Source organism: Achromobacter sp. K91 (assembly GCF_003576205.1).
Taxonomy (GTDB): domain Bacteria; phylum Pseudomonadota; class Gammaproteobacteria; order Burkholderiales; family Burkholderiaceae_B; genus Achromobacter; species Achromobacter aegrifaciens.
The window spans coordinates 110437-225779 of the sequence record NZ_QWFB01000027.1 but is presented as its reverse complement, the minus strand read 5'-3'; the positions used below and the strand labels follow the sequence as shown (position 1 = coordinate 225779).

Below are 115343 nucleotides of genomic sequence, written 5' to 3'. Positions count from 1 at the left end.
CGATCTGTTCGGTCCTGTATTGGCGCTTCCGCAAGTCGGGGTGGCTGTAGCGGGCGACTCCACGCCTCGCCTTTATGGCAAACTGCCTGCGTTTTCCTTCCTGGAGCCTGGCTGGTGCGTGGCAAATCCCCTTTACGCGGCGGCAGCAAGCTGACCGCCCTGATCGTCGCCGTGATCCTTGCGGCGGCAGGCGCCATCGTCAACTGGCTGCAGCCTTCGGGAAGAGAGGGGCAGGACCGAGCTGAACGGCAGGCGCCTTCAGCCCAGGGCCGGCCCGGCGCGACGCTGGCTGGCGGCATTCCGCAGGGCAGCTATACGCTTACCGGCATGATCGTCAACGTGGCCGACGGCGACACCGTGACGCTGCGCGCGTCCGACGGTCAGCACCGCATCCGCATGGACAGTATCGATGCGCCCGAAGAGGGCCACGGGTCCGACCAGCCCGGGCAACCCTATGCCGAGGCCGCGCGCAAGAACCTGGCCGGCCTGGTCGCGGGCAAGACGCTAAGCGCGCAATGCTACGAGAAGGACCAGTACGGCCGGGAAGTCTGCGCCCTGATCCTGGATGACGGCCGTTCGGCCAACCGACTGCAGGTGGAGGCCGGCTACGCCTGGGCCTATACGGCGCGCCAGGGCGACTACCTGCGCGACAAGGCCATGCCGGACCTGCAGCGCCAGGCCAAGGCGGCCGGGCGCGGCCTGTGGGCGCAGCCCGGCGCCATGCAACCCTGGAAGTGGCGCTACGACTGCTGGCGGCAGCGCCAGTGCGGCTGAACCCGCGCTGGCCGGCCCGGAACGCCGCGCCCGAGCGCCGCCAGCCCTGGGGGATGCCTGGGTATGGTCCCCGGCCCGTGTTTGCTATCCTCTGTCGCAACGATTCGAAGGGAAGGTTTCCATGCGTGCATTGAAGCGGCTCTGGGCGGCGGCCATGCTGCTGTCGCTGGCGTTGGCGGGCTGCTCGCAAGAAAGCCCCATCAACAGCCCCTATCCGTCCGGCGCCGAAAGCCAGAACACGCTGTTTTCCGCCTTCGTCAAGCGATCTCCGAAGTACCTGGATCCGGCCAGCTCTTATTCCGGCGACGAGACCCCTTATACGTACAACATCTATGAGACGCTGTACGGCTACCACTACCTGAAGCGGCCCTACGAGCTGGTGCCGCGCGCGGCGGCGTCGATCGACCCGCCCGTCTACCTGGATGCGCAGGGCAATACGCTGCCCGCCGACGCGCCCGGCGAGCAGATCGCGCAAAGCATCTACGACATCAAGATCCGGCCGGGGGCGCGCTACGCGCCGCACCCGGCATTCGCCCGCAAGACCGATGGCAGCTACGACTACTTTCCGCTGGCGCCGGGCGAACTGGACGACAAGTTCTACATTCCCGATTTCCCGCGCACCGGCACGCGCGAACTGACGGCCGACGATTACGTCTACGCGTTCCGGCGCCTGGTCAGCCCGCGCGTGGTGTCGCCGATTTCCAGCCTCATGACCGAGCACGTGACGGGCCTGAAGGAGTATGCGGACCGGTTGCGCCAGCGCGACCAGGCGCTGCGGCAAGACATGCCGGGCGGTGCCGGTGCGCCCTGGCTGGACCTGCGCGAGGCCGACGGCTTTACGGGCGTGCAGGCGCTGGATCCGCACACGCTGCGCATCCGCGTGAACGGCAAGTACCCGCAGTTCAAGTACTGGCTGGCCATGACCTTCACCGCGCCCATCCCCTGGGAGGCGGACCGCTTCTACAGCCAGCCCGGCATGGCGGCGCACGACCTGTCGTTCAATACCTGGCCAGTCGGCACCGGCCCCTACATGCTGGTGGAGTCGCTGCAGAACCGCCGCCACGTGCTGGGCCGCAACCCCAACTTCCACGGCGAACCCTATCCCTGCGAAGGCGAGCCCGGCGACGCGGCCGCGGGGCTGCTGGCCGACTGCGGCAAGCCCACGCCCTTCATCGACCGCGCGGAATTCAGCGTTGAAAAGGAAGCCATCCCGCTGACCGGCAAGTTCCTGCAGGGCTATTACGACGTGCCGCAGATCGAGCGCGGCGAGTACGGCGTGGCCATGCTGGTCGCGGCGGGCGACAGCCAGGACAAGGCGCGCCTGTACAACGAACACGGCATCAAGCTGCCCACGACCGTCGAGACCGCCAACTGGTACATGGGCTTCAACTGGCTGGACCCGGTGGTGGGCAAGGGCGACACGCCGGAGCAGGAAGAACGGAACCGCAAGCTGCGCCAGGCCATCAGCATCGCCTTCGACTGGGAAGAGTACGTCGCGGTGTTCGAAAACAGCCAGGCTTCAGTGGCCTACGGCCCGGTGCCGCCGGGCGTGCTCGGCTACCGCGAACCGCCCGAGGGCGTGAACCCGGTGGTCTACAACCTGGTCGACGGCAAGCCCGTGCGCAAGTCCGTGGACGTGGCCCGCCGCCTGCTGGCCGAAGCCGGCTACCCAGACGGCCGCAACGCCAAGACCGGCGCGCCGCTGGTGCTCTATTACGACTCGATGCAGGGCGGCGGCTCCAATCCGCAGTTCGACTGGATGCGGCGCCAGATGGCCAAGATCGGCGTGCAGCTGGACGTGCGCGCCACCGACTACAACCGCTTCCAGGACAAGATGATGCGCGGGTCCGCGCAGATCTTCCTGTGGGGCTGGAACGCCGACTATCCCGACGCCGAGAACTTCCTGTTCCTGCTGTACGGTCCCAACGCCAAGGCCAAGGGCGGCGGCGAGAACGCGGCCAACTACGCCAGCCCCGAATACGACCGCCTCTTCGAGCAGATGAAGTTCCTGGACGATGGCCCTGAAAAGGAACAGCTCATCGCCAAGATGACCGCCATCGTGCAGCGCGACGCGCCCTGGATGTTCGGCTATTTTCCGATGTCGGGCGGCGCCTACCAGCAATGGGTCGGCAATGCCAAGCCGACCCAGATGGTACGCAATACGCTGCAGTACATGAAGATAGACCCGGTCCTGCGGCAGCAGAAGATCGACGAGTGGAACTATCCGAGGTGGTGGCCCATAGGCCTGTTCGCGCTGTTGCTGGCGCTGGCGATATGGCCGTCGTATGTGGCGCTGAAGCGGCGTGAACGGCAGACGGCATTCGCGCCGGCCCTGGGCAAGGAGCATCAATCATGATCGGCTACGTGATCCGCCGGTTGCTGTACGGCGTGCTGATCCTGATCGGCGTGAATCTTTTCACCTTCATCCTGTTCTTCGCCGTGAATACGCCCGACGACATGGCGCGGCTGGCCATCGGCGGGCAGCGCGCCAACCAGGAAGCCGTGGAGAAATGGAAGGTCGAGCGCGGCTACGACAAACCGCTGTTCTTCAACGCCAAGGCGCAAGGCGCGGCGCAGCTGACCGACACGGTGTTCTACCAGCGTTCGGTGCCCTTGCTGGTCATGGACTTCGGCGCGTCGGACGGCGGACGCGACATCGGCCGCGAGATCAAGACGCGCATGGGCCCCAGCCTGGCGCTGGCGGTGCCTACGTTTTTCCTGGGGCTCTTCGTCAGCATTGTCTTTTCCCTGACGCTGGTGTATTTCCGCGCCACGCGGCTCGATTTCTGGGGCGTGGTGGTCTGCGTGCTGCTGCTGTCCATCTCCAGCCTGTTCTACATCATCGCCGGCCAATGGGTCTTTGCGAAGCTGCTGCGGCTGGTGCCGTTCTCGGGCTTTTCGGGCGGGCTGGACGTGGTCAAGTTCCTGGCGCTGCCGGTACTGGTCGCGATCGTGTCGCGGCTGGGTCCGGAGGCGCGCTTCTACCGCACCCTGTTCCTGGAGGAGATCGGCAAGGACTATGTGCGCACCGCACGCTCCAAGGGCCTGGCTGAACGCATCGTGCTGTTCCGGCACGTGCTGCGCAACGCCATGCTGCCCATCCTGACCAGCACGGTGGCCGCGCTGCCGCTGCTCTTCATGGGCAGCCTGATCGCGGAGTCCTTCTTCGGCATTCCCGGCCTGGGCAGCTACACCATCGACGCCATCAACGCGCAGGACTTCTCCATCGTGCGCGCCATGGTGTTCCTGGGCGCCGCCCTCTATATCGTGGGGCTGATCCTGGCCGACATTTCCTACACGCTGGCCGACCCCCGCGTCCGATTCGAGTAGCCGCCATGCCCAAGTTCGTCTTCCTCTGGACCGATATCGCGCTGTGGCTCATGGTGCTGGGCGCGCTGGCCTATGTCTGGCATGTGCGGCGCAGCCCGAACCTGCGCGCGACCTGGGCGCGCGTGGCGCGCGACACGCCCGCCATGTGCTCGGCGGTGATTCTGGCCGCGTTCGTGGTGGTGGGTCTGCTGGACTCGGTGCATTACCGGCCGCTGCTGCCGCCGGCCCCCGGCGCGGCCGCCGACGCACCGCCGGCCTATGCGCCCGCGGTGCGCTCGGCGCTGGACGGGCTGCTCACCGGCTCGGTGCTGACGACGCCGGAAAAGACCTATTCCGAGCCCTTGGCGATACGGCAGTTCACCAAGGAAACCATGCTCGTCAACGACAAGCCGGTGCGCGACTTTCCCCGGCTGCGAGGGGCGGGCGTGCATCTGGAAGACGCCGATCGCGACCACCTGGGCGATGTCGCCAAGCGGCTAGGGCTGGGCCTGGCCGCAGGGCTTGCGGTGTCCGCCGTCGTGATCGGGCTGATGTATGCGGGCTTGGCCAGGCGGCGCGCCGCAAGGGCCGCCGAGGAGGCGGCTTCGGACGTGCCCTGGCGCGCCATGGCCGTCACCTTCACGCTGCTGTGCCTGACGGCGGGCGCCCTGGCCGGCCTGTCCAGCGGCTATCACGCGCTGGGCACCGACCGCATCGGCAACGACGTGTTGTGGCAGGCGCTCAAGAGCATCCGCACCGCGCTGGTCATCGGCAGCCTCACCACCATAGCCATGCTGCCGCCGGCCATCGTCTTCGGCATCGCCGCCGGTTATTTCAAGGGCAAGGTCGACGACGGCATCCAGTATCTCTACACCACCATCACCTCGATTCCAGGCGTGCTGCTCGTGGCCGCCTGCGCGTTGATGATGCAGGTGTACATCGACAATCACGCCGACCTGTTCGACACCTCGGCCGCGCGCGCCGACCTGCGGCTGTTCCTGCTCTGCATGATCCTGGGTTTCACGGGCTGGGCCGGGCTGTGCCGCCTGCTGCGCGCCGAAACCCTCAAGCTGCGCGAGCTGGAATACGTGCAGGCGGCGCGGGCCTTCGGTGTCTCGCACTGGCGCATCATGACCCGCCATCTGCTGCCCAATGTGGCGCATCTGGTCCTGATTACCGTGGTGCTGGAATTTTCCGGCCTGGTCCTGTACGAGGCGGTGCTGTCCTATCTGGGCATAGGCGTGGATCCCAGCATGAACTCCTTCGGCTCCATGATCGATGGCGCCCGTCTGGAAATGTCCCGAGACCCGATGATCTGGTGGAACCTCTTGACCGCATTCCTGTTCATGCTGGCGCTGGTGCTGGCCGCCAACCTGTTCGCCGACGCGGTGCGCGATGCCTTCGATCCGCGTACGCGCCGCTACAAGCCTGGCCGCATGGCGCGGTTCGGCCTGTTCGGCCGCGCACCGCGTACGGCCCTGGCGACCGATACGCGCCAGTCCCGTCCGGGAGATGCGCCATGAGCCAGGCTCCCTTGCTTGAAGTGCACGGCCTGGACGTCGATATCGCCGGCGAAAGCGGCATGACGCATGCGGTCAAGCGCCTGCAGCTGGCGATCTCCAGGCGCCAGACCTTTGCGCTGGTCGGCGAATCGGGGTGCGGCAAGAGCATGACGGCGCTGGCGCTCCTGCGCCTGCTGCCCGACGCCGGCCGCATCGTGGGCGGACAGATCGACCTGGACGGAGAAGACCTCAACCGCCTGCCGGAAAGCGCCATGCGCGGCGTGCGCGGCGGGCGCATCGGCATCATCTTCCAGGAGCCGTCCACCAGCCTGAACCCGGTCATGCGGGTGGGCGACCAGATCATCGAAACGCTGATCGCCCATACTCCCTTGCGTGGCGCGGCGGCGCGCGCCCGAGCCGTGGACTGGCTGCGGCGGGTAGGCATCCCGGAGCCCGAGCGGCGCATCGACGACTATCCCTTCCAGTTCTCGGGCGGCCAGAAGCAGCGCGTCATGATCGCCATCGCGCTGGCGGCCGAGCCCGTGCTGCTCATCGCCGACGAGCCCACCACCGCGCTGGACGTGACGGTGCAGGCGCAGGTGCTGGACCTGCTGGCCGACATCCAGCGGGAAATGGGCATGGCGGTGCTGCTGATCACCCACGACCTCGCGGTGGTGAAGAACGTCGCCCATCATGTGGCGCTGATGCGCGGCGGCGAGATCGTTGAAAGCGCCGACGCCGAGGAATTCTTCCGCGCACCCAAACATCCCTATGCGCGGCAGTTGTTCGAAGCGATCCCCACGTTTGAAAAGCGCGGCACGCCGCTCACGGCAAGCGGCCGCGAGGCCATGGCGCGCGACGAGGCCCGGCTGGCCGCCAGCGCCCAGGCGGGCGAAGCGGCAGTGGTGCTGGACGTGCAGGACCTGAAGGTCCATTACCCCGTGCGCAAGGGGCCGCTGCGGCGCATCGCAAGCTGGGTCAAGGCCGTGGATGGCGTGACCTTCACCCTGAAGGCGGGCGAGACGCTGGCCTTGCTGGGCGAGTCCGGCTGCGGCAAGACCACCACGGGCAAGGCGCTGCTGCGCCTGATCGACGGCGCACGCGTTTCAGGCCGGGCCATGCTGCAAGGGCAGGACGTGCTGTCCGCGGACCGGCGCACGCTGCAGCGCCTGAGGCAGGACATCCAGATCGTGTTCCAGGATCCCTATGCCTCGCTCGACCCGCGCATGCGGGTGGGCGACATCCTGGATGAGGGGCTGGCGTCCCTGCGCAGCGGCATGGACAAGGAATCGCGCCGCACGCACGCCGCAAGGCTGATCGAGCGTGTGGGCCTGCCGTCCAATACCCTGGCGCGCTATCCGCATGAATTCTCGGGCGGCCAGCGTCAACGGATCGCCATTGCGCGGGCGCTGGCGGTCGAGCCCAAAGTGTTGATCTGCGATGAGCCCACATCGGCGCTGGACGTTTCCGTGCAGGCCCAGATCCTGGACCTGCTGCGCGAGCTGCAGGCAGAGTTGGGCATCGCCTACCTGTTCATCACGCACAACTTCGGCGTGGTCGAATATCTGGCGGACCGCATCGCCGTCATGGACGGCGGGCGCATCATCGAATTGGGACAGGCCGATGCGGTTCTGCACGAACCGCGCCAGGACATGACGCGCAGGTTGCTGGCCGCGGTGCCGCGCCTGCACTTCGGGCCGCGCGAAGCGGCCTGATCCGGCGTTCGAAGCAGCGGGGGCAGAGGCCCCCGCCGTCTTGCTACCCGGCCTGATGCGCGCTGCCTGTCTCCAGCCAGGCCAGGGTGTCGCGCTTCAGGTTGCGGCCGCAACGCGTCAGGAACGCATGCACTGCCTCCAGTTCCGCGGTGTCATACCCGCGCGCCGTCGTGGCGATGGCCTCGGCGATCCACTGCCGTTCCTGCGCCAGCGCCTGGCACGATTCCTCGACCGGCCGGATCACGATCATCCGGCGGTCCAGCGGGTGGCGGCCGCGCTGGACATAACCGGCCGCCTCCAGCCGGTTGATCAAGGCGGTCGCGCCGCCGGAGCTGATGCCCATCAACTGGGCCAGATGGCCGGTTGGAAGGGCATCGAACTCCATGACCAGCTCCAGCGCCTTCAGATCCGCCAGGGGAATGCCCAGCTTCTCCGCCAGGGCCGACTGGCATGCCGCGTTGTAGGCGGCGAACTGCCGGCCCAGCAGCAGGACGATTTCGTCCAGCATGCCGGACCGCCGGTTGCTTACTGCTGATTCAGCCATGCCGGTCACATGCTCGTGGTGAAAGTAGGTCTGTTGTTGCAGCATGATGTGGGTTCCTGGCGGTTGCGATGGATTACTTCTTGCCGGCCAGGCCGCCGAGCAGTCCGCCCAGCAGTCCGCCGCCAGCAGCGCCTCCCGCCGCACCGCCAGCCGTACCGCCGACGGCGCCGGTCACGCCGCCGAGCAGGCCTGTCACCGGAGCCAGCAGACCACCATTGGCGCCGCCAGTCGCGCCGCCCACGGCTCCGGTTACGCCACCCAGCAGACCCGTCACGGGCGCCAGCAGGCCACCCGTGCCGTTGGCGCCGCCGGTCAAGCCGCCCGTTACTCCGCCCAGGCCCAGACCGCCGGTGAGCGAGGCGACCGCGCCCGTGGCGTTGGCCAGCGTCGAACCCAGCGGATTGGCGTTGCCCGGCGTGGCATGCAGCAAACCGCCCGCGCTGGCGACAGCGCCGCCAAGTCCTTGCAGCACGCCGTTCAAGCCCGGCGTGCCGCCCGGCAACGCGCCGCCCAGATTCGTGACCGTGCCACCCAGACTGGTCAGCAGGCCGGCCACTGGCGCGCCCAGTTTGGTTGCATCGCCCACTTGCTGCGTCAGGCCCGTGACCTTGCCGGCCAGCGGACTGGCGGTGGGATCGAGCGCGCCGCCCACCCCGGCCAGCACGGGCTGCAGGCCCAGCGGCAGCACGTTGTCGACCGTCTTGCCGACATTGCCCAGCGCGGGCTCGAGCAGCGGGGTGGTGGGGCCGCCAAGCACCCCGCCGGTCACTCCGCCCACCACCTGGGTGATGGGCTGCAACAGGCCCCCCTGGCCCGACAGCGCTCCGGTCAAGGCGCCTACCGCGCCGGTGGCGTTGCCCAGCACGGTCGTCAGGGGATTCGGATTGTTGGGATTCGCGTTCAGCAGGCCGCCTGTGCTGGCCACGGTCTTGCCCAGGCCGTCCACGAGGCCGCCCACGCCGGCACCCAGGCCTCCGGGCAGTCCTGAGCCTTTGACGTTGCCGCCCAGGTCGCTGACCAGGCCGCCTACCTGTCGGACGATGCCGTCGGCCGGCTGCCCCAGACCGGTAGTCGCGCCGATCTGCTGGGTCAGGCCGACGACGGTGTCGGCGACCGGCTTGATCGTGGGATCCAGCGCCTTGCCCACGCCGCTCAAGGTCGTGTCCAGATTGAGGGGCAGGGTGTTGTCGAGCGCCGCGCCGGTATTGCCCAACGTGGTTTCCAGCAGGCCGCTCACGCGCGGCGGGTTGGTGCCGCCGCCAGGATCGGTGCCGCCTCCGGGGTCAGTGCCGCCGGGGTTGGTCCCGCCGCCGGGGTTGGTCCCGCCACCGGGATTGGTACCACCGCCCGGGTCGGTGCCGCCGCCAGGGTTGGTGCCGCCGCCGGGGTTCAGACCGCCGCCGGGATCCAGGCCGCCACCGCCAGGATTGGTCGGAATGTCCGTCCCGGGCAGGCCCGCGGTTTTCTTTCCGCCGCCGCCACCGCCGCAGGCGGCCAGGGCGCTTACCAGCGCGGTGGCAAGGACGGTGGCGGTCAGGACGCGTTGCAGGCGGCGCGTGTCGGAATGGGTATGCATGGCGAGCTCCTTTGGTTGGAAGAGTCAGGCGTCGAAACAACCCGATACGCTTCCTCATGCACAAACCATGCCAAGATTTTTCAGGCCCGCTTCAAGACGCCTGCTTCGGTAAATTCTGAGGAAATAAATCGCTTCATTATCAATGGGATATGGCGGTGATTAAGGGTTTTCCTTAAATCTGGAAAATCCTCATTTTTGCGATCGCCAGGAGCCTGCGAATGTTACGGAAAGCCGCCCATCCGACGTAACGTTACGGCGGGCGTTACGTAACGCCGGTGGCGTCGCCCAAGAAAAAACGCCCGTCATGGCGGGCGTTCATCGGCTTGGCGGGCGCGCTGTTCAGGACGGCTAGAACGCGTCGTAAAACAGCGAATAGTTGGCGTTGAAGCGCACGTCGCGGTTGTCGTTCACGGTGGCCGATCCCACCGGCTTGGCCACGTTGAAATCGAACAGATAGTATTTGTCGTCGGTAAAGCGCAAGCCGAGAGCCACGGAAGACAGGTGCCGCTGGTTCAAAGTCTGCAGGTCCTTGTTGTTGTACCAAGTGCGTGCGTAGTCGACCAGGGCGTAGGGCTGCACGCTGGAAAGGTATTCCCAGCCCACGCCGAAGCGGCGATTGATTTCCGCCGATACGCCGACGCCCTTGTCGCCGCTTTGGTCGCCCTGCGGATAGCCCATGGCGTAGCGCCAGCTACCGTACGAGATCTGTTCGGACGACGGCAGGATATTGCTGGAGTACTGCGCCGCCCCCGAGAAAACCAGGCCGATCTGGGCGGGCAGCACGAAGGTCTGCCTGGCGTTGAGGTTGTAGCGGGTGAAGTCCAGGTCCAGCAGCGGGGTGGCGGAATAACCGTAGTTGGTCGCGATGTCCTTCTTTGCCCCCGCCGCGTCGAACCCCTTGGCCACGCTCAACGTGACGTCGGTGGCCTTGGTCTCGGACACCTGGATGTAGCGCATTTCGGCGGTCGCCGCACGCACCTGCGCATCCTGCTGCAGCCACCGGTCGGTGCTGTGTGCCTCGTACCGGTCCTTCGAATTGGCCGCGTATACGCCCAGCGTTCCCGTCAGCGATCGGGTGTTGTTCAACAGGAATGGATAGCTCACGCCAACCCCGATGCGGTCGTTCTTCACGCGGCGTTCGAAGCCCAGCATTTCGATCGCGTCGTCCTGGGGCCGGGCGTCGTAGTGGTAGCCGTCGATCTTGATCGCCAGGCCGTCCGCACCAATCGGCACGCGGATTTCACCCGACACGTACTTCACGTCATCGGTATTGAAGGGCACCGAGGCTGTCAGCTTCACTTGCTCGCCCAGGGGCGTCAGGCTGTTGGTCGCCAGGTTCACGATGGGCTGCATGCCGGTGCCCAGGTCTGCGATGCCGCCGGTCAGGCTGACGGGCTGGCGGCTGGCCGCCAGCACCAGTTCGGTCGCGCCGTCCGCGCGGCGTGGCAAATCCAGGCTGGGCGTGAACTTGACGCCGGGCACGGTGCGCATCAGGTTCAACTGACGTTCCAGCGTGGCCTGCTTGAGCGGCCTTTCTTCCTGCATCGGCGCGGCCAGCGCTTCAAGCCGGTCCTGCGCATTGCCGATGTCGCCTTCGATCCGCACGTTGGCGATGTAGCCCTCGACCACTGTCACTACCACCAGGCCGTTGGCAAAGGTCTGGTTCTGCAGCAGCGCGAAGGAAAGCGGAAAGCCCTTGTCGCGGTAGAGCTGCGTGATCTTGTCGACTTCCTGGACCAGCTCGCCCAGGCTGATTTCCTTGCCAGCCAGAGGGCTGAGCAATCCGGACACTTCCTCGAATGGAATGGCGCGCACGCCGCTGACGTCGAAATTGCGCGGCACGATGCGTTGAGCCAGCCGGGCCTGCAAGGCCAGTTGTTCCGGCGTTGCGGTCTGGACGTAGGGCGGGGGTTGCGTTGCCGAGGGCGGACGCTCCAGCCGCGGCATGGCGTCCACCGGGTTGCCGCGTAGCGGGCCTTCCGCCCTGGCCTGAGAGCTGGCCGCCAATATGCACAAGAGGGCGAGGCAAATCGGACTCGCCGGAAACATGCGTCTCTTGCCTTTTTCGTCTCTCATTTCCGCTGGCGCTTCTGAACGGATAGCTGATCCCGATCGAGTATCGGATGGAAAAGGGCTGCAACAGTGTTAGGAAAAAGTTGCATTTGCCGGTGCGCATATGGTGCCAGCAATCCCGGCAGAATGACAATTAATTTCAAATTCCGCCTCCCTCGGCTCATCGCGTCGACATTATTTCGGAATATTCTTCCGCTGCGGAAACTATTTTCGGGTCAAGATAACCGCCGTTCAGCCGGATTTAATAATGTTTTCGAAAACTTAGGAGCGTTCGTTACACATCTTATGTCGCAATATAGCGAAATTCAGTGAAAACCCTGATGTGTATGATTTGGCAATATATAAACTAAAGATACGTATCAAAAATACGCAAAATGTGTGGCCCGCCCGGAGGTCAAGATGGCTGGGGATTACCGCAAGAATTGCTGCAACTGCCTGACGGCCGCGTATTGCCGTCATGGCTCGCCACAAGCGGGGCATTCATGAGCCCGGGCGATATCGTTCCGCTTTCATTCAATGGCGGTCTGGTGGCGCTTTCGTTCCTGATCGCCGCCTTGGGTTCGTATGTGGCCCTGCTGGCCGCAGCCGGTATTCGGGCAGAAACCCAGGACGGCGAAATCCGCATCGGCTATATCGTCATCGGCGCGGTGGCGATGGGCGGCGTGGGTATCTGGAGCATGCATTTCATCGGCATGCTGGCGCAGAACCTGCCGTTTGAAGTGGGTTACCAGGTCGGCCTGACGATACTCAGTTTCGTGGTTGCCGCAGGATTTTCCGGCTGGGCGTTCTGGTATGTCGGCCGCGAACGTTTCAGCTTTCTCCGATGCCTGGTCGGTGGCTGTGCCGCAGGGTTTGGCGTGGCCTCCATGCATTATGTCGGCATGAGCGCGGCGCGCATGCCGGCGGTATTGCTCTGGAACCTGCCGCTGGTGGTTTTGTCGGTGCTGATCGCCGTCATCGCGGCTACCGCGGCCTTGTGGCTTGCCTTCAATACCCAGAATGAACGCCAGCGCATCGGCGCAGCCGTTTTGATGGCCATCGCGGTTTGCGGCATGCACTACACCGGCGCGGCCGCCGGCGCCGTCATCTGCACGACCCAGAATGACGCCGTCGGCCTGCATATCGGCGGCGCCAAGCTGCCATACATCGCTTTCGCGCTCTCGATCGTCACCTTGTTCCTCATGCGTTGGCATTTGCAGCGCGCTTCCGAACGCTTTCGCGCGCGCACGGCGCAGCGCATCGACTCGATCATTGAATCGGCACCTGGCGCGGCTCCGGACAGATTGCCCGGAGCCACGCCAGGGCCGGGTTAGCTGGACCCTGGACGCGCGCCGCGGGAATCACGGCGGCGCGCAGGCAGTTCCAGGCTTTAGGGGGCCCTGCTTCTTGAAGAATGTTGAAGAACGGCCCCAGTCATCAATCGAGACCCATGGAGCTCGACATGAAAGCGACACTTGCGCAGTTCTGGAATGACGAAGACGGCATCACCGCCCTGGAGTACGGGCTGATCGCGGGAATGGTGGCGGTCGCCCTCATTGTCGCAGTGGGGGCGTTTACCGGGTCCTTGAAGGGCATGTTCGAGGAACTTGGCACCAAGCTGGACAACGCCAAGACCGGTACCACCACCCCGCCTCCGACCTGAGCCGCAACCCGTTCGCGCCGTGGCGGCGGTGAGTCGCTTGCCGCCGCGGCGCGTGCCCGCAACATCGCATCACTTGTTTGAAGGAGTCCGCGCCGATCCGGCGCGCCCGTTGTCGCATTCGTTTTTTCAGAAGGTCTTAGCCTTGTATCCAGGGGTAGTGCTGTGGTGGCTGTTGTTCACATGCTGGATTCTGGCGCTGATCCACGCCGATCTGCGCTATCGCCGCGTCCCCAACCGGCTGATCATCGCGGGACTTGCGGGCCAATTGCTATGGCTGCTGGCGGCCTTGCTGGCGCCTGGCTGGGCCTATCCGCCGCGATGGTCGGGATGGTGGATGGCGCTGGCCGGCTTTTTGGTCGCGGCGCCATTCCTGCCCTTGTGGCGCAGGCGTCTCATGGGAGCAGGGGATATCAAGGCCATCGCCGTGCTCGGACTGCTGCTGGGCTTCGCGCCGCTGATGGTGACGCTGGCGCTGGCCAGCGTGCTGGCCGGCCTGCATGGCTTGCTGTATCTGGCGGTGTCCCGGGTCTGGGCGCTGAGCAACCGGGCGCGGCAGATCCCCTATGCCGCGTATCTGGGCCTCGCCGCCGGCATCGCGGTTCTTATTCCGTGGAGTTCGCCTTGGTATTCGTGGTGTTCTTCCTGGTGTTTTACGGGATCCTGACATATTCCCTGGTGGTCGCCGCGCAGCATTCCGTGACCTTGGCCGCGCAGGATGGCGCGCGCAAGGTCTTGCAGTGGCAGGCGGGTTCCGCGTCGCTGACGGCGCGAGCCGACGCCGGCCGCGATTCCGCGCTGTACCAGGCGGAGTGGATCAGCACGATGTCCGCCGCGCCGGTCCAGGTGGCGGTCTGCGGCAGCGCGGGCGCGCTCAGCAGCGCGGCCGGCGGCGCCTGCAGCGGCATGCCGTTGGCGCAGGACCAGATCGAAGTCACCGTGTCCTACGCCTATGGGGCCCATCCGCTCATCCCCTCGGTGCCGCTGCTGCAGGCGGCGTTGATGCCGGCCTCCAGCGTGCTGAGTGCGCGCGCCACGGTGCATCTGGGCAATGCCCTGGGCGGGGGAGGCTGAGATGCGAGCCTGCGTGCAACTCCCTGCCGGCCAGACTTCACGCAAAGGCCAGCGCGGCATCGCGGCGTTGGAGTTTTCGCTGACGCTCACCTTGCTGCTGCTCTTCATCTGCGGCGTGGTCGGATTCGGCGCGCTGTTCTGGATGCAGCAGCAGTTGGCCGCCGCCGCGGCCGACGGCGCGCGCGCCGCGGTCTACGCCCGCTTCAGTGGTCAGGCCGATGTGCCTGCGGCGGCCTGCCTGGCGGCGATGGGCACCTTTTCCGCCGGCTCGGCGGTGCTGTGCAGCACCACGCGCGCGCCGTGTGCATGGACTGGGGCGGGCGGCAGGCCAGCCGATTGCGCCACCGTCGCCATGACCTACAACACGCAGTCCTGGCCGCTATTGGAGACCGTGCGAGGGCTGATCACGGCATTGCCGGGCACGAACCGGAACTGGATACCCAACAGATTGCATTCGCAGGCCGTCGTGCAGATATCGCAGGGGACACCATGAGCAGTCTGAGCAAGATCATCGCGGGCATGTTGCTGGTGGCGGGCCTGGTGCTGGCCTTCGTGGCCTGGCGGCTGGCCTCGGCGCCCGCGAGTCCCCCGACCAGCGTGGCGCCTGCGCCTGTCGCGGCGACGCCGGCGGAACCGCTCAAACTCCATCCGGTGGTGGTGGCGCGAGAGCCGATTCCGGCCGGTTCGCGCATCGACAGCGCAAGAATGCTGACGGTGGCGCAGTGGCAGGTTGCACTGTCCGGCGGGTTTGCCGACGTCGCGCCGCTGGAGGGCGCGGTGACGAAGGTCGACATCGCCGCAGGCGATCCGATAGTGCCCAGCCTGTTGACGCAGGGCCTGGCGCGCCAGCTCAAACCGGGCGAACGCGCGGTCGCCATCGCGGTGGACGAAGTGATCGGCGGCGGCAATCGCATCGTTCCCGGCGACATGGTGGACGTGTTCTTCATGATCGAGAAAAGCGCCGAAGTGGCCGTCGGCCAGGCCCGCCTGCTGCAGTCGCAGGTGCGCGTGCTGGCGTATGGCAAGGCGACGGTGGAAGGGCCGGACGAAAAGTCGGCGCTGCAACAGGGCGGTCCCGGCCAGCCGGCGCGCACCGCGGTGCTGGCCGTGCCGGTCGATCGCGTCAACGAGCTGATGCTGGCCAGCCGCGCCGGGCGCCTGCAGTTGGCTTTGCGCCCGGTGGGCGATGACAGCATGCCCGACGCGCAGTTGTTCGCCCAGCGCGGCACGGTGCTGCCGGTGCGGGCCGATCTGACCCCTGCGCAGCGCGAATCGCTGCTGACGGGACCGAACCGCGCCTATGCCGGCGAGAGCCTGGTGCAACTGGACGGCACGACGGCCGCGGCGCTGGCGCCCGCCGCCCGCGCCGCCGGCCGGCCCCAGGGTTCCGGCGGCGGCAGGACTGTGGAAATCATCCGAGGAGAGAAATCCGAGCGCGTGCGCTATTGAACGGGGCTGCGGGCGGACCAGGCGCTGGCCGCAGCCGGACTTATTCCATCATCGGGTCCAGCACTATGAAGAAACATCAGCGCACCACCATGATTTGCCTGCTGTCGGGCGCGGCAGCGATGATGCATGGCGCCCTAGGCCTGGCACAGACCGCAGCGCCCGCGGCAGGCGCGAATGCGCCGGCCCGCGACATCTCGATGGCGGTGAAGGGACAGCAGACCCTCATGCTGGATGGCGGCGCGCCCACGCGCATCGCCATCGGCGACCCGGATGTGGCGGACGTGAAGGTATTGCCCGCTTCCGGCAAGCGCGCGGGCTCAGTACTGCTCTATGGCAAGAAGCCCGGCACCACGCAATTGCAGGTCTGGTCCGGCAACAATGCGGCGCCGCAGATATGGAACGTCCGCGTCGGCGGCAGCGTGCAGGGCGCGTTGGCGAGCCGCGGCCTGGGCGGCGGCGCCAACGTGGACATCGCCGACGGCCATGCCGTGGTGTCGGGCCACGCCGAATCGCAGCTGGGGCAGATCGCGTCAGCCACCATGGCAGCATCCGCCGTGGGCGGGGAAAAGAATGTGGTGGACATGTCCACCGCAGGCGCCGGCGGCGTGGTGCAGGTGGAAGTGAAGGTCGTGGAAGTGTCGCGCTCGGTGATGAAGGCGGCCGGCATCAGCTTCACGGCCAGCAACGGCCCCTGGAGCGGCGGCAGCTCCACGATGCCCGCCAGTCTGGGCGGCGCGCTGGCTTCGGGTTTCTCGCTGTTCTACGACTCCAACAACTTTGCGGCGCGGCTGCGCCTGCTGCAGACCAATGGCATGGCGCGCGTCCTGGCCGAGCCGACCCTGGTGGCCCTGACCGGGCAGAGCGCCAGTTTCCTGGCCGGCGGCGAGCTGCCGATTCCGCAGGCCGGCGGCCTGGGCACGGTCAATGTGACCTTCAAGCCCTTCGGCATCGGCCTGACCGTCACGCCGACCGTGCTCTCGCGCGACCGCATCTCGCTGAAGGTCGCGCCCGAGGCCAGCGAACTCGACTACACCAACGGCATCGCCATCAATACCAGCGCGGACACCAGCACCATCATTCCCGCGTTGCGTACGCGCCGCGCTGATACCACGGTGGAACTGGGCGATGGCGAAAGCTTCGTGATCAGCGGCCTGGTATCGCGCCAGACCAAGGCCATGGTCAACAAGGTGCCCATGCTGGGCGACCTGCCCATCATCGGCGCGTTCTTTCGCAGCGTTGATTACTCCCAGGAGGACACCGAGCTGGTCATCGTCGTGACGCCGCGCCTGGTGCGCCCCATCGCGCGCGGCGTGGCCCTGCCGCTGCCGGGAGCCAAGCAGGAACAGACGGACACGGCATTCAACGCTTGGGGCTATTACCTGACCGGCCCGGTGGGCGGCCAGCAGATGCCGGGCTTTTCACGGTGAGCAATATGAAGACACATGCCAGCGAATGGGTGGGCCTGCAAAACGGCACGCGGTTCCTGTTCTGCTCCCAGGGCAACGCGGTTGCGGCGCAGTTGGGACAGGCTTTGGGCGACCTGGGGATGCTGACCCAGGAATCGCCGCGCATAGAGGAACTGGCGCGGCGCCTGACGGAGATCGCGCCGCAGGTGGTGTTCCTGGACTTCACCCTGAGCGACGACGAGCCTGGCAAACTGTTCAAGTCCGCCGAACTGGCGCGCTTGCTGGCCCGCATTGCGCCGACGTTGCCGCGCGTGGCGGTGGGCTTCCTGAGCCAGCCGGAAGGGGCGATCGCCGCCTTGCGGGCAGGCGTCAGCGATTTTGTCGATCCCTCGGTTGCGCCGCAGGAAATCAAGGAAGTGGTGCAGCGCCTGCTCGACCGGCAGTCCGATGGCCGCATGGACGGCACGCGCCGCAGCGTCGTGCTGCTGGGCGCGCGTCCGGGCGTGGGCGCCAGCACCCTGGCCGTGCATCTGGCGGGCATGGTGCAGGACCGCCTGAAGCTTGCGCACGGCCAGCGCGCCGCTGCCTTGGGAGCCAAGGCGGCCAAGCCTTCCGGCGAACCGCTGCCCTTGTCCAGCCGCGTGGCGCTGATGGACCTGGGCTGGCCCGTGGGCGATTGCCAGCTCTATCTGAATATCGGCGGCGACTTCGATTTCGCCGAGGCGGCCCGCAACCTGCGCCGCCTCGACTCGACGCTGCTGGGATCGGCCATGGCGCATACGGCAAACGGCTTGAGCGTACTGTCGCTGCCGCGAGACCTGGGCCAGATGCGTGACGTGTCGCAGTCGGATTCGCTGCTGGTGTTCGAGCGCATGCGCCAGCACTTCTCGGTCGTGGTGGCCGATGCGGGCGGTTTCAGCAATCCCGAATTCGTGTCGGGGTTGGCGCGCGCCTCGCAGCTGAACTGGATCGTGACCGACCAGAGCGTCGGCGCGCTGGTGTCGCTGGCCGGCGTACTGCAGGAGCTGGAGCAGCAGCACGTGGACCGGCGCAGCCTGGGCCTGATCGTCAACCGCTATGACGAACGCTACGGCATGACGGCGCAGCAGATCGCCGAACGCTTCCAGCTGGAACTGGTGGGCACGCTGCCGGACCGCACGCTGCCCCTGATGGTGTGCACGAACCGGGGCCATCTGCTGCACGAAGAGGCCGAACGCGATGTCTACGTGCGCGCGGTGCAGGCGCTGGCGGAACGCCTGTGCGCCGAAGAGAACTCGCCTGGCGGGCGGGCAGGCTGGCTGGCCACCTGGCTGCCCGGCGTGCACCGCCGCATGGTGGTCGGTTGACGGACAGACAGACGGACGGCTACGGGATCCGACATGATCATGACAGCGACGATAGAGTTCGGCGGCGATGGCGACAAAGGCTTTTCGGCGTCGGACCGCTACCAGGAAGTGAAGACGGCGGCGTACGAGCACCTGCTGTCCCGCATCGAGGAGCTGGGTGCGGAGTTCGGCCGCTGGGCCAGGTCGGCGATCCAGGAATTCGTGGACATCGAGGTCGCGAGCTTCGTACGCCTGCGCCGAGTGCCGATCAACGAAGGGGAAATGCGCGCCATTGCCGAAGCGCTGACCAAGGAACTGGCCGGCCTGGGCCCCCTGGAGGATCTGCTGGCGGACCCGGCCGTGGAGGACATCCTGATCAACGGCTATGACAATGTCTTCGTCTCGCGCCGCGGCGTGCTGGCCCGCGAGACGCTGCGCTTCACCGACAATCAGCATGTGCTGCGCATCGTGCGCCGCATCCTGGCGCCGATCGGCCGACGGCTCGACGAGTCCAGCCCCATGGTGGACGCGCGCCTGCCCGACGGCGGCCGCCTGAACGTGGTGATCGAACCATTGGCGGTCGACGGCCCCATGGTGTCGATCCGCAAGTTCCGCCAGGACCCGCTCAAGCCGGCGGACCTGCTGACCTTGGGCAGCTTCGATGAAGAGATCTACCGACTGCTGAACGAGGCAGTGAAGAACCGTTGCAACATCCTGGTGTCCGGCGGCACCAGTTCGGGCAAGACTTCGCTGCTGAACGCGCTGGCGTTCTTCATTCCGGAAACGGAACGCGTGGTGACGGTGGAGGACACCGCCGAACTGTCGCTCAACCATCCCCACGTGGTGCGGCTGGAGTCGCGTCAGGGCGGCTTTGACGGCAGCGGCGCCGTCAGCATCCGCGAGCTGATCCGCAACAGCCTGCGCATGCGGCCGGACCGCGTGGTGGTGGGCGAAGTGCGCGGCGCCGAGGTCATGGACATGCTGCAGGCCATGAACACCGGACACGAGGGATCCATGGCGACCATCCATGCGAACTCCCCGCGCGAATGCCTGTACCGGATCGAGATGCTGGCCGGTTTCGCCGGATTTCAGGGCAGCGAGGACAGCCTGCGCAGGCAGATCGCCAGCGCGCTGGACTTCATCGTGCAGATCGGCCGCCTGTCCAACGGCAAGCGCCGCGTGCTGTCGGTGACCGAGATCACGGGCATGGGCGACAACGTGATCTCCACCCAGGAACTCTATCGCCACGAATCCTACGCAACGCAGGATGGCGAGGAGAAAGATCGCTGGAACTGGCTGGGCATTCATCCTCACACGCCCAAGCTGGCCAAGCTGCGCAACGAGGCGCGCGCCAGCGACAACCCGCCGGACGACCGCGATGGCGGGGGTGGCGGATTCTGGAGCAGGAGGCGCTGATGCAGGAAGCCCTGGCGCTTGCGAGCCTGGCCGTGGTGCTGACCATAGGAGCGGTGCTGCTGTGGCGCCATGCCGACCGCCGCGCCCGCCGGGCGGCCAGTTCCGCCTTTCTGGAGAGCCAGCTGCAGCGGGGCCGCGACGAGGCCGCCGCCGACGCGCCTTTCGCTGAGAACACACGTGAGTTCCGCAGCGGGTTTTCCGGTTGGGACCGCTTGCTGCGCCTGGCCGGCCTGCGGCAAAGCGCCGGCTTGTATGTGCGCATCGCGCTTCCCGTCGTGGTCGGCGCGGCGCTGGCATGGACATTCCTGGGGGCGCTTTCCGGCGCGGTGACCCTCCTGCTGCTGGCGGTGTTCGCCTACTTCCTGCTGTGGCTGAAGGCCGACAAGCGCCAGCGGCGCATGATCTCGCAGCTGCCCGCGTTCCTGGACAACATCGTGCGCCTGCTCACCATCGGCAACAGCATGGGCGCCGCGTTCCAGACGGCCGCCGCCGCTGCCGACGAACCTTTGCGCGAAGTGGTGGAGACGGCGGCCGGCCTTAGCCGCTCCAAGGAGCTCGACGCGGCCCTGGCGCACGTGTCGCGCCTGTATGGGCTGAAGGAGCTGTACATGGTGGCGGCGGTGGTGTCGTTGGCCCTGCGCTTCGGCGGCCGCAGCGACCAGGTGCTGGAACGCATGGCGGCCTTCATGCGCGACGTGGCGCAGGCGCGAAATGAACTGACCGCCAGTTCGGCCGAGGTCCGCTTGTCGGCCTGGATTCTGGCCTTGCTGCCGGTGGGCATCGCGGGCTTCATCATCGTCGCCAACAACAACTTGTTCATGGGCCTGTGGCAGGACCCGCAAGGCTTCAGGATGCTGCTGACCGCGGTCTGCCTGCAGATCGGCGGCTGCTATTGGCTCTATCGCATGGCCAAGGCCATTTGACCGGAGGGGCGCCATGCAAATCCTGCAATCCTGGAACGCTTCCACCGTGCTGGCGATGGCGCTGATGCTGGTGGCGGCTGGCCTGGTGGTGCTGGGCCTGGGCATGGCGCGGCGCCTGCGCAGCCAGGGCCGCAGTCGCCAGGTGGTGGATCAGGCGCTGGCCGCGCGCGACGGCGCGAGGGCGTCGGCGGCCGTGCGCAGCGAAGGCGGGCAGGGCAGGCTGGCGGCGGCCGCGCGGGCGGCCGACACGTTCGGCAAGCGCCTGAGCGAAGGCCGGCTGGCCGATGCGCTGCTGGCCGCCGAGGACCGCAAGCTGGTGGACATGGCCGGCTATGCCAACCCCGGCACCGCGCGTTCGCGCTTCGTCCTGATCCGGCTTGGCCTGGCGATCCTGCTGCCCGTGGCGGCGGTCATGCTGGACTGGCACAAGCATCTTCCGGATATGCCGCTGGGCGCTTTTGTCGTGGCCTTCGTGGCTTTCGCTGTCGGCTACATGCTGCCCAAATGGATCGTGCAGCGGCGCCTGGCGCGCCGTCGCAGGCAAGCGGCCGATGAGTTGCCCTTGCTGATTGACCTGTTGCGCCTGTTGCAGGGTGTGGGCCTGTCGATCGACCAGAGCCTGCAGGTGCTGGTCAAGGAGTTCGGCCAGGTGCTGCCGGTGCTGTCATTCGAATTGCGGCTGGCGTCCGAGCTCTATGTGCGTGGCCGCACGCGCGAACAATCGCTGGCCAGGATGGCCACGGGCTTCGACAACGACGACCTGTCCGCCATCTGCCGCCTGATCGCGCAGGTGGACCAGCACGGCGGCGCGGTGCAGGAGCCCTTGAACCGCTTCGGCGAACGCCTGCGCGACAAGCGGCGCCTGGAACTGAAGGAGAAGGTGGGCAAGACCACGGTCAAGATGACCGGGGTCATGATCGTGACGCTATTGCCCGCGCTGTTGATCGTGACGGGCGGGGCTGGGTTCATCGCGGTGTTGCGCGGTTTGTCGCGCATGGGGGGGATGTAATGAACGGCGCAACGGAAAGCAGCTCGCGCGCATGGCGCTGCGTGCTTGTCGTCACGGTGTTGGCGGCGGGCGCGGGGTTGAGCGGATGCAAGACCAACAACGCGGAATCCGCCTGGCAACTGATCCAGCAACAGCAGCAGGAGCAGGCGCTGTTGCGGCAGAAGGAGGACGAGGCCCAGAGCAAGAGCCGGCCCAAGGAACCCGAGATGATGCTGTCCATGATCGTCGAGGCGCAGCGCCAGGAACGCTATTTCGCGTCGCTCGCGTACATCGACGGCTATCAGCAGAAGTACGGCAACGACGCGCGCGTGGCCGTGCTGCGCGCCGAGGCGCTGCGCCAGACCGGGCAGGCGGCGCTGAGCGAACAGGCCTATCGCGCGCTTACCGCCACCGACCAGGCGGCCGAGGGCTGGCACGGCCTGGGTCTGATCGCCGGTTCGCGCGGGCAGTTCGACCAGGCGGCCGATTATTTTTCGCGGGCGGCCAAACTGGCTCCCATGGACGCGCGCATCCTGGGCGACCTGGGCTATGCGCGCCTGCGCGCGGGCGATCCGGCGGGCGCGCGCGTGCCGCTGGGGCAGGCGGCCGAACTGACGCCGGAAAGCGGCAAGGTGCTGGCGAACCTGGCGGTGTTGCTGCTGGTCGAGGGCGATCCGCTCAAGGCGCAGCGCCTGATGGAGCGGGCGCAACTGAATGAAGAGGCGCGCGGACAGGTGCTGCGCCTGGCCGCCGAGATCCGGGGCCAGCTGGCCCCGGCGGCGGGCGCTTCCTATGCGCCTGCCACCCGGGTGTCCAGCGGCGAACAGGCCGTCATGCCGTTGATGAGCCCCTTGATGGACGGCTTGGGTAACGGACCCATCGTGCGCTAACCCCGTTTTGAGGAAGACTGCCATGTCCCATTCGACCCAGCACGCCTTGTTCATCGTGGCCTGCGCGCTTGCGGCGCAGGCGCCCGCGGCCGTCCTGGCGCAATCCAATGCGCCGTTGACGGGCAGCATGTCGGGCGCCGCGGGCAGCGCGCCGTCCGCTCAGGCGCCTGCCGCCGTGTCGGCGCCGGAACCTGTGTCCGCCATGCCGGAGCGGGCCGTAGTGCAGCAGGTGCAGACTCCGCTGCCGCAGGCGCCCGCCGCCGCGCCTGCGGCGCAAGAAGGCTTTGGCGACGTGACGCGCGGGCTGCTGGCGGCGCAGGCCGACGGGCGGCGCGCTGGCAATGCCTTGCCCGTGCTGGGGCCGGTGTCTACCGCCGCCTGGAACCGCTATCTGGAGAGCTTCAAGCATCCCATTCCCGTGTGGTTCGACCGGAATGTGGAAATTCCCAACGTCCAATAGGTTCCGGGCGTTGGTATTCCCCGCCGCATGCGGGTATGGAGTCGCAAGAGCATGTCAGCCGGCCGTCCACATCCTTCCTCGCCGTCGCGGCAACGCGGCAGCATGACCGTCGCCGTCGTCTTCGCGGTGCTGGTGGGGGTGGTGTTGCTCGGCGTGCTGCAGCTTGGCTACGGCTTCTACATGAAGCGCGAAATGCAGAAGGCGGCGGACCTGGCGGCGCTGTCGGCCGTCCAGGTGCTGAGCCTGGGCTCCAGCGCGGATTGCGCCCGGGCCGCCGCCGCTGGCCGCGCTTCCGCCCTGGCCAATGTGCCGAACATCCTGGATGCGTTCACGGCCGCCGATTTCACGGTGGAATGCAAGGTGTGGGATCCGACGCGGTCCGATCCCTCCGGCATGCACGTCTTCGACGCGGCGGGCGGGCAGGCCTATAACGCAGTGCGGGTAGCGGCGCGCAAGCAACTGGCCAATCTTATCCCTGGCGTGGGCGGCGTCACGGCGTCGGTGGCGGCGGTGGCGACCAACACCCAACCCGTGGCGACCTTCACAGTGGGGTCGCGGCTATTGCGCCTGGAACGCGGCGGCCTGCTGTCGCAGCTGCTGGCCACGGTGGGGGCGTCGCCCACGCAACTGGACGTGCTGGACGCCGCCGGCCTGGCCAATGTCGGCATTACGCCGGCCGGCCTGCTGGAGGCGCTGGGCCTGCCGCTGTCGGTGGCTGCGGGCGTGGGCACGCCCGAGCAATTGACGGCGCTGAGCAACCTGACCCTGGGTCAGCTCTTGCGCGCCACGCTGAGCGTCATCGACAAGCAGAGAACCGCCAACGCCGATGTCGGATTGTTGAGCGAAGCCATCAACACGGTGTTGGACTTGATGCCGCTAAACCTTCCTGTGAAGCTGTTCGGCGATGGCGGCGTGCTGAATCTGAACGTGGTGGGCGGCGACCCCACCGCTGCCTTGCAGGCCCAGGTCAACGCGCTGAACATCCTGGAAACCGGACTGGCCATCGCCAACGGCAGCAACCTGATCAATCTGGGGCTGAGCGTGCCGCTGCTGGGCCTGGACGCCCGGGTGCGCATCGTCGAGCCGCCTGCCGTGGGCGTGGGCGGTGTCGGCGCGCAAGCCATCAGCGCCGGCATACGCGTGTATCTGCGCGTCAACACCAGCAACATCCCGCTGGTCGGGCCCTTGCTGGCCAACACCCTGAATACCAAGGTGGATCTGCCCATCATCATCGACGTGGCGCAATCCACAGGTACGCTGCGCAAGCTGTGCGAAGCGCCGCTGGCCGAGAACCAGGCGATGATCGATGTGACGTCGGCTGCGGCCAGCGTCTGTCTGGGCCGCTTCCCCGGCATGGCGTCAGCCACCGACCCGAGCGCCGCGAATTTCCAGTCGCTCACGAACCGCTGCGAGCCCAGCGCATTCGGCGCCATAGGACGGCATCAGGTCTTGAACGTACTGGGCATATTGCCGCTTACCGCCCGGGTCACGCTGCCGGTGTTCAGTTCCTCGGCGCCCGTGTCGGTGACGCTCACTGCGCCGCCATCGCCCAACGCCACCGCCACCGTCAATGCCACCAACGTGGACCTGTCCAAGCTGGCCTCCAACCTGACGGACGCGCTGATCGGGGGCATCCTGGGGGATCTGTTCAAGACCGGCACCCCGCTGACCGAAACGCAACGCACAGAGCTGGCGACGCAGTTGGTGGGCGGAGACAAGAACAACGCCGGCAAGACCATCTCCAAGGTCGTCAACGACATGCAGTGGTCCAAGACGGCGATGGACCAGCTCGGGGCGCGTCTGACCACGGGTGGCTTGACGGGGGTGTTGGGCGGCACGCTGCAACTGGTTGGCGGCATCCTGAACTCGCTCTTGTTGGCCCCCCTCAGCGACGTGACCTGCGCGCTGGCGCTGGTGCCGGACGCGATCCGGCAGTGCCGCGTCAACGCCGTCGGCGCGCTGGCCTTGAACGGCAGCGGGCAGGTGGGCGGCGTGCTGTCGGTCGTCATGGTGCTGCTGGATCCCTTGCTGAGTTCGTTGTCCGTGGCGTTGCAGCAACTGCTTAATGTGCTGGGCCTGAGCGTGGGCCAGACCGACGTAGCGCTGATTTCCGTGGATTGCGGCAAACCCCGCCTGGTGTATTGATGATGAAGCCTCTGACCCCTGTCCTTTCCATCCCCGCATGGTCCAAGCGATGAGCCAGAATTTCGCGCGCGAAGAATTCGACGTGTACGTCTGGGAAGGCACCTCCGACATTGCCAGCCGCGCCGAGCGTTGCCTGGCGGGCATGGACGTGTCGCTGCTGCGGGCGGACGCCGGCACCGCGTTTCCGCCGCCCCGCGACCTGGCGCGGCCTGCGGTGGCCCTGGTGTCGGTGTCGGTGATGGGCGACAAGCGCTTCAGCGGCTACGACTGGCTGGCGGCCCAAGGCCTGCCGGTCATCTGGGTCGCCGCGGAAGCGCGCGGACGCGACCCGCGCTACTACCCGCCGGAATACTCCTACACGCTGCCGCTGACCTTCACCACCGCGGACCTGCGCAAGCTGTTGTATGAGCTGCTGGGCACGCTGAATCAACTCAATCGCGCCGCGCCCCGGCGCGAGCAGCCGCTGATCGCCGTCTCCGCGACCATGCGGGACCTGCTGGCGGAAGTGGACATGTATGCAGACTGCCGCAGCAACGTGCTGATCCATGGTGAAACCGGCGTGGGCAAGGAACGCATTGCGCGCCTGCTGCATGAGCAGGCCGCCTGGTTCGACGGGCCCTTCGTGGCGGTCAACTGCGGCGCCATTCCGGAAGGCCTGTTCGAGGCGCATTTCTTCGGCCATGCCAAGGGCGCGTTCACCGGCGCGATCGGCGCGCACAAGGGGTATTTCGAGCAGGCCAGCGGCGGCACGCTGTTCCTGGACGAAATCGGCGACCTGCCACTGTACCAGCAGGTCAAGCTTTTGCGCGTCCTGGAGCAGAACACGGTGACGCGGCTGGGCTCGACCGTGGAAGTGCCGGTGGACTTCCGCCTGGTCGCCGCGACCAACAAGGATTTGCGCGTGCTGGTGGGGCAGGACGAGTTCCGCGCGGACCTGTATTACCGGCTGGCGGTGATCGAACTGCGCATACCCAACCTGGAGCAGCGCGGCCCGCAGGAGAAGGCGGCGATCTTCCGCGCCTTGCTGCAACGCCTGGGCGTGGAGGACGAACCGCCGCAGTGGTTGCTGGAGCGCGTCTCGCGCACGCGCTACGAGGGCAATGTGCGTGAACTGTCCAACGTGGCCGAGCGCGTCGCGATCGTGCGGCGGCAGCTCCAGGCCTGGGACCCGCCGCGCATCGAACGCATCTTCGACCAATTGGCCGAGCCGCTGCACTCTGCTCCAGCCTCGGCCGCCGCGAGGGTCGAGCCCGCCGCCTTCACCGATGCCGAGCGCGCAGAACGCGAGCGCGTGCTGGCGGCGCTGGACGCCAACGGCTGGCGCCGTCAGGATACCGCCCACACCTTGGGCATCAGCCGCAAGGTGTTGTGGGAAAAAATGCGCAAGCTGCAACTCGGGACGGGCCAGGGCGAACCCGCCGATGGTCTCGCCGAGACGACGATGTGAACACGCAATAGGTAATGCCCCGTAGTGGGCGACAGTTGCGGAGCCGGCGCATGTAAGCGGGTCTGTCCCGGCCGAAATAAATTGCTATAGTTCCGCAACGATTTTTTTGGGGAAGGCATGAACGTCCAATTTATCCGTGGCGCCGCCCGCATGGCGCTGTTGGGCACGGCCCTGTCCGGCCTGGCCGCTTGCGCCAGCGCACAATCCGAAGCGCCCCGGGCCACGGTTAAACAGGTCGAGGACACGCAGGCGGCCTCCACGCCCGTGACTCCCCCCGCGCCGCCGCCCGCCGCGCGTCCGGCATCCACGCTGTCGGAGCTGCAAGGCCTGATCCAAAGCCGCCAGGTGTCGGAGCTGCGTACTGCCTATAACGGCACCTACGGCGCCAGCCTGCTGTTCAAGCCGGACGACCTGACCTATTACGTTGCCTTGTTCCAGCAGAAGGATTTCTGGCGCGTGGTGAAGAGCAAGTCGGACAAGCAGGCCGAAGCCACCTACCGCGCCTTCGTCGCCCAATCCGCCGAGCTGGCCGAAGTGGACATCAAGCGCATCAAGATGCAGGCTGAATACGCGCACGCCGAGAAGCTGCTGGCCAGCCGCAGCGCCGAACTGAGCACCCTGCAGGCCGATCGCGCGGTGCGCCTGCAGCAGGAAGAGCAGGTCGCGGCCCGCCAGGAGCAGTCGCGCCAGGAAGCCACGGCGCTGGCTGACCAGCAGAAGGACGTGCGCCAGCAATTGCGCGATCTGCAACGCCAGATCGACGCCTTGCAGGCGCAGCAGGCGCAAGTGGGGAACCCGGCGGCCCAGAACCGCGGCAAGTAACCCGCAGGGCAGGCTGAGTAGCGGGCCTGCGGGCCCGCTTTGTCTTGGCCGGCCGTGAATAGGCATTGCGCACGCAGGGGCTAAGCGCCTGCCCTGGGGCGCTTTCTTGTATTCTGGGAGTTGCACCCCATATAGACGCCATGGCACTTAAAGTTTTCGACCTCCAGTGCGAACACAGCCACATTTTCGAGGGCTGGTTCGGTTCGCACGAAGACTATGACGCGCAGCAGGCGCGTGGCCTGGTCACGTGCCCGGTTTGCGGTTCGGCCAGCATCACCAAGCGGCTGTCCGCGCCGCGCCTGAACGTCGCCCACCTGCACGCGCCAGCCGCCCAGCCGCCGGCGTTGCCGGCCAACGCGTCCGACGCGGAAAAAATGGCCGCATTGCAGGCAGTCGTCATGCGCCAGGTGCGCGCCTTGCTGCGCAACACCGAAAACGTCGGGCCGCGCTTCGCCGAAGAGGCGCGCCGCATCCACGAAGGCGATGCCGACGACCGTCCCATCCGCGGCACGGCAACGCCGGAAGAGCGCGAATCGCTGGCTGAGGATGGCATCGACGTCATGGCGGTGCCGGATTTCCTGGACGACGAGCGCCTGCAGTGACCCGCTGCGCCGCCCCTAGCCGATTCGGACAGGAAAACGGGCGTACGGAATGTCAGGTGGTATGCCTGCGTTCACCGATCTTGGCCGAGAAGCGCAGCAGATAACCATCAGGGTCCTGAACCAGGAACTCGCGCACGCCGATTTCAACGTCATTGCCCCGATACCACTGCTCTACCGGATTCCGGAACAGGGGCCATTTGGCGTTAGCAAGCGCGGCAAGAAAGGGCTCCACAGAGGGCACATCGATTTCGAAATTGATTCCCCTGCCCAGCGGAATGCTCAACGGACCTGTGATCCAACCGTTGTCGCCGCGCCGTTCGACGAGCATGACTTGCGCTCCGTCGAGGTCCAAATATACGAAGCCGTCTTCCTCGCGGCTGTACATGATCGAGAATCCACAGAGACCAACCCAGAATTGCAGACTTGCCGCGATATCTGCGACAAGCAACTCGGGCACCAGCTTTGCACGGCGAATTTCCACAGTCGCAGTTCTCCAGCTTAGGCAGAGTGTTGCCGCGGTCAGCGCAAGCATTCCGCTTCGTCAGGAAGTCGTCGATGAATGAGCGCGTTTCAGTTATTAGGCGTGAGCCGGTGGCCGAATAAGGCTTTCTGCGGGAATGCCGAGCTCGGTGTGCAAACGCCAGATCATTGGCAATGTCAAACCGCGCTTGCGGTTCAGCACTTCGTATACACGGTTGCGCTTGCCGATCATAGGCTCCAGATCCTTAGGGGTCAGGCCGCCTTGCTCCATCCGGAATTTAATGGCCTCGACAGGGTCTGGCAGATCGACCGGATAGTGCTTCATTTCATACGCTTGCACCAAGGTGGCCAGCACGTCAAGGCGGTCACCGTCAGGTGTGCCCAGTTCAGGATCAGACTCCATCAACCGGGAGATTTCCTTGAGCGCCGACTTGTAATCGGCCTCGGTATGTACGGGGCGGATTTCCATGTTCATTCCATTTCCACGGTTTCGGCGTCAATCTTGTCGTACTCCGCGTGAGTGCCGATGAACTTCACGTAGACGATGCTCAAGTTGAATGCGATTGCCACAATCAGACGGAAATCATTGCCTTTGATGTTGAACACCACACGCCGATTCTTCAGGATGCTGGCGTGGCGATACTGAGCCTTGATATCCGCAGGCTGCTTCCATTGCGCCTTGCTGGCCTCGTCCACCCACGCCTTGAGGAGTTGTTCTGCCGCTGGGTACCTTTCCCAGAACTGGCGGAGGGTGCTTAAGGCTATGAGTCGCATAGCGCAATGTTAGTCCCAATTTGGGACTGGGGGCAAGTCCCATGTGGTCCGGCTATATGCCTTCAAGCAAGGGCCGCAAGATTGGTCAGGCAGACGGCAATAAAAAAGCCAGACCCGAAGGTCTGGCTTTTTCTTGCCTGCTTGCCGGATCAGTTGTTGACGCGGCTGCGGTATTCGTTCGTGCGGGTGTCGATTTCGATCTTGTCGCCGATGGCGCAGAACAGCGGCACGTTCAGTTCGTAGCCGGTGTTGATCTTGGCGGGCTTGGTCACCTTGCCCGAGGTATCGCCACGCACGGCGGGTTCGGTGTAGGTGATTTCGCGCACGAGCGTCGTGGGCAGTTCAACCGAAATGGCGCGGCCGTCGTAGAAGACCACTTCCACGGGCATCGCTTCTTCTAGGTAGTTCAGGGCGTCGCCCATGCTCTCGGCTTCGATTTCGTACTGGTTGTACTCTTCGTCCATGAAGACGTACATCGGGTCGCCGAAGTAGGAGTAGGTGCACTCCTTGCGGTCGAGTTGGACGACTTCGAACTTTTCGTCGGCCTTGTAGACCGATTCGCTGGCCGAGGCGGTCAACAGGTTCTTGAACTTCAGCTTCACAACAGCGGCGTTACGGCCCGACTTGTTGTATTCGGCTTTCTGGACCACGAGGGGATCCTTGCCGACCATGACCACGTTGCCGACTCGCAATTCCTGAGCGGTTTTCATCGATAAAACTCCGGGGGTGATGGGTGCACTCGCCGTGCTTGCAAAAAGCCGCCGCAGCTATAGCTTCTAGCGGCTTCGTGCACACCCCGGGAGGCGTCATAGTTGAGGCCCGACAAATACAGGGCGCTCGGAAAACTCTCTATTCTAACGTTTCTTGGCCAAGTCTGCGCAAAAATCAGCCAGATTTTCGGCAAGATCCGGTAGCGCGGCCTGGCTTGCGTCCCAGGCCCGCGCGGCGGCGGCCCAGTCCCCCCAGGCGGCTGGCGCCAGGGCGGCAGACAGCGCCGCAGCAGTTGCGCCCGTTTCCGGCTCGTTCCAGGCCCGGATCAGCGTCTGGGCGGTTTCCGGGGCCGGATAGCGCGCCAGCCACGCTTCCAGTTTCTCCAGATGCACGTTTTCGTCCTGGGGATAGATCTGCCAGACGAGCGGGCGCGCGGCCCAGGCGGCGCGGACGAAGGAATCCTCGCCCCGCACGAAATTCAGGTCGCAGCACCACAGCAGACGGTCGAAATCCGGCTGCGCCACGAAGGGCAGCCGGGCCACCGCCGGCGCGCCCGGCGCCGCACAGGCGGCTTCCAGCCCGGGGGCCACGCCTTCGGGGGCAAGCAGCAGGGTGGGCCGCGGATCCGCCGCCAGAGCCTCGGCCAGCGCCGTTACCGGCGCCGTCGGATAGCAAAACAGGGACACGGTGCGCGCGCCGTCGCGGCGGCGCAACAGCAGGTCCTGTGGCACGCCCAGCGACCGCAGGAAGGCTTCCTGGTCTTGCGGCGATGTCTGCAGGGCGTCGCGCTCCGCCGACAGGCCCGGCTCGCGCAGCAGTCCGCCGGTGGCGCTGGTGAAGCCGGGAAAGAAAAAGTGCTTGACCAGCCCGTCCGGCCGCTGCGAGGGCAGGCCGTGGCAGCTTTCCACCCAGGACTCGGCGCTCAGGTATTCCAGGTTGACCCAGGCCGGATGCTCACGCCGCATGCTCTCCAGGAATGCCTCGGGGGGATCGCAGGCGAATGCCTCGATCACCACATCGCGCGCGGCGAGCGCCGGATCCGGGGATTCGGTCCAGTGCACGATGTCGATGCCCGCCAGTTGCTGGCGCGGGCTATCCGTGGCGATCCCGGGCTGGATGCGGGCGAAGCTGGCCAGGTCGTCGACCCACAGGCGCACATCCCAGCCGCGGCCGTGCGCCAACCGGCGCGCCAGCCGCCAGCAGACGCCGATGTCGCCATAGTTGTCGACGACCCGGCAGAAGATGTCCGCTTGCATTGCCGCCTAGTGGAACTTGGCCGGCGAGGCTTCCGCGTCCTCGGGCAGTTCGGCGTGCACCAGTTCGCCCAGCGGATTCGGGAAGTAGGGCGCGCCGCAGTCTTCACAGTACTCGGGAGGCAGCACGCCGGGGATGCGGCGCACTTCAGTGACGCCGTATTCCTTGAGCAGCGCGGCGATCTCGTCCACCACGTCGGGCTGGCCTTCGTCAGCCGGCAGGTCTTCCTCGCGCCCATACAGCGGCCAGACGCAGCCGTAGTACACGTCGTTGCTGCTGCGCGCGGTGAAGCCGATGCGGTACTCGTCGATGCGGCTTTCGCCGCAGCCGGCCACCACCGCGCGCAACTGGGAGGCTTCCAGGCTGACCGCGCCCTCGAGCCAGCTGACCGCTGCACGCAGCGACAGCGGGCGCACGCGCCGGTCGGCTTCACGGTTGCTGACATAGTAGGCGTCGGGCAGCAGGGCTTCGAAACCGCAGCCCGGCAGCAGATTGGCGAGGGTCGGCTGGGCCTGCGCCGCCCATTGTTCCTGGCAGGCATCGCGGCTGGCGTCGGCTTCGCCCAGCTGTTCCTGCCAGCGGAAGATCGGCTCGCCTTCGGGCACCGCGACGGCCGCCACGATGTAGCGCGTATCGGCCAGCATGTTGGCCGTTTCGGTCTCGGTGTTCAAGGCGGGCTTGGCGGTTTCTGCGCCCAGCGCCTGGGTGCCCAGGCGCTGCAGCCATTGCCAGGTTTCGGAGAAGGTGCGCGGCATCTGGTCCACACTGACCAGCACCGGCATCAGCGAGCTGCGGGCCTTGCTGGACAGGACATGCCCATGCAATTGCGCCATCAGGGCCTGTTGCGCGCCGGCGGCGATCGGGCCGGTCGGAATGGCGTAGCGGGTCCAGGCGACGATGGGGGCCACGACCAGCAAAATGTCGTAGTGGACGCCATTTTTCTCGATCTTCATCGATTCGGACAGGGTTTCGGCCTGTTCGATCAGGATCTCGTATGCGCCCACGTCGCTCTGGGCGAGGTGGTCCAGGGCCGCTTCCAGGGGGGCATCCTGCCCCGCCTTCAGCAGCTTCGGAATCGCTACGCCAAGCTGGTTCTCCCAGAACACGTCTTCGAGGCGGCTGCCCGAGCGGTTGAGCGCCTGGGCAAGCGCGACCAGTTTGGCGGCGTCACGGGTGAGGCGGGGAGCGGATTGGCTGCGGGATCGGGCCATAACTTCGGGGAGCGTCCAGTAAGTGTGCAACTGTGTAGTTTAACGCCCGGCGCGGACGGCGGCGCGCACCTCCGGCGGCGGGGCGCAACAACGGCGCGACGGTGTGATTGATGCTAAATAAGCAACAGATAATGCCGAGCCAAGGGGTTTATTGCTGAGAAGAATCGGCGGAAAATCTAGTCATCTACTCAATATCAGGAGGCACCGCCATGCGTTGGCCTACGCTTTTCGTATCCCATGGATCCCCCATGCTCGCCGTGGAACCCGGACTGACCGGCCCGGCGCTCGCCGCCTGGAGCGCCGAGCAGGGCCGCAAGCCCAAGGGCATCCTGGTGGTCTCGCCGCACTGGATGGGCGAGGGCCTGGCGCTGTCCACCCGCGACCGCCAGGTGGCCTGGCACGATTTCGGCGGCTTTCCGCCGGAACTCTATGAATTGCAGTACACAGCCCCCGGTTCGCCGGAGTTGGCGGCGCGGGTGCAGGCCCTGCTGGCCGACTCGGGTATCGCTGCAGACCTGGACCCCCGACGGCCGCTGGACCATGGCGCCTGGGTGCCACTGCGCTACCTCTATCCGGAAGCGGACGTGCCGGTGGTGCAACTGTCCCTGGACATGGGGCGCGACGCGGCTGGCCAACTGGAACTGGGCCGCGCGCTGGCCCGGCTGCGGGACGAAGACATCCTGGTCATCGGCTCCGGTTCGCTGACGCATAACCTGCGCCACGTGCGCATGCCGCAAGACGCGCCCGCGCTGCCTTACGTGCCGGCTTTCCAGCAGTGGTACGCGGACAAGCTGGGCGGCCATGACCTGCCGGCGCTCTTGGATTGGGAGGCCCAGGCGCCGGGCGCGGCGCAGGCCCATCCGCACGACGACCACCTGATGCCCTTGTACGTGGCGCTGGGTGCGGGCGGAGCCGGTTTCCGGCGCCTGACCGACGAAATCTCGTACGGCGCGCTGGCGATGGATGCCTACGAGTTCGCGGACTGATCCCAAGCGCGGCCGCGGCGCCGCGCAGGCCGCAATGAAAATGGCCCGGGAACCTCGCGGTTCCCGGGCCATTGCCTTGCCTGTCAGGAGATCAGGCAGCCAGCAGCTGGCGCAGCACGAAGGGCAGGATGCCGCCGTGCTGGTAGTAGTCCACCTCGATCGGGGTGTCGATGCGCAGCAGCACCGTGACGTCCTGCTTCGATCCGTCCTTGCGGGTGATCGTCAGCGTCACGTCCTGCATCGGCTTGATGCCGTTTTCCAGACCGGAAATGTCGTAGGTTTCCTCGCCGGTGATGCCCAGCGACTGCACGCTGTCCGCGCCCTTGAACTGCAGGGGCAGCACGCCCATGCCGACCAGGTTGCTGCGGTGGATGCGTTCGAAGCTGCGGGTGATCACGGCCTTCACGCCCAGCAGCTGGGTGCCCTTGGCCGCCCAGTCGCGCGACGAGCCGGTGCCGTACTCTTCGCCGCCGAACACCACGGTGGGGGTGCCCGCGCCGACGTACTTCATGGCTGCGTCATAGATGGACATCTGTTCGCCGGTGGGCTGGAACAGGGTGTCGCCGCCCTCGAAGCGGCTGCCGTCCGGCAGCGCCGGAATCATGAGGTTCTTGATGCGCACGTTGGCGAAGGTGCCGCGCATCATGATTTCGTGGTTGCCGCGGCGTGAACCGTAGCTGTTGAAGTCGGCCTTCATGACGCCGTTTTCCTTCAGCCACTTGCCCGCGGGCGAGGTCTCCTTGATGGAGCCGGCCGGCGAGATGTGGTCGGTGGTGACCGAGTCGCCGAACACGCCCAGCGCACGGGCGTTCTTGACCGTCGGCATCGCGCCCGGCGTCATGCCGAAGCCGTCAAAGAAGGGCGGCTCGGCGATGTAGGTGGAATCAGGCCAGTTGTACGTGTCACCGGTCACGCCCTTGATGTTCTCCCAGAGTTGGCCGGGATTGCTCTTGACCTGGCCGTAGTTGGCCTCGAAGGCCTTGGGATCCAGGGCGTACTTCAGCAGCGATTCGATTTCCTCGGTGGTCGGCCAGATGTCGCCCAGCCACACGTCGCCGTTCTTGCCGCGGCCCACGGGCTCGGTCATCAGGTCGCGCGTGACGGTGCCGGCCAGGGCGTAGGCCACGACCAGCGGGGGCGAGGCCAGGAAGTTGGCCTTGATGTTCGGGTGGATGCGGGCCTCGAAGTTGCGGTTGCCCGAGAGCACGGCCGAGCAGATCAGATCGTTGCCGGTGATGGCTTCGTTCAGGTCCGGGGTCAGGTCGCCGGCGTTGCCGATGCAGGTCGTGCAGCCGTAGGCGGCCACGTCGAAGCCCAGCTTTTCCAGGTAGGGCAGGAGGCCCGTCTTGGTCAGGTATTCGGTGACCACGCGCGATCCGGGGGCCAGCGAGGTCTTGATGTGCTTGGGCACCGTCATGCCGGCTTCCACGGCCTTCTTGGCCAGCAGGCCGGCCGCCAGCAGCACGCTGGGGTTGGAGGTGTTGGTGCAGGACGTGATGGCGGCGATCAGGACGTCGCCGTTCTTGACCTGGGTGCCAGCGCTGGTGGTGAAGGTCTGGCCCAGCTTTTCGGCGGGCTGATTGAAGCCGTTTTCAGCGACCGGCTTGGAGTACAGGTCGATGAAGGTGTTCTTCACGTTGCCGATTTCGATGCGGTCCTGCGGACGCTTCGGGCCCGCCAGCGACGGCGCGACGGTGGACAGGTCCAGCGTCAGCAGCTTGGTGAAATTGATGTCCTTTGCCTTGGGCACGCCGAACATCTTCTGGGCCTTGAAATAGGCCTCGAAGGCGGCGATTTCGTCTTCGGTGCGGCCGGTGCCGCGGAAGTAGTCGATGGTGCGCTCGTCGACCGGGAAGAAGCCCATGGTGGCGCCGTACTCCGGCGCCATGTTGCCGATGGTGGCGCGTTCGGCCACCGACAGGCTGGCGGTGCCTTCGCCGCAGAATTCGACGAACTTGCCCACCACCTTCTCGCGGCGCAGCATTTCGGTGATGGTCAGCACCAGGTCGGTGGCGGTGACGCCGCCGCGCAGCTTGCCCTTGAGTTCCACGCCGACCACGTCGGGGGTCAGGAAGTACACGGGCTGGCCCAGCATGCCGGCCTCGGCTTCGATGCCGCCCACGCCCCAGCCCACCACGCCGATGCCGTTGATCATGGTGGTGTGGCTGTCGGTGCCCACCAGGGAATCCGGGTAGTAGACGTTGTTCTTCTTGTCCAGGTGCACGCCGCGCGCCAGATATTCCAGGTTGACCTGGTGGACGATGCCGAAGCCCGGAGGCACGACGCCGAAGGTGTCGAACGCCTGCATGCCCCACTTCATGAACTGGTAGCGCTCTTGGTTGCGCTTGAATTCCAGCTTCATGTTCAGGTCCAGCGCATTCTTGGTGCCGAAGTAGTCGATCATGACTGAGTGGTCCACCACCAGGTCCACCGGCACCAGCGGCTCGATGCTCTTGGGGCTCTTGCCCATCTTGTCGGCCACGGAACGCATGGCGGCGATGTCGGCGAGCAGCGGCACGCCGGTGAAGTCCTGCAGCACCACGCGGGCCACCACGAAAGGAATTTCGTCTTCGCGCTTGGCATTGGCCTGCCAGTTCGCCAACTGCCTGACGTGCTCTTCGGTGACCTTCTTGCCGTCGCAGTTGCGCAGCACGGATTCCAGCACGATGCGGATCGAAACCGGGAGCCGCTGCACGTCGATGCCGAGGGACTTGCCCAGCGCCGGCAGCGAATAGTACTGACAGGATTTATTGCCGATCTTGAAATTCTTGAGGGTGTCTAGGGTGTTGTGCGGCATGATGGACTCCGTGGTTTTGCCCGGTTGAAGCCGGCATTTTCTGGCGTTTTTGCGCATTTGTCATTCTATGTGAGACTGGCGCCTGCGCGGCCGTATGTCTTATATCTTATATAAGACTTGAGCGAACCGCCAAAGTTCCCCTACTGCGATCAGGGGCGGGCGGCCGTTGGCCCAAACCGATACTCTGGCCGAGGCGTGCGCGGGTCGCAAGCCTCTTTTATCAAGAAAGTCCTACGCGGATGTTGCGGCCCTGCGAGGGAAGGCGGGTCTACGCAAGGAATTCGCGCAGCAGCACGGTCAGCTCGCTGCGCAGGAAATCGACGACCGCGCGCTGGGCGGTCGACGGATAAGGGTTGGGTGTGGTCAGGATGAACAACTTGTCGCCTGGCCCCAGGGCTTGGTATGCAGGCAGCACCGGCGCAAGCCGGCCCGCGGCAAGATCCTCATGCACCACGTAGGCCGGCAGCAGCGCGACGCCCGCGCCGGCGCGCGCGGCTTGCGCCAGGAACGGGAAGTACTCTGATTGCAGCCGCGGCGCGAGCTTGGCCTCATGCAGCTGGTCCTTGCGGCGCAGCCGCAGCGTGACCTGGGGCCTGGGGTCGGGCGGGCCCAGGAAGTGCAGGCGGCCGAGATCGCGCGGATGAGCCGGCGGGCCGAACTGCTGCAGATAGGAGGGCGCCGCGCACAGCACCCATTTGACGTCGCCCAGCGCGCGCGCCACGTAATCCTGCGGCGGGGTCGTCATGACCCGCAATGCCACGTCGATTTCCGACGAAATCAGGTCGCTCACCCGGTTTGAGAACAGCACGCGCAAGGTCAGCGACGGATGGCGCAGGGCGAAGCTCACCAGCAGCGGACGCAATTGGTCCAGTTCCCCCAATCCGGTGGGGATGCTCAGCCGGACGTGGCCCGCGGGCTCGGATCCGAGCTTCTGCAACGCATGGCGGGCGGATTCGACTTCGTGCGCCATGCGCGCGCCGTGCTCGTACAGCACAGAGCCTTGTTGCGTCAGTTCCAGCCGCCGGGTGCTGCGGCGGATGAGCTGGGCGCCGAAGGCGCGTTCCAGCTTCTGCAGATTGCGGCTTACGTGCGAACGGGTCACGCCGTGGCGCACCGCCGCCTCGCTCAAGGTGCCGGCGTCGACGATGGTGACGAACAGCTGTATCAGGTTGAGGTCCAGCGCGGGCAGGGCGGGCATGCGCAGTCCTATTGTTGACTATGAGGAAACATAGTTTACGCAAGCTGCGGGATTGTCGCGGCGTGGCGGCGGTTGATATTCTGGCCACCATCGCAAAGGAGACCAGACCATGCCCCAAAACCCATCCGGCGGGATGTCCCCGCAAACCATGTTCCGCGCCGATCTATTTCGCGGCGAGCGCATCCTCGTCACCGGGGGCGGCACCGGCCTGGGCTACGCCATGGCCGAGCGCCTGGCGTCGTTGGGCGCTGCGCTGCACCTGTGGGGACGCCGCGCCGCCGTGCTGGAAGAAGCCGCCGCCGGGCTGCGCGCACGTTACGGCGCCGAGGTCCACGTTCAGGCGGTGGATATCCGGGATGCCGAGGCCGTGGACGCCGCCGTCGACGCCATCTGGACCGGGCACGGTCCGCTGACCGGCCTCATCAACAACGCCGCGGGCAATTTCATCAGCCCCACTGAAAAACTGTCGCCGCGCGGCTTCAACGCCATTGCCGACACCGTGTTCCGCGGCACCTTCTACACGACCCAGGCCGTGGGCAAGCGCTGGATCGCGCAAGGCACGGGCGGGGCGGTGCTGTCCATCGTGGTGACCTGGGTCTGGACCGGTTCGCCCTTCGTGGTGCCCTCGGCCATGTCCAAGGCCGGCATAGACGCCATGACCAAGTCGCTGGCCATCGAATGGGGCCGCCACGGCATCCGGCTGAACGCCATCGCGCCGGGCGTGATTCCGACCGAAGGGGCCAGCGCGCGGCTGCGGCCCAAGGACTCGGCCGCGGACGCGCAGACGCAGCAGAATCCGATGAGGCGCCTGGGCACCGGACATGACATCGGCGAGCTGGCGGCCTTCCTGCTGAGTCCGGGCTATGACTGGATCAACGGCCAGACCATTGCGCTGGACGGCGGCGACTATCTGGCCAACGGCGCTTACTTCAAGCAGTACGCGGAATGGAGCGACGCGGACTGGGCCGCCGCGCGCCAGGCCATCGAAGCGCGCACCGCGCAGGACAAGGCGCAGCGCAGCACGGGGGGCGCATGACAGGCAGCACCATCCACGCGGGCGGCGACCGCCTGTCGGGCGCGGCGCTGGCCGCACGCGGCGAACAGGTTGCCGCCGGGCTGGCGGCAATGGGCGTGCGGGAAGGCGACGTGATCGCCGTGCTATTGCGCAACGGCCTGCCTTATCTGGAGATCATCCAGGCCTGCAAGCGGCTGGGCTGCTACTACTGCCCGATCAATTGGCATTTCACCGCGGCGGAAGTGGCATTCCTCATCGAAGACAGCGGCGCCCGCCTGCTGGTCGCGCACGACGACCTGTGGCTTCCGCTGCGCGATGCGCTGCCCGCCGGCCTGCCGGTGCTGCTGGCCGGTCCCGGCGCGGCGCAATCAGGGCATGCCGACTACGACGCCTGGCGCGACCGCCAACAGCCCTACGACGGCCCGCGCGTGGCGCCGCGCGGTCATATGGCCTATACCTCGGGCACCACCGGTCGGCCCAAGGGCGTGGTGCGCGCGCCGTTCCCGCTGGAACACCTGGGGCGCCACCTGCAACAGGTCGAAGCGGTGGTGGAGGCGGCCTACGGCCTGCGCCCGGGATCGCGCGCGCTGCTGCCCGCGCCGATCTACCACAGTGCGCCCAGCGTATTCGCGCAGGTCGCCCTGCGGGTCTGCGAGACCTTCGTGCTGACGGACAGGTTCGATCCCGTGGAAGTCCTGCGCCTGATCGAGGCGCATCGCATCGATACGGTATATCTGGTGCCCATCATGTACGTGCGCCTCTTGAAGCTGGACGCCGCCACCCGCGCGGCGCACGACCTGTCGTCGCTGCGCTTCGTGGCCTCGACCGGCGCGCCCTGCGCGCCGGAAATCAAGCGCGCCATGATCGAATGGCTGGGACCGGTCATCCATGAAACCTATGCGTCGAGCGAGGCGGGCATGGTCACCGTCATCGATTCGCACGAAGCGCTCGCCCGTCCCGGTAGCGCCGGCCGGCCTATCGGCGGCGCGCAGGTCAGGATCTATGGCGAAGACGGATCGCCCTGCGCGGCGGGCCAGGTCGGGCGGATCTACGTGCGCCAGCCGGCCTACGCGGACTTCACCTATCGCAACAACCCGCAGGCCCGCGCCGACGTGGAGAAGGACGGACTCATCGGTCTGGGCGACCTGGGCTATCTGGACGCGGACGGCTATCTCTATGTGTGCGACCGCGAATCGGACCTGGTGATCTCGGGCGGCGTGAACATCTATCCCGCCGAGGTCGAGCACCAGCTGATGCAGTATCCGGGCGTGGCGGATTGCGCGGTGTTCGGGGTGCCCGACGACGAATACGGCGAGCGGCTGATGGCGCTGGTGCAGCCCTCGGCGGGCGCCGCGCCCGACCCCGAGGCGCTGAGGCTATGGCTGGGTGAACGGATCGCGCGCTACAAGGTGCCGCGTGAACTGCAACTGCGCGCGGAACTACCGCGCGACGACAACGGGAAGATCGCCAAGCGCCGGCTGCGCGCCGAATTCTGGGCGGGCAGGCAGCGCCAGGTATAGCAGGGCGGCGCATCGCCGCAACAACAAAACCCACAAGGGAGACAGGCATGGCAATCAGGCTGAACCTCAGGCTGCGTCGCATCGCGACCGCGGCGATCGTCGCGCTCGCGGCTCCGGCCGCCGCGCTGGCGGCATTTCCGGACAAACCGGTCAAACTGGTCGTGCCCTATACGCCGGGCGGCTCCGCGGACCAATTGTCGCGGGTGCTGGCCGAAGGCATGTCGCGCGACCTTGGGCAACCCGTGGTGGTGGAGAACAAACCCGGCGCCAATACCATGGTCGCGGCGACCCAGGTGGCCAGGTCGGCGCCGGACGGATACACGGTTTTCCTCGCCAGCAACGCCAGCATGGTGCTCAATCCCATGCTTTATCAACGCATCGCCTATGACGCCGCGCGCGACTTCCGCGTGTTCGGCATCGCTGCCGAGCTGCCGCTGGTGGTCGTGGCGAACAACGAGGTCCCAGCGGGCACGCTGGCCGAGTTCGTCACTTATGCCAAGGCCCGGCCCGGCAAACTGAACTACGCCTCCGTGGGCATAGGCAATCCGCTGCAGTTGGCGACCGAACTGCTGAAATCGCGCACGGGCATGGACGTGGCGCATATCCCGTATAACGGCAGCGCGCCGGCCCTGACCTCGCTGATGGGCAATGACACGCAGCTCATGGTGGACGTGATCAGCACCTCGCTGCCGCTGGTGCGGGAACGCAAGATCAAGGCGCTGGCCGTCACGACCAGCGAGCGGCTGGCCGTGCTGCCGGAGGTGCCGACCGTGGCGGAAAGCGGCTTTCCGGGATTCCGCGCCGCCACCTGGTTCGGTCTGGCCGTGCCGCGCGCCGTGCCGCAGGCCGAAGCGCAGCGCTTGCAGGCGGCGCTGGACAAGGTGCTGAAGGATCCGGCATTCCGCGGCCGTTTTGAACCCCTGGGCCTGGTGATCCAGGCGCCCCGCAGCCAGGCAGAGATCGATGCCTACGTGCAGGAAGACCGCCAGCGCTGGGGCGCGGTGATCGAAGCCAATCACATCAAGCTGGACTGAGGCGGCAACGGCCGGCTGGCCACGCCGCCTGGCCGTCGGCGCCGTCAGGCCTTCTTGCCGCCGCGGCGCGCCTTGCGCGTGACATTGCGCCGCGACATCTCGGAGTCCAGGATCAACCGGCCTTCGAGCTTGCCGTGCATGCGCTTGACCGAACGCATCGCGTCCTGCATGTGTTCGCTCATCAAGTCGCGCACCTTCTCCACGTCGCGCTCGCGCGCCGCAGCCAGGATCTTGCGGTGAAAGCCCGTATTGGCGCTGCCGAAACGCTGCTGCTCGGATAGCGGCATCTCGTTGTCGAACACGGTCAGCTGCCGGATCATTTCGTTGGTCATCTCGCAGCTGAAGCGCAGGAACGGGTTGGGGCAGGCCGCCGCGAAGATGTCGTGGAAATTGATTTCTTCCTGGCGCTGCGCCAGCGGGTCATCGACGTGCTCGGCCGACGGATCGCAGCAGGCGATGTTCTCCTCCAGCGCAGCGAAATGCGCGTCCGTCAGGAACGGCACCGCGCTGGCCGCGAGCTCGGGCTCCAGCAGCTTGCGCACCTGGTAGATGTCCTCGATCCGCACTTCCTTGAAGAACAGGTAGTTCTGCATCAGCTGGAAGGTGCGGTCCAGCGGCACCTCGACCACGGTGCCGCCGCCGCCCGGTCCGGTGCTGACCTTGACCAGCCCCTGCACCTCCAGCGACTTGAGCGCTTCGCGCATGGTGCTTTTGCTGACCGAGAACATGCTTTGCAGCTCGCTTTCGCGCGGCAGCTTGTCGCCCGGCAACAGGTTCTTGGCCGTGATCAGCCGCTTGATCTCTTCGGCGACCAGGTCGCTGCGCTTGGGCGGACTCGACGCGCCCGCGGCTTGTAGGTCGTGACTGTTGAACGCCATTGCGTTCCTCCGTTGCTGCGTGGTGTGCGCGGGGCATGCCCCGGGCGGGTTCTGCGCGGACCCCGGGTTATACCTGATGCGCCCGCTATTGACAGAGCCGGCTCGCCAAACTGATCATGATAATAATCCTATTTATCATGATAAATAGGATGGTAGTCGCAGTATAGGCATGAGCGCCGGGACTTGCGAATACGCCCACGCGGCGGCAGCCCTGGCACGGGAGCTTGGAGCAGACAGAGTCGGAATGGGGACGCGCATGGTGCGCGCTCGACATCGTCAATATGCCGCGGCACCGCCAGCGGCAGCCAGGGAGAACCATCTTGAATCGCCGCAACCTGCTGAAATTGGCCGCGCTTGGCGCCGTGCCCGGATCACTCTGGACCGCCCGGTCCGCGCTGGCGCAAGCCGACGCCATCCAGTTCGGGTGTCCGGTGCCCATGTCGGGCGCCTTTGCCGCCAACGGCAAATACGCCGACCTGGGCATGAAACTGGCGCTGGAGCAGTATGGCCGCGCGCTGGACCGGCCGCTGGCCTATACCGTGCTGGATACCGAGGGCAAGCCGGCCACGGCGGTGCGCAAGGTCCAGGAAGTCTCGCAACAGAAGGGCGTCAAATTCTTCGCCGGCGGCATCCTGTCGTCCGAAGCGCTGGCCATGGGCAAGGAAGTCGAGCGCGCCGGCGGCGTCTTCATCACCACCGCGGGCGCGGACGAAATCACCGGCAAGGACTGCAACCGGGCCACCTTCCGCTGGTCCGTGCCCACCTTTGGCGCCATCGAGCAGACCGTGCGTCCCTTGCTCGAAAAGCTGCCCAACGCCAAGCGCTGGTACACCATCACGCCGCAATACGTGTTCGGCGATGGCCTGCTCAGCGCGGCCAAGGCGATCTTCAAGGAAAAGGGCATCGAGCATGTGGGCAACAGCTATCACTCGCTGACCGAGAAGGAATTCAGCGGCTACCTCACCAACGCCATGGCCGCCAAGCCGGACGTGCTGCTGATCCTGAACTTCGGCTCGCAGTCCTCCGACACGCTGCGCCAGGCCGTCAGCTTCGGCATGAAGCAGAACTGCACCATCCTGGTGGCCTGGGCTTCGGGCCTGGAACAGTTCGAAGGCCTGGGCGCGGACCTGTGCGAAGGCGTGTACTTCGGCGCGCAGTACTGGCACGGCATCGACTCGCCGCTCAACAAGGAACTGGTACAGCTGTCCCGCGACAAGACGCGCGCCAATCCCAATTACAGCCTGGCGGGCTCCTACATCTGCACCCGCATCATGCTGGACGCCATCGCCCGGGCCGGCAGCGCCGACCCGGCCAAGGTGATCGCCGTCATGGAGGGTATGGCCTACGAGGGCCTGACGGGCAAGGAGGAAATCCGCAAGGAAGACCACCAGGTCCTGAAGAACTACTACCTGCTCAAGGGCCGCGCCAAGAAGGACATGAAGGACAAGGACGATTACGCCGAGATCGTGCATAGCGGTCGTTCCTTCCTGCCGCCCGCGGAAACCGGCTGCAAGCTGTAGCCCGCCCCTGAGGCGGGCGGCCGTGGGCGCGTCGCGTCCGCGGCCGCCGCGTGCCCCGCGGCCTTCCGTTACCTCCATCGGGCATACCCATGAACGTCTATCTCCTCCAGATCATCAATGGGATCGGGGTAGGCATGCTGTACTTCCTTCTGGCAGTCGGCCTGTCCATCGTCTTCGGTCTGTTGCGCTTCGTGAACTTCGCCCACGGGGCGTTCTATCTGCTGGGCGCCTACTTCTGTTTCCAGGCCATCCAATGGGGCCTGAATTTCTGGCTCGCGCTGGCCATCGTGCCGCTGCTGGTGGGCGCCGGCGCCTGGGTCGTGGAGAAAGTGCTGCTGCGCCACGTCTACGCGCAGGCGCATGAATTCCACATCCTGATCACCGTCGGCCTGGCGCTGGTCCTGCAGGAACTGGTCATCGTGATCTGGGGGCCGATAGGCGACAACGTCGCCGCACCCTCGGCCCTGCAGGGCGTGGTCATGTGGGGCAGCTTCATCTATCCCAAGTACCGTCTGTTCGTGATCGGCTTCACCGCTGTCTTCTCGTTGCTGCTCTGGTATGTGCTGGAAGGCACGCGGCTGGGCAGCGCGGTGCGCGCGGGCAGCGAATCGACCGAAATGGTGTCCATGCTGGGCATCAATGTGTTCCGCATGTTCAGCCTGGTCTTCGCGCTGGGCGCGGCGACCGCCGCCCTGGCCGGGGTGTTGGCCGCGCCCATACGCGGCGTCGAACCCTTCATGGGCATCGAGGCCCTGGGCATCGCCTTCGTCATCGTGGTGGTGGGCGGCATGGGCAGCTTCTTCGGCGCGCTGGTCGGCGGCCTCCTGATCGGCGTGGTGCAGAGCGTGATGAGCACGCTCTGGCCGGAAGGCGCGCGGCTGATGATCTATGTGGCGATGGCGGCGGTGCTGCTGCTGCGTCCCCACGGCCTGATGGGGAGAGGATGATGACGCGCTTGAAATCTCATGCCCAATTGCTGCTGGCGCTGGCCGTGGTGCTGCTGTTGCCGCTGTGCATGCAGTCGGGCTCGCTGGCCACGGAAGTGCTGATCTACGCGCTGGCGGTGCTGGGCTGCAATCTGCTGCTGGGTTTCACCGGGCTGTTGTCGTTCGGCCAGGGCATCTTCTTCGGCCTGGGCAGCTATGCCGTCGGCATCCTGTTGACGCGTACCGGCCTGCCGATGCCGCTGGCGTTGCTGGCGGCGATGGCGGTGGGCGCGCTGGGCGCGACGCTGGTGGGCTGGTTCGCCATCCGCCAGCGCGGCACCTACTTCGTGATGCTGACGCTGGCCTTCGCGCAAATGTTCTACTTCCTGGCGTACAGCCTGCCTGACCTGACCGGCGGCGACAATGGCCTGCTGGACGTGCCGCGTCCGGCGCTGTCGGTGGCGGGCCTGCAGCTCATGCCGCTGGCCACGCCCTGGCAGTTCTACGCCTTCGTGGCGGTGTGCTTCCTGGCGATATTCTGGCTGCTGCTGCGCGTGACCAACTCGGTGTTCGGCCGCACGCTGCTGGCGATCCGCGACAACGAGGCGCGCGCCATGGCGGTGGGCTACAACGTGCGCCTCTTCAAGTTGGCGGCTTTCGCCATCTCGGGCGCCGTCACCGCGCTGGCGGGCGCCTTCCTGGCGATGATGACCGGCATCGCGCCGCTGTCCAGCATTGAATACCACAGCAGCGAGATGATCCTGGTCATGACGGTCATCGGCGGCACCGGCAACCTGTTCGCTTCAGTGCTGGGGGCAGCTTTCTACGTGCTGTTCGCGGACTGGCTTTCCACTTTGTGGCCGCGCTGGCTGATGCTGCTGGGCTTCCTGCTGATCGCGGTCAGCCTGTTCATGCAGAAGGGGCTGTGGGGGCTGGGAGAACGCATCTGGCTGGCGCTGCGGCGCAAGCCTGCCGGCGGCGAGCCGGCCGCCAAGGAGGGACGCGCATGAATCCGCAACATTCCGCGCCGCTGCTGCAGGCCAGGGGCATCGTCAAGCGCTTCGGCAAGTTCGTGGCCCTGCATGGGGTCGATCTGCAAGTGCAGCCGCGCACGGTGCACTCCGTCATCGGCCCGAACGGCGCGGGCAAGACCACACTGTTCCATACGCTGACGGGCACCTTGCGCACCAGCGAGGGCAGCATCGTGTTCGACGGCCATGACGTGACGCAGGAGGCCGATTATCAACGGGTGCAGCGCGGCATCGCGCGCTCTTTCCAGGTCACCAGCCTGTTCGCCAACCTGCCAGTGCAGGAGAACCTGCGGCTGGCGGCGCAGGGCGCGCATCGCGCCGGCGCCTTCGACTGCTGGCGTCCGCCCACCGGCCCGCGGGCGCAGCGCGAGATCGTCGACGCGGCGCTGGAACGGCTGGGCCTGTCGCGGCTGGCCAAGGTGGCGGCGGGCGCGCTGTCGCACGGCCAGCAGCGGCGCCTGGAAGTGGGCATGGCGCTGGCCGCCCGGCCGCGCGCGATTTTCCTGGACGAGCCCACCTCGGGCATGGGGGTGGACGACCTGGATGAGATGAAGCGCTTGATCCGCAGCCTGCGCGACGATCACACGGTGGTGCTGATCGAGCACAACATGAACATCGTGATGGATATCTCCGACACGATCACCGTGATGCAGCAGGGCCGCGTGCTGGTCGAAGGCACGCCTGCCGCGATCCGCAGCGACGAGCGGGTGCGCGCCGCGTACCTGGGCAACATGATCACGGGAGGCCGGGCATGATGCTGCATGTCGACGCCGTACACAGCTATTACGGCAAGAGCCATATTCTGCAAGGCGTGTCGCTCGAGCTGCCGCAGGGCGAGGTGATCACGCTGCTCGGGCGCAACGGCGCGGGCAAGTCGACCACGCTCAAGACCATCGCCGGCGTGATCGCGCCCAAGGGCGGCGCGGTGCGCTACGGCGGACGCGACATCGCCGGGCTGCCGGCGCACAAGATCGCGTCCATGGGGATCTGCCTGGTGCCCGAGCACCGCGGCATCTTCAAGCTGCTGACGGTCGAGGAAAACCTCAAGCTGGGCATGCGCCGCGATTCGCCCTGGCAGCTGGAAGACGTCTACCGCATCTTTCCCCGCCTGAAGGAGCGGCGCAGGAACGGCGGCGGCCAGTTGTCCGGCGGCGAACAGCAGATGCTGGCCATCGGGCGCGCGCTCATGAACCATCCGCGCGTGCTGATGCTGGACGAGCCGGTCGAAGGCCTGGCGCCGGTGATCGTCGAGGAGATCGTGGCGCAGATCAAGTCCATCAAGCAGGCCGGCGTCACCATCCTGCTGGTGGAGCAGAACCTGGAAGTCTGCACGCAGCTGGCCGACCGTCATTTCATCATCGAGCAGGGATCCATCGTCTACCAAGGCAGCAACGCGGCCTTCATGGCGGACGAAAACGTGAAGGACCGATACCTGGGCGTGGGCGTCTAGGGACCGCCTGCGCCGCGCAACCGAAGCAAGGGAAACACCATGGAAATGAACACATTGGAGGCCGTCAGCGGCATCCGCATCGATGGCAGCCGCCTCTGGAATTCGCTGATGGAATTGGCCCGCATCGGCGCCACCGACAAGGGCGGCGTGTGCCGGCTGGCGCTGAGCGACCTGGACCGGCAGGGTCGCGACCTGGTCTGCGCCTGGGCCCGCGAGCTGGGCTGCAGTGTGCGCGTGGACGCCATCGGCAACATCTTCATGCGTCGCCCCGGCCTGCGCGATGACTTGCCCGCCGTGATGACCGGCAGCCATATCGACACCCAGCCCACCGGCGGAAAATTCGACGGCAACTATGGGGTGCTTGCAGGCATCGAGGTCCTGCGCACGCTGCACGAACGCGGCATTGCCACCGAGGCGCCGCTGGAAGTGGTGGTGTGGACCAACGAGGAAGGCTCGCGCTTCGTACCCGTGATGATGGGTTCCGGCGTGTACGCCGGCGCTTTCACGCTGGAGCACGCGCTGGCTGCGCGCGACCGCGACGGCGTCAGCGTGGATGAAGCGCTGCGCGCCATCGGCTACGCCGGTCCGGAACCCGCGCGGCCCGGGGATGTCGGCGCCTACTTCGAGGCACACATCGAGCAAGGCCCCATCCTGGAGGACCGCGGCATCACCATCGGTTCGGTGCAGGGCGCCCTGGGGCAGCGCTGGTACGACGTCGCCATCACCGGCCAGGAGGCGCATGCGGGGCCCACGCCCATGGAACTGCGCCGCGACGCCTTGCTGGCCGCGTCCAGGCTGGTGCTTGAGGTCAACCGGATCGCGCTGGAGCATGCGCCGCATGGCCGCGGCACGGTTGGCTGCATCGACAGCTTCCCGAACTCGCGCAACGTGATTCCCGGCCGCGTGGCGCTTACCGTAGACCTGCGCGCCGCCGACGACGCCACGTTGGACAGCATGGCCGCGGCGTTTGCGCGCGTCTGCGAGGAACTGGCCGAGCCGGGCCGCTTCCAGGTCGACAGCAAGGAGGTCGTGTACTTCCCGCCGCAGCCCTTCGAGCCGCGCCTGGTGCAGGCGATCCGCGACGGCGCGGCCACGCTGGGCCTGGATTCGCTGGACGTGATCAGCGGCGCGGGCCATGACGCCGTCTACATGGCGCGGGTGGCGCCCACCGCCATGATCTTCGTGCCGTGCAAGGACGGCATCAGCCACAACGAGATCGAGGACGCGCAGCCCGAGCACCTGGAGGCGGGCTGCAATGTGCTGTTGCACGCCATGCTGCGCTGCTGCGGGCGCATCCAGTTTTCCGATGGGGGCGCGCAATGAAGGCGCTGATCGCGAGGTTGAACCACGAGACCAACACCTTCTCGCCGGTTCCCACGCCGCTGTCCGCCTTCGGCAACGGCGGCCCCGCCTACGATGCGGCGGCCTATGAAGAGAACAAGGGCAAGCGCACCGCGATGTCGGCGTTCATCGACCTGGCCGAAGCGCGCGGCGCCGAACTGGTCACGCCCGTGTCGGCCACCGCCTATCCCAGCGGCCGCGTCGATGGCCAGGCCTATGCCGAGCTATGCGACCGCATCGTGGCCGCAGCGCCGGGCTGCGACGTCATCCTGCTGGACCTGCATGGCGCCATGGCGGTGGAGACCACCGATGACGGCGAGGGCGACCTGCTTGAACGGCTGCGCGCCGCCGCGCCTGGCGTGCCGGTTGCCGTGGCGCTGGATCTGCACGGCAACGTCACGCAGAAGATGATGGACAACGCCGACGTCATCGTCAGCTTCAAGACCTATCCCCACATCGACATGTACGAAACCGGCGAACACGCCGGCAGGCTGCTGTTTGCGGGCATCGACGGCCGATGCAAGCCGGTCATGGCGTGGCGCCGGTTGCCGCTGGTGTCGCATTCCCTGCGCAGCAACACGGCCGAAGGCGCCATGCGCGCCGCCGTCGTAGCGGCGCGCCAGGCAGAGGCCGCGGGGGCGCTGGGCGTGTCGGTGCTGGCGGGCTTCGGCCTGGCCGACATCCCGCATCCCTGCGTCAGCGTGGTCGTGGTGGCCGACGGCGACCGCGCCGAGGCGGAGCGCGTGGCGGGCGAGATCGCCTCCCTGATCTGGGAGCAGCGCGACGGATTCTTCTATGACAGCGAGCCGCTGGCCGAGTCGCTGGCGCGCGCCAAGATCCTGGCCGAAGGCGCAAGCAAGCCGGTGCTGCTGCTGGACCATGGCGACAATTGCATGAGCGGCGGCACTTGCGACACCCTGGACGTGCTGATGGCCGCGCTGGATGCGGGCCTGGAAGGCATACAGGCGGGGCTGTACTGCGATCCCGAGGCGGTGGCCGAATTGACCCGCGCCGGCGTCGGCGCCACGGTCGAGCTGCCGGTAGGCAACAAGCGCGCCATCGGCGAAATCGGCCGGGAGGCGCAGCCCGTCACGCTGCGCGGCACCGTGCGCGCGCTGAGCAATGGCGAGTACCTGATCACCGGGCCGACCTATACCGGGCAACTGGCCTGCATGGGCCGCAGCGCGGTGCTGGACATAGGCGCCGCGCAGCTGGTGCTGACCGAGCAGACCCACGAACCCTGGGATCTGGGCGTGTTCCAGAGTCTTGGACTGGATCCGTCCCGCGCCCGTTACGTGCTGGTGAAGTCGCGCATGTACTGCCGCCCGGTGTTCGTGCCGATCTCCCAGGCGCTGGTCGAATGTGACAGCCCCGGCGTGACCAGCTCCGACTGGTCGCTGTTCGAATTCCGCAGACGCGCGCGGCCGCTGTACCCGCTGGAACCCATGGCGGCGGCGGACTACGATCCTCGCGCGGGCCGCCGATAGACCCGTCGGAAAGACCAGGGCGCCACAAGCGGCAGCTGTGGCGCCCGGGCAACGAACATTCTCAAACAAAAAGTAACATAAATGAGAATGATTCCGTTTGCCGTAGAATGGGGCGCTCAGCAATTCCAGTCCCCTTTGGTGCAGCCGGCCCGGCAAGGCCCTGGCCTTCCGGCACATTCCAGACGCATCCGTAATTCTTAGTGCGCGCGTGACCCCATCGGGATTTTGATCTCTGCCTGCGAACTTCCCGACATGAAAATCCGAACTCTTGCCTGCATGGCCGCCGCGCTGCCGTGCTATCTCCCCGTTGTCCACGCCCAATCCGCGTCCGATCAGGCCGGCTCCGTCGTTTCCATGGACGCCATCAAGGTCGAAGCCAGCGCCGATGCCTCGGCCGGCGGCCTGGCCGAACCCTTTGCCGGCGGGCAGGTCGCCCGGGGCGGCCGCGTCGGTTTGCTGGGTACGCAGGACCTGATGGACACGCCATTCAGCATCACCAGCTACACCAATGAACTGATCCAGGACCGGCAGGCCCGCAGCGTGGGCGACGTGCTGCAGAACGACCCGGGCGTGCGCGTGGCGCGCGGCTTCGGCAACTTCCAGGAGTCGTACTTCATCCGCGGCTTCATCCTGGGTTCGGACGACGTGGCCTACAACGGCCTCTACAGCCTGCTGCCGCGCCAATACATCGCCACCGAACTGTTCGAACGCGTGGAGGTCCTGCGCGGCGCGTCCACCTTCCTGACGGGCGCAGCGCCCGGCGGCGGCGGCATCGGCGGGGTGATCAACCTGGTGCCCAAGCGCGCGCCGAACGAACCTCTGACCCGTGTTACCACCGGCGTGTCCAGCGGCGGGCAGTTCCAGTTGTCCACCGACATTGCTCGCCGCTTTGGCCCGGGCGACAGCACCGGCATCCGGCTCAACGCCGCACAGCGCAGCGGCGATACAGGTATCGACGATGAACATTCCCGTACCAGCCTGGTATCGCTGGGCCTGGATTGGCGTTCGGCCGACACCCGTTTGTCTGCCGACATCGGCTGGCAGGAGAACAAGCTCAAGCGCGCGCGTCCCAACGTGACGCTGGGCGCCGGCGTCACCAAGGTGCCCGACGCGCCCGACGCCAGCTCCAACTATGCGCAGCCCTGGTCGTATTCGAACGAGCGGGACGTCTTCGGCACCGTGCGCGGCGAACATGATTTCAGCGACAAGCTGACCGCCTACGCGGCCTTTGGCATGCGCCGCAGCGATGAAGCGAATTCGCTGGGCAACGTCACGCTGACCAACGGCAGCACGGGGGCGGGCACCTTCTACCGCTTCGACAATACCCGCGAAGACAGCGTGAACACGGGCGAACTGGGCCTGCGCGGCAAACTGCGCACGGGGCCGGTAGGCCACGAGTTCGTCGTGTCGGCATCCTTCTTCGACCTGAAGAAGAAAAATGCCTATGTGATGGACTGGCAGAACACGTATCCCACCAATATCTACAACCCGATTTCGTATGACAAGCCGCCATTCAGCGCCACCGCGCTGCGTGGCAACGACCTGGACGATCCGGCGCTGCAAGGCCGCACCCGCCTGAGCAGCTACGCCATCGGCGACACGCTGTCGTTCCTGGACGACAAGGTGCTGCTCACGGCGGGCATCCGCCATCAGCGCTTGTCGCAACGCGACTACGCGTACAACACCGGCAAGGAAAACGGCGCCTACGACGCCAGCCATAATTCGCCCGCCGCGGGCCTGGTCGTCAAGGTCGCGCCCAGCGTTTCGCTGTACGCGAACTACATCGAGGCGCTGGTCGCGGGACCGACCGCCCCGGCCAATGCCGGCGGCAAGCCGGTGCCCAACGCCGGCCAGAGCCTGCCGCCCTTCGTCTCCAAGCAGAAGGAAATCGGCGCGAAGTATGAAGGCGACGGACTGGGCGCGGGACTCGCGCTGTTCTCGACCGACAAGCCGCGCGCCATGTACAACGCCAGCAACGAACTGACCACGTCCGGCAAGGACCGCCATCAGGGCGTGGAGCTCACCATGTACGGCGAGCCCGTCAAGAGCGTGCGCCTGTTGGGCGGCCTGACTTGGCTGGACGCCACGCAGCGCTCCACCGGTAACCCGTCCATCGACGGCAACCGCGTGATCGGCGTGCCGCGCTTCCAGGCGAACATGGGCGTGGAATGGGACATCCCCGGCGTGCCGGGCCTGGCGGTGGATGGCCGCGTGGTCTATACCGGTTCGTCCTACGCGGACGACGCCAACACGCTCAAGGTGCCGGGCTGGACCCGCTTCGATGCGGGCCTGCGCTACATGATGGACGTGGACGGCCACGTCGTGACCCTGCGCGCCCGCGTGGACAACATCGCCAACCGCAACTACTGGTCGTCGGTGGGCGGTTATCCGGGTAACGGCTATCTGGTGCTGGGCGGACCGCGCACCTTCTCGCTCAGCGCGAGCATGGACTTCTGAGTTCAGGCGGCGGCGTTCACCAGAACCAGCCGCCGCGCGTGAGGTCGCTCTCGCAGCTCTTGTACTGCGCGGCGAACTTCTGGGCCCGTGCCTGCACTTTCTGCGACACGGTCTTGAGCCAGGCCTTGCGGTCGTAGCTGCGGTTGCGGTAGCCGGTCCAGCCTTCGTGGTAGTTCAGGTATTGGCCATAGGCGTCGGACTTGGACACGCCGTTGATGCGCTGGGTCTTGTTCATGTACCAGCCCATGAAATCCAGCGCGTCGGCGAAGTCGTCGCGGCTGGAGCCCCAGCCGCCGGCATCTTTCTTGTAGTCGTCCCAGGTCTCGTCCTTGACCTGGGCGTAACCGTAGGCGGAACTGACGCGTCCCCAGGGGATGAAGCCCAGGAAGTAATAGCGCGGCGGCACGGCGTCATGCTTGAAGGAGGACTCCTGGTACATCATGGCCATGGGCACCGGCACGGGCGCACCCCATTTCTTCTGCACCTTCAGGGCGGCATCGTGCCAGTCCGGCTTTTCGCGAAAGATGGCGCAGATGTTCTCGGGATTCGAGGGCGGCGCGGTGGCGCAGCCGGCAAGCGCCAGCAATAGCAGAGGCGGCAGCAAAAGCCGGGTCATTGGCGGTCTTCCTCCGGAGATCGGGGCAGGGTTGGGGGCGGATGTCACAAGTTACCGCGATTGTATGAAAACGTATCGCGGAAAAAGTTCCGTCCCTGAAATTCTCCGACCTGTGCCGCATGCGCCAGGCAAAGAAAAACGGCCCCGGATTGCTCCGGGGCCGTCCTGCAGGCGATGCAGCCAGGCTGCGCTGCCCGATGCTTAGACTTCGATGACGTCAGCCACGTCCTTGTAGTCCGCGATCTTGTCGAAGTTCAGGTACTGGTAGATCTGGTCGCCGCTCTTGTTGATGACGCCCATGTCGGCCATGTACTCGTCCTTGGTCGGGATGCGGCCCAGCTTCGAGCAGATGGCGGCCAGTTCGGCCGAACCCAGGTACACGTTGGTGTTCTTGCCCAGGCGGTTCGGGAAGTTGCGGGTGCTGGTCGACATGACGGTCGCGCCTTCGCGCACCTGTGCCTGGTTGCCCATGCACAGCGAGCAGCCCGGCATTTCCGTGCGGGCGCCGGCGGTGCCGAACACGCCGTAGTGGCCTTCCTCGGTCAGCTGGGTGGCGTCCATCTTGGTCGGGGGGGCGACCCACAGCTTGACCGGGATGTCGCGCTTGCCTTCCAGCAGCTTGGAGGCTGCGCGGAAGTGGCCGATGTTGGTCATGCAGCTGCCGATGAACACTTCGTCGATCTTGGCGCCAGCGACTTCCGACAGCGTCTTCACGTCGTCAGGGTCGTTCGGGCAGGCCACGATGGGCTCGTGCACGTCGGCCAGGTCGATCTCGATCACAGCGGCGTACTCGGCGTCGGCGTCCGGCTCCAGCAGCTTGGGGTCGGCCAGCCAGGCTTCCATGGCCTTGATGCGGCGGCCCAGCGTGCGCTCGTCTTCGTAACCGTTGGCGATCATCCACTTCAGCATCACGATGTTGCTGTTGATGTACTCGATGATCGGTTCCTTGTTCAGGCGCACCGAGCAGCCGGCGGCCGAACGTTCGGCGGAAGCGTCCGACAGTTCAAAGGCTTGTTCGACCTTCAGGTCGGGCAGGCCTTCGATTTCCAGGATGCGGCCGGAGAAGATGTTCTTCTTGCCTTGCTTGGCAACCGTCAGCAGGCCTTGCTTGATGGCGTACAGCGGAATCGCGTTGACCAGGTCGCGCAGGGTCACGCCGGGCTGCAGCTTGCCCTTGAAGCGGACCAGCACCGATTCCGGCATGTCCAGCGGCATCACGCCGGTGGCGGCGGCAAAGGCGACCAGGCCCGAGCCGGCCGGGAACGAGATGCCGATGGGGAAGCGGGTGTGCGAGTCGCCGCCGGTGCCGACGGTGTCGGGCAACAGCATGCGGTTGAGCCACGAGTGGATCACGCCGTCGCCCGGGCGCAGCGAGACGCCGCCGCGGGTGCTGATGAATTCCGGCAGCGTGTGGTGCGTCTTGACGTCCACGGGCTTCGGATAGGCGGCGGTGTGGCAGAACGACTGCATCACCAGGTCGGCCGAGAAGCCCAGGCAGGCCAGATCCTTCAGTTCGTCGCGGGTCATGGGGCCGGTGGTGTCCTGGCTGCCGACCGAGGTCATCTTCGGTTCGCAGTAGGTGCCCGGGCGGATGCCCTTGCCTTCGGCCAGGCCGCAGGCGCGGCCGACCATCTTCTGGGCCAGCGTGTAACCGCGGCCGGTGTCGGCGGGGTCCTTGGGCAGGCGGAACAGCGTCGAGGCCGGCAGGCCCAGCGCTTCGCGCGCCTTGGCGGTCAGGCCGCGGCCGATGATCAGCGGAATGCGGCCGCCGGCGCGCACTTCGTCGAACAGCACGTCGGACTTCACTTCGAATTCGGCGATGACTTCGCCGTTCTTCAGGGCGCGGCCTTCATAGGGGCGCAGTTCGACCACGTCGCCCATTTCCATCTTGGAAACGTCGAGTTCGATCGGCAGGGCGCCGGCGTCTTCCATGGTGTTGTAGAAGATCGGGGCGATCTTGTTGCCCAGGCACACGCCGCCGAAACGCTTGTTCGGCACGAAGGGGATGTCTTCGCCGGTGAACCACAGCACCGAGTTGGTGGCCGACTTGCGCGACGACCCCGTACCCACCACGTCGCCGACGTAGGCGACCAGGTGGCCCTTTTCCTTCAGGGATTCGATGAACTTGACCGGACCGCGCTTGCCGTCTTCTTCCGGTTCGAACGCGGCGCCGTCGCGCTTGTTCTTCAGCATCGCCAGGGCGTGCATCGGGATGTCGGGGCGGGTGGTGGCGTCGGGAGCCGGCGACAGGTCGTCGGTGTTGGTTTCGCCAGGCACCTTGAAGACGGTGATGGTCAGGCTCTGCGGCAGTTCCGGACGGCTGGTGAACCATTCGGCGTCAGCCCAGCTTTGCATCACGGACTTGGCGTTGGCGTTGCCCTTGTCCGCCTTTTCCTTCACGTCGTGGAAGGCGTCGAACATCAACAGGGTCTTCTTCAGCGCATCGGCGGCGATGGTGCCGATTTCAGCGTCGTCCAGCAGGTCGACCAGCGGGCCAATGTTGTAGCCGCCCAGCATGGTGCCGAGCAGTTCAGTCGCCTTGGCGCGGCTGATCAGCGCACAAGCTTCCTTGCCCAGCGCCACGGCAGCCAGGTACGAAGCCTTGACCTTGGCGGCGTCGTCCACGCCGGCGGGCACGCGGTGGGTCAGCAGGTCGACCAGGTTCTGCTCCTCGCCAGCGGGCGGGTTCTTGAGCAGTTCGATCAGTTCAGCGGTTTGTTTGGCCGTAAGGGGCAGCGGGGGGATCCCCAGAGCCGCGCGTTCGGCAACGTGTTGGCGGTAATTATCCAGCATGTGAGGCCTGCTCAAAGTCGGGTTGGAAGAAGGGTTGTTCGCCGAATTGTAGAGGGAACAGGGGGACGCAAGCAAATGTCTTATATCTTATATAAGACTTGAGCCCATAGCTGTTGCTTAAGGGCGACGCAGGACGGCACCCTAGCGCGGCCCGGCGTCGTACACCACGCCCACCCGGGCGAAGTTGCCGCCGTATTGCTTGACGTCGACCTGGAACGGCGCGCTTTCCTCCGGCTTGAGCTTGGGCAGCCGCAATTCCTGGAAAACCGCGCCGGTCAGCTTGTCCTGGGCGTCGTAAAGGCTGATCCAGACCTTGACGTTCTCGACCTCGGCCTGGCTGTCATTGCGCACGCGGCCGTGCACGGTCACGTACTTGTAGCGGAAGCGGTGGGTGAAGTTCAGGGTGCCGGTGCCGACCTGGGCCTCGGTGTTCTCGACCGTGACCGCTAGCTTGGGGCGCGGGCCGGGCAGGGCGGCGCGCTTGGCGGGCAGCCAGTCGGTCTTGACCTCGGTATAGCGGTCGACGCGGCCGGTCAACGCCACCGGCACCCGCTCGCCGGGGTACAGGCGCGCCGGCAGGCTCCAGCTCTGGCGCAGGTCCAGCCGGTTGGAACCGTCGAACACCGTAATGTTGGCTTTCGGCGACAGGACGACGTACTGGTCGCTGGTGTTGACCAGTTCGGCGTACAGGACCGGGCGCTCGATCTCGTCGAGCAGGCGGCGCGGCGCGGACAGCTTGAGCGCGCTGGCGTCGAACAGCGCGAAGTCCGGATCCAGCAGTTCCGCGGTCGTCAGGCGCACGTGCTCGATGATTCGCGGGTCGGCCGGGCTGACGCGCACGATGCGGCTGGCGGGCGTTTCCGCCTTGGACGCGGCAGACGCTGCGGTGTGGGTCTCGCTTTGCACCATGTAGTCGTAGGAGGCGACCCGGCCCTCGGTCAGCATCTCGCAGCGCACGTCAAAGGAGGTCAGCGCGTTCGGCGCCAGCGGGCTGGCGGCGCCGTAGCCGTTGCCGGTGCCGATCAGCTTGCCGTCCTCGTCGTACAGCATCACCGTGATCTGGCTGCTGTTGGCCTCGTTGGCGCCGTTGTTCTTCAAGAGGCCGACCAGGCGGTAGGCGCCGTCGTTGCGCACTAGCTGCACCTTGCTGGCGGCCACGTCGTTGTTCCTGTCCCGCGCCAGCGTCGGCTGCGAGACCTGCAGCGTATAGCGGCTGTAGGCCTGGCTGGGCGTGGAGATGATGACAGGTGTGTACTCGCCCGGCTGCAGCGAACGCGCCGGCGCCGAGCTGGAGTTCGACGGCAGCGACAGGTCGCCCTGGAAGAACGAAGCCGTGACGCGCGGCACGTCGATCTTCTTGCCCGTCTCGTTGCGCATGATCATGACCAGCTGCGTGCGGTCGCGGACCCGGATCTCCTGCACGTCCGTCAGCTTGACCAGCGAGGCGTCGATGGGAGGCGGCACAGGCGGCTGCCGTGTGACGGTCGGTTTGGACCCGATCATGGAGGCGACCAAAGGCACGGCGATTACGGCGGCGACGGCGACTGCCACCGCCGCGATGGCGCGCGGACCGAGCTGCGGCTTGGGAGCCGGCTGCTGCATCCCGCGCAGGATCTTCTCCAGCCGTTGGGCGACGTTGTCTTCGACCAGCGTGACCGCGTGGCAATGGCTGCAGCGGTATTCGTTGGTGTCCAGCTTGGTGAATTGGGCGCTGCCGCAGGTCGAGCAGGTCAGCGTCACCGTGTTGATCGTGGTCTGTTTGGGCGTCATTCTCGCAGCCGTGCGCGCCGTATCCAGACGGCGCGGCGGATGGCGCGGCGGGAGCAAGGCGCAAGGGATTTACAGGGCGGCAAGGATAGCGGCAGGGCGCGCCGGTCATGGTGCACGAGCGCATCCAGTTGTGACAAAGTGTGAGTCGGCGCATCCCGGTGCTATGATCGCCGGCGGAAAAAACCCGATCCCAAACCCCTAACGCTGTTCCCCGTCGATCCGCTCCCGCGCCGCGCAACGCGCCGCTCCGGGCAGAGCCGAGGCAGGTCAGGCTCTCCCATTAGCATGAGCATTTCCCAATATTTGCTGTTCCTCGCCTGCGTGGCGCTCGCCACCTATGCGCAGACCATGACGGGCTTCGCCTTCGGGCTGGTGCTGTTGGGCCTGTCGGGCGTGTTCCAGCTGGCTTCCGTGTCCGAAGTGGCCAACGTGGTCAGCGTGCTGTCGCTGGTGAACGCGGCCGTGACGCTGGCACGCGCCAAGCCGCAGGTGAACTGGTCGCTGATGCGGCCCGCGATGGCCAGCAGCCTGGTCGGCGTGGGGGCGGGCGTGGCGGCGCTGGCCTGGATCAGCGGCTCCATGGGCGTGCTGCTGCAACTGCTTTTGGGCTGCACCATCCTGGGCTGCGCGGTGCTGTTGATCGCGCGTGCGCAGCCGCTGGCGCATGTGTCCTCGCGCGGTTCGTTCGTGTTCTTCGGCGCGATTTCCGGCGTGCTGGGCGGATTGTTTTCCAGCGCGGGTCCGCCCATGGTCTATCACCTGTACCGCCAGCCCCTGCCGCTGGCCGCCATCCGCAACAGCCTGCTGATTCTGTTTTCGCTTAACGCGGTCGTGCGCCTGGCGCTCGTGACCGGGCAGGGGGCCTTCATGGCCTCGTCGTTCTGGTTGAGTCTGCTGGCGTTGCCGGTTGTGATCGGCGTCACCTGGGTGGCTCGCCGCTACAGCACGGCGGGCTCGATGAAGACCGTCAAGCGCATGGTGTTCGTGCTGTTGCTGGCGGCCGGCATGGGTTTGATCGTGCCGGCATTCAAGGCGCTCGCGGCGGGCTAGCCGCGAGTCCGTCGCATGGACCGCGCGGCGTCAGCCGCGTTCGCCGGTGATGTAGCGTTCGAGTTCGTGGATGATGAACTTCTGTTCGCTCATGACGTCCTTGACCAGGTCGCCGATGGAAAGCAGGCCGACCAGCTTGCCGTCCTCGATGACAGGCAGATGACGGAAGTGGCGTTCCGTCATCATCGCCATACAGTGTTCGCGCGTGTCCGCGCGGCTGACGTAGTAGACGGAATCGGTCATGATGTCGCGCACCTTCGTGGTACGCGAGGAGCGGTCCTGCAGCACGATCTTGCGGGCGTAGTCGCGCTCGGTCAGCATGCCCAGCACCGCGTCGCCCTGGACCACCACCACGGCGCCGATGCTGCGTTCCGCCATGATTCTGACGGCTTCGAAAACCGACGCGTCGGGCGAAACCGTCACGACGGAATGATTGGCTTTTTCCCTGAGTATCTCAGCAACTGTCTTCACGATGCGCTCCCGGATCGCTGGTGAGGATAAAACCCATGCTCCATCCTAAGCCTGGCGGCCGTGTTGCCGCAAGCGGCGCGCTTATTTCGCGTTCTTGTCCCGGAACGCCTGACTGGCCATTTCGCGCAGGTTGCGCGTGGCGCTGCGTTCGGTCGCGGGGTTCCATGCCAGCGAAATGCCGATCGTTGCATCCGCGGGAAAATCGGCCAGCGTCTTGTAGACGACGTTGGTGCCGGGCAGGCGCCGGCCGCCGGCTGGTACCAGGGCCACGCCCAGGCCGCTTTCCACCAGGCTGAGCAGCGTCTGCACCTGCACCGCCTCCTGCGTGATGCGGGGCGTGAAGCCGCGTAGCTGGCAGGCGTTGATGGCGGCCATGCGCAGGCCGGCAGCCTCGGTGGCGGTGTACATGATGAAGGCCTCGTCGGCCAGGTCCGCCAGGCGGATGCGGCCGCGCCGCGCGAGCGGATGCGTCTTGGGCACGGCCAGCGCGAAGTTCTCGGTCGTCAGCGGCGCGAGCCGCACGTTCGATCCCATCGCCACCGGCACGCGCACGATGCCGATCTCCAGGGTGTCTTCCTCGAGTTCCTGCATGATGCGTATGGAGGTGGCTTCGCGCAGCACCACGGTGACGCCGGGATAGCGTTGCCGGAACTGCGGCAGGATGCGCGGCAGCACGCCGTGCGTGGCCGAGCCCACGAAACCGATGCGCACGGTGCCGCCTTCGCCCGCGGCGCCGGCGCGCGCCGCCTGCCGGAACTGTTCGGCATGGAACAGGGCGCGGCGCGCCTCGTCCAACGCGGCCAGGCCGGCTTCGGTGAGTTTCACCCCCTGGCGTCCGCGCAGGAACAGCGGCACTCCCACCATCTCTTCGAGCTTGCGTATCGAGACGGACAGGGGCGGCTGCGACATGTGCAGTTTTTCGGCAGCGCGGTGGAAATTCAGCGTTTCGGCCAGGACCAGGAACTGCTGCAGATGACGGAAATCCATGCGGGCGCTCCAGATGGCATTGGGCATGGATGATATCAAGTTCATATCGATGAGGGTATTGGTGCTATCCCTTCGGTATCAGGAAGTCACGCCGCGCAAGCCCCGGGCGCAAGACGGCGGCGGTATGATGGAACGCATTACAAGGAGGAAACACCATGAATGAAGTCATCGTCGCGTCCGCCGTCCGCACCGCCATCGGCGATTTCGGGGGCGCGCTGAAAGACGTGCCGCCGTGCGACCTGGGCGCAACCGTCATCAAGGCCGCGCTGGAACGCGCCGCCGTCAAGGGCGATGAGGTCGGGCACGTCGCCGTGGGCCACGTCATCAACACCGAACCCCGCGACATGTACCTGTCGCGCGTGGCGGCCATGAACGCCGGCATCGCCAAGGAAACCCCCGCCTTCAACGTCAACCGCCTTTGCGGTTCGGGCTTGCAGGCCATCGTGTCGGCTGCGCAGACCATCATGCTGGGCGATGCCGAAATCGCCATCGGCGCGGGCGCCGAAAGCATGAGCCGCGCGCCGTACATCGCGCCGGCGCAGCGCTGGGGCGCGCGCATGGGCGATAGCGTGATGCTGGACATGATGACCGGCGCGCTGTCGGATCCGTTCGGCCGCATGCACATGGGCGTGACCGCCGAGAACGTGGCGGCCAAGTTCGGCATCAGCCGCCAGGACCAGGACGCCGTGGCCGCGGAATCGCATCGCCGCGCCGCGGCCGCCATCGACGCGGGCTACTTCCGCGACCAGATCGTGCCGGTGGTGATGAAGTCGCGCAAGGGCGAAGTGGTGTTCGACACCGATGAGCACGTGCGCCGCGACGTCACGGCCGAAAACCTTGCGGGCCTGAAGCCGGTGTTCCAGAAGGAAAACGGCACGGTGACGGCGGGCAACGCTTCGGGCCTGAACGACGGCGCGGGCGCCGTGGTGCTGATGAACGCCTCGGTCGCGGCCAAGCGCGGCGTCAAGCCGCTGGCGCGCCTGGTGGCCTATGCCCACGCGGGCGTGGACCCCAACATCATGGGCATCGGTCCGGTGCCGGCCACGCAGGCCGCGCTCAAGCGCGCCGGCCTGACGGTGGATCAGCTGGACGTGATCGAAGCCAACGAAGCGTTCGCGGCGCAAGCCTGCGCGGTGTCGCGCGAACTGAAGCTGGATCCGGCCAAGGTGAACCCCAACGGCAGCGGCATCGGCCTGGGCCACCCCATCGGCGCCACCGGCGCGATCATCACCGTCAAGGCGCTGCACGAACTGCAGCGCGTGGGCGGGCGCTACGCGCTGGTGACCATGTGCATCGGCGGCGGCCAGGGCATTGCCGCCATCTTCGAGCGGATCTGAAGCGCCTAGGGGCGCCTCTGGGCGCCCGGCCGCAAGACTGCCCCCTCGCTGCGCGAGGGGGCTTTATTTTTCCAGGTAGTCCTGGGCCCACGCCTGGCACTCGGCGCGCAGCAGCGCGCCCATCTGCGCCCGTCGCGGCGCGTCCAGCCGGCTGCTGATCGCGCCGAAGCTGAATGCCACCCAGGTCAGTTCCGACACCCGGAACGCCACGCCCACGCCCGACACGCCGGGCGTGATGGTGTCCACGATTTCCGAATAGCCCGCTGCGCGCGCCTGCCTGACCGATTTCATCAGGGCAGCGCTGGATGCGCCGATCTGCGCGTAAGTGGCGGAGTGCCGCGCGTACAGCGCGGCGATTTCCTCGTCGGGCAGGGTGGCCATCAGCGCCAGGCCGCCCGCGCCCACGCCCAGAAGACGCCGCTCCCCCTGGTCGATGGTGAATACCTTGACGGGGAACGAGCCAGCCTCGCGCAGCAGGCACAGGGCGTAGTCGCCCTGGCGTATCACCAGGAACACCGTGTCGCCCGACAGGCGCGCGAGCTTCTGCGCAAACGGACGCAGCGCGTCCAGGAGCGGCGTGCGCCGCAGCGCCGCGAATCCCAGTTGCATGGAATCCACGCCCAGGCGGTAGCGCCGGGTTGTGGCGTCGCGCTCGGCGAATTGCTCTTCCAGCAGGCAACTGAGCAGCCGGTGCGCGGTGGAGCGTTCCAGTCCGGCCTCGGCCATGACGCCTTGCAGGTCTATGCCGTCTTCCTGGTGCTGCGCCAGTACGCGCAGCAGGCCCAGGGCGCGCCGCATGCTCTGGGTACCGCCTGTGGATCCGCTGTTGTTCATAATGTGGGAAATATTGATTGAATATTTTGTATTTTAGGATTCCAGGTGCGTTAATTCAATCCAGTCGACCGCGCCGCCTCTCAAGGCGCGGCAGAACAAGGACGAGGAGACCATGGAATACGCCACCCTGGCCGTCGAGCGGCACGACTCGGTATGCCGCATCAGCCTGGCGCGCGAATCCGCGCGCAATGCCCAAAGCCAGCAGATGCTGGACGAACTGGATGACGCGTTGACGCGCGCAGAACGGGACGACTCGGTGCGGGTCGTGGTGTTGGCCGGGCGCGGCGCGCACTTTTCCGCGGGCCATGACCTGAAGGAAGCCCAGGCCAAACGCGCCGACTTCACGGTGGAGGAGCGCTGGGATTACGAGTCGCGCCGCTACTACGGCTATTGCATGCGCATCTGGGACTTTCCCAAACCGACGGTGGCGCAGGTGCAGGGCGCCTGCGTGGCGGGCGGTTTCATGATCGCCAATATGTGCGATCTGGTGGTGTGCTCCGACACCGCCTATTTTTCGGATCCCGTCGGCCACACGCTGGCGGCCGCCGCCACCGAGGTGCTGATCCATCCCTGGGTCATGGGGCTGCGCAAGGCCAAGGAAATGCTCTACACCGGCGAAAAGGTGGACGCGCAGGAAGCGCTGCGCATCGGCATGGTGAACCGCGTGGTGCCCGAGGCCGAGCTGGACGCCGCGACCCTGGCGCTGGCGCAGCGCATTGCCCAGGCGCCGCCCTTCGGCCTGCGCCTCATCAAGCGCTCGCTGAACCGCACCGCGGACGCACAGGGTTTCCGCACCGCTCTGTCGGCGCATTTCGATACGCACCAGCTGTCGCATCTGAGCGAGGAGTTCCAGGCCGTCCGTGCACGCGGCCTGGCGCAAGCCATCCAGCGCAACAAGCAAATGGCCCCACGCGACGCAAGCGCGCTGCCCCCCGAGGGGGCGCCTTTTGCCTTGGGGCGGCCCGGCGGCAAAACGGGTGAGGCAGCATGACTCTGGACCCCTTGCTCAACCCGCGCTCCATCGCGATGATCGGCGCCAGCGCCGACGCAGGGCGCATCGGCGGCATGCCGCTGGATCTGCTGACGCGCTTCGGCTATGCGGGCGGCATCTATCCCGTGAATCCGAAGTACCAGGAAGTCTTCGGCCGCCGCTGCTGGCCGGACATCGAGTCCGTGCCCGAGGCGGTGGACCTGGCGGTGCTGGCCATCGCGGCCGCGGACGTCACGCCCATGCTGCGCCGCTGCCACGCAAAGGGCGTGCGCGCCGCCATCGTCTACGCCGCGGGCTTTGCCGAAGCGGGCGGCGAGGGCGCGCGCCTGCAGGACGAGCTGGAGGCCTTCGTGGCCGAAAGCGGCATGGCCGTGGCGGGCCCGAATTGCATGGGCTTCGCCAACCTGAACACGCAGGCCTACACGGCGTTCGCCTCGGTCTTCAAGACCGCGCCGGCGCAGACGGGGCCGGGCAAGGTCAGCCTGCTGACGCAAAGCGGCAACGTGTGCGCGGCGGTGTACGCGATCGCGCGCCGGCTGGACCTGCCGTTCTCGCATTTCATCAACACCGGCAACGAAGCCTGCCTGGATTTCTCGCAATACCTGGAGTACCTGGCGGCCGACCCGCAGACGGAAATCGTCCTGGGCTACATAGAACAGTTGCGCAATGGCGAGCGCTTCAAGCGCGCCTGCCGCGAACTGGAGCGCCAGGGCAAGCTGCTGATCGCGCTGAAGGCCGGCACCACGGACAAGGGCGCGCAGGCGGTGCAGTCGCATACCTCGGCGCTGGCCGGGGACCGGCGCGTGTACGGGGCGGCCTTCCGCCAATTGAATGTGATCGAGGCCACCGATTTCGCGCAGATGGCGCATCTGGCCAGCCTGGCTACGCTGCGTCACCGCTCGGCGGGCAAGCGCGTCGCGGTGCTGACCATGTCGGGCGCGCTGGGCGCCATCCTGGCGGACAAGTTCATCGGCGCAGGACTGGAGTTGCCCGATCTGCCGCCGGACCTGCAGGCGGTACTGCGCGGCGGGATTCCCGACTATGGCATGGTCGGCAATCCGGTGGACGTGACCGGCAACGTGGTCAACGATCCCGCCTTTGTGCATACCGTGCTGGAAGGGCTGGCCACCACCGATGCGATCGACGCCGTCGTCGTGTATGCGCCCGGCTACATGCTGGACCGCATGGCCGACGCGCTGACGGACGTGTCGCGCCGGCACAAGCGCCTGTTCGTCGCCATCGATACCGGCCTGGCCCAGAGCCGCGCGGCCTTGCGCGACGCCGAGGTGGCCGTGTTCGAGGACTTGGGTCTCGCGGTCGCGGCCCTGGCGCCTTACCTGCTGTGGTGCGAGGCGCGCGGCGCCAAGCGCATCGCGGCGGCGCCGCAACTGGACGCGCCAGCGGTGCCGGCTGTGCCCTGCAATGAAGCGGATGCGCGCGGGTACGTGGCTGCTTTCGGCCTGCCGCAAGCGCGGACCAAGGTGGCCGCGAACGCGGATGAAGCCGTCGCGCAGGCGCGGGAGGCCGGATATCCGGTTGCCCTGAAGATACTGAGCGCCGACATCGCCCACAAGACCGAGGCGGGTGGCGTGGCGCTGAACCTGGCCGACGACGACGCCGTGCGCCGCGCGTACGGCGAGGTGACGCGGGCGGCGGCCGCGGCGCAGCCAGGGGCGCGGATCGACGGCGTGATGGTGCAGAAGATGGAGCGCGGCGTGGCCGAGATCATCGTCGGCGCCACGCGCGATCCCGTCTTCGGTCCGGTGCTGACCGTGGGGCTGGGCGGCGTGTTGACCGAGCTGTACCAGGACACCAGCCATCGCCTGCTGCCGGTGGACGAGGACATTGCGCTGCAAATGCTGCAGGAGCTCAAGGCCTACGCGCTGCTTGACGGTTATCGCGGCAAGCCCCAGGCCGACGTGGCGGCCGCGTGCCGCAGCATCGTGGCCGTGGGCAATGCCTTGCTTGCCGCGCCCGCGCATGTGGCGGAAATCGAAGTCAATCCATTGCTGATCAAAGAGGCTGGACAGGGCGTTGCGGTACTGGACGCGCTGATCCTGCCCGCAACCCGTAGCGCCTAGCGCGCAATCCATCCCAGGAGGAGACAAGCATGATGAAGAAACTATTGGTTGGCGTCGCGCTGGCTTGCATCGGCGTCACGGGTCCGGCCATGGCCCAGGACAGCTATCCCAACCGTCCGATACGCATCGTGGTGCCGTTCTCGCCAGGAGGCGCGACCGACATTATGAGCCGCCTGCTGGCGGAAAAGCTCAGCGGCAAGCTGGGCCAGCCGGTAATCGTGGAAAACAAGCCGGGCGGCGGCACCATGATCGCGTCCGACTACGTGTCGCGCGCCGAACCCGACGGCTATACCTTGCTGATGGCGGCTTCGTCGCTGGGCATCGCGCCCAGCATCTACGCCAAGGTGAACTACGACCCGATCAAGGACTTCGCGCCCATCAGCCAGGTGGCGTCGGTGGTGCACGTGCTGGAAGTGCATCCCTCGGTGCCGGCCAAGAACGTGGGCGAGCTGATCGCCTACCTGAAGGCGAATCCGGGCAAGGTCAGCTACGGTTCGGTCGGCACCGGCAGCTCGACCCATCTGGAAGCTGAACTCTTCAACAGCATGGCGGGCGTGCAGATGACGCACATCCCGTACAAGGGCAGCGCGCCAGCGCTCAACGATCTGGTGGCGGGCCGCCTGCAGGTCATGTTCGACGCCTGGGCCTCGTCCGGCCCCTTCGTGAAGGACGGCAAGCTGCGCGTGTTGGCGGTGACTACCGCCCAGCCCTCGGCCTCGGTGCCGGATCTGCCGACCGTTGCGGCCTCGGGCCTGCCGGGCTATTCCGCCATGCCCTGGCTGGGCCTGGTGGCGCCGGCGCGCACGCCGCAGCCGGTGGTGGACAAGATCTACAGCAACCTGGCGCAGATCCTGCAACAGCCTGACGTCAAGGCGCAGTTCACCGGCCTGGGGCTGGACATCATCGGCAGCGATCCCAAGACTTTCGCCGCTTTCATCCGCCAGGACGTGACCACGTGGGCCAAGGTCGCGCGCGATTCGAACATCCGCCTGGAGTAATGGCATGACGCAGTTGGAAAGCGCCGCGCGGGAAGACGAGACGTTCCGCCTGGACCTGCGCGGCTGGCTGGCATCGGCCTACGCGGGTTTCGTCAAGGATTGGCCGGGCGGGGCCGAGCCGCGCAGCCTCGATTTCCGGCGGGCCTGGGAAGACACCCTGTGCGCCAACGGCTGGTCCGGTTTGGGCTGGCCCAAGGAGCACGGGGGCCGCGCCCTGCCGCTGTCGCGGCAGGCAGTGTTCCACGAAGAGCACGCGCGCTGCGGCGCGCCGCTGGGCGTGAACCTGATCGGACACGGCATTCTGGCGCCGACGCTGCTGCATTTCGGCACCGAGGCGCAGAAGCGCCGCTTTTTGCCCGGAATCCTGTCGAACCGCGAGGTCTGGTGCCAGGGCTATTCGGAGCCTGGCGCCGGCTCCGACCTGGCGTCGGTGCTCACGCGGGCGGAGGCAGCGGCGGGCGGCTATCGCTTGAACGGCCACAAGATCTGGACCTCGTTCGCCGACCGCGCGCAATGGTGCTTCGTGCTGGCGCGCACCGATGCGCAGGCGCCCAAGCACAAGGGGCTGAGCTTCCTGCTGGTCGACATGCGCAGCCCCGGCGTGCGGGTCGAACCCATCCGGCAGATTACGGGCGAGGCCGAATTCTGCGAGGTGTTCTTCGAGGATGTGTTCGTGCCCGAAGACTGCCTGCTGGGCGCGCCGAACCAGGGCTGGAAGATCGCCATGGCCGCGGCCAGCTTCGAGCGCGGCACCTACTTCATCCCGCGGCTGGTGCGCTTCGCGCAGGAACTGCGCCAGGTGCGCGAACTGGCGTTGCGCGCCGATGCCTACGGCCACGTTCCGGCGTCCTCGGCCGCGGTGCGCCATCAGTGGGCGCGGCTTGCGGCCGACAGCCATGTGCTGGCGTTGAAGTCGCAGCGCGCGCTGGCTGGCGCGATGCGCGGCGATCCGCCGGGGCCCGAAGGGTCTTCCACCAAGATCCATTGGAGCGAAGCGCATCAGCGGCTGCTGGAACTGTCGCTGCAACTGCTGGGCGAGGATGCCTGCCTGGCGGACGACGCGAGCGACGCGCATGCCGCCGAACTGACGCATGCCTATCTGTGGTCGCGCGCCGAAACCATATTGGCCGGCACCTCCGAAATCCAGCGCAATATCATCGCCGAGCAGATGCTCGGCCTGCCCAAGGCTTGAACCTCATGGATCTGCATCCGACCGAAGACCAGCGCATGCTGGACGACGCGGCCCGGCGCTTTCTGGCCGACCGCCATCCGCCCGCCACGGCACGCGCCGCGGCCGGCAAACCCTATGAAGCGCGCCTGGCGCAATGGCGCGAGATCGCCGCCCAGGGCTGGCCGGCGTTGCTGGCGCCGGCCGCGCAGGACGGACTGGGGCTGGGCATGCGCGAAGCCTGGATCGTGGCCGAAGCCGCCGGGCGGCACCTGTTGAGCCTGCCGCTGGCGGCCAACATGGCGATACTGCCGACCCTGTGCGCGGCGGGGCCGGCCGCGGGATGGGCTGCCGCCGTGATGGCGGGCGACACCTACTTTGCTGACGCTGCCGTGCGTCCCGACGGATCGGTCTTCATCGAAGGCGCGGGCGAGGGCGTGCGTGCACTGGCCGTGCGGCGCTTGAGCGCCACCGCCCTGCGCCTGGAGGCGCTGGCGCCCGTATCCGGCGAGGCGCGGCTCGATCCCACCATGCCGGTGGCGCGCGTGACCCGCCCGCAAGTGCTGGACAGCGTCGATCTGGAGGTCGAGGCGGGAACCTGGGAGCGCCTGCGGACGCGCCTGCGCCTGTTGCGTTCGGCTGAGCTGCTGGGCGCTGCCTCGGCCGCGCTGGACATGGCGGCGGCCCATGCACGCGAACGCCGGCAATTCGACCGCGCCATCGGCGCCAACCAGGCGATCAAGCATCGGCTGGCGGAAGACTGGATGGCCCTGGACGACGCCAGGCTGGCGGGCGTGGCAGCGGTTGCGGCGCATGACGCGGGCGCGGCTTCGGCGGAACGCGACAGCCTGTTCGCGCCATTGCTTGCGGTGGAGGCGGGCCGGCGCGCGGCGCAGAACGCCATCCAGGTCCACGGCGCGTTGGGCGTCACCTGGGAGTGCGATGCGCACCTTTACCTGAAGCGGGTGCTGCGGCTGGCGGCCGGCCTGCAAGCCGAAACGTCCCGCGCGGAACTGCTGGAACGCATCTGGGAGAGCGGGGACGGCCGGCTGGCCGCCTGACGCAGAGGCGGCGTCCGACCTACAATCGCCGCCATGCATAAATCGAACTTTCCTTCCGAGCTGGACCAGCCGACCCTGTCCGAGGTGGACGGCGTCCGCTATCTGCACTTCAACACCGTCTGGGTCCAGGGCGCCATGCGCATCAAGAACCCGTCGGAGCTGGTGCTCGAGTACACCGCCCAGATGATGGCCTGGCTGCTGTTCCTGGAGCCGCCCAAGGACGAAGCCATCGGCATGCTGGGCCTGGGCGCCGGCTCGCTGGCGCGCTACTGCGTGAAGCACACGCGCAGTCCCTTGCTGGCGGTGGAATGGAATCCGCGGGTGACGGCGGCCTGCCATATGTTCTTCCGCCTGCCGGGCGCGAACCGCCTCGAAGTCGAACACGCCGACGCCGGCGCCTGGGTGGCCGATCCGCTCAACGCGGGGCGTTGCCCGGTGCTGATGGTGGACTTGTACGACGCCATGGCCGAGGGACCGGTGCGCGACAGCGTCAAGTTCTATCGCGACTGCCGCCGCGTGCTGGGCGAGGTCGGCGTGCTGGCCGTGAACCTGTTCGGCCGCCACGAGAGCTTCGGCAAGAACATCGACAACCTGTCCAAGGCCTTCGACGACCGCATCGTGCTGCTGCCCGAGGTCGAGGCGGGCAACCAGATCGTGCTGGCGTTCTCCGGCCCGCGCCTGGAAGTCACTCCCGCCGAGCTGTTGGCCCGCGCCGAGGTGGTGGAGGCCAAATACGGCCTGCCGGCGCGCCGCTGGGCCCGCTCCCTGACCCGCCACGCGGTCGATGGGGTGCTGCACTTCTGATTTTGTCCCCATTTTTCGGGATGAATCGACGGGCCTCCGGATGCCGGAGGCCCTTTTTATTCCTAGGGTAGCTACCGAGGAGCAAGGGGTTTTCTTTTTCCCGCATCCAGCACTATCATGGCCTTATTCATAATTATGAATTACGGTGCAGTCCAGGCCGCTGACCCATGACCCTTCCCATCGTCCGGCAAGCCCTCTACCTGGAAGTCGCGGATCGCCTGCGCGGCATGATCCACGCGCGCTCCCTGCGCAACGGCGAATGGATAGACGAACTGCGCCTGGCGGGCGAGCTGGGCATCTCCCGCACCCCCTTGCGCGAGGCGCTCAAGGTGCTGGCCACCGAAGGGCTGGTGCGGCTGGAGCCGCGCCGCGGCTGCTTCGTCAATGAACTCTCGGCGCAAGACCTGGAAGACATCTTCCCGCTGATGGCCATGCTGGAAGGGCGCTGCGCCTTCGAGGCCGCGCGCAAGGCCAGCGATGCCCAACTGGCCGAGCTTGAACCCCTGCACGCGGCGCTGGCGGGCCATGCCCAGGCTGGCCGCATCGATGCCTACTACAAGACCAACTACCTGATCCACGAAGCGGTGCAGGCCCTGGCCGGCAACCAATGGCTGTCGGACATGGTGGGCAATCTGCGCAAGGTGCTGAGCCTGTCGCGCCACCGCAGCCTGTCCCAGCCCGGCCGCATCCAGCAGTCCTGCGCCGAGCACCTGGCCATGTTCGAAGCGCTCAAGGCGCACGACAGCGAGGCCGCGCAGGCGCTCGCGCACAACCACCTGATGCGCCAGCTGGAAGCGCTGCGCGCATTGAGCCATGCGGACGCCGCCGATGCGGCGCCGTCCGATCCCATCGTCATCGAGGAGCCCGCCCATGTCCGCACCCGCCAATCTCGCGCCCGCGCGCGGCGCACGCACGCCTGAGCCCGAGGCCGAGGCCATCGATGAAGCGGCCGCCGCCGAAAGCGCGGGCCTGATGTCCCGCCTGGGCAAGCTGTGGGAACGCGGCCGGCTGCCCAGTGAATCCGAAGTCCGGCGCTTGTTCGAAGCGCGCCTGACCGACGTGGCCGCCAACAAGCTGGCCCGCCGCTGGTGCGAGCAGTACAGCGCCGCGGACGGCAAGGACCGCCGGCTGATGCTGACCGCGCTGGCGCAGGCGCGCGGCAGCTACGCTGGCGAAGGCGGCGAGGGCGCGCGCCTCTTCAAGCGCTTCAATGCGCAGCCCCAGGGCCTGCGCTTCCTGGTGGAGCTGCGCGCGGACATGCTGCGCTGGCGCAAGCAGGTGGCGGGCATTCAGATGCTGGACAAGGACCTCGAGGGTCTGCTGTCCGCCTGGTTCGACGTGGGCCTGCTGGAACTGCGGCCGCTGACCTGGGATTCGCCTGCGTCGCTACTGGAAAAGTTGATCCTTTACGAAGCCGTGCACGAGATCACCTCCTGGGACGACCTGCGCCGCCGCGTTTCGCCGGACCGTCGCTGCTACGCCTATTTCCATCCGCAGATGCCGGGCGTGCCGCTCATCTTCGTGGAAGTCGCCTTCGCCAGCCAGATGGCCGACAACGTGCAGGTGCTTTTGGACAGCACGCTGCCGCCGCAGGACCTGGACAAGGCGCGCTGGGCCATCTTCTATTCCATCTCCAACACGCAACCCGGCCTGAAGGGCATCAGCTTCGGCAACTTCCTGCTCAAGCGCGTGGTGGAGCAGCTGCTGCATGAACTGCCCAAGCTGAAGTCCTTCGCCACGCTGTCGCCCATCCCGGGCTTCGCCGACTGGCTGGGCAAGCTGGACGCCGAGGCGGTGGAGGCCATCGTGCGCGAGGACAAGGTGCGCGCCAAGGCGCGCAAGCGCGAGGGCGTGCCCGACGGGCGGCGCTGGGTTGCGCGCCTGGCCAAGGCGGCCCAGGGCAAGGCCGCCGACGTGGTCAAGCGCGCGGGTTTCCGCCTGACAGCCAATTATCTGCAGTCCATGAAGAACGGCATGCCGGTGGACGCGGTGGCGCGTTTCCACCTGGGCAATGGCGCGCGCATCGAACGGCTCAATTGGGCCGCGGATACCTCGCCCAAGGGACTCAAGCAGTCCTGCGGCTTGATGGTGAACTACCTCTACGACCTCGACGAGCTGGACGACAACCTGGCCCGGCTGGGCGAGGGCAAGCCCCAGGTCAGCCGCGGCGTGGGGCGGGTGGCATAGGCGTCGCGCCCGCGGCGCAACTACATAAGAAAGAGGGCAGGAGACATGACGGACAACGTGGCCGGCCGCGTGCTGCTGGAACGCGAGGGCGATCTGGCGCGGGTGACGCTATCGCACCCGGGGCGCCTGAACGCGATCACCGTGGGCATGTGGCATGAACTGCGGGACGTATTCACGCGCATTGCGCAGGACGATACCGTGCGCTGCGTGATCGTGCGCGGCGAGGGCGGCAACTTCGCCGCCGGCGCCGACATTCGCGAGTTCCCCGCGCAGCGCGGCGACATGGCCGGCGTGCAGCGCTACCACCGCCAGGTGCTGGCGCCTGCCTTGCAGGCGGTCGCCCTGTGTCCGCATCCGGTCGTCGCGCAGATCGAAGGCGTATGCGTGGGCGGGGGGCTTGAGATCGCCAGCCAGTGCGATCTGCGGATCGCGGGCGAATCCGCGCGTTTCGGCGTGCCGATCAACCGCCTGGGATTTCCCATGGCGCCGGACGAAATGAGCGGCCTGCTGGCCTTGGTCGGACGCGCCGCCACCCTGGCCATCCTACTGGAAGGCCGCGTGTTCGGCGCGGCCGAGGCCCGCGAGCTGGGCCTGCTGACGCGCGTCGTTCCCGACGACCAGGTGGTCGACGCGGCCAAACGCAGCGCCGAGCGCATCGCGGCTGGCGCGCCGCTGGCCGCCCGCATCAACAAGCGCCTGTCGCGCAGGCTCGCCGCCGGCGGCGCCTTGACCGAAGACGAATACCAGGATTATTTCTCGTACGCCGACAGCCGGGACCACAAGGAGGGCGTGCGCGCCTTCCTGGCCGGCGTGGACCCTTCCTTTTCCGGAGACTAGACAAGGTGAGCAACGCTAATCTATATGCTGTCCTGCAAGGCGGCTTTCCCAAAGACCGCAGCAAAGTCGCGCTGGAAACGCCCGACTTGCAATACACCTGGGACGACATCGATCGCGCCACCGCGTGCCTGGCCAATCTGCTGACCTCGCTGGATCTGCCGGCCGGTTCGCGCGTGGCGGTGCAGGTCGAAAAGTCGCCCGAAGCGCTGCTGCTGTACCTGGCCACCTTGCGTGCCGGCCTGGTCTACCTTCCGCTGAATACCGCCTACCGCGAATCGGAAATCGAGTACTTCCTGGGTAATGCCGAGCCGGCCGTGGTGGTCTGCGCCAGCAAGAACCTGGACTGGGTGCAGCGCGCGGCAGACAAGGCGGGCACCGCGCACGTGTACACGCTGGATGAAGACCGCAGCGGCACGCTGCTGGATGCCGCGGGCGGCCTGCCGCAGACTTTCAAGACCGTCGCGCGCAAGCCCGACGATCTGGCTGCCATCCTGTACACCTCCGGCACCACCGGGCGCAGCAAGGGCGCGATGCTGTCGCACGGCAACCTCGCCGCCAACGCCCGCGTGCTGCACGACTATTGGGGTTGGCGCCCGGACGACGTGCTGCTGCACATGCTGCCGATCTTCCATGTGCACGGCCTGTTCGTGGCCTCGCATGGCGCCTTGTTGGCAGGGGCCAGGATGATCTGGCTGCCCAAGCTCGACGTCGACCAGGCCTTGCACTACCTGCCGCAGAGCACCGTGATGATGGGCGTGCCGACGTACTACGTGCGTCTGTTGGCCGACCCGCGCTTTGACCGCAGCGTCTGCGCCAACATGCGCCTCTTCATTTCGGGCTCGGCGCCCTTGCTGGCAGAGACCTTCTCGGACTTCCAGAAACGCAGCGGCCACGCCATCCTGGAACGCTATGGCATGAGCGAGACGGTCATGCTTACCTCCAATCCCTATGACGCCAAGCTGGGCGAACGTCTGGCGGGTACCGTGGGCCGCGCTCTGCCGCAAGTGCAGGTGCGCGTGGTCGACGATGCCGGCATCGCGCTGGCGCCGGGCGAGATCGGCAACGTGCAGGTGCGCGGGCCGAACGTGTTCTCGGGCTACTGGCGCATGCCGGAAAAGACCGCCGAGGAATTCACCGCCGACGGCTGGTTCAAGACGGGCGACGTGGGCCGCTGGGGCGGCGAGTCCGCGGGACGCGACGTGCCCGTCGACTACCTGTCCATCGTGGGCCGCAGCAAGGACCTGATCATTTCCGGCGGCTTCAACGTGTACCCCAAGGAGATCGAAACGCTGATCGACGACATGCCCGGCGTGGCCGAATCGGCGGTCATCGGCGTGCCGCACGCAGACTTCGGCGAGGCCGTGGTGGCCGTGGTGGTGCCCAAGGAAGGCGCGGCGCTGGACGCGGACGCGATGCAGGCCGAGCTGAAATCGCGCATCGCCAATTTCAAGGTACCCAAGCGCGTGCACATCATTGGCGAACTGCCGCGCAACACCATGGGCAAGGTGCAGAAGAACGTGCTGCGCGAAACCTACAAGGCGCTCTGACGTACTTGCCGACCGCTCCCCGATCTGGGGAGCGGGTTTTCTTCAGGCCCAGCGTGTGATGCGCAGGCCATCTTTCAGGAGCGCTCGCCCCCAAAAAAACCGCAAGTCCCAGCAGCCCATTCCATACAAAAACTTCAAGAGACGAGACGCACATAACCGCGCCGTCCCCATGCTGCAGCAAGAGGAGACAATATGAAATATCGCACCACCGCCGCGGCCGTATTCGCCGTGGCCGCCCTGGGCTTTGGCGGCGTCGCCGCCGCACAATGGCCCGAACGCCCGATCACGCTGATCGTCCCGTTCCCCGCAGGCGGCGGCACGGACACCTTTGCCCGTCCGCTGGCCCAGCAACTGACCACGCAGCTGGGCCAGCCCGTGGTCATCGACAACAAGGGCGGGGCGGGCGGAACCGTGGGCGCGGGCGTCGCGGCCAAGGCCAGGCCTGACGGCTACACCTTCTTCATGGGCGGCGCGCACCATGCGCTGGCCCCCTCGCTGTACAAGAACCTGAACTACGACATCCAGAAGGACTTCGTGCCGGTCGCGCTGGTCGCCCAGCCGCCGCAGGTCATCGTCATCAATCCGTCCAAGCTGCCGGTGAAGACGGTGCAGGAATTGATCGACTACGCCAAGAAGCGTCCCGGAGAAATCAACTTCGGCACTGCCGGCAAGGGCAGCACGCATCACCTGGCCGGCGAGCTGTTCGCCATGCAGACCGGCATCAAATTGGTGGACGTGCCCTACCAGGGCGCCGGGCCCATGCTGTCGGCCCTGATCGGCGGACAGGTGGACCTGGCGTTCGACGGCCTGGGTTCGTCCGCCGGCCATATACGCTCCGGCACGATCAAGCCCCTGGCCGTGGCTGCCACCGAACGCTCGCAATCGCTGCCCGACGTGCCCACCGCCGCCGAGGCCGGCGTGCCGAACTACGTGGTGTCGACCTGGTACGCGATCTGGGCGCCCGCTGGCACGCCCAAGGAAGCGGTGGACCGGATGAGCGCCGAGATCACCAAGGCCCTGAATGCGCCGAAGATCAAGGAAACCTGGGCCGGCAACGGCTCGGCCGTGCCCACCCTGACCGGCGCCGAGTTCGGCAAGTTCGTCGATAGCGAGGTTGGGCGTTGGGCCAAGGTGGTGAAGGACTCGGGGGTGAAGCTGGATTGATGAGCCGCGAGTCAGGCGTGCGCCACGTGGCGCGCGCCCTCCCTCACCGCCATTCACTCGCCTGGCTCAGCTTGGCCAACTGATCATGCGTCAGCGCCAGGCTGGCCGCCTTGACCAGTTCGTCCAGTTGCTCGAGCGAGGTCGCGCTGACGATGGGCGAGGTGATGCCGGGTTGCGCGATCTGCCAGGCCAGCGCGGCCTGGGCGGGCGTGCAGCCGGCGTCCTCGGACACTTCGTCCAGCGCTTTCAGGATCCGGTAGCCGCGGTCGTTGAGATAGGTGTCGACGATCTTGCGTCCGCGCGGGCTCTTGCCCGCGTCCGCGGGGCTGCGGTACTTGCCGCTGAGGAATCCGCTGGCCAGGGCGTAATAGTTGATCGTGCCCATCTGCTGCGTCTTCACCAGGCTTTGCAACCCGGACTCGAAGGGTTCGCGGCGGTACAGGTTGTATTCCGGTTGGATGCTCTCGTAGCGCGGCAGGCTGTGCCGTTCGCTCGCGATCAGCGCTTCGGACAGCCGCACCGCGGTGTAGTTGGAGGCGCCGATGGCGCGCACCTTGCCGGACTCGATGTGCTTGGCGTATTCGGCCAGGGTGTCGGTCAGCGGTGTGTCGGGGTCGTCCTGGTGCGACTGGTAGAGGTCGATGTGGTCCGTCTGCAGCCGGGCCAGCGAGGCTTCCAGCGAACGGCGGATGTAGGCGGGCGCCAGGCCCTTGGCGTCGGGTCCCATTTCCATGCCGACCTTGGTGGCGATCAGCACGCGGTCGCGCTTGCCGGAGCGCTTCAGCCATTTGCCGATCAGGGTCTCGGATTCGCCGCCCTGATTGCCTGGAACCCAGCGCGAATACACGTCCGCCGTGTCGATGAAGTTCAGGCCGGCGTCCACCAGCGCGTCCAGCAGCGAGTACGTGCCGGCTTCGTCCACGGTCCAGCCGAAGACGTTGCCGCCGAAGGTGAGGGGAGGAATCTGCAGGCCGGAACGGCCCAATGCGCGTTTGATCATGGTGAGGCCTCTGGATGCTGCGGTTGGCGGCGCGAAAGAAGTCCGGTTTCTGCGGATCCGGCCGCTGCGATTCCGGGCTTTTCAGTATATTGACGCCGCTGCGCCCCGCTGCGGGGCATGCTGTTGCGGCATGCACCATTTCAGGGATTCCCCCGAAACGCTTTGGGTGGGCGGCAAGTTAGACTATACGGCTTTATGGCTAGTCCGGCCGGCGGGGAGCCGCCAGCGGCGCCGTAATAATGAGCAAAAACAAGGGTTCAAGGAGCTTATCTATGCTGATCGGAAAAAAACATTTTCTGACGGTTGGCGCCATGGCGCTGGCGATGGCTATCGCCGCGCCTGTGTCCGCGCAGCAGAAATCCGTGGCGGTCACCGCCATCGTCGAGCATCCGGCGCTGGACGCCGTGCGTGACGGGGTGCAGGATGCCCTCAAGCAGGCCGGCTACGAGCCGGGCAAGAACCTGAAGTGGCAATACCAGAGCGCCCAGGGCAACAACGGCACCGCCGCCCAGATCGCGCGCAAGTTCGTCGGCGACAAGCCCGACGCCATCGTCGCGATCGCCACGCCGTCGGCACAGGCCGTCGTCGCCGCTACCAAGGACGTGCCGGTGGTGTATTCCGCCGTGACCGATCCGGTCGCTGCCCAACTGGTCGCCAGCATGGACGCCTCGGGCACGAACGTGACCGGCGTGTCGGATCTGCTGGCCCTGGACAAGCAGGTCGAACTGATCAAGAAAATCGTCCCTAACGCCAAGCGCGTGGGCATCGTCTACAACCCGGGCGAGGCCAACTCGGTCGTGGTCGTGAAGAAGCTGCAGGAAATCCTGCCGAAGTCTGGCATGAGCCTGGTCGAAGCGGCAGCGCCGCGCTCGGTGGACGTGGCTTCCGCCGCCCGCAGCCTGATCGGCAAGGTCGACGTCATCTACACCAACACCGACAACAACGTCGTGTCGGCCTATGAGTCGCTGGTCAAGGTCGGCAACGACGCCAAGATCCCCCTCATCGCTTCCGACACCGACAGCGTCAAGCGCGGCGGCATCGCCGCCCTGGGCATCAACTACCGCGACCTGGGCGTGCAGACGGGCAAGGTGGTGGTGCGCATCCTGAAGGGCGAGAAGCCCGGCGCCATTCCCTCGGAAACCATCTCCAAGCTCGAGCTCTACGTGAACCCGGGCGCTGCCGCCAAGCAGGGCGTGACCCTGTCCGATGCGATCATCAAGTCGGCCGCGGTGGTTGTGAAGTAATAATCAGCCGTACCCGCCCCGCCATGCCTACCCGGCGTGAGCGGGGCTTGTTTTATGTTCTGGTGTCTTGCCTTACCCCATGGTCTTCAGGGCGGCAGCATTCACAAGATGCTCGCGGCCCGGCGCAATGTGCTGGTCTTGAATGGCCGGCGGCCCGCCTTACGGCGTTGTGCCCGCCCGGCGTTTTTGCTCCCTGAATGGTCCTGCAGACTCATGCTGGCGGCCCGGCCGTCCGGCACGGGAAGGCTTTGGCAGGAAACCGGAGAAAATCCCTCGCAGGGAAACGTTTCTTGCGAAAGCTGGGGTAAAACTGACCCCGAAACGCAAGATATCCGACGCGGCAACTCTTTAATATGCTCGTTTCTTGCCTTCGTGCAAGTTTTTAATATGCCCGCTTCTTACTGATTGGATTTGACCCATGTCATTGTTCTCGTTGTTAGGTGCGTTGGAGATCGGCCTGATCTTCAGCCTGGTGGCTCTGGGCGTGTATATCTCGTTCCGCCTGTTGCGCTTCCCGGACCTGACCGTTGACGGCAGCTTCCCGTTGGGCGGCGCGGTCTGTGCCACGCTGATCGCCTCGGGCACCGACCCGTTCATGGCCACCGTCATCGCCACCATCGCTGGCGCCGCAGCCGGGCTGGTCACCGGCTGGTTGAACGTCAAGCTCAAGATCATGGATCTGCTGGCCAGCATCCTGATGATGATCGCGTTGTACTCGGTCAACCTGCGCATCATGGGCAAGCCCAATGTCCCGCTGATCACCGAACCCACCGTATTCACCATCCTGCAGCCTGAGTGGTTGTCGGACTACGTCGCCCGCCCGTTGATCCTGATCGTGATCGTGATCCTGGCCAAACTGGCGCTGGACTGGTTCTTCGCCACGCAGACCGGCCTGGCGGTGCGCGCCACCGGTTCCAACGGCCGCATGGCCCGCGCCCAGGGCGTCAACACCGGCCGCATGATTCTGGGCGGAATGGCGCTGTCCAACGCGCTGGTCGCGCTGGCGGGCGCGCTGTTCGCGCAGACCCAGGGCGGTTCGGACATTTCGATGGGCATCGGCACCATCGTGATCGGCCTGGCCGCGGTGATCGTGGGCGAAAGCATCCTGCCGTCGCGCAAGCTGGTGCTGGCCACGCTGGCCGTCATCATCGGCGCCATTGTCTACCGCTTCTTCATCGCCCTGGCGCTGAACAGCGATTTCATCGGCCTGAAGGCGCAAGACCTGAACCTCGTCACTGCGGTGCTGGTCACGTTTGCCCTGGTCATTCCCATGCTCAAGCGCCGCCTGGTCGGCAAGAAAGGATGAGGCCCACCCCCGAAGTGCCTGCGGCGCTTCCCCCTCAAGGGGGCGCCGCGCGCGGACCGGCAAAGCCGGCTCCGCGGCGGCCCCGATCGGGCTGTATGGAATTGATGTGGCCTGTGTGCTGCGATTGCACAATGGAGTACTGAAATATGTTGTCCGCAAAAGACCTCAAGATCACGTTCAACGCGGGTACGCCCATCGAAACCCGCGCCTTGCGCGGCCTGTCGCTGGAGATCCCCTCGGGCCAGTTCGTGACCGTCATCGGCTCCAATGGCGCCGGCAAGTCCACCTTCCTGAATGCCGTGTCGGGCGACCTGCCGGTCGACTCCGGCCGCATCGACATCAATGGCGTCGACGTCACGCGCCAGCCGGTGTGGGCGCGGGCGGGCCGTGTGGCCCGCGTGTTCCAGGACCCCATGGCCGGCACCTGCGAAGACCTGACCATCGAAGAGAACATGGCGCTGGCGCAGATGCGCGGCGCGCGCCGCGGCTACAGCCGCGCGGTCAAGGCCTCCATGAAGGAGGGCTTTCGCGAGCGCCTGGCCACGCTGGGCCTGGGCCTGGAAAACCGCCTGACCGACCGCATCGGCCTGCTGTCTGGCGGTCAGCGCCAGGCGGTCAGCCTGTTGATGGCGGCCTTGCAGCCCTCGCGCATCCTGCTGCTGGACGAGCACACCGCGGCGCTGGACCCGCGCACGGCGGACTTCGTGCTGCAGCTGACCGCGCGCATCGTGGCCGAAAGCCAGCTCACCACGATGATGGTGACCCACAGCATGCGCCAGGCGCTGGACGTGGGCGACCGCACCGTCATGCTGCATCAAGGGCAGGTGGTGCTGGATGTGTCGGGCGACGAGCGCCGCGGCATGGACGTGCCGGATCTGCTGGCCATGTTCGAGCGCGTGCGCGGCGAGAAGATCTCGGACGACGCCCTGTTGCTGGGGTAAGCGCCAGGCGCCGGTTGTGTGAACCACAGCCGGCGGCTTCCCGCCGCCCTAGATGAACCGACCCGGCCGGAAGGCCTCGTGGCGCGAGGCAGCGCCGCCATCACACATCAGTTCTCCCAGTATCCTGGCCGTGCCGGGCGCGGTGCTGAAGCCGATGTGCTGGTGGCCCAGCGCCAGCCACAGGCCGGGATGGCGCGGCGCTTCGCCTATCATCGGCCGGCTGTCGGGCAGCGTCGGGCGCCGCCCCAGCCACGCCTCGGCGTCCAGCCGCCGGTCCAGTGGAAACGCCTCGCGGGCCCGCGCCTCCGCCAGGTCCAGCTGCAGCGGCCGGGCGGGCGCTTCGCAGGCGTCCAGTTCCACGCCCGTGGTCAGGCGCAGCCCGCGTGCCATGGGCGACAGCACGTAGCCGCCGCCGGTGTCGTAGACCGGGCGTGTCAGGCTGGCGCCGTCTGCGCCGCTGTAATGCATGTGGTAGCCGCGCTCGAACGCCATGGGCAGGTCTATGCCCGCCGTTTTCAACAGGCCCTTCGACCAGGGACCCAGCGCCACCACCAATCGATCCGCCGCTACTGACCCGGACTCCTGCGCGCCTTGCACGATCCAGCCCTGGCCCTCGCGGCGGATGGCGCTGGCGGTCAGGCGTTGGAACGCGCCGCCCGAGCGCCGGAACAGGGCGGCATAGGCCGCGACCACTTCGTGCGGGTCATCGACAGAGTAGGAGCCCTGGATCCACAGGGCGCGGTGGAAGATGGGCGCAAGCGCGGGTTCGATCTCCGCGAGTTCCGCGGGCTGCAAGACCTGGGTCGGCACCTGGTACTGGGCAAAGGTCTTGCGCGACAGTTCGCCGCTGTTCCAGCCCTGTTCCGAGCGGTACAGGAAAACCCAACCCGTATCGCGCAGCCGGTGCGCCGCGCCCGATTCGTTCAGCAGCCGCAGATGCTCGGGCGCCGAAAGCCGGATCAGGCCATCCAGCGCCTCCACGGTCTGCCTGAACACCGCCGGCCGGGCGTTGAGCAGGAAGCGGGCGGCCCAGCCCAGGTTCCGCGCCAGATAGCTCAGCTTGTAGCGGAACTGCACGGTGTCGTTCTTCAGCAGCCGCGGCAACTGCGGCCACAAGCCGGGGTGGTTGAACGGCATCAGCGAACTGCGCGCGATCACGCCGGCGTTGCCCAGCGAGGTTTCCAGGCCCGGCTCCTGCCGGTCCACCAGCGTGACGGACAGGCCGCGGCGCTGCAGTTCCAGGGCGCAGCAGACGCCCACGATACCCGCGCCTAGGACAACGACGTGCTTTCCCATGTCTTTTTATCTGAGTCCGGTCAGGAGGTGCCGTGATGCCCGGCAAGCTCGCGGAATTGTATTGCAGGCGGCCGGAGAAAATGCGGCGCGCGAACTTCAGGCCTGCGGCGGCTTCTGGCCCATGATCCGTCCTGCCGCGGCCACGCCCCACCACGAGGCCTCCTCGAATACGGAATAGCCTGAAAGGTCTGAGTGCGCGAACAGCACCGGACCGTCCACGTCGCGCAGCGCGGCCAATCCCCGATTGGACAGGTAGCCGCATAGCGGCGAGGCCATGGCGTGGCCGCGCACCGTGATTTCCAGCTGGCGCGCATGGCGCCAGAACTCCTTGCCGTAGGCCGCGACCAGGTCGGACGCGGCCTCGGCCCGCAGTTCTTCCGGACTGGCGCGGGTCAGCCACTCGCGCGCGGCCTGGGGCGTCTGTCCGCTGAGCGCGTGATACGCCGTGAAGACGCAGCGCGGCGTGCGGGCCACGCGCAGCAGCTGGTGCGTGGAGACGACATAGCCCAGCGCCTTGCCCTGGTAGACGACGTTGTCCCAGGACAGCGGTTCGCCCGGGGCTTCGGCCGGATAGCCTTCCATGACGAAGTTCGACACCATCCAGGGCGCGTGCGGCGGCGCGTGCACCGCCGGATCGTAGCCATAGGAGCGGATGTCGGGCAGGATGCGCTGGGCCACGAACAAGGGCATCGCGCACACGGCGCGGCGCGCCTGCACCGTGTAGGCGCTGGAAGACGAGGCGAGGCAGGTGACCAGCGCGCCAGCAGGCGTCTCCTGTACCCGGACCGCCGTGCCGGCGGCCAGCCAGTCGGCATGGCCGAGCTTGTTCGTGATGGCGTCGCGCATGCGCTGCATCAACGTCGACAGGCCTCCAGGCCAGGTCAGCACCGCGCCTTCGCCGGCATTTTCGGCATGGCCGTCGCGGCTGGCAAAGTAGTGCAGGCCCGCCCAGGCCGAAATCGCGTCGTACTGTGCGCCGTAGTCGTCGCGGCAGCAATAGTTCAGGTACCAGTGCAGCGCGGGCGAGGTATAGCCCTCGCGGTCCAGCCATTGCTTGAACGTAACCGCGTCCAGCGCGCGCCAGGCCGGGTCCTGCGACGACAGCGTGAGCGGAATGCTGAAGACCTTGCGGCCGTCGTTGCCGGTCTGCGTGTGCAGACGATCGATCAGCGCAAGAAATTTGCGGTGCTGCGCCAGGTCCGCTTCCGGCAGCCCGCTCATGGGCAGCAGGTTCTCTTCCCAATGGCCGCCGCGCAGCAGGCGCTCCTGGGGCGAGTGCACCAGCGCGGTCTCGTCGTAGTAGGGGCGGGGGGTACTTGCGCCGCGCTCGATGATGCCGAAATCGGCCAGCATTTCGCGTATGTGCGTGGAGGCCATCGAGGGCAGCGGCAGGTAGTGCGCGCCCAAGGGGTAGTCCAGGCCGTCGCGCTGGCCGGCGGCCGCGTTGCCTTCGAGTTCGGGGCCCTGCACCACCAGGAAATCCGTGTGCCCTTCGCGCGCCAGCTTCCAGGCGCAGGACAGGCCTGCCACGCCCGAGCCCAGGATCACGACGTCGCGCTGGCGGCTGGCGGAGGGCTGCGGCCAGGCCGCTGCGTCGCGCAAGGCATGGCCTGCCTGCATGCCCGGGTAATGGATTTCCGGCGTGGTCTCGACGATGCGCGAACGGTAGTACCCGGCGGTGCCGGCGACGGCGGCCGTGGCCGCGCCCAAGAGGAAGCTGCGCCGCCGCATCAGCGGATGACCTTGCGCCAGTCCTCGTCGAAATAGCGCACGAGCGATTGCTCGTTCAGACGGTTCGGAGGCATCGCCAGCGCGGGCATGTCGGCGGGGAAGTGGAACAGTTCGCGCGTCGTGACCGGGTCCAGGTAGCGCGTGGGCACGGTAATCGTGGTGGGCGGCTCGTAGTCGCGGCGCTTGCTGGCCAGAATGAAGCCCCAGTCGCCAAAGGACGGCACGTAGGTATGGTACGGCCAGGTGTTCAGGCCGGCTTCCTTCAAGGTGGCGTCCACGCTCCAGAATGAGCGCGGCGCGAAGTAGGGCGAGGTGGACTGCACCACCATATAGCCGTTCTCGGCCAGGTGGCGCGCCATCAGGTGATAGACCGGGACCGAGTAGAGGCGGCCCAGGCCGAAGTTGGACGGGTCCGGAAAATCCACCACGATGTAGTCATAGACCTCGGCGTGGGTTTCCAGCCAGCGGCCGGCGTCGTCATTGATCACCGTGACCCGGGGATCCTTCAGCGACCCCTGGTTCAGCTTGACCAGCGGTTCGGAGCGGGAGAACAGGCCGGTCATGGCCGGATCCAGATCCACCAACGTCACATGTTCGATATTCTTGTACTTGAGGATTTCGCGCACCGCCAGGCCGTCGCCGCCGCCCAGCACCAGCACATTGCGCGCCCAGGGCAGGGCTTGCAGGCCGGGGTGCACCAGCGCTTCGTGATAGCGGTGCTCGTCGCGCGACGAGAACTGCAGGTTGCCGTTGATGTACAGGCGCAGGTCGTCGTGCCAGCGCGTGACCACCAGGCGCTGGTACTGCGTGGTTTCCGCGTGCACCACGTCGTCGCCGTACAGGCCTTTCTCGGCCCAGGCCGTCATGCTGCCGGAATAGATGAAGCCCATCCCCAGGAACCCGATCACCACCCCAGCGCGGATGGCTTTTTCGCCGGGCCTGCGCAGTTCCGCGCGGAACAGCCAGGTGGTCCACAGCGCCACGCTGGCGTTCATGATGCCGAACAGGAAACTGGTGCGCAGCAATCCGAGCTTGGGCGCGAGCAGCAGGGGAAACACCAGCGACACGGCCAGCGCGCCCAGGTAGTCGAAGGTCAGCACGCGGCTGACGATTTCGCGGAACTCGGCCTTGCGCTGATTGAACACTCGCATCACCAGCGGAATCTCCATCCCGACCATCAGGCCGATGACGAAGACGCCGACATACAGGGCGGCGCGGAAGGGCGCGGAAAGCCAGGCGAAGACCAGGAACAGCACCGCGGCGGAGACGCCGCCCAACAGGGCGACCAGCAGCTCCACGTCGATGAAGCGATTCAAAACGTCTTCGTCTCTTACATATTTTGACAACCACGAACCTATGCCCATGGCGAAGAGATAGCAGCCGATGACGGAAGAGAACTGCAGTATCGAATCCCCCAGCAAATAGCTGGCCAGCGCGCTGCTGATGAGCTCATAGCCCAAACCGCAGGAGGCGACGATCAATACCGAAAGGATGAGAACGCGGTCGCGCATGAGGTGTCCGACACGAAAAATGCGTTCGCAGTATATCGAACGCGCCGTATATACTGCGCGCAATTAGGAGGGCGGCAATGGGAGAAGCAATGCATCCGGTGGTGACCTATCTTATCTACATGGCATCTGCGCTTGCCATGCTGGGTGTCTTCACCTTGGTCTACACGGCCGTCACGCGCTACAAGGAGTTCGAGCTGATCCGCGAAGGCAATATCGCCGCCGCGCTGTCGTATGGCGGCGCGCTGGTCGGCTTCAGCTTCACCTTGTGCTCCAGCATCGCGATCCATGCCAGCTATGCCATGTTCCTGCTGTGGGGCCTGGTGGCCATGCTGGTGCAGCTGGTCGTGTACGTGGGCGTATCCCAGACCGTGCGCGGCATGAACGAGGCCATCGAAGAAAATAACATCGCCATGGGCGGGCTGATCGGCTCGATTTCCATCGCCGCGGGCATCGTCAACGCCGCCAGCCTGACCTGACGCGGCCGCGCGCCGCACTCGATCTGACAGGAGAACGACTCATGAGTCTCGGTTCATTCATCCGCAAGCAGTTCATCGACATCCTGCAATGGAACGAGGACCGCGACGGCGTGCTCGCCTGGCGTCATCCCATGCAGGATTTCGAAATCCAGTACGGCGCCAGCCTGACCGTGCGCGAATCGCAGATGGCGGTGTTCGTCAACGAAGGCAAGGTGGCCGACGTGTTCGGCCCCGGCATGTACAAGCTGACCACGCAGACGCTGCCGATCCTGACCTACCTGAAGAACTGGGACAAGCTGTTCGAGTCTCCCTTCAAGTCGGATGTGATCTTCTTCAGCACGCGCCTGCAACTGGGCCGGCGCTGGGGCACGGCGCAGCCGGTGACGCTGCGCGACAGCGAATTCGGCATGGTGCGGCTGCGCGCTTTCGGCGTGTATTCCTATCAGATCTCCGATCCCGCCAAGTTCTACCGCGAGATCAGCGGCACGCGCGACGAATACACCGTCGACGACCTGGAAGCGCAACTGCGCAACATGGTGGTCGCGGCGATGACGACGGCGCTGGGCGGCTCCAAGGTGCCGTTCCTGGACATGGCCGGCAACCAGGGGCTGATGTCGCAAAGCATCGCTGAACAGCTGGCGCCGGTGTTCGACCGCTACGGCGTCAAGCTGGACAACTTCACGGTCGAGAACGTGTCGCTGCCGGAAGAGCTGCAGAAGGCGCTGGACACGCGGATCTCCATGGGCATGGCCGGCGACCTGGGCAAGTTCACCCAGTACCAGACCGCCACGGCCATACCGATGGCCGCGCAGAACGAAGGCGGCATCGCCGGCATCGGCGCGGGCCTGGCGGCCGGCGCGGCGCTGGGCCAGACCATGGCCGCAGGGCTGGCAGGCGCCCAGGGGCAGCCGCAGGCCGCGCCGCAGCCCGCCCAGCAGGCGCCCGCCGCCGCGGGCGCGGATCCGGCGCAACGGCTGCAGCAGCTCAAGGATCTGCTGGACAAGGGCCTGATCACGGCCGCGGACTACGATTCGGCCAAGGCCGAAGTGCTGAAGAAACTCACCAGCTAAGGCTCCATGCAGCAGGTTCTGTGTCCGCAGTGCGGCGCCCCAGTCAAGTTCACGTCCGCGGCATCGGTCATGGCGGTCTGCGGCGCCTGCCGCAGCACCTTGCTGAAGGACGCCGAGTCGGTCAAGCGCATCGGCGAGGCGGCCGAGGTCCTGGAGGACTACTCGCCCTTGTGCCTGGGCGCGGCCGGCACTTATGAAGGCAAGCGCTTCGACCTGATCGGCCGCGTCCAGCTGCGCTACGACGACGGCTTCTGGAACGAGTGGTACCTGTGGTTCGAGGACGGTTCCGACGGCTGGCTGTCGGACGCGTCGGGCCAGTACGCCGTGACCCGGCGGCGCAAGGTCAAGTCTACGCAGGGCATGCCGGCGTTCGACGACATCGCGCCCGGCGATGAACTGAAGCTGGACGGCCAGCGCTTCACGGCCGCCGACGTGCGCGCCTGCCAGGCGGGCGGCACGCAAGGCGAGTTGCCCTTCGTGCCGGGCGAAGGTTGGCTGGCCAAGGTGGCCGACTACCGCTGCCTGGACGCGTTCCTGACGCTGGACTTTTCCGACGGGCCCGAGCCCGAGCTGTACATCGGCAAGGCATTCGACCTGTCCGCGATGCAGGCGGCATCGCTGCGGACCAACGAGCAGGTCGAGGAGACCGCCGGCCGTTTCCGCGGCCAGATCAAGGCGCTGGACTGCCCCAACTGCGGCGGCCCGATAAGCTTCGTGGCCGCCATGGCCACGCAAGTGGTCTGCCCCTCGTGCGCCGCCGCGGTCGACTGCTCGGGGCCCACGGCCGAGGTCATCGAAAAGGCCCGCAAGGTCAAAGCCATCAAGACCACCTTGTCGCTGGGCGCGGTGGCCAAGATCGATGGCGCGTCCTATACGCTCATCGGCCTGATGAAGTGCGCCGATCCGGATCCCGAGGAACCGTCCGACTGGATCGAATACCTGCTGTTCAATCCCGCAAAGGGTTTCATCTGGCTGGTGGAAACCGACGAGGGCTGGGAGCGGGTGCAGGTATGCGACACCTGGCCCAGCCACAACAACGCCAGCAGCGTGCGCTGGCGCTCCAAGCTTTATCAGAAGCTGTACGACTACACCTCGCGCGTGGAACTGGCCCTGGGCGCCTTCAACTGGCGCGTCAAGGTCGGCGACAGCACCAAGATCACGGATTACAAGGCCGGCAACCTCAAGCTGACCCGCGAACTGAGCGAGTCCGAATTGGGCTGGTCCGCCTCGGGGCCGGTGGCGCCGGCGCAGTTGGCTGAATGGTTCGGCGATCCCGAACTTGCCAAGCAGAAGGCCATGCCGCTCAGCGGCAAGCCCGGGGGCTATCGCAAGTTCGCCTGGACGGCCATGATCGTGCTGGCCTTCCTGAATATCGACACCATTTTCAGTGGCGGCATCGTTCCGATCCTGATCGGCGCGGCGTTCCTGTGGATTCCGGCGGCGGTGGCGGACAAATTATCTGGCAAGGACGAATAACAGGATGGGCAAGCTCTTTTACACCGTCTACGCCATCGTGGTGGTGATTTTCGCCACCGGCTTTAACACCCCCGGTGCGCGCATGTCCAGCGGCGGCTCCGGCAGCAGCTGGGGCAGCAGTTCTTCGGGCGGATCGGGCTGGTCCTCGGGCGGGTCCCACAAGTGACCCCGCACGCCACACCCGGCCGCCACGTGCTGGCGGATTTCCGCGGCGTGCCGGCGGATCGCCTGACAGACGCGCAAGCGCTGGAACGCGACCTGATCGCCGCGGCGCAGGCGGCGGGCGCGCACGTGCTGAGCGCGCACTTCCATCATTTCGGCGAGGGCGCGGGCGTGACCGGCGTGGTCCTGCTGAGCGAATCCCACATCAGCATCCACACCTGGCCCGAGCATGCGTTCGCGGCGCTGGACATCTTCATGTGCGGCGCGGCGCGGCCCGAGCTGGCGCTGGAGCACCTGCAGGCGCGGCTGGCGCCCGAGGCGGTGCACGCGACCACGGTGGCGCGCGGCTGAAGCCCGCGCCCGCCACTCCTTGATATTGCTCAATGCTCCCTGGGCAGCCAAATTGACGAGCGTTATATACCTATATATATTTCGTTACCGACTTAGCGATTTCCCCGGGAGAAGAACATGTTCCGCAAACGTCCGATCGTGGCGCTGTCCTTGGCGCTGGCCGCCGCATGGAGCGCCAACGCCGCTGCCGGCGACCTGGTGGTGTCGGCCGCCGCCAGCCTGACCAACGCCTTCAAGGAAGTCGCGCAAGGCTACGAAAAAGAGCATGCCGGCACCAAGGTCATCCTGAACTTCGGCGCGTCCGACGTGCTGCTGCAGCAGATCGTCAAGGGCGCGCCGGCCGATGTGTTCGCCTCGGCGGACCAGAAGGCCATGGACAAGGCGGTCGAGGAAAAGGCCGTCAAGCCGGCCTCCCGCGTGGACTTTGCCGCCAATCAGGTGGTGCTGATCGTCCCGACGGACAGCAAGGCCAACATCACCGCGCTCAAGGACCTGACCCGCGACGACATCAAGCGCATCGCCTATGGCAACCCGGCATCGGTGCCGGTGGGCCGCTACACGCAGGGCGCGCTGGAGACGGCCGGCCTCTGGAGCGCGGTGCAGGCCAAGAGCGTGCTGGCCCAGAACGTGCGCCAGAGCCTGGACTACGTGGCTCGCGGCGAGGTCGATGCGGGCTTCGTGTTCGCGACCGACGCGGCCATCATGGCGGACAAGGTCAAGGTCGCGGTACGCGTGCCTTCGCAGACGCCGGTCACTTATCCCATCGCCGTCACCACCCGTGAAGCCGCTGCCAAGGAAGCCGAAAGCTTCGTTGCCTATGTGCTGTCTCCCGCAGGTCAGGCGATACTGTCGCGCTACGGCTTCCAGAAGCCCTGATATCCGTTGAATCGTAGGCATTGATGAGTGATCCGGTTTGGGTGCCCCTGCTGCTTTCCCTGAAAGTGGCGGGCTGGGCAACGCTGTTGGCGACCGTGGCGGGCACCGCCGCGGCTTATGGCCTGTCGCGCTGGCGCTGGCCGGGGCGCGACCTGCTGGACGCGCTGTTGACCTTGCCGCTGGTGTTGCCGCCCACGGTGCTCGGCTACTACCTGCTGGTGCTGCTGGGGCGCCGCGGCATCATCGGCGAGACGCTGGCGGGCTGGGGCATCGAACTGGTCTTCACCTGGCAGGGCGCGGTGATCGCGGCTTCGGTGGTGGCTTTTCCGCTGGTGTTCAAATCCGCCCGGGCCGCCTTCGAGAACGTTGATAGCCAACTGGAAAGCGCGGCGCGCGTGTTGGGCGTGTGCGAAGCGGGGGTCTTCTTCCGCGTCACCTTGCCGCTGGCCGCGCGCGGCATCGCCGCCGGGGTGCTGCTGGCCTTCGCGCGGGCGCTGGGCGAATTCGGCGCCACGCTGATGATCGCCGGCAACCTGCCGGGTCGTACACAGACTCTGTCGGTCGCCATCTACGAGGCGGTGCAGGCGGGCGACGACGCCACGGCCAACATGCTGGTGCTGGTCACCTCGGTGACCTGCGTGGTGGTCCTGCTGCTGGCCGGCAAGCTGGTGCCCGTCAGCAGCGGCCGGCGCAACGGGAGCGCGCTATGAGCGTCAGCATCCAGGTGCGCAAGCAGATGGTGTCCGGCGACCGGCGCTTCGCGCTGGACGTCGCATTCGATTCGTCAGCCAAGCGTATAGCGCTGTTCGGCCCCTCGGGCGCGGGCAAGAGCCTGACCCTGCGCGCGGTGGCGGGCCTGCTGCGCCCTGACGCGGGCCGCATCGAGATCAACGGCCGCGTGCTGTTCGACACGGACGCCGGCGTCAACCTGCCGGCGCAATCGCGCCGGGTGGCCTACCTGTTCCAGGACTACGCCCTGTTTCCCCACCTGACAGTGGCGCAGAACATCGCTTTCGGGCTGCGCCGCGGCTGGCGCAACCCGCCCCGGCGCGAGGTCGGGCCCGAGGCGCAGCGCTGGGTGGACGCGTTCGAGCTGGGTTCCATCGTGGGCAGCTATCCCAGCGAGATATCCGGCGGCCAGAAGCAGCGGGTGGCGTTGGCTCGAGCCCTCATGCTGCGGCCCGACATCCTGCTGCTGGACGAGCCCTTTTCAGCGCTGGATTCGCAGTTGCGCGGCAAGATGCGGCTGGAACTGAATGCCTTGCAGCGCCAGCTGGACGTGCCGATGCTGCTGATCACGCACGACCCGGCGGATGTGGATGCGCTGGCCGACGAGGTGTTCGAAGTGCGCGAGGGCAGGGTGCGACGCCACGATGAAGACGTGGGCGTCTGATCGGCTCAGTCCAGCACGCCCAGAATCACGCTGGAAGCCTTGAAGATCGCCACCGCGTCGGCGCCTGCGTCCAATCCCAGGTCCTGCGCGCTTTCATTGGTGACGATGGCCGCCAGCGTCATGCCGCCGTCCAGTCCGATCAGGATCTCGCTATTGACGGCGCCCGGGCGCAATGCCGTGATCTTGCCTGGCAGCTGATTACGCGCCGACAGGCGCAGGCCGGGGCCGGGCGCGCCCACGATGACGGACGACGCCTTGATCAGCGCGATGGCTTCCTTGCCGGTCGCCAGCCCCAATTCCTGCGTGCTTTCACGGGTGATGGTGGCCGTGATGGTCAGGCCCCCCGCGATGCGCAGCACGATTTCGTCATTGACGGCGCCGGCGCGGATCTGGATGACGGTGCCTAGCAGTTTGTTGCGTGCGCTGGTCTTGAGCATGAAACGCCTCATGAGATCGATGTCGCCACTGGCGTTCACGCCAGCGCGGGTCAGGTTTTCCATGAACTTGCGGTGTTCGGCTTCCAGGGCGCGGAAGGTGCCGATCAGGCCGCGCGCGCGGTCCGTCAGGCGCGTGCCGCCGCCGCCCTTGCCGCCGGCGGCCCTGATCACCAAAGGCTCGCCCGCCAGATTGTTCATGGCGTCGATGGCGTCCCATGCGCCCTTGTAGCTCATGCCCACGGCGCGCGCGGCGGCCGTGATGGATCCCGTGGCGTCGATCTGCGCCAGCAGGTCTATGCGGTTTTTTCCGCCCCAGGTCTGGGCGCCGGAGCGAAACCAAATCGAGCCGTCGAGTTCCAACATCTTTGTCGTGCCGTGGTCAGGGTATGGGATAGCTGAAAGTGTAATGGACGGGGGCTGTGCCCGTGGTTCACGGCGGACGCGATGCGAATGAGATTCTGTTGAAATTTTGCAGGCTTCGCGGCACTATGTTCAGGCATCGGGCTCACGGAGAAAACGACATGAAAGCGTTCAAATTGCTGGCTGCGGGTTCCATGACGGCGTTGTTGGCGGCCTGCGCCACTGGCCCTGACGTCAAGAGCGACTACGATCATCAGGCAAATTTCGCGCAGTACCGAACCTTCGGGTACATGACGCCGTTGGGCACCGACAAGGCCGGCTACAGCACCTTGCTGACCGAGCGCCTGAAGAACGCCACGCGCGGCCAGATGGAAATGCGCGGCTATACCTATAGCGCAGCAAATCCCGACCTGCTGGTCAACTTCAGCGCCAAGCTGCAGCAGAAGGTGCAGGTCACTCCGGCCGCGCCGCCCATGGGTCCGTACTACGGCTATCGCGCCGGCTTCTATGGCGGCTGGCCCGGCTACGGCTGGGGCGATGACGTCTACCAATATACTGAGGGCACCTTGAACATCGACCTCGTCGACGCGCGCCGCAGGCAGCTGGTGTGGGAAGGCGTGGCGGTGGGCGAGGTCCAGCCCGATGCCAGCGCCTCGCCCGAGAACACGGACAAGGTGGTAGCGCAGATCTTCTCCAAGTATCCGTTCCGCGCCGGCGTGGCTGCGCCGCAGTTGCCGGACAAAAGCAAGTAGGGCGGTCCGCCGGCCCTGCCTAGAGGAAGCCGCATGAGTACTCGCCGCAAGGCTCCGAAGCAAGACACCGGCGATACGCCGCCCTATGAAGTCGTCGCCCTGGTGCTGCAAGGCGGCGGGGCGCTGGGGGCCTACCAGGCCGGGGTGTACCAGGGGCTGCACGAAGCGGGTATCCGGCCCAACTGGATTTCCGGCATTTCCATCGGGTCGATCAACGCGGCCATCATCGCGGGGTCGCCCGAGGACGAGCGCGTGGAGCGCCTGCGCGGCTTCTGGGAAGCCATCTGCCGGCCGGCGGGTTTCGCTTCGGTACCCTGGGGCGAGACGCTCGGTCCCATGTTCGAAGGCTTGCCGTTCGGCTTTGGTTCGCCGGTCATGAACGGGCATGTGTCAGCCTTCCAGGCCTTGTTCTCGGGCCAGCCAGGCTTCTTCAAACCGCGTTTTCCGCCGCCCTACCTGGTGCATGGCAGGGGCGCGGCGTCCACCAGCTTCTACGACACCACGCCGCTGGCTGCGACCTTGCGGGAGTTCGTGGACTTCGACCTGCTCAATAGCGGGGCCGTGCGCGCCAGCTTTGGCGTGGTCAACGTGCGGACCGGCAACTTCGCCTACTTCGACAGCCTGAAGGACACGCTGCGGCCCGAGCACATCATGGCCTCGGGCGCCTTGCCGCCAGGCTTCCCTTCCGTCGAGATCGACGGCGAACACTATTGGGACGGCGGCGTCGTGTCCAACACGCCGCTGGCACAAGTGCTGACCACCGACAGCATGCGGGACACGCTGGCGTTCCAGGTCGATCTGTGGCCCGCGCGCGGCGGTCTGCCGAGCAACCTGGAGGAAGTGGCCGAGCGCCAGAAGGATATCCAGTACTCCAGCCGCACCCGCCTGGTCACGGACCAGCTGCGGCGCGTGCTCAAGCTGCGCCACGGCCTGCAACGCCTGCTGGCGAAGCTGCCGGCGGCCGAGCGCAACGCGGCGGAGTTCGCCGAGATCCGCAAGCTGTCCCATACGCCGGCCACCAACATCATCAACCTCATCTACGAGTCCAAGCACCGCGAGCGCTTTTCCAAGGACTACGAATTCGGCACCGAGGCCATGCGCGAGCACTGGGAGTCGGGCCTGGCCGACATCCGCGCGACGCTCGCCAAGCCCGGGATCCTGGCCCGTCCGACCCAGGACAGTTGTTTCGTCACTCACGATATCCATCGCAACGGCAAGCGCACCTGAGCTGGCGGGCAGGGGGGGCGAGTGCGGCACATCTGGACAAAGTCCGGACGGATTTCCTGCCGGATTGGTCTTATAGATGCCTTGCAATTTCAACGCCCACGGGTTCCAGCGGTAGGCTTTCGGGGCCAATTGCAACCTTGTTCCGGGAACCGGCCGCCACCCCGTGCGGCGCGGGCCTTCCTGGTGGAGATCCGTCGTGAATGCCCCCGCTCGCCTTGCACAGGTCGCGCCCGCCCGCGCGGCCGACACTTCTTACGCCATGGACGGCTGGTGGTCCCTGGTCTACCAGGGCTGGACACTGCTTACGCCCCATGGAGCCCGCATCGGCCTGACAGCCCTGGAGCGTACCTGCCTGCTTTGCCTGGCGGGCAATCCCGCCAGGGAATTGCGGCGCGATGAATTCATGGCGGTGCGCAAACGCACCACCATGCGCACACTGAATGTGGCGATCTGCCGCCTGCGCGGCAAGGTCCTGCTGGCCGGCGCCAGGCTGCCGCTGCATACCGTGCACGGCATGGGCTATGTGTTCCTGGGCAAGTTGCGGGAGCTTTCCGAGAGCTGATCTGTTGTATGAAATCCCCGCGCGCGTGGCATTTGAAGCACTAAAAATCAGTGATTTCCCCAATAACTGAGTTACATTACTGGGCTGATTACGTGCCTTGATGACGCATGCTTCTTATTTAACGTGGCCAATGCCGCGCTTAAATACTGCGATTACATGACGCGATTACGGTTAATTACGCTACGCGGGGGTTTCAATGCGGTTTTCGCCTAAACGTGTTTCAGGGCTGGCTTTTTCCGGCGGGGTCCTCGCACTGATATTGGCTGGTTGCGGCGAAAAGCCGCACATGAATCCAGGCATGCCCCAGGTCAGCGTCATTACGATCCAGCCGCAGCGCGCGCCCATCGTGTCCGAATTGCCCGGCCGCGTCGACGCCGTCCGGGATGCGCAGATCCGTTCGCGGGTCACCGGCATCGTCCAGAAGATCGCCTTCGAGCAAGGCGGCGACGTCAAGGAAAACCAACTGCTCTTCAAGATCGATCCGGCGCCCTACAAGGCTGCCTACGATCAGGCGACGGCGCAGCTCAAGCAGGCGCAGGCCAACCTGTTCAGCGCCAAGCTGCTGGCCGACCGTTACGCCCCGCTGGTCAAGGCCAACGCCGTCAGCAAGCAGGAATACGACAACGCCGTGGCTTCGTACCGCCAGGCCGACGCCTCCGTCGCCGCCGCCAAGGCGGCGCAGGACAATGCCGCCATCAACCTCGGCTACACCGACGTCACCTCGCCCATTACCGGCCGCATCGGCAAGCCGCTGGTCACCGAAGGCGCGCTGGTCGAGGCCACTTCGGCCACGCAGATGGCCACGGTGCAGCAGCTGGATCCGATCTACGTCGACTTCACCCAGTCCACCGCGGAACTCGCATCCTTGCGCCGCGCCTTCGCCAGCGGCCAACTGCAACAGGTCGGCAAGGATACGGCGCGCGCCACCATCGTGCTGGAAGACGGCTCCGAATACGGCCAGCCGGGCAAGCTGCTGTTCACCGGCATCACCGTGGATCCGACCACGGGCCAGGTGAACCTGCGCGCCGAAGTCCCCAACCCCGATGGCATCCTGCTGCCCGGCATGTACGTGCGCGTGCGCCTCGAGCAGGGCGTGGACGACAAGGCCCTGATGGTGCCGCAGCAAGCGCTGCAGCGTACCGCGGACGGCCTGCAAAGCCTGATGCTGGTCAAGGACAACAAGATCGAGCAGATTCCGGTCACCACCGGCGGCGCCCTCAAGAGCAACTGGATCGTCACCAGCGGCCTGAAGGCCGGCGACGTGGTCGTGGTGGAAGGATTCCAGAAGGTTCGCCCGGGCGCTCCGGTTCAGGCCAGCGAATGGAAGAACGGCACGCCCGCCCCGGGCGGCCAGGCGCCCGCGCAACCGGGTGCCAAGCCAGCGGAATCCGCCCCGCAGCCTGGCGCCAAGCCGGCCGAACCTGCGCAGCAGGACAAGGCCGCAGGCCAGAAATCTTAAGCGGCACGCGGCGCAAGCGCCGCGTTCCTCTTTGGTGAGCATCGCTTTCAGAGTCAGCCCACATGCCGCAATTTTTTATTGATAGACCGATTTTCGCCTGGGTAGTCGCCCTGTTCATCCTGCTGGCCGGGGTGCTGGCGATCCCGAACATGCCGATTTCGCAGTACCCGGACGTAGCGCCGCCCGCGATCACGATCACGGCCACGTACCCCGGCGCGTCGGCCAACGAAGTGGCCGAGCAGGTCACCAGTATCATCGAAGACCAGCTCAACGGCGCCAAGGGCCTGATCTACTACGAGTCGGTCAGCGATTCCTACGGCACCTCGACCATCACCGCGACCTTCGCTCCTGGCACCAATCCAGACTTGGCGCAGGTGGACGTGCAGAACCGCGTGTCCAACGTGGTCGCGCAGTTGCCCACCGCCGTGCAGCAGCAGGGCCTGCAATATGAGCAGACCAGTACCGGCTTCCTGATGGTGGCGGCGGTGTCGTCCACGGACGGTTCGCTGGACCAGACGGCGCTGGCCGACTACATCACCCGCAACATCAAGAACCCGGTTTCCCGCGTGCCCGGCGTGGGCCAGTTCCAGCTGTTCGCGGCGCCGCGCGCCATGCGCGTGTGGGTCGATCCCGCCAAGCTGGTCGGGTTCAACCTGAGCATGTCGCAGGTCAACCAGGCCATCGCCCAGCAGAACGTGGTGATTTCCGGCGGCAGCATCGGTGCGCCGCCCAACCCGGATTCGCAGCGCATCACCGCCACGGTCACGGCCAACGGCCAGCTGAGCACGGTGGAGGGCTTCGGCAAGATCGTCCTGCGCGCCAACACCGACGGCTCCAAGGTGCTGCTGCGCGACGTCGCCCGCATCGAAGTCGGCGCGGACAACTACCAGTTCGGCGCCCGCCTGAACGGCAAGCCGACGGCCGCATTCGCCATCGTGCTGTCGCCCAACGCCAACGCGCTGGCCACCGCCCAGGGCGTGCGCCAGCAGATGGAAGAGCTGTCCAAGTACTTCCCGGGCAACATCACGTACTCCATTCCGTACGACACGGCGCCCTACGTCAAGGTGTCCATCGAGCAGGTGGTCCACACCCTGGCGGAAGCCATGGTGCTGGTGTTCCTGGTGATGTACCTGTTCCTGCAGAATGTCCGCTACACCCTGATCCCGGCCCTGGTGGTGCCGGTGGCCATGCTGGGGGCGTTCGCGGTGATGCTGGCGCTCGGGTTCTCCATCAACGTGCTGACCATGTTCGCCATGGTGCTGGCCATCGGGATTCTGGTGGACGACGCCATCGTGGTGGTGGAAAACGTCGAGCGGATCATGTCCACAGAGGGCTTGCCACCCAAGGAAGCCACCAAGAAAGCGATGCCGCAGATCAGCGGCGCCATCATCGGCATTACGCTGGTGCTGGTGACGGTGTTCCTGCCGCTGGCCTTCATGAGCGGTTCGGTGGGTGTGATCTACCGCCAGTTCTCGATCGCGATGGCCGTGTCGATCTTCTTCTCGGCACTGCTGGCCCTGACCTTCACCCCGGCGCTGTGCGCCACCATCCTCAAGCCGGTGCCCAAGGGCCACCACGAGGACAAGAAGGGCTTCTTCGGCTGGTTCAACCGCAAGTTCGACGCCACCACCCACAACTACCAGAACTGGGTGTCGCGCATCCTGCACAAGGGCGGCCGCATGATGCTGGCGTTCCTGCTGCTGGTCGTGCTGCTGGGCTGGCTGTACCTGCGCCTGCCTTCGTCCTTCCTGCCCGAGGAAGACCAGGGCTACGTGGTCAGCAACATCGAGCTGCCCACCGGCGCCACTGCCAACCGCACGGTCGAGGTCATCGAGCAGGTCGAGAAGTACTTCTCGGACGTGCCCGCGGTCGAAAACATCATCGCCGTGCAGGGCTACAGCTTCAACGGCAACGGCCTGAACGCCGCTATCGCCTTCGTCACGCTGAAGGACTTCAGCGAGCGCAAGTCGCGCCAGGACTCGGCGGGCGCCATTGCCTTCCATGCCTTCGAAAAGCAGCTGATGGGCATCCATGACGCGCAGGTGTTCACCTTGGTGCCACCCGCCATTTCGTCCCTGGGCAACGCGACCGGCTTCGACTTCCGCCTGCAGGATCGCGGCGCGGCGGGTTCCGCCGCCCTGGCCGCGGCCACCGGCGAACTCATGGGCCTGGTCATGAAGAGCCCCGTGCTGTCGCAGGTGCGCATCACCGGCCTGGGGCCGGGCGCGCAGCTCAGCCTGACCATCGACCGCGAGAAAGCGGCTGCGCTGGGCGTGGACTTCAACGAGGCTGCCTCGCTGATTTCCACCGCGGTCGGCTCCGCCTACCTGAGCAAGTTCCCCAACCTGGGCCGGATGCAGAACATCTGGGTGCAGGCCGACGCGCCGTATCGCATGCAGCTCAATGACGTGCTGCAGCTGAACGCCCGCAACAGCCAGGGCGGCATGGTGCCGCTGTCCACCTTCGTCAAGGCCGAGTGGAAGCAGGGTCCGGTGCAGGTGGTGCGCTACAACAGCTACGAGTCCATGCGTATCGGCGGCGACGCCGCCCCTGGTTACACTACGGGCGAGGCGATGGCCGAGATGGAGCGTCTGGTGGGCCAGTTGCCGCAGGGCTTCGGCTACGAGTGGAACGGCCTTTCCTACCAGGAACGCCAGGCCGGCAACCAGGCTCCGATCCTGATGGGCCTGTCGCTGCTGGTGGTGTTCCTGGTGCTGGCCGCCCTGTATGAAAGCTGGGCCATCCCGATTTCGGTGATGCTGGTGGTGCCGCTGGGCATGCTGGGCGCGGTGGCGTTGATCAGCGCGCTGGGCATGTCCAACGACGTGTACTTCCAGGTGGGCATGGTGACCGTGATCGGCTTGGCGGCCAAGAACGCCATTCTTATCGTGGAATTCGCCAAGGATCAGTACGCTCGCGGCATGGGGCTGTATGAATCCGCGGTGGAAGCCGCGAGGCTGCGGTTCCGTCCCATCTTGATGACGTCGCTGGCCTTCATCCTGGGCGTGGTGCCCCTGGCCATGGCGACCGGCGCAGGCGCCGCCAGCCAGCGCGCCGTGGGTCTGGGCGTGCTGGGCGGCATGTTGGCCGCCACGCCGTTCGCGGTGATTTTCGTGCCGACCTTCTTCGTGGTGGTGCTGGGCCTGTTCAAGACCCGGCCGCGCCTGCTGGGCGCCGAACTGCGCGCCTTCGAGGAAGAGCAGGCGGCCAAGAAGGCGGCCGGTCAGGTTGCCCCGGACGCTGCCGCGCAACACCCCGCACAACCCAACGGTGGCCAGGAGGGCAAGGAATGAAAGCCCTGAAGTTCAAACAGACCGCCTTGTCCGCTTTCGTGGCGGTGGCGTTGGCCGGCTGCTCGCTGGCGCCCGATTACAAGCGCCCCGATGCGCCGGTTTCCGGTACGTGGCCCGATCAGCCCAAGGTGCAGTATGGCGGCTACGCCAAGCCCACCTCGCTGGGCACCCAGCCGTCCACCGCGGTCATGCCGCAGGACGGCACGCCGGCGGCCAATCTGGGCTGGCGCGAGTTCTTCCGCGATCCGCGCCTGCAAAGCCTGATCGAGCTGGCGCTGGTCAACAACCGCGACCTGCGCGTGGCGGTGGAGCGCGTGGAAGAGGCTCGCGCCCAATACGGCATCCAGCGCGGCGCGCAATGGCCCAGCATCGGCGCCGGCATCCAGGGCCAGCGTCAGCATCTGCCCCAGAACATGCGGCAGCCCGGCGCGGGTTCGATCAGCAGCTCGTACCAGGCAGGCATCGGCCTGACCACCTTCGAGATCGACCTGTTCGGCCGCCTGCGTAACCTGTCCGAGGCGGCGTATCAGCAGTACCTGTCGACCGAGCAGGCGCAGAAGAGTGCGCAGATCACGCTGGTCGGCGCGGTCGCGCAGTCGTACTTCAACCTGCGCGCCGCCGAGGTCCAGCTGGACCTGACGCAGCGCACCCTGGCGTCGCGCCAGGAATCCTATGACCTGGTCAAGCGGCGTTTCGACGGCGGCGTGGCTTCGGAGCTGGACCTGAACCAGGCCAAGTCGCTGCTGGATACGGCCTCGTCCGATCTGGCTCAACTGGCCCGCGCCCAGGCCCAGGCCATGAACGCGCTGGTGCTGCTGGTCGGCACGCCCTTGCCGCCGGACCTGCCGGCGCCGGCCGTGTTCGGCCGCGACCAGCTTCTGGCGACGGTGCCAGCCGGCCTGCCGTCCGATCTGCTCGAGCGCCGTCCGGACATCATGGCCGCGGAAAACCAGCTGCTGTCCGCCAACGCCAATATCGGCGCGGCGCGCGCGGCGTTCTTCCCGACCATCTCGCTGACCGGCCTGCTAGGGGTGGCCAGCCCCTCGTTGGGCGACCTGTTCAAGGGCGGCCAGGGCTATTGGAGCTTCTCGCCGTCGATCACCACGCCGCTGTTTGCCGGCGGCAGCATCCGCGAAGGGCTGAACCTGGCCAAGGCGCGCGACAATATCGCCGTGGCGCAGTACGAACAGTCCATCCAGCAGGCGTTCCGCGAAGTGTCGGACGCGCTGGCGGGCGAAGCTACCTACGGGGCGCAACTGGATGCCCAGCGCGCCCTGCAGGACGCGTCCGGCCGCACGCTGGAACTGTCGAATCTGCGTTATACCAATGGTATCGACAGCTACCTGCAGGTGCAGACCGCGCAGGTGGACTTTTTCAATGCCCAGCTCGCCCTGGTCCAGACTGGCCTGGCCGCGCTGATCAACCGCGTGGAGCTGTACAAGGCCCTGGGCGGCGGCTGGGAAGAAACAACGAAAGTGCAATGATAGAACTTGGTGTAAACATCGATCACGTTGCCACGCTGCGGCAACAGCGCCACACGACCTATCCGGACCCGGTGCTCGCCGCGCTGCGCGCGGAGGACGCCGGCGCCGATCTGATCACGCTGCATCTGCGTGAAGACCGGCGCCATATCCAGGACAAGGACGTCTACGCCATGCGTCCGCAATTGCGTACGCGCATGAACCTGGAATGCGCGGTGACGGCGGAAATGCTGGAGATCGCCTGCGCGGTCAAGCCCAGCGACGTTTGCCTGGTGCCCGAAAAGCGCACCGAACTGACGACCGAAGGCGGCCTGGAAGTCGCGGGCGCCATGGGGCCGGTGTCGGATGCGGTGGGCCTGCTGGCCGAGGCCGGCATCCGCGTGTCGCTCTTCATCGATCCGGATCCCGTGCAGATCGCGGCCGCGGCCAAGGCCGGCGCGCCGGTGATCGAATTGCACACCGGCGCCTACGCCGAAGCTGAAGGCGAGGCCGCCGAGGCCGAACTGCAGCGCTTGCGCCTGGCCGTGACCGAAGGGCTGCGCCACGGCTTGCGCGTGAACGCAGGCCACGGCCTGCATTACGGCAACGTCAAGCCGGTGGCCGCGCTGGAAGGCATTTCCGAACTCAACATCGGCCACGCCATCGTGGCGCAGGCGGTGTTCGACGGCTGGGAAAAAGCGGTGCGCGACATGAAGGCGCTGATGGTGCAGGCCCGCCTGCAAGCGCTGCGCGGGCTGTGACCGCGAGCCCGGTATCCCGTTTTTTCCTGCGGCCGCGCGCTGATTCCCATGTCTGACGCCTCCCGCCCCGCTGCGCCCGCAGGCGCCATTGCCGGCATCGGCATGGACCTGCTGCGCATCGACCGCATCGAGCGCGCGCTGGCGCGCCACGGCGACCGTTTTGCCGAAAAGATCCTGGGCGTCGAAGAACTGCAGAAGTTCCACGCGCGCCGCGCCCGCGACCCGGTGCGCGGCCTGCGTTTCCTGGCTACGCGCTTCGCGGCCAAGGAGGCGTTTTCCAAGGCCATAGGCCTGGGCATGCGCATGCCCATGACGTGGCGGCGCGTGCAGACGCTGAACGCGCCCGGCGGGCGTCCCGTGCTGGTGATCGCGCCCGAACTGCTGCAATGGTACGAGCAGCGCTTTGGTGCGGCCCACGTTTCCATTACCGACGAATCCGACATGGCCGCCGCTTACGTGGTGGTCGAACGCAAGCCCTGATCGGCGGACTCGTGTCTGCTGCCGGCTTGCCAGACTTAGACAGAAGGACAGCCTGACATGGCCAAGAAGAAATCTAGGGCGGTCCTGCCGCCCGGCCCCGTGATGGTCGATGTGGCGGGACACTCGCTGACGAAGGCGGAGAAGAAGCGCCTGCGCCATCCGCTGGTGGGCGGCGTGATCCTGTTTGCGCGCAACTTTGAAAGCCGCAAGCAACTGACCGAGCTGACGCGCCAGATCCACAAGGCTCGCAAGGAGCCGCTCTTGATCCTGGTGGACCACGAAGGCGGCCGTGTGCAGCGCTTCCGCGACGACGGCTTCACGGCGCTTCCCGCCATGCGCGACCTGGGCGCGTTGTGGGACCGCGATCCGCTGCAGGCCATGCGCCTTGCGACCGAAGCCGGCTACGTGCTGGCCGCCGAGCTGCGCGCCTGCGGCGTGGACATGAGCTTCACGCCGGTGCTGGACCTGGACTACGGCGTCAGCAAGGTGATCGGCACCCGCGCCTTCCACCAGGACCCGCGCGTGGTCACGATGCTGTCGCGCGCGCTGATCCAGGGCTTGCAGCTGGCGGGCATGTCGGCCTGCGGCAAGCATTTCCCCGGCCATGGTTTCGTGGAGGCGGATTCGCACCACGAGATCCCGGTGGACCCGCGTCCGCTGGACAAGATCCTGCAGGACGATGCCGCGCCGTACGCCTGGCTGGGCGATGCAGTGCTGCCGTCGGTGATGCCTGCGCACGTGATCTATCCCAAGGTCGACAAGCACCCGGCCGGCTTCTCCAAGCGCTGGGTGCAGGACATCCTGCGCACCCGCCTGGGCTACGATGGAGTGGTGTTCTCGGACGACCTGACCATGGAAGGGGCCTCGGTCGCGGGCGACATCCTGGACCGCGCCAACGCGGCGCTGGGCGCCGGCTGCGATATGGTGCTGGTGTGCAACCGGCCGGACCTGGCGGACGAATTGCTCGAACGCCTGAAGTTCGAGCACGCGCCCGAGTCCGTGGCGCGCATCCGCCGCCTGATGCCGCGCTTTGACGCGCCGGACTGGGATACCTTGCAGGCTGAGAGCCGTTATCAGAATGCCCGACGACTTCAATCTCAAATCGTTCCTGGCTGACCTGCCGCATCTGCCGGGCGTGTACCGGCATCTGGATGCGGCCGGAGAGGTCATGTATGTCGGCAAGGCGCGCGACCTGAAGAAGCGCGTCTCGTCGTATTTCCAGAAAAACCTGGCCAGCCCCCGCATCGCCCAGATGGTGGCGAAGGTGGCGCGGCTGGAGGTGACGGTGACGCGCTCCGAAGCGGAAGCGCTGATCCTCGAAAACAACCTCATCAAGACCCTGAAGCCGCGCTACAACATCCTGTTCCGCGACGACAAGTCTTATCCCTACCTGCTGATCACCGGCCACGAATGGCCGCGCATTGCCTATTACCGCGGCGCCACCAACAAGCGCGGGCAGTACTTCGGGCCGTTCCCCAATGCCTGGGCCGTGCGCGAGACCATCCAGATCCTGCAGAAGGTATTCCGCCTGCGGACCTGTGAGGACTCGGTCTTCGCCAACCGTTCGCGACCCTGTCTGCTGCATCAGATCGGGCGCTGCTCGGCGCCCTGCGTCGGCGCGATCGAAGCCGCCGACTACGAACGCGACGTGCAGCGCGCCGTGCGCTTCCTCAACGGGGAAGCCAAGGAGGTGATGGGCGAAATCGAAAGCCGGATGCAGCAGGCGGCCAGCGAACTGCGCTTCGAGGAAGCGGCGGCGCTGCGCGACCAGATGGGGTCGCTGGCGCGCGTATTGCACCAGCAGACCATGGAAAACGTCAGCGGCGAGGACACCGACATCATTGCGGTGGCGATCGCGGGCGGCAAGGTCTGCGTTAATCTGGCCATGGTGCGGGGCGGCCGCCATCTGGGCGACAAGCCGTTCTTTCCCACGCATGCCGAGGGCGAGGCCGCGCCGCAGGTGCTGGAAGCCTTCGTGGCCCAGCACTACACCGACAATGCCATGCCGCCGGTGCTGGTCTGTTCGCACGCCTTGCCGGATCCTGACCTGATCGGCCTGTTGGTGGAACAGGCGGGCGGACGCCCGTCGCGGGTGCTGACGCGTCCGCAAGGCGCGCGCCGCGCCTGGCTGGAGCAGGCGGCCAAGAACGCCGAAATGGCCTTGGCCCGCGCCTTGACCGAGTCCGGCGCCCGCGCCGCCCGGACACTGGCGTTGGCCGAGGCGCTGGACCTGGACACGGACGAAGCCGCGCTCGACGCGTTGCGCATCGAATGCTTCGACATCAGCCACACGGCGGGCGAAGCGACCCAGGCGTCCTGCGTGGTGTTCGAACACCACGACATGCAGCCGTCGCTGTACCGCCGCTACAACATCGCCGGCATCACGCCGGGCGACGATTACGCCGCGATGCGCCAGGTACTGAGCCGCCGCTTCGCCAAGGTGGCGGACGGCGAGGCGCCCATGCCCGGCCTGGTGCTGATCGACGGCGGCAAGGGCCAGGTGGAAGTCGCCCGCCAGGTGTTCGTGGAACTGGGCCTGGATATCCAGACGTTGGTAGGCGTGGCCAAGGGGGAAGGGCGCAAGGTCGGCCTGGAGACCCTGGTGTTCGCCGACGCCCGCCCGCCGGTGGCGCTGGGCGGCGAATCCGCCGCGCTGATGCTGATCGCCCAAGTGCGCGACGAGGCGCACCGCTTCGCCATCACCGGCATGCGCGCCCGCCGCGCCAAGGCTCGCAACGTTTCTCGCCTGGAAGAAATCGAAGGCATCGGCGCCCGCCGCCGCCAGCGCCTGCTGGCCCGTTTCGGCGGCTTCTCGGGCGTGGCTTCGGCCAGCATCGAAGACCTGGCCTCGGTCGACGGCATCTCCCAAGACCTGGCGATCCGCATTTATGAAGCCCTGCGGTAGCCGCCATGCATAAATGCCGGCGGTTACTCACCCTCTGCTGGGTTACAGACGCAGCAACCGGCGTAGCGCCCGCCGGGCCGCGCGGATCCGGCTCCGCCGGTCCGCAGCGGCGCCCCCCTGGGGGGGAAGCGCCTCAGGCGCTTCGGGGGGGCGTCTTACTGTTAGCATACGGACACTATGCCAATTAATGTACCCATTATCCTGACATGGCTGCGCATCGCCATGATTCCGCTGGTGGTCGGGCTGTTCTACCTGCCCGAAAGCTGGATGTCGGTCCCTGTGCGCGACACTTTCGCCGCCTGGGCTTTCATTATTGCGGCGCTGACCGACTGGTTCGATGGCTGGCTGGCCCGCCGCTGGAACCAGACCTCGGCGTTCGGGGCCTTCCTGGATCCGGTCGCCGACAAGCTGATGGTCTGCGCGGCCCTGATCGTCCTGCTGGACCTCAGCCGCGTCGACGCCTTTATTTCCCTGATCATCATCGGCCGTGAAATCACGATTTCCGCGCTGCGCGAATGGATGGCCAAGATCGGCGCCAGCGCCAGCGTGGCGGTGCACCGGCTGGGCAAGTTCAAGACGGCCGCGCAAATGGTGGCGATTCCGTGCCTGCTGTACAACCAGCCGATCTACGGCGTCAGCTCGCGCCTGCTGGGCGATGTGCTGATCATCGTGGCGGCGGTGCTGACGGTGTGGTCGATGCTGTATTACCTGCAGCGCGCGTGGCCCGCCATCCGCGAAAAGGCCATGTAGTCCAGAGTCCGTATTTTTGTTTGGCAGAGCGGCGGCACGGCTCGCGCAAGGCGGCCGCCGTTACATACCAAGAGCGATCCGCCGGCGTGTCCGGGACGGCGCCTAGAGTCCAACGCCCGGAACATCCGGACGTTGCCGGAGACAACCCGCGCACCGCCGCATCGGCGCCGCGCCACCTGCCGCTGACCGCGGCCGCCTGCAATGAACACCGCTGCGAATACCCTGGCCCTGGACGCCGCCGCCCGCCGGCGCGACTGGAAGATCATTCTGCTGATCGGGGTCGCCCACGCTTCCTCCCACTTCTTCCAACTGGTCCTGCCCTCGCTCTATGTCTCGCTGGGCAACGAGTTCGGCCTGGACTTCGCCCGCCTTGGGCTGCTGGTGTCCACGTTCTATGTGGTTTCCGGCATCGGCCAGGCGTCCTCGGGCTTCGTGGTGGACCGCATCGGCGCGCGGCCGGTGCTGTGGTTCGGGCTGGCGTGCTTCGTGTTGTCCGGCGTGCTGATCGGATCGGCCAACGGCTACGCCATGCTGATCGTGGCGGCCGTCGTGGGCGGCATCGGCAACTCCGTGTTCCATCCCGCCGACTATTCCATCATCAACCATCGCATTTCCGCGCCGCGCCTGGGACATGCCTTCTCCACGCACGGGCTGACGGGCAATCTGGGCTGGGCGCTTACCCCGGTTTTCATGACCAGCATCACCTTGCTCGCAGACTGGCGCGTAGCGGCCTATAGCGCCGCCGGGCTGGTGGCCTTGGTGCTGTTGTTGACGATTCTGGGTCGCGATCTGATCGGCGGCCCGTCGCCGCTGGAAGGCCACGCGGACGTGGAAGCCGGCAAGGCCGCTCCCAAGCCCGCGGCAAAGCCGCAGGAAAGCGTGCTGACGACGCTGACCACGCTCTTGTCCAAGCCGGCGCTGTGGGGCGCGTTCCTGTTCTTCGCCTGCACCTCCATCGCGCTGTCGTCGGTGCAGAACTACACCATCCCCTTGCTGGGCCAGCTGTATGACCTGTCCAAGGTCGCGGCCAGTTCGGCGCTGTCCGGCTACATGGTGGCTTCGGCCGTCGGCATGGCCGCGGGCGGCTTTCTGGTGTCGGCCAATCCGCGTACCGAACGCACCGTGATGGTGGCCCTGATCCTGGCGGGCCTGACGCTGGTGGTGCTGGCGCTGGGTTTGGTGCCGGCTGTGATGGCCGCACCGGTGGTGGCCCTGGCGGGCTTCTGCTCCGGCGTCGCGGCGCCGTCGCGCGACATGTTGATCCGCCGCGTCACGCCCAAGGGTTCCACCGGCTCGGTCTACGGACTGGTGTACTCCGGCATGGACGTGGGCTCGGCCCTGGGGCCGCTGGCCTTCGGCCTGCTGCTGGACGCCGGGCTGCGGCAGGGCCCCTGGGTGGGCGCGGGCGTGGCATTCGCTGCCGCCGCCTTCCTGGCGCAATGGATCGCGGTGCAGGCGCGGCGTGCGGAACCCGCCGCTGCGGCTTCGGCGGCTGTGCGTTCCTGATCATGGCGGGCCCTGCACGGGCCCGACCGTTTGACCCGGCGCAAGGTTCGACCCGTTTCCCTCTGATGTAATGACCTTTATGGGACAAAGGTTATTCACAGGAGAAGCGAAATGAGAAGGGCAAGCGCGTTGCTGGCGGCCGGGGTCGCCTTGGGCAGTTGGATGGGTCTGGCCCAGGCGGCTTCGCAGGAACCGATACAGCCGGTGGAGCCGGCGGTCATCAAGGAGCCGGCCAAGGTCGAACTGGGCAAAAAGCTCTTCTTCGATCCGCGCCTGTCCCGGTCCGGCGCGATTTCCTGTAATTCCTGCCACAACCTGGGCATGGGCGGTTCGGACAATCTCAAGGCCTCGATCGGGCACAAGTGGCAGCAGGGCTCGATCAATTCGCCGACGGTGCTCAACTCCAGTCTGAACATCGCCCAGTTCTGGGACGGCCGGGCCAAGGACTTGCGCGAGCAGGCGGGCGGCCCCATCGCCAATCCCATGGAGATGGCGTCCACTCACGAACTAGCGGTGCAGGTGCTGAATTCCATTCCCGGCTACCGGGCGGAATTCAAGCAGGTCTTCGGCAAAGACGACATCACCATCGACGAGGTCACCGGCGCCCTGGCCGCGTTCGAGGAAACGCTGGTGACGCCCAATTCGCGCTTCGACCAGTGGCTGCGCGGCGACCAGAAGGCGCTGACGGTGCGCGAGCTGGCCGGCTACGAACTCTTCAAGAACAGCGGCTGCGTGGCCTGCCACAACGGCGTGGCGGTGGGCGGCAATTCGTTCCAGAAGATGGGCCTGGTCACGCCCTACGTCACCGAGAACAAGGCCGAGGGCCGCGCGGCGGTGACGGGCAAGGACGCCGACCGCTTCAACTTCAAGGTGCCGACGCTGCGCAACGTGGCGCTGACCTATCCGTACTTCCATGATGGCGAGGCAGCTACCTTGACGCAGGCCGTGGACGTGATGGGCCGGTTGCAGCTGGGCCGGACCTTCACGCCCGATGAGAACGCGCAGATAGTGGCGTTCCTGAAGACCCTGACGGGCGATCAGCCGGCGATCCAGTACCCGGTGTTGCCGCCGTCGGCGGACGATACGCCGCGGCCCGAGCCTTTTGTGAAGTAACGCGGTTTCCGGCGCCTACTGGCGGACGGTACGCACGTCCGCCGGCGGCCCGGCTTCGAAATTGCTGCGCCAGGGGTTGATGTCCAGCCCGCCGCGGCGCGTATAGCGCGCGTAGACCGTCAGTTGCTCCGGCCGGCAGGCCTGCATGATGTCGCTGAAGATGCGTTCCACGCAATGCTCGTGGAATTCCGCGTGCTGGCGGAACGAGATCACATAGCGCAGCAGCGACTCGCGGTCTATGGGCGCGCCACGGTAGCGGACCTGCACGCTGGCCCAGTCGGGCTGGCCCGTGACGGGGCAGTTCGATTTCAACAGGCGCGACGCCAGCGTTTCCTCGACCACGTCGCCCGCGCGGGTGCGCAGCACTTCGGGGGCGGGCTCGTAGGTATCGATTTCGATATCCAGCTTGTCTATATAGACGCCATCCATTTCGCCCATCTGCAATTCGGAGAAGCGCTGCGGCAGGAAGAAATCCAGCCCCACCGGCGCGCCGGCGGCGGCGCTCAGGTCGCGCTCCAGACGGCCGCGCAGGGCGGCCGAATTGACCAGGCGGGTCTGGTTGAACGAGTTCAGATAGAGCTTGAAGGACTTGGACTCGATGATGTTGGGGCTGTCGGCCGGCACCGAGAAGGTGGCCATGGCCACGCGCGGCTTGCCCTTGGCGTCCAGCCAGGACAGCTCATAGGCATTCCACAGGTCCACGCCGGTAAAGGGCAGCTTGCCGGCTTCCAGGTTCAGCGCCGCGCGATTGTGCGAACGCGCGATGGGGAAGAGCAGGGAGGGGTCGTATTGCGAGGCGTAGGCCACGCTCTGGCCCAGCGGGCCGTGGGACAGCGTCATAGCGGAGTCATCGGAAACTTGAAGAATGAACGCATTGTAGGCGGTCGTAAAAAAGGCCGATTTTCCACATTGTGAAATGTAACCTTCGTCATGTGAAAGCCACTGCTGCGCAGCAGCGGGAGCCCATTTCACAGATGATAATTGCGTTCCGCAATACGAAATCAAGTTTGTAATTTATTGATTTATAAGAATAATATTTTTCGTCTTCTATAAGACATCAGTTCACATTGCTCCGCAGCAGAGGCATAGACTTTGTCCAACGATTCACGCAACGCAGGACGCGAATCTTTTGAAGTCTTCCCATCACTGACCAGGAGCATCAACATGAGCAACCGCGAAACCGAAATCCGCAATCTGCAGAAGGACTGGGCTGAAAACGCCCGTTGGCAAGGCATCAAGCGCGACTACAGCGCCGAGGACGTCATCCGCCTGCGCGGCTCCATCGGCGTGGAACACACGCTGGCGCGCCGCGGCGCCACCCGTCTGTGGGAATTGCTGCATAGCGAGCCTTTCGTGAATTCGCTGGGCGCCCTGACCGGCAACCAGGCCATGCAGCAGGTCAAGGCCGGCTTGAAGGCGATCTACCTGTCCGGCTGGCAAGTTGCCGGCGACGCCAACCTGGCCGGCGAGATGTATCCCGACCAGTCGCTGTACCCCGCCAATTCGGTGCCGCAAGTGGTCCGCCGCATCAACAATTCGCTGACCCGCTGCGACCAGATCCAGTGGATGGAAGGCAAGAACCCGGGCGACGAAGGCTACATCGATTTCTTCGCCCCGATCGTGGCGGACGCCGAAGCCGGCTTCGGCGGCGTGCTGAATGCGTTCGAACTGATGAAGGCGATGATCGAGGCCGGTGCTTCGGGCGTGCACTTCGAAGACCAGCTGGCTTCGGTCAAGAAGTGCGGTCACATGGGCGGCAAGGTGCTGGTCCCGACCCGCGAGGCCGTCGCCAAGCTGGTGTCGGCGCGCCTGGCGGCCGACACGATGGGCACGCCCACCGTGCTGCTGGCCCGCACCGACGCTGACGCGGCCGACCTGGTGACCAGCGACGTCGACGAGAACGACCGTCCCTTCATCACCGGCGAGCGCACCGTCGAAGGCTTCTTCCGCACCAAGGCCGGCATCGACCAGGCCATCTCGCGCGGTCTGGCCTATGCGCCGTACGCCGACCTGATCTGGTGCGAAACGTCCACGCCCAACCTGGAATACGCCCGCAAGTTCGCCGAGGCCATCCATCGCCAGTTCCCGGGCAAGCTGCTGGCCTACAACTGCTCGCCCTCGTTCAACTGGAAGAAGAACCTGGACGACGGCACCATCGCCAAGTTCCAGCGCGAGCTGGGCGCCATGGGCTACAAGTTCCAGTTCATCACGCTGGCCGGCTTCCACGCGCTGAACTACGGCATGTTCGAACTGGCCCACGGCTACGCCCGCCGCCAGATGAGCGCCTTCGTCGAACTGCAGCAGAAGGAATTCGCTGCCGCTGAAATGGGCTTCACCGCCGTGAAGCACCAGCGCGAGGTCGGCACCGGCTACTTCGACGCCGTGACGCAGACCATCGAAGGCGGCCAGTCCTCGACCACCGCGCTGACCGGTTCGACGGAGGAAGCCCAGTTCGAACACGGCAAGGAACAGAAGGCCGCGTAAGCATCGCAGGAGAGTTATGCAGTTGTAGTTGCTGTTGTAGGGTGGATTCGGGTGCCTTCGGGCACCCTTTTTTTTTAGAGCCCGAAGAACGCCGAATACACCAGCCTTTCCTCCACCACGCGACGCTGCTGGATGGCGCCGGCGCGCCGTTCGGGCACGGCGTTGTCGGTGTAATAGCGTTCATACTCGCGCACCGCGATGCGCGCGGGCTTGCCGCCGCGGTCGGGCAGCGTGACGCTGGCGGACCAGATGACCGGGTCCAGCAGTTCGCCCAGCAGAGGCCCCTCCAGCACCGGCGGAAAACGCACCACCGGGCCGACCGCCACGTTGCCCAGGCGCGATAGATCGGCCAGCGTCGCGGGCGTGGCGGTTTCCAGGATGGGCAGTTCGCGCATGCGGTCTATGAGTATGGGGCCAGGTATCGGGCCGGGCGGCTGGGGCGCCGGCCCGGACGGGTCCAGCAGGCCCGACGCCAGCACGGCGGCGTCGCTCCAGGCCAGGTCGCTGTCCAGCGCCGGGTCGCGCGTCTGCAGCACCAGCTCTACGCGGTTGCGGCCGCTTTCGGCGGTCTGGCCTATGCCAGGGATGAAGGAGATGTTCAGGTACTCGGAGTCCAGCGGGAACTTCATGGGTCCATGCTTGGGCACCACGCCGCGCAGGCTGAACGCCAGCCGGCCGCGCTTGACCTCGAACACCGCGCGGCGGCGCGGCAGCACCTGGGAGAACTCGGCCTGCACCACCCGCGACAGCTTGGCCGAACCGATGGCGTTGGGCTGATAGCGCGCCAGCGCCAGGCGCACGAAGGGCATGTAGGTCCGGCCGGGATCGAGCTCGATGTCGCAATACCAGCGCGCGCGTTCCTCGCTCCAGCGCACGCGGTGTCCGACCACGTGGACCAGCTGGGCCGGGATTTCCTGCAGATAGACCTGCTCGTCGGTGACGCGCGCCGAGAAGTCCGACACGCGCGCCTTGTGCTTGGGCGGGGGCGTCTCCCAGAGCGGATCCATGCCCCATTGCGTCACCAACGGCGTCAGCGGGTTGGTGATGTCGGTGAAGTTCTGGCCGTCGCCCGCGATCACCACGCCCAGCAGCTCGCCGTCGCCGGAGGAGAACCAGGGCCGCTCCAGCCAGACCCGCAGGCCGTTGCCCAGTCGCGTCACGTCCAGCTTGCCGTTGCTCGCCGTTTCCTCCCAGCGGAAGGTCGGCACGACGTAGGTCAGGACGGGGGCGTCCGGCGGCGCGCTGGCGCGCACGATGGTGTTCTGCGCCGTGCCGTCGCGCCTGAGCACCGGAGCGCCCGGGTCATCGTCCGCTCCTGTTTCCACCAGCGGGCCGTCGGCAACGGGCCCCAGCCGCGTGACCTTGTCCGTCTGCGCGTACAGCGAGGGCGGCAGGTATTCGCGGAACCGCGTGGCCGCGCGCAGGCGGTAGCGGATGAGGCGAAAGCGGGTGTCGCCGAATTCATGGCGGTCGCCGCGCGCGCGCAGCTTGCCGTCCGCGTTCAGTTGTTCCTTCACCGCATTGCTCAGGGTGAAGAGGTTTGCGTAGTTTTCGGACAAGGGAACCTCCGCCAGCACGCCATGGCCGGCCTGGCGTTCCGGACGCGGCTTCTGCAGGTCATCCACCCATTCGTGCCAGTCGGCCTCGATCTCGACCTTGCCGGTGGTGGGGCCGTGCAACCGCACGCGGGCATACAGGTTTGCATGGGCATCGCCAGGTCCGCGCTGCGGTTCCTCGGCCATCAGCAGCAGGGGCTCGCAGATCGGCTGCTGGGTCGCATGGACCAGCACCAGCGAGCGGTACGGCGTGACCATCCAGCAGCCGCCCAGCACGGACGACAGGCGCAGCGTCGCGCGCTCGCCTTCGTTGCTCGCCCAGGCGGGGATGCCGAAGGTGTTGGCCAGGCCGGGATTCACAAAACTGGAATAGCGCAAGCGGGCAATGCGCCCTTTGGGCAGGTAGAAGGTCAGGACCCGCTTGGCCTCGTCCCAGCTTGGGAGTCCGTCGTCGAGGAAATCCTCCGAGCAGGGCGGATCGGCCAGTGTGGCGCGGCGCTCTTCCAGTACGATGCGCAAGCCCAGCGTGTCCGGCCACTTGGGCGCATGCGCCACCAGCAGCACAAGTTCTTGCGCGGGCGTCAGCGCGATCACCGCGCTGGGTCCCAGCACCTTCGGTCCCGTGACGCCGGGCAGGGCATGGCCGGGCTGGGCGCGCAGCGCGATGCCGCCCGCAGCGGGGTCCGGCAAATAGGGCGTGAGCACCTGGGCTTCGCGGTGGATGACATATTGCCCGGCGGCCAGGCGCTCGCCGGTGGGGTGTTCAGGCGAGGGCTCTTTCGGCGGCACCTGTGCGGTGGTGGCGACCTGGTCCAACGCCTGCGGCGTCACGAGTTCTATGTCCGTGCCCGGCCCCTGGTCGTAGAGCGTGCCCGCGTCGCGGGCTGCGATTTCATAGGCCTGCTTGATGTTGGCGGGGTTGCCCATCATGCCGTCGAACAGGCCATGTGTTTCGCATTGCAGCTGCGAGGCCTTGGGCGGCACCACGTGGCGTTCATTGATGGCGGTATACGCGTAGTCCTTGGATGCGTCCTCCTGGCGTGCAGCCTTGAAATCGGGGCTGTCGAGGTAGGCCGCCGGGTCCATGCCGGTATTGCTGCGGATCACCATGCGTTCCAGCGACTCGCCTTCACTCAGGCGGGCGCGCTGCACCAGCGCGGGCGGATCCACCGGTTCGAAGCGCCAGTAGACGACCGGCTGGGTGGCGTTGTCGTCGCGCTCAAGCGATGGATCGTCATGCGCCAGGCTGTTGCCGGCCAGGTCCACCAGGCGCGCGCGGAAGCGGTAGGGCATGCCGAAGCGCAGGCGCGGCAGGCTGCCCTTGGCCGCCGCGAAGCTGACCGCCAGGCCGTTGCCTTTTTCCGTGGCCGTGTCCTGCACGTCTTCCGGCGTTTCGCCCTGCACGCCGCTGTCCGGATCCACGCGGTCGCGCAGGGTGCGTCCCGGACGTAGCGCCACCAGGCTCCAGCCAGTCCAGCGGAACAGGGATTCATGCAGGTATTGGTCGTCCGGATTCTCTCCGCCGCTGGTGGAGGCGCCTTTCACATAGCCCTCGTCATCAGGAAATTGCAGCGGCGCGCCGCCGTCCGTGCAGCGGTAGGTGCCGGCGCGCTGGCACAACGAGCGCCATTTCGGGGAATCGCCTGGAGCCTGCGCTTGCGCATCCACGCGATAGCCGCGCAGCAGATCCTCGGCATAGAGCACGATGCTGCCCGGCGCGCCCGACAGGGCGGCATTCTTCAGGGCCGCGGCCGCCGCGTTCTGCGCCACTTCCCAGGCGCGGCCGCGCCGCGCCACGCCCAGGCCGCCCGAGCGCAGCGCGGCCACGCCCTGTTTGTCGCCGGTGGTGTAGGTCACCGCGCCGTCGGCGCCCAGCGCCAGGCTCCTGGCGATCAGATTTTGTGCGCTGAGCACGAAGTCCACAGTCTTGAGCGCCGCGCCGTCGGCGTCGACCTGGTAGACGTCGAACGGCGTGCGGGGTTCGTACAGGTTCCAGCTGTCGTCGGCGCGGCGCAGCTTCAGCATGCCGCGCTCATGGTCGGCGGGGTTTCGCGGACGCGTGGTGAAGCGTTCCGCGTCGCCCGTCCAGGCGGTGGCGGGACAGGCGTCATCGCCGGCGTCGTGCCCGTCCTCCCAGCGCAGGGTCAGGAAGAAATAGCCCTGCGCGGCGGGCGCCGCCGCCAACTGCTGTTCCAAGGCCGAGCCCGGCGGGACCAGGCAATCAATGACCAATCCGAGCTGGCGCAGCAGCGCCGGGTAATCGCCGTAGGACGCCACGATGGCGTGGAAATCCATTTCCGGCTGGACGGGCGGCGCGGGTACGTTCTCGCCGTCCGGCCGCCGGATGCTGCGCTGTTGCGCCGTGGGCGGATCGCGGCGATAGAAGCGGTTGGCCTGGAACAGGGTGTACTCGGCCTGTGAGTTCCATAGCTTCATCAGGTTCTGGTCGGGGCCGGCGAGCCCGCCGTCGTTCCAGCGGGTGGGTAGGGCGCGCAGCGGAAAGCTCACCCCGGGCTGGGGATTGCCTTCGGCGTTCACGCCCGGCGCGGCGGCGTGGCCTTCGTAGACGCTGTGCGGGCCGTAGACCTGCGAGCGCAGCACGCGCTCGGCGCCGTCGCCGCCGTCGTCGAAGAAGCGGTCGAAGCCAGGCAGCGGCATTTCGACGCGCCGGTCGCCCAGCGAGATGAAGGTCGTGCGCGTGCCGCAGTCGCCCAGCATGTCCTTCAGGCCCGGATGCGCGTCGCGCCAGGGCAGCAGGGTGGGCGGCGTGCCGGTGGCCTGCACCGCCAGCCTGCCGTAGTGCTTGCGCGCCAGGCCCAGCACACCCGCCACCGAATACGAGAACAGGTTGACCTTGCTCATGTCGCGGAACACGAAGCCGGCGACCGGCGTGGTCTTGGGCAGCAGTCGTTCCCAGAGCGCCGCGTCGGCCTGCGCCTGCGGCTCCAGTTCGATCTCCGCCGCGCCGGTGTTCAGCGCAAAGCGCACGCGCTCCAGCGTGCGCGGCCAGTTGACCCAGTCGGCGAACGCGTGCAACTGCTGCTCGTTGACGGCCTGCGGCGTCAGGCGCGGCGAGGCCACGATGGAGATGCGCAGCCGGCCGGCGTCGGGGCCGGCGGGCACGCGGCCGTTGGGGATCGCGGTCCAGACTATCGTTTGCTTGGCCATGGACGTTCCTCAGGCAAAGGCTTCGGCGTATTCGCGCCAGGCGTACTCGCTGCTGTCGTCGATCTGCGCCAGCTCCTGCGCCAGCGGCAGGTCGGGATGCGGCCCCATCAGGTCGCGGAAGCCGGGGTCGCCATTGGACCCGGCGAACTTGCGTTCGCATGACAGCGACACGCTCATCGAGAACATGAAGACTTCGATCTCGACGGTGATGGTGGCGCGCCCCGCGCATTTGCCGCTTTCGAACTCGTAGCGCAGTTCCAGGTAGATCTCGATGGAAATGCTGACGATGCCGAGCACGCTGACGCAGCCACCCATGCGGAAGTAGCCGGCCAGCGAGCAGGCGTTCTTTTCCATGCGGAAGTAGATGCCGGCCATGACGTGCACGCCGCCGGAGGCCACGCCCAGATTCACCGACACGCTGGCGCCGAACTCGAAGGCCGCTTCCATCAGCTGGATGCCGCTGGGATCCAGGGTGATGCCGAAAAACCCGCCGCCGCCGAACATGCATACCGACAGGTTGAAAGGCTGTTCGCGCGTGCAAAAATTGAAGCGCACGGACAGGGGCTGGCCGATGAAGGGCACGGTGAAGCCCGCGCCCAGACTGAGGTTGGACAGATTGAAGACGCCGATGGCGACGGCCGGCAGCGCCAGGTCGAAGCCGGCGTCCACGCCCTTGGCCGAGATATCCAGATAAGGCGGATCGGAGAATCCGTCCAGCGGGATCAGGTCGCGCAGCGTTTCGACGAAGGACAGCGGGCCCACGAACTTGATGTCTGTCAGCAGCACGTCCACGTCCATCTTCGCGGCCGTGTCGATGCGGAACTCGATCTTCTCGAAGTTCAGCTCCATGAAGCTGGCAGGCGCGATCAGGACCAGGTCGAAGTCCTTCAGCGAGCAGACCACCGACATCTTGGGCGCGCTCTGCCCGTTCTTGCGCACACGCGCTTCCACCGCCACGCGAAAGCCATGCGTATCGTTGACGCGGAACAGCGGCGGGTCGCCAGGCTTGATCGACCAGCTCTTGATCACCGGATTCCAGTCGAAGCGGAGGGTGAGCTCATCGCCGGTCAGCAGTTCCAGCAGCTCCGCGCTGGCCAGCACCGCATCGACCGCCAGCTTGACCGCCTGCAGCGCTGTCTGCGCGATCTGGCGCGGCGCGCCTTCCAGCAGGCGTGCGCCGCCTATGGTGCCGGACAGCGGATCGACCGCGGCCGTGATGGCCTGCAGACGCGGCCTGAGCGTCGCGGCGTCGGCGAACAGGTCGTCCAGCTGGTCGGGGTGGCCCACAACCGCGTCGAGCGCGTCGTACAGCGCCTTGCCCTGCACCAGCAGCGCCGGCACGACGCCGACGCTGTCCAGGAGCGTCTGGGCGGTGTTGGCGGCCTGGCGCAG

General features: G+C 66.5%; 99 protein-coding genes (2 of these 99 only partly in view). 73 read left to right on the top strand and 26 right to left on the bottom strand.

Annotation, left to right across the window (positions count from 1 at the left end; genetic code table 11):
• The 6 genes from DXK93_RS10540 to DXK93_RS10515 form a co-directional block, all read left to right on the top strand.
• Window positions 1-50: the 3' end of a magnesium and cobalt transport protein CorA gene (locus tag DXK93_RS10540; protein ID WP_054453040.1), read on the top strand. It extends 955 nt beyond the left edge of the window; only the last 50 of its 1005 coding nucleotides appear in the window; the start codon falls outside the window, past its left edge; its stop codon occupies window positions 48-50.
• Window positions 51-114: 64 nt separating this feature from the next.
• Window positions 115-774, top strand: coding sequence for a thermonuclease family protein (locus tag DXK93_RS10535; protein WP_119450022.1), 660 nt, complete (start codon window positions 115-117; stop codon window positions 772-774).
• Window positions 775-895: 121 nt separating this feature from the next.
• A complete protein-coding gene (locus DXK93_RS10530; RefSeq protein WP_119450021.1) occupies window positions 896-3130 on the top strand; it encodes an ABC transporter substrate-binding protein in 2235 nt (744 codons plus the stop codon).
• Window positions 3127-4104: an ABC transporter permease gene (locus tag DXK93_RS10525; RefSeq protein ID WP_054453034.1), complete on the top strand. Its 978-nt coding sequence runs from the start codon at window positions 3127-3129 to the stop codon at window positions 4102-4104. Before DXK93_RS10530 ends, DXK93_RS10525 begins: the two co-directional genes overlap by 4 nt.
• 5 nt (window positions 4105-4109) lie before the next feature.
• Complete coding sequence (locus DXK93_RS10520) at window positions 4110-5606, top strand: ABC transporter permease (RefSeq protein ID WP_054453032.1); 1497 nt, start codon at window positions 4110-4112, stop codon at window positions 5604-5606.
• Window positions 5603-7300: an ABC transporter ATP-binding protein gene (locus DXK93_RS10515; protein ID WP_054453030.1), complete on the top strand. Its 1698-nt coding sequence runs from the start codon at window positions 5603-5605 to the stop codon at window positions 7298-7300. The genes DXK93_RS10520 and DXK93_RS10515 overlap by 4 nt, the downstream gene beginning before the upstream one ends.
• A 43-nt stretch (window positions 7301-7343) precedes the next feature.
• Here the strand turns inward: DXK93_RS10515 and DXK93_RS10510 are convergent, their stop codons facing one another.
• The 3 genes from DXK93_RS10510 to DXK93_RS10500 form a co-directional block, all read right to left on the bottom strand.
• Entirely contained in the window at window positions 7344-7889 is a 546-nt protein-coding gene (locus DXK93_RS10510; RefSeq protein WP_119450020.1) for a MarR family winged helix-turn-helix transcriptional regulator, read from the bottom strand.
• Window positions 7890-7917: 28 nt separating this feature from the next.
• Window positions 7918-9420: a collagen-like triple helix repeat-containing protein gene (locus DXK93_RS10505; RefSeq protein WP_233564533.1), complete on the bottom strand. Its 1503-nt coding sequence runs from the start codon at window positions 9418-9420 to the stop codon at window positions 7918-7920.
• Between the two features lie 348 nt (window positions 9421-9768).
• Window positions 9769-11367, bottom strand: a complete 1599-nt coding sequence (locus DXK93_RS10500; RefSeq protein WP_370126546.1) for a ShlB/FhaC/HecB family hemolysin secretion/activation protein — start codon at window positions 11365-11367, stop codon at window positions 9769-9771.
• 608 nt (window positions 11368-11975) lie between these two features.
• On the opposite strand from DXK93_RS10500, the gene DXK93_RS10495 reads away from it, so the two are divergent.
• The 17 genes from DXK93_RS10495 to DXK93_RS10415 all read left to right on the top strand — a co-directional run bounded on the left by DXK93_RS10495 (window position 11976) and on the right by DXK93_RS10415 (window position 28079).
• Window positions 11976-12806, top strand: a complete 831-nt coding sequence (locus DXK93_RS10495; protein WP_054453023.1) for an MHYT domain-containing protein — start codon at window positions 11976-11978, stop codon at window positions 12804-12806.
• Between the two features lie 128 nt (window positions 12807-12934).
• Window positions 12935-13135 (top strand): Flp family type IVb pilin, encoded by a 201-nt coding sequence (locus tag DXK93_RS10490; RefSeq protein WP_054453678.1) that lies wholly within the window; start codon window positions 12935-12937, stop codon window positions 13133-13135.
• Between the two features lie 142 nt (window positions 13136-13277).
• On the top strand, window positions 13278-13799 hold the full coding sequence (locus DXK93_RS10485) for a prepilin peptidase (protein ID WP_082400946.1): 522 nt from the start codon (window positions 13278-13280) through the stop codon (window positions 13797-13799).
• Window positions 13745-14206, top strand: a complete 462-nt coding sequence (locus DXK93_RS10480; protein WP_082400878.1) for a TadE/TadG family type IV pilus assembly protein — start codon at window positions 13745-13747, stop codon at window positions 14204-14206. The genes DXK93_RS10485 and DXK93_RS10480 overlap by 55 nt, the downstream gene beginning before the upstream one ends.
• A 13-nt stretch (window positions 14207-14219) precedes the next feature.
• Window positions 14220-14699, top strand: coding sequence for a TadE/TadG family type IV pilus assembly protein (locus DXK93_RS10475; protein ID WP_233564532.1), 480 nt, complete (start codon window positions 14220-14222; stop codon window positions 14697-14699).
• The gene (gene cpaB, locus DXK93_RS10470; RefSeq protein ID WP_119450018.1) at window positions 14696-15655 is read left to right on the top strand and encodes a Flp pilus assembly protein CpaB; all 960 of its coding nucleotides are present in this window, start codon (window positions 14696-14698) and stop codon (window positions 15653-15655) included. The genes DXK93_RS10475 and cpaB overlap by 4 nt, the downstream gene beginning before the upstream one ends.
• A 65-nt stretch (window positions 15656-15720) precedes the next feature.
• Window positions 15721-17082, top strand: a complete 1362-nt coding sequence (locus DXK93_RS10465) for a type II and III secretion system protein family protein (protein WP_119450017.1) — start codon at window positions 15721-15723, stop codon at window positions 17080-17082.
• A complete protein-coding gene (locus DXK93_RS10460; protein ID WP_054453015.1) occupies window positions 17079-18407 on the top strand; it encodes a MinD/ParA family protein in 1329 nt (442 codons plus the stop codon). The genes DXK93_RS10465 and DXK93_RS10460 overlap by 4 nt, the downstream gene beginning before the upstream one ends.
• Before the next feature lie 33 nt (window positions 18408-18440).
• Window positions 18441-19802 (top strand): CpaF family protein, encoded by a 1362-nt coding sequence (locus DXK93_RS10455; RefSeq protein ID WP_054453013.1) that lies wholly within the window; start codon window positions 18441-18443, stop codon window positions 19800-19802.
• Window positions 19802-20725, top strand: a complete 924-nt coding sequence (locus DXK93_RS10450) for a type II secretion system F family protein (RefSeq protein ID WP_119450015.1) — start codon at window positions 19802-19804, stop codon at window positions 20723-20725. Before DXK93_RS10455 ends, DXK93_RS10450 begins: the two co-directional genes overlap by 1 nt.
• Before the next feature lie 13 nt (window positions 20726-20738).
• Window positions 20739-21734 carry a type II secretion system F family protein gene (locus DXK93_RS10445; protein WP_054453008.1) on the top strand — a complete coding sequence of 332 codons (996 nt, stop codon included), beginning with the start codon at window positions 20739-20741 and terminating at the stop codon, window positions 21732-21734.
• Window positions 21734-22603: a tetratricopeptide repeat protein gene (locus DXK93_RS10440; protein ID WP_054453006.1), complete on the top strand. Its 870-nt coding sequence runs from the start codon at window positions 21734-21736 to the stop codon at window positions 22601-22603. The genes DXK93_RS10445 and DXK93_RS10440 overlap by 1 nt, the downstream gene beginning before the upstream one ends.
• Window positions 22604-22625: 22 nt before the next feature.
• Window positions 22626-23063 (top strand): DUF3613 domain-containing protein, encoded by a 438-nt coding sequence (locus DXK93_RS10435; RefSeq protein WP_054453004.1) that lies wholly within the window; start codon window positions 22626-22628, stop codon window positions 23061-23063.
• A gap of 102 nt (window positions 23064-23165) precedes the next feature.
• Window positions 23166-25208 carry a pilus assembly protein TadG-related protein gene (locus tag DXK93_RS10430; RefSeq protein WP_119450014.1) on the top strand — a complete coding sequence of 681 codons (2043 nt, stop codon included), beginning with the start codon at window positions 23166-23168 and terminating at the stop codon, window positions 25206-25208.
• A 49-nt stretch (window positions 25209-25257) separates the two neighbouring features.
• Window positions 25258-26655 (top strand): sigma 54-interacting transcriptional regulator, encoded by a 1398-nt coding sequence (locus tag DXK93_RS10425; protein WP_054453672.1) that lies wholly within the window; start codon window positions 25258-25260, stop codon window positions 26653-26655.
• Window positions 26656-26772: 117 nt separating this feature from the next.
• Entirely contained in the window at window positions 26773-27477 is a 705-nt protein-coding gene (locus DXK93_RS10420) for a DUF2968 domain-containing protein (protein WP_054453001.1), read from the top strand.
• Window positions 27478-27617: 140 nt separating this feature from the next.
• Window positions 27618-28079, top strand: a complete 462-nt coding sequence (locus tag DXK93_RS10415; protein WP_054452999.1) for a DUF1178 family protein — start codon at window positions 27618-27620, stop codon at window positions 28077-28079.
• Window positions 28080-28131: 52 nt separating this feature from the next.
• On the opposite strand, the gene DXK93_RS10410 is transcribed toward DXK93_RS10415, so the two are convergent.
• The 6 genes from DXK93_RS10410 to DXK93_RS10385 all read right to left on the bottom strand — a co-directional run bounded on the left by DXK93_RS10410 (window position 28132) and on the right by DXK93_RS10385 (window position 32509).
• Window positions 28132-28611 (bottom strand): VOC family protein, encoded by a 480-nt coding sequence (locus tag DXK93_RS10410; RefSeq protein WP_233564531.1) that lies wholly within the window; start codon window positions 28609-28611, stop codon window positions 28132-28134.
• Window positions 28612-28656: 45 nt separating this feature from the next.
• Entirely contained in the window at window positions 28657-29028 is a 372-nt protein-coding gene (locus DXK93_RS10405) for a type II toxin-antitoxin system HigA family antitoxin (protein WP_346546232.1), read from the bottom strand.
• A 2-nt stretch (window positions 29029-29030) separates the two neighbouring features.
• On the bottom strand, window positions 29031-29333 hold the full coding sequence (locus DXK93_RS10400) for a type II toxin-antitoxin system HigB family toxin (RefSeq protein WP_119450012.1): 303 nt from the start codon (window positions 29331-29333) through the stop codon (window positions 29031-29033).
• A 149-nt stretch (window positions 29334-29482) separates the two neighbouring features.
• Window positions 29483-30043: an elongation factor P gene (gene efp, locus DXK93_RS10395; protein WP_006225610.1), complete on the bottom strand. Its 561-nt coding sequence runs from the start codon at window positions 30041-30043 to the stop codon at window positions 29483-29485.
• Window positions 30044-30187: 144 nt separating this feature from the next.
• Window positions 30188-31300: an elongation factor P maturation arginine rhamnosyltransferase EarP gene (gene earP, locus DXK93_RS10390; protein ID WP_119450011.1), complete on the bottom strand. Its 1113-nt coding sequence runs from the start codon at window positions 31298-31300 to the stop codon at window positions 30188-30190.
• Window positions 31301-31306: 6 nt separating this feature from the next.
• The gene (locus tag DXK93_RS10385) at window positions 31307-32509 is read right to left on the bottom strand and encodes a DUF2863 family protein (protein ID WP_054452990.1); all 1203 of its coding nucleotides are present in this window, start codon (window positions 32507-32509) and stop codon (window positions 31307-31309) included.
• Between the two features lie 209 nt (window positions 32510-32718).
• Here DXK93_RS10385 and DXK93_RS10380 point away from each other — a divergent pair, with 209 nt between their 5' ends.
• Window positions 32719-33495 carry a class III extradiol ring-cleavage dioxygenase gene (locus DXK93_RS10380; protein WP_119450010.1) on the top strand — a complete coding sequence of 259 codons (777 nt, stop codon included), beginning with the start codon at window positions 32719-32721 and terminating at the stop codon, window positions 33493-33495.
• Window positions 33496-33586: 91 nt separating this feature from the next.
• On the opposite strand, the gene acnA is transcribed toward DXK93_RS10380, so the two are convergent.
• Both acnA and DXK93_RS10370 read right to left on the bottom strand, forming a co-directional pair.
• Window positions 33587-36292 carry an aconitate hydratase AcnA gene (gene acnA / locus DXK93_RS10375; RefSeq protein WP_119450009.1) on the bottom strand — a complete coding sequence of 902 codons (2706 nt, stop codon included), beginning with the start codon at window positions 36290-36292 and terminating at the stop codon, window positions 33587-33589.
• A 268-nt stretch (window positions 36293-36560) separates the two neighbouring features.
• Window positions 36561-37490: a LysR family transcriptional regulator gene (locus DXK93_RS10370; protein ID WP_119450008.1), complete on the bottom strand. Its 930-nt coding sequence runs from the start codon at window positions 37488-37490 to the stop codon at window positions 36561-36563.
• Between the two features lie 148 nt (window positions 37491-37638).
• Between DXK93_RS10370 and DXK93_RS10365 the strand changes: the two genes are divergently transcribed.
• The 3 genes from DXK93_RS10365 to DXK93_RS10355 are packed head-to-tail and all read left to right on the top strand — an operon-like array spanning window position 37639 to window position 41059.
• Window positions 37639-38526: an SDR family oxidoreductase gene (locus DXK93_RS10365; protein WP_119450100.1), complete on the top strand. Its 888-nt coding sequence runs from the start codon at window positions 37639-37641 to the stop codon at window positions 38524-38526.
• Window positions 38523-40025 carry an AMP-binding protein gene (locus DXK93_RS10360; protein WP_054452983.1) on the top strand — a complete coding sequence of 501 codons (1503 nt, stop codon included), beginning with the start codon at window positions 38523-38525 and terminating at the stop codon, window positions 40023-40025. The genes DXK93_RS10365 and DXK93_RS10360 overlap by 4 nt, the downstream gene beginning before the upstream one ends.
• Window positions 40026-40072: 47 nt before the next feature.
• Window positions 40073-41059 (top strand): tripartite tricarboxylate transporter substrate binding protein, encoded by a 987-nt coding sequence (locus DXK93_RS10355; RefSeq protein ID WP_054452981.1) that lies wholly within the window; start codon window positions 40073-40075, stop codon window positions 41057-41059.
• 44 nt (window positions 41060-41103) lie between these two features.
• On the opposite strand, the gene DXK93_RS10350 is transcribed toward DXK93_RS10355, so the two are convergent.
• Window positions 41104-41937 (bottom strand): FadR/GntR family transcriptional regulator, encoded by an 834-nt coding sequence (locus DXK93_RS10350; RefSeq protein ID WP_054452979.1) that lies wholly within the window; start codon window positions 41935-41937, stop codon window positions 41104-41106.
• Between the two features lie 320 nt (window positions 41938-42257).
• Here DXK93_RS10350 and DXK93_RS10345 point away from each other — a divergent pair, with 320 nt between their 5' ends.
• The 8 genes from DXK93_RS10345 to DXK93_RS10310 all read left to right on the top strand — a co-directional run bounded on the left by DXK93_RS10345 (window position 42258) and on the right by DXK93_RS10310 (window position 52149).
• Window positions 42258-43457, top strand: a complete 1200-nt coding sequence (locus tag DXK93_RS10345; protein WP_054452977.1) for an ABC transporter substrate-binding protein — start codon at window positions 42258-42260, stop codon at window positions 43455-43457.
• An 89-nt stretch (window positions 43458-43546) separates the two neighbouring features.
• Window positions 43547-44404, top strand: a complete 858-nt coding sequence (locus DXK93_RS10340) for a branched-chain amino acid ABC transporter permease (protein WP_054452975.1) — start codon at window positions 43547-43549, stop codon at window positions 44402-44404.
• Window positions 44404-45393 (top strand): branched-chain amino acid ABC transporter permease, encoded by a 990-nt coding sequence (locus DXK93_RS10335; protein ID WP_054452973.1) that lies wholly within the window; start codon window positions 44404-44406, stop codon window positions 45391-45393. The genes DXK93_RS10340 and DXK93_RS10335 overlap by 1 nt, the downstream gene beginning before the upstream one ends.
• Entirely contained in the window at window positions 45390-46169 is a 780-nt protein-coding gene (locus tag DXK93_RS10330) for an ABC transporter ATP-binding protein (protein ID WP_119450007.1), read from the top strand. The genes DXK93_RS10335 and DXK93_RS10330 overlap by 4 nt, the downstream gene beginning before the upstream one ends.
• Entirely contained in the window at window positions 46166-46864 is a 699-nt protein-coding gene (locus DXK93_RS10325) for an ABC transporter ATP-binding protein (protein ID WP_054452969.1), read from the top strand. Before DXK93_RS10330 ends, DXK93_RS10325 begins: the two co-directional genes overlap by 4 nt.
• Window positions 46865-46903: 39 nt before the next feature.
• A complete protein-coding gene (locus DXK93_RS10320) occupies window positions 46904-48187 on the top strand; it encodes a Zn-dependent hydrolase (RefSeq protein WP_119450006.1) in 1284 nt (427 codons plus the stop codon).
• Entirely contained in the window at window positions 48184-49692 is a 1509-nt protein-coding gene (locus DXK93_RS10315) for a M81 family metallopeptidase (RefSeq protein ID WP_119450005.1), read from the top strand. Before DXK93_RS10320 ends, DXK93_RS10315 begins: the two co-directional genes overlap by 4 nt.
• A 252-nt stretch (window positions 49693-49944) precedes the next feature.
• Window positions 49945-52149 carry a TonB-dependent siderophore receptor gene (locus DXK93_RS10310; protein WP_054452964.1) on the top strand — a complete coding sequence of 735 codons (2205 nt, stop codon included), beginning with the start codon at window positions 49945-49947 and terminating at the stop codon, window positions 52147-52149.
• Window positions 52150-52165: 16 nt separating this feature from the next.
• Here the strand turns inward: DXK93_RS10310 and DXK93_RS10305 are convergent, their stop codons facing one another.
• From DXK93_RS10305 to DXK93_RS32300, 3 genes are all read right to left on the bottom strand, one after another.
• Window positions 52166-52765: a hypothetical protein gene (locus tag DXK93_RS10305; protein WP_054452962.1), complete on the bottom strand. Its 600-nt coding sequence runs from the start codon at window positions 52763-52765 to the stop codon at window positions 52166-52168.
• 201 nt (window positions 52766-52966) lie between these two features.
• Window positions 52967-55558: a bifunctional aconitate hydratase 2/2-methylisocitrate dehydratase gene (acnB, locus tag DXK93_RS10300; protein ID WP_054452959.1), complete on the bottom strand. Its 2592-nt coding sequence runs from the start codon at window positions 55556-55558 to the stop codon at window positions 52967-52969.
• 141 nt (window positions 55559-55699) lie between these two features.
• Window positions 55700-57328, bottom strand: coding sequence for an FxLYD domain-containing protein (locus DXK93_RS32300; RefSeq protein WP_233564530.1), 1629 nt, complete (start codon window positions 57326-57328; stop codon window positions 55700-55702).
• 285 nt (window positions 57329-57613) lie between these two features.
• Here DXK93_RS32300 and DXK93_RS10285 point away from each other — a divergent pair, with 285 nt between their 5' ends.
• Complete coding sequence (locus DXK93_RS10285; RefSeq protein WP_054452957.1) at window positions 57614-58378, top strand: sulfite exporter TauE/SafE family protein; 765 nt, start codon at window positions 57614-57616, stop codon at window positions 58376-58378.
• A 30-nt stretch (window positions 58379-58408) separates the two neighbouring features.
• Here the strand turns inward: DXK93_RS10285 and DXK93_RS10280 are convergent, their stop codons facing one another.
• Both DXK93_RS10280 and DXK93_RS10275 read right to left on the bottom strand, forming a co-directional pair.
• Entirely contained in the window at window positions 58409-58849 is a 441-nt protein-coding gene (locus DXK93_RS10280; RefSeq protein WP_054452955.1) for a CBS domain-containing protein, read from the bottom strand.
• An 81-nt stretch (window positions 58850-58930) separates the two neighbouring features.
• Window positions 58931-59836, bottom strand: coding sequence for a LysR family transcriptional regulator (locus DXK93_RS10275; protein WP_054452953.1), 906 nt, complete (start codon window positions 59834-59836; stop codon window positions 58931-58933).
• 155 nt (window positions 59837-59991) lie between these two features.
• Between DXK93_RS10275 and bktB the strand changes: the two genes are divergently transcribed.
• Window positions 59992-61173 carry a beta-ketothiolase BktB gene (gene bktB / locus DXK93_RS10270; RefSeq protein ID WP_054452951.1) on the top strand — a complete coding sequence of 394 codons (1182 nt, stop codon included), beginning with the start codon at window positions 59992-59994 and terminating at the stop codon, window positions 61171-61173.
• A gap of 63 nt (window positions 61174-61236) precedes the next feature.
• Here bktB and DXK93_RS10265 read toward each other — a convergent pair whose 3' ends face one another.
• Window positions 61237-62007 carry an IclR family transcriptional regulator gene (locus DXK93_RS10265; protein WP_119450004.1) on the bottom strand — a complete coding sequence of 257 codons (771 nt, stop codon included), beginning with the start codon at window positions 62005-62007 and terminating at the stop codon, window positions 61237-61239.
• 112 nt (window positions 62008-62119) lie between these two features.
• Here DXK93_RS10265 and DXK93_RS10260 point away from each other — a divergent pair, with 112 nt between their 5' ends.
• From DXK93_RS10260 to DXK93_RS10210, 11 genes are all read left to right on the top strand, one after another.
• Window positions 62120-62998, top strand: coding sequence for an enoyl-CoA hydratase (locus DXK93_RS10260; protein WP_225591512.1), 879 nt, complete (start codon window positions 62120-62122; stop codon window positions 62996-62998).
• Window positions 62995-65079, top strand: coding sequence for an acetate--CoA ligase family protein (locus tag DXK93_RS10255; RefSeq protein WP_119450003.1), 2085 nt, complete (start codon window positions 62995-62997; stop codon window positions 65077-65079). The genes DXK93_RS10260 and DXK93_RS10255 overlap by 4 nt, the downstream gene beginning before the upstream one ends.
• A gap of 29 nt (window positions 65080-65108) precedes the next feature.
• Window positions 65109-66077 carry a tripartite tricarboxylate transporter substrate binding protein gene (locus tag DXK93_RS10250; protein ID WP_119450002.1) on the top strand — a complete coding sequence of 323 codons (969 nt, stop codon included), beginning with the start codon at window positions 65109-65111 and terminating at the stop codon, window positions 66075-66077.
• A 4-nt stretch (window positions 66078-66081) separates the two neighbouring features.
• Window positions 66082-67269 carry an acyl-CoA dehydrogenase family protein gene (locus DXK93_RS10245; protein WP_119450001.1) on the top strand — a complete coding sequence of 396 codons (1188 nt, stop codon included), beginning with the start codon at window positions 66082-66084 and terminating at the stop codon, window positions 67267-67269.
• 5 nt (window positions 67270-67274) lie between these two features.
• Window positions 67275-68306, top strand: coding sequence for an acyl-CoA dehydrogenase family protein (locus DXK93_RS10240; RefSeq protein ID WP_119450000.1), 1032 nt, complete (start codon window positions 67275-67277; stop codon window positions 68304-68306).
• 33 nt (window positions 68307-68339) lie between these two features.
• Window positions 68340-69110 (top strand): hypothetical protein, encoded by a 771-nt coding sequence (locus DXK93_RS10235; protein ID WP_059372341.1) that lies wholly within the window; start codon window positions 68340-68342, stop codon window positions 69108-69110.
• Between the two features lie 167 nt (window positions 69111-69277).
• The gene (locus DXK93_RS10230; RefSeq protein ID WP_119449999.1) at window positions 69278-70030 is read left to right on the top strand and encodes a GntR family transcriptional regulator; all 753 of its coding nucleotides are present in this window, start codon (window positions 69278-69280) and stop codon (window positions 70028-70030) included.
• Window positions 69981-71297 carry a malonyl-CoA decarboxylase domain-containing protein gene (locus DXK93_RS10225; protein ID WP_175181786.1) on the top strand — a complete coding sequence of 439 codons (1317 nt, stop codon included), beginning with the start codon at window positions 69981-69983 and terminating at the stop codon, window positions 71295-71297. The genes DXK93_RS10230 and DXK93_RS10225 overlap by 50 nt, the downstream gene beginning before the upstream one ends.
• 45 nt (window positions 71298-71342) lie before the next feature.
• Window positions 71343-72134, top strand: a complete 792-nt coding sequence (locus tag DXK93_RS10220; RefSeq protein ID WP_119449998.1) for an enoyl-CoA hydratase/isomerase family protein — start codon at window positions 71343-71345, stop codon at window positions 72132-72134.
• Window positions 72135-72139: 5 nt separating this feature from the next.
• A complete protein-coding gene (locus DXK93_RS10215) occupies window positions 72140-73681 on the top strand; it encodes a malonyl-CoA synthase (RefSeq protein ID WP_119449997.1) in 1542 nt (513 codons plus the stop codon).
• Window positions 73682-73873: 192 nt separating this feature from the next.
• On the top strand, window positions 73874-74845 hold the full coding sequence (locus tag DXK93_RS10210) for a tripartite tricarboxylate transporter substrate binding protein (protein WP_119449996.1): 972 nt from the start codon (window positions 73874-73876) through the stop codon (window positions 74843-74845).
• 43 nt (window positions 74846-74888) lie between these two features.
• On the opposite strand, the gene DXK93_RS10205 is transcribed toward DXK93_RS10210, so the two are convergent.
• Window positions 74889-75845 carry an aldo/keto reductase gene (locus tag DXK93_RS10205; RefSeq protein WP_119449995.1) on the bottom strand — a complete coding sequence of 319 codons (957 nt, stop codon included), beginning with the start codon at window positions 75843-75845 and terminating at the stop codon, window positions 74889-74891.
• A 272-nt stretch (window positions 75846-76117) separates the two neighbouring features.
• Between DXK93_RS10205 and DXK93_RS10200 the strand changes: the two genes are divergently transcribed.
• The 3 genes from DXK93_RS10200 to DXK93_RS10190 all read left to right on the top strand — a co-directional run bounded on the left by DXK93_RS10200 (window position 76118) and on the right by DXK93_RS10190 (window position 79336).
• Window positions 76118-77089: an ABC transporter substrate-binding protein gene (locus DXK93_RS10200; RefSeq protein WP_054452924.1), complete on the top strand. Its 972-nt coding sequence runs from the start codon at window positions 76118-76120 to the stop codon at window positions 77087-77089.
• Between the two features lie 418 nt (window positions 77090-77507).
• A complete protein-coding gene (locus DXK93_RS10195; protein WP_054452922.1) occupies window positions 77508-78395 on the top strand; it encodes an ABC transporter permease in 888 nt (295 codons plus the stop codon).
• A gap of 146 nt (window positions 78396-78541) precedes the next feature.
• Window positions 78542-79336: an ABC transporter ATP-binding protein gene (locus DXK93_RS10190; RefSeq protein ID WP_013395026.1), complete on the top strand. Its 795-nt coding sequence runs from the start codon at window positions 78542-78544 to the stop codon at window positions 79334-79336.
• A 48-nt stretch (window positions 79337-79384) separates the two neighbouring features.
• Here the strand turns inward: DXK93_RS10190 and DXK93_RS10185 are convergent, their stop codons facing one another.
• The 3 genes from DXK93_RS10185 to DXK93_RS10175 all read right to left on the bottom strand — a co-directional run bounded on the left by DXK93_RS10185 (window position 79385) and on the right by DXK93_RS10175 (window position 83874).
• Complete coding sequence (locus DXK93_RS10185) at window positions 79385-80632, bottom strand: FAD-binding oxidoreductase (protein WP_119449994.1); 1248 nt, start codon at window positions 80630-80632, stop codon at window positions 79385-79387.
• Window positions 80633-80728: 96 nt separating this feature from the next.
• Window positions 80729-82363: an NAD(P)/FAD-dependent oxidoreductase gene (locus tag DXK93_RS10180; protein ID WP_119449993.1), complete on the bottom strand. Its 1635-nt coding sequence runs from the start codon at window positions 82361-82363 to the stop codon at window positions 80729-80731.
• A complete protein-coding gene (locus DXK93_RS10175; protein ID WP_054452916.1) occupies window positions 82363-83874 on the bottom strand; it encodes a polyamine aminopropyltransferase in 1512 nt (503 codons plus the stop codon). The genes DXK93_RS10180 and DXK93_RS10175 overlap by 1 nt, the downstream gene beginning before the upstream one ends.
• Window positions 83875-83963: 89 nt before the next feature.
• Between DXK93_RS10175 and DXK93_RS10170 the strand changes: the two genes are divergently transcribed.
• The 8 genes from DXK93_RS10170 to DXK93_RS10140 all read left to right on the top strand — a co-directional run bounded on the left by DXK93_RS10170 (window position 83964) and on the right by DXK93_RS10140 (window position 89678).
• Window positions 83964-84350: a DUF350 domain-containing protein gene (locus DXK93_RS10170; protein ID WP_054452914.1), complete on the top strand. Its 387-nt coding sequence runs from the start codon at window positions 83964-83966 to the stop codon at window positions 84348-84350.
• Between the two features lie 41 nt (window positions 84351-84391).
• A complete protein-coding gene (locus DXK93_RS10165; RefSeq protein WP_054452912.1) occupies window positions 84392-85420 on the top strand; it encodes an SPFH domain-containing protein in 1029 nt (342 codons plus the stop codon).
• Window positions 85421-85426: 6 nt separating this feature from the next.
• Entirely contained in the window at window positions 85427-86896 is a 1470-nt protein-coding gene (locus DXK93_RS10160) for a DUF4178 domain-containing protein (protein ID WP_119449992.1), read from the top strand.
• A gap of 4 nt (window positions 86897-86900) precedes the next feature.
• Window positions 86901-87062, top strand: a complete 162-nt coding sequence (locus DXK93_RS32120) for a hypothetical protein (RefSeq protein WP_166738458.1) — start codon at window positions 86901-86903, stop codon at window positions 87060-87062.
• The gene (gene speD, locus DXK93_RS10155; RefSeq protein ID WP_054452908.1) at window positions 87059-87409 is read left to right on the top strand and encodes an adenosylmethionine decarboxylase; all 351 of its coding nucleotides are present in this window, start codon (window positions 87059-87061) and stop codon (window positions 87407-87409) included. The genes DXK93_RS32120 and speD overlap by 4 nt, the downstream gene beginning before the upstream one ends.
• A gap of 117 nt (window positions 87410-87526) precedes the next feature.
• Window positions 87527-88285 carry a molybdate ABC transporter substrate-binding protein gene (gene modA, locus DXK93_RS10150; protein ID WP_119449991.1) on the top strand — a complete coding sequence of 253 codons (759 nt, stop codon included), beginning with the start codon at window positions 87527-87529 and terminating at the stop codon, window positions 88283-88285.
• Between the two features lie 23 nt (window positions 88286-88308).
• Window positions 88309-88995, top strand: coding sequence for a molybdate ABC transporter permease subunit (gene modB / locus DXK93_RS10145; RefSeq protein WP_054452904.1), 687 nt, complete (start codon window positions 88309-88311; stop codon window positions 88993-88995).
• Window positions 88992-89678: an ATP-binding cassette domain-containing protein gene (locus DXK93_RS10140; RefSeq protein ID WP_088153547.1), complete on the top strand. Its 687-nt coding sequence runs from the start codon at window positions 88992-88994 to the stop codon at window positions 89676-89678. The genes modB and DXK93_RS10140 overlap by 4 nt, the downstream gene beginning before the upstream one ends.
• Before the next feature lie 5 nt (window positions 89679-89683).
• Here the strand turns inward: DXK93_RS10140 and DXK93_RS10135 are convergent, their stop codons facing one another.
• Window positions 89684-90478, bottom strand: coding sequence for a TOBE domain-containing protein (locus DXK93_RS10135; protein ID WP_054452900.1), 795 nt, complete (start codon window positions 90476-90478; stop codon window positions 89684-89686).
• A gap of 158 nt (window positions 90479-90636) precedes the next feature.
• On the opposite strand from DXK93_RS10135, the gene DXK93_RS10130 reads away from it, so the two are divergent.
• The 13 genes from DXK93_RS10130 (at window position 90637) to DXK93_RS10070 (ending at window position 106743) form a co-directional block, all read left to right on the top strand.
• The gene (locus tag DXK93_RS10130; protein WP_054452898.1) at window positions 90637-91227 is read left to right on the top strand and encodes a DUF4136 domain-containing protein; all 591 of its coding nucleotides are present in this window, start codon (window positions 90637-90639) and stop codon (window positions 91225-91227) included.
• 33 nt (window positions 91228-91260) lie between these two features.
• A complete protein-coding gene (locus DXK93_RS10125) occupies window positions 91261-92454 on the top strand; it encodes a patatin-like phospholipase family protein (protein WP_054452896.1) in 1194 nt (397 codons plus the stop codon).
• A gap of 196 nt (window positions 92455-92650) precedes the next feature.
• Window positions 92651-93016 carry a winged helix-turn-helix domain-containing protein gene (locus DXK93_RS10120; protein ID WP_054452894.1) on the top strand — a complete coding sequence of 122 codons (366 nt, stop codon included), beginning with the start codon at window positions 92651-92653 and terminating at the stop codon, window positions 93014-93016.
• Window positions 93017-93212: 196 nt separating this feature from the next.
• On the top strand, window positions 93213-94475 hold the full coding sequence (locus DXK93_RS10115; protein ID WP_054452892.1) for an efflux RND transporter periplasmic adaptor subunit: 1263 nt from the start codon (window positions 93213-93215) through the stop codon (window positions 94473-94475).
• A 62-nt stretch (window positions 94476-94537) separates the two neighbouring features.
• Window positions 94538-97768, top strand: coding sequence for a multidrug efflux RND transporter permease subunit (locus DXK93_RS10110; protein WP_119449990.1), 3231 nt, complete (start codon window positions 94538-94540; stop codon window positions 97766-97768).
• Window positions 97765-99252 carry an efflux transporter outer membrane subunit gene (locus DXK93_RS10105; protein WP_054452888.1) on the top strand — a complete coding sequence of 496 codons (1488 nt, stop codon included), beginning with the start codon at window positions 97765-97767 and terminating at the stop codon, window positions 99250-99252. The genes DXK93_RS10110 and DXK93_RS10105 overlap by 4 nt, the downstream gene beginning before the upstream one ends.
• Window positions 99249-99989: a pyridoxine 5'-phosphate synthase gene (gene pdxJ / locus DXK93_RS10100; RefSeq protein WP_054452886.1), complete on the top strand. Its 741-nt coding sequence runs from the start codon at window positions 99249-99251 to the stop codon at window positions 99987-99989. The genes DXK93_RS10105 and pdxJ overlap by 4 nt, the downstream gene beginning before the upstream one ends.
• Before the next feature lie 48 nt (window positions 99990-100037).
• Complete coding sequence (gene acpS, locus DXK93_RS10095; RefSeq protein ID WP_054452884.1) at window positions 100038-100469, top strand: holo-ACP synthase; 432 nt, start codon at window positions 100038-100040, stop codon at window positions 100467-100469.
• A 57-nt stretch (window positions 100470-100526) separates the two neighbouring features.
• Window positions 100527-101585: a beta-N-acetylhexosaminidase gene (gene nagZ, locus DXK93_RS10090; RefSeq protein WP_054452882.1), complete on the top strand. Its 1059-nt coding sequence runs from the start codon at window positions 100527-100529 to the stop codon at window positions 101583-101585.
• The gene (uvrC, locus tag DXK93_RS10085) at window positions 101548-103374 is read left to right on the top strand and encodes an excinuclease ABC subunit UvrC (RefSeq protein ID WP_054452880.1); all 1827 of its coding nucleotides are present in this window, start codon (window positions 101548-101550) and stop codon (window positions 103372-103374) included. The genes nagZ and uvrC overlap by 38 nt, the downstream gene beginning before the upstream one ends.
• A gap of 177 nt (window positions 103375-103551) precedes the next feature.
• Complete coding sequence (gene pgsA / locus DXK93_RS10080; RefSeq protein WP_119449989.1) at window positions 103552-104124, top strand: CDP-diacylglycerol--glycerol-3-phosphate 3-phosphatidyltransferase; 573 nt, start codon at window positions 103552-103554, stop codon at window positions 104122-104124.
• 201 nt (window positions 104125-104325) lie between these two features.
• Window positions 104326-105630 carry an MFS transporter gene (locus tag DXK93_RS10075; RefSeq protein WP_054452878.1) on the top strand — a complete coding sequence of 435 codons (1305 nt, stop codon included), beginning with the start codon at window positions 104326-104328 and terminating at the stop codon, window positions 105628-105630.
• A 111-nt stretch (window positions 105631-105741) separates the two neighbouring features.
• Complete coding sequence (locus DXK93_RS10070) at window positions 105742-106743, top strand: cytochrome-c peroxidase (RefSeq protein WP_054452876.1); 1002 nt, start codon at window positions 105742-105744, stop codon at window positions 106741-106743.
• Window positions 106744-106758: 15 nt separating this feature from the next.
• Here DXK93_RS10070 and queF read toward each other — a convergent pair whose 3' ends face one another.
• The gene (gene queF / locus DXK93_RS10065) at window positions 106759-107583 is read right to left on the bottom strand and encodes an NADPH-dependent 7-cyano-7-deazaguanine reductase QueF (RefSeq protein ID WP_119449988.1); all 825 of its coding nucleotides are present in this window, start codon (window positions 107581-107583) and stop codon (window positions 106759-106761) included.
• Window positions 107584-107907: 324 nt separating this feature from the next.
• Here queF and aceA point away from each other — a divergent pair, with 324 nt between their 5' ends.
• Entirely contained in the window at window positions 107908-109227 is a 1320-nt protein-coding gene (aceA, locus tag DXK93_RS10060; protein ID WP_042794353.1) for an isocitrate lyase, read from the top strand.
• A gap of 74 nt (window positions 109228-109301) precedes the next feature.
• Here aceA and DXK93_RS10055 read toward each other — a convergent pair whose 3' ends face one another.
• Both DXK93_RS10055 and DXK93_RS10050 read right to left on the bottom strand, forming a co-directional pair.
• Window positions 109302-113951 (bottom strand): hypothetical protein, encoded by a 4650-nt coding sequence (locus DXK93_RS10055; protein WP_119449987.1) that lies wholly within the window; start codon window positions 113949-113951, stop codon window positions 109302-109304.
• 9 nt (window positions 113952-113960) lie between these two features.
• Window positions 113961-115343, bottom strand: the 3' portion of a protein-coding gene (locus DXK93_RS10050; RefSeq protein WP_119449986.1) for a hypothetical protein. It continues 2790 nt past the right edge of the window; only the last 1383 of its 4173 coding nucleotides appear in the window; its start codon lies beyond the right edge, outside the window; its stop codon occupies window positions 113961-113963.

Bases quoted from the DNA above. Each gene is read 5' to 3' on its own strand.
- DXK93_RS10305 (WP_054452962.1), bottom strand. From the start codon at position 52,765: ATGACCCGGCTTTTGCTGCCGCCTCTGCTATTGCTGGCGCTTGCCGGC.
- DXK93_RS10505 (WP_233564533.1), bottom strand. From the start codon at position 9,420: ATGCATACCCATTCCGACACGCGCCGCCTGCAACGCGTCCTGACCGCC.
- DXK93_RS32120 (WP_166738458.1), top strand. From the start codon at position 86,901: ATGGGCAAGCTCTTTTACACCGTCTACGCCATCGTGGTGGTGATTTTC.
- DXK93_RS10250 (WP_119450002.1), top strand. From the start codon at position 65,109: ATGATGAAGAAACTATTGGTTGGCGTCGCGCTGGCTTGCATCGGCGTC.
- DXK93_RS10520 (WP_054453032.1), top strand. From the start codon at position 4,110: ATGCCCAAGTTCGTCTTCCTCTGGACCGATATCGCGCTGTGGCTCATG.
- DXK93_RS10235 (WP_059372341.1), top strand. From the start codon at position 68,340: ATGCATAAATCGAACTTTCCTTCCGAGCTGGACCAGCCGACCCTGTCC.
- DXK93_RS10200 (WP_054452924.1), top strand. From the start codon at position 76,118: ATGCTGATCGGAAAAAAACATTTTCTGACGGTTGGCGCCATGGCGCTG.
- DXK93_RS10350 (WP_054452979.1), bottom strand. From the start codon at position 41,937: ATGGCGTTCAACAGTCACGACCTACAAGCCGCGGGCGCGTCGAGTCCG.
- DXK93_RS10435 (WP_054453004.1), top strand. From the start codon at position 22,626: ATGTCCCATTCGACCCAGCACGCCTTGTTCATCGTGGCCTGCGCGCTT.
- aceA (WP_042794353.1), top strand. From the start codon at position 107,908: ATGAGCAACCGCGAAACCGAAATCCGCAATCTGCAGAAGGACTGGGCT.
- DXK93_RS10225 (WP_175181786.1), top strand. From the start codon at position 69,981: ATGTCCGCACCCGCCAATCTCGCGCCCGCGCGCGGCGCACGCACGCCT.
- cpaB (WP_119450018.1), top strand. From the start codon at position 14,696: ATGAGCAGTCTGAGCAAGATCATCGCGGGCATGTTGCTGGTGGCGGGC.
- DXK93_RS10325 (WP_054452969.1), top strand. From the start codon at position 46,166: ATGATGCTGCATGTCGACGCCGTACACAGCTATTACGGCAAGAGCCAT.
- DXK93_RS10135 (WP_054452900.1), bottom strand. From the start codon at position 90,478: ATGTTGGAACTCGACGGCTCGATTTGGTTTCGCTCCGGCGCCCAGACC.
- DXK93_RS10315 (WP_119450005.1), top strand. From the start codon at position 48,184: ATGAAGGCGCTGATCGCGAGGTTGAACCACGAGACCAACACCTTCTCG.
- DXK93_RS32300 (WP_233564530.1), bottom strand. From the start codon at position 57,328: ATGACGCCCAAACAGACCACGATCAACACGGTGACGCTGACCTGCTCG.
- DXK93_RS10165 (WP_054452912.1), top strand. From the start codon at position 84,392: ATGAGTCTCGGTTCATTCATCCGCAAGCAGTTCATCGACATCCTGCAA.
- modA (WP_119449991.1), top strand. From the start codon at position 87,527: ATGTTCCGCAAACGTCCGATCGTGGCGCTGTCCTTGGCGCTGGCCGCC.
- DXK93_RS10195 (WP_054452922.1), top strand. From the start codon at position 77,508: ATGTCATTGTTCTCGTTGTTAGGTGCGTTGGAGATCGGCCTGATCTTC.
- DXK93_RS10450 (WP_119450015.1), top strand. From the start codon at position 19,802: ATGCAGGAAGCCCTGGCGCTTGCGAGCCTGGCCGTGGTGCTGACCATA.
- pdxJ (WP_054452886.1), top strand. From the start codon at position 99,249: ATGATAGAACTTGGTGTAAACATCGATCACGTTGCCACGCTGCGGCAA.
- DXK93_RS10410 (WP_233564531.1), bottom strand. From the start codon at position 28,611: ATGCTTGCGCTGACCGCGGCAACACTCTGCCTAAGCTGGAGAACTGCG.
- modB (WP_054452904.1), top strand. From the start codon at position 88,309: ATGAGTGATCCGGTTTGGGTGCCCCTGCTGCTTTCCCTGAAAGTGGCG.
- DXK93_RS10255 (WP_119450003.1), top strand. From the start codon at position 62,995: ATGACTCTGGACCCCTTGCTCAACCCGCGCTCCATCGCGATGATCGGC.
- uvrC (WP_054452880.1), top strand. From the start codon at position 101,548: ATGCCCGACGACTTCAATCTCAAATCGTTCCTGGCTGACCTGCCGCAT.
- DXK93_RS10175 (WP_054452916.1), bottom strand. From the start codon at position 83,874: ATGCGCGACCGCGTTCTCATCCTTTCGGTATTGATCGTCGCCTCCTGC.
- DXK93_RS10105 (WP_054452888.1), top strand. From the start codon at position 97,765: ATGAAAGCCCTGAAGTTCAAACAGACCGCCTTGTCCGCTTTCGTGGCG.
- DXK93_RS10405 (WP_346546232.1), bottom strand. From the start codon at position 29,028: ATGGAAATCCGCCCCGTACATACCGAGGCCGATTACAAGTCGGCGCTC.
- DXK93_RS10510 (WP_119450020.1), bottom strand. From the start codon at position 7,889: ATGCTGCAACAACAGACCTACTTTCACCACGAGCATGTGACCGGCATG.
- DXK93_RS10340 (WP_054452975.1), top strand. From the start codon at position 43,547: ATGAACGTCTATCTCCTCCAGATCATCAATGGGATCGGGGTAGGCATG.
- DXK93_RS10130 (WP_054452898.1), top strand. From the start codon at position 90,637: ATGAAAGCGTTCAAATTGCTGGCTGCGGGTTCCATGACGGCGTTGTTG.
- DXK93_RS10245 (WP_119450001.1), top strand. From the start codon at position 66,082: ATGACGCAGTTGGAAAGCGCCGCGCGGGAAGACGAGACGTTCCGCCTG.
- DXK93_RS10170 (WP_054452914.1), top strand. From the start codon at position 83,964: ATGCATCCGGTGGTGACCTATCTTATCTACATGGCATCTGCGCTTGCC.
- DXK93_RS10285 (WP_054452957.1), top strand. From the start codon at position 57,614: ATGAGCATTTCCCAATATTTGCTGTTCCTCGCCTGCGTGGCGCTCGCC.
- DXK93_RS10530 (WP_119450021.1), top strand. From the start codon at position 896: ATGCGTGCATTGAAGCGGCTCTGGGCGGCGGCCATGCTGCTGTCGCTG.
- DXK93_RS10355 (WP_054452981.1), top strand. From the start codon at position 40,073: ATGGCAATCAGGCTGAACCTCAGGCTGCGTCGCATCGCGACCGCGGCG.
- DXK93_RS10110 (WP_119449990.1), top strand. From the start codon at position 94,538: ATGCCGCAATTTTTTATTGATAGACCGATTTTCGCCTGGGTAGTCGCC.
- pgsA (WP_119449989.1), top strand. From the start codon at position 103,552: ATGCCAATTAATGTACCCATTATCCTGACATGGCTGCGCATCGCCATG.
- DXK93_RS10275 (WP_054452953.1), bottom strand. From the start codon at position 59,836: ATGGATTTCCGTCATCTGCAGCAGTTCCTGGTCCTGGCCGAAACGCTG.
- DXK93_RS10230 (WP_119449999.1), top strand. From the start codon at position 69,278: ATGACCCTTCCCATCGTCCGGCAAGCCCTCTACCTGGAAGTCGCGGAT.
- DXK93_RS10385 (WP_054452990.1), bottom strand. From the start codon at position 32,509: ATGGCCCGATCCCGCAGCCAATCCGCTCCCCGCCTCACCCGTGACGCC.
- DXK93_RS10240 (WP_119450000.1), top strand. From the start codon at position 67,275: ATGGATCTGCATCCGACCGAAGACCAGCGCATGCTGGACGACGCGGCC.
- efp (WP_006225610.1), bottom strand. From the start codon at position 30,043: ATGAAAACCGCTCAGGAATTGCGAGTCGGCAACGTGGTCATGGTCGGC.
- DXK93_RS10210 (WP_119449996.1), top strand. From the start codon at position 73,874: ATGAAATATCGCACCACCGCCGCGGCCGTATTCGCCGTGGCCGCCCTG.
- DXK93_RS10265 (WP_119450004.1), bottom strand. From the start codon at position 62,007: ATGAACAACAGCGGATCCACAGGCGGTACCCAGAGCATGCGGCGCGCC.
- DXK93_RS10360 (WP_054452983.1), top strand. From the start codon at position 38,523: ATGACAGGCAGCACCATCCACGCGGGCGGCGACCGCCTGTCGGGCGCG.
- DXK93_RS10445 (WP_054453008.1), top strand. From the start codon at position 20,739: ATGCAAATCCTGCAATCCTGGAACGCTTCCACCGTGCTGGCGATGGCG.
- DXK93_RS10320 (WP_119450006.1), top strand. From the start codon at position 46,904: ATGGAAATGAACACATTGGAGGCCGTCAGCGGCATCCGCATCGATGGC.
- acnB (WP_054452959.1), bottom strand. From the start codon at position 55,558: ATGCTGGATAATTACCGCCAACACGTTGCCGAACGCGCGGCTCTGGGG.
- DXK93_RS10075 (WP_054452878.1), top strand. From the start codon at position 104,326: ATGAACACCGCTGCGAATACCCTGGCCCTGGACGCCGCCGCCCGCCGG.
- DXK93_RS10415 (WP_054452999.1), top strand. From the start codon at position 27,618: ATGGCACTTAAAGTTTTCGACCTCCAGTGCGAACACAGCCACATTTTC.
- nagZ (WP_054452882.1), top strand. From the start codon at position 100,527: ATGGCCAAGAAGAAATCTAGGGCGGTCCTGCCGCCCGGCCCCGTGATG.
- DXK93_RS10495 (WP_054453023.1), top strand. From the start codon at position 11,976: ATGAGCCCGGGCGATATCGTTCCGCTTTCATTCAATGGCGGTCTGGTG.
- bktB (WP_054452951.1), top strand. From the start codon at position 59,992: ATGAATGAAGTCATCGTCGCGTCCGCCGTCCGCACCGCCATCGGCGAT.
- DXK93_RS10055 (WP_119449987.1), bottom strand. From the start codon at position 113,951: ATGGCCAAGCAAACGATAGTCTGGACCGCGATCCCCAACGGCCGCGTG.
- DXK93_RS10140 (WP_088153547.1), top strand. From the start codon at position 88,992: ATGAGCGTCAGCATCCAGGTGCGCAAGCAGATGGTGTCCGGCGACCGG.
- DXK93_RS10125 (WP_054452896.1), top strand. From the start codon at position 91,261: ATGAGTACTCGCCGCAAGGCTCCGAAGCAAGACACCGGCGATACGCCG.
- DXK93_RS10525 (WP_054453034.1), top strand. From the start codon at position 3,127: ATGATCGGCTACGTGATCCGCCGGTTGCTGTACGGCGTGCTGATCCTG.
- DXK93_RS10220 (WP_119449998.1), top strand. From the start codon at position 71,343: ATGACGGACAACGTGGCCGGCCGCGTGCTGCTGGAACGCGAGGGCGAT.
- earP (WP_119450011.1), bottom strand. From the start codon at position 31,300: ATGCAAGCGGACATCTTCTGCCGGGTCGTCGACAACTATGGCGACATC.
- DXK93_RS10425 (WP_054453672.1), top strand. From the start codon at position 25,258: ATGAGCCAGAATTTCGCGCGCGAAGAATTCGACGTGTACGTCTGGGAA.
- DXK93_RS10400 (WP_119450012.1), bottom strand. From the start codon at position 29,333: ATGCGACTCATAGCCTTAAGCACCCTCCGCCAGTTCTGGGAAAGGTAC.
- DXK93_RS10370 (WP_119450008.1), bottom strand. From the start codon at position 37,490: ATGCCCGCCCTGCCCGCGCTGGACCTCAACCTGATACAGCTGTTCGTC.
- DXK93_RS10440 (WP_054453006.1), top strand. From the start codon at position 21,734: ATGAACGGCGCAACGGAAAGCAGCTCGCGCGCATGGCGCTGCGTGCTT.
- DXK93_RS10180 (WP_119449993.1), bottom strand. From the start codon at position 82,363: ATGCGGCGGCGCAGCTTCCTCTTGGGCGCGGCCACGGCCGCCGTCGCC.
- DXK93_RS10455 (WP_054453013.1), top strand. From the start codon at position 18,441: ATGATCATGACAGCGACGATAGAGTTCGGCGGCGATGGCGACAAAGGC.
- acpS (WP_054452884.1), top strand. From the start codon at position 100,038: ATGTCTGACGCCTCCCGCCCCGCTGCGCCCGCAGGCGCCATTGCCGGC.
- DXK93_RS10490 (WP_054453678.1), top strand. From the start codon at position 12,935: ATGAAAGCGACACTTGCGCAGTTCTGGAATGACGAAGACGGCATCACC.
- DXK93_RS10310 (WP_054452964.1), top strand. From the start codon at position 49,945: ATGAAAATCCGAACTCTTGCCTGCATGGCCGCCGCGCTGCCGTGCTAT.
- DXK93_RS10205 (WP_119449995.1), bottom strand. From the start codon at position 75,845: ATGATCAAACGCGCATTGGGCCGTTCCGGCCTGCAGATTCCTCCCCTC.
- DXK93_RS10515 (WP_054453030.1), top strand. From the start codon at position 5,603: ATGAGCCAGGCTCCCTTGCTTGAAGTGCACGGCCTGGACGTCGATATC.
- DXK93_RS10070 (WP_054452876.1), top strand. From the start codon at position 105,742: ATGAGAAGGGCAAGCGCGTTGCTGGCGGCCGGGGTCGCCTTGGGCAGT.
- DXK93_RS10365 (WP_119450100.1), top strand. From the start codon at position 37,639: ATGTTCCGCGCCGATCTATTTCGCGGCGAGCGCATCCTCGTCACCGGG.
- DXK93_RS10260 (WP_225591512.1), top strand. From the start codon at position 62,120: ATGGAATACGCCACCCTGGCCGTCGAGCGGCACGACTCGGTATGCCGC.
- DXK93_RS10115 (WP_054452892.1), top strand. From the start codon at position 93,213: ATGCGGTTTTCGCCTAAACGTGTTTCAGGGCTGGCTTTTTCCGGCGGG.
- DXK93_RS10330 (WP_119450007.1), top strand. From the start codon at position 45,390: ATGAATCCGCAACATTCCGCGCCGCTGCTGCAGGCCAGGGGCATCGTC.
- DXK93_RS10160 (WP_119449992.1), top strand. From the start codon at position 85,427: ATGCAGCAGGTTCTGTGTCCGCAGTGCGGCGCCCCAGTCAAGTTCACG.
- DXK93_RS10465 (WP_119450017.1), top strand. From the start codon at position 15,721: ATGAAGAAACATCAGCGCACCACCATGATTTGCCTGCTGTCGGGCGCG.
- queF (WP_119449988.1), bottom strand. From the start codon at position 107,583: ATGACGCTGTCCCACGGCCCGCTGGGCCAGAGCGTGGCCTACGCCTCG.
- DXK93_RS10420 (WP_054453001.1), top strand. From the start codon at position 26,773: ATGAACGTCCAATTTATCCGTGGCGCCGCCCGCATGGCGCTGTTGGGC.
- DXK93_RS10190 (WP_013395026.1), top strand. From the start codon at position 78,542: ATGTTGTCCGCAAAAGACCTCAAGATCACGTTCAACGCGGGTACGCCC.
- DXK93_RS10430 (WP_119450014.1), top strand. From the start codon at position 23,166: ATGACCGTCGCCGTCGTCTTCGCGGTGCTGGTGGGGGTGGTGTTGCTC.
- DXK93_RS10185 (WP_119449994.1), bottom strand. From the start codon at position 80,632: ATGGGAAAGCACGTCGTTGTCCTAGGCGCGGGTATCGTGGGCGTCTGC.
- DXK93_RS10380 (WP_119450010.1), top strand. From the start codon at position 32,719: ATGCGTTGGCCTACGCTTTTCGTATCCCATGGATCCCCCATGCTCGCC.
- DXK93_RS10500 (WP_370126546.1), bottom strand. From the start codon at position 11,367: ATGCCGCGGCTGGAGCGTCCGCCCTCGGCAACGCAACCCCCGCCCTAC.
- acnA (WP_119450009.1), bottom strand. From the start codon at position 36,292: ATGCCGCACAACACCCTAGACACCCTCAAGAATTTCAAGATCGGCAAT.
- DXK93_RS10335 (WP_054452973.1), top strand. From the start codon at position 44,404: ATGACGCGCTTGAAATCTCATGCCCAATTGCTGCTGGCGCTGGCCGTG.